Annotated in this window: 90 protein-coding genes and 1 riboswitch (1 of these 91 running past the window's edge); of the genes, 23 read left to right on the top strand and 67 right to left on the bottom strand. The window is 70.3% G+C overall.

Annotation, left to right across the window (positions count from 1 at the left end; translation table 11 throughout):
- From amaP to gap, 6 genes are all read right to left on the bottom strand, one after another.
- Positions 1-823, bottom strand: partial view of an alkaline shock response membrane anchor protein AmaP gene (amaP, locus tag VXJ25_RS00450; protein ID WP_330957237.1) — the 5' portion only. It extends 68 nt beyond the left edge of the window; 823 of the gene's 891 nt are visible here — the first part of the coding sequence; its start codon is at positions 821-823; its stop codon lies beyond the left edge, outside the window.
- A gap of 175 nt (positions 824-998) precedes the next feature.
- Complete coding sequence (locus VXJ25_RS00445; RefSeq protein WP_330957236.1) at positions 999-2,534, bottom strand: LCP family protein; 1,536 nt, start codon at positions 2,532-2,534, stop codon at positions 999-1,001.
- A gap of 111 nt (positions 2,535-2,645) precedes the next feature.
- Positions 2,646-3,767, bottom strand: coding sequence for a DnaJ domain-containing protein (locus tag VXJ25_RS00440; protein WP_330957235.1), 1,122 nt, complete (start codon positions 3,765-3,767; stop codon positions 2,646-2,648).
- A 163-nt stretch (positions 3,768-3,930) separates the two neighbouring features.
- Positions 3,931-5,076 (bottom strand): DUF3810 domain-containing protein, encoded by a 1,146-nt coding sequence (locus VXJ25_RS00435; protein ID WP_330957234.1) that lies wholly within the window; start codon positions 5,074-5,076, stop codon positions 3,931-3,933.
- Between the two features lie 7 nt (positions 5,077-5,083).
- A complete protein-coding gene (gene glmS, locus VXJ25_RS00430; protein WP_330957233.1) occupies positions 5,084-6,928 on the bottom strand; it encodes a glutamine--fructose-6-phosphate transaminase (isomerizing) in 1,845 nt (614 codons plus the stop codon).
- A gap of 334 nt (positions 6,929-7,262) precedes the next feature.
- Positions 7,263-8,294, bottom strand: a complete 1,032-nt coding sequence (gap, locus tag VXJ25_RS00425) for a type I glyceraldehyde-3-phosphate dehydrogenase (protein WP_330957232.1) — start codon at positions 8,292-8,294, stop codon at positions 7,263-7,265.
- Between the two features lie 437 nt (positions 8,295-8,731).
- On the opposite strand from gap, the gene VXJ25_RS00420 reads away from it, so the two are divergent.
- The 4 genes from VXJ25_RS00420 (at position 8,732) to VXJ25_RS00405 (ending at position 12,367) form a co-directional block, all read left to right on the top strand.
- Positions 8,732-9,712 (top strand): phosphate ABC transporter substrate-binding protein, encoded by a 981-nt coding sequence (locus VXJ25_RS00420; RefSeq protein ID WP_330957231.1) that lies wholly within the window; start codon positions 8,732-8,734, stop codon positions 9,710-9,712.
- A gap of 84 nt (positions 9,713-9,796) precedes the next feature.
- Positions 9,797-10,663 (top strand): phosphate ABC transporter permease subunit PstC, encoded by an 867-nt coding sequence (gene pstC, locus VXJ25_RS00415; RefSeq protein WP_330957230.1) that lies wholly within the window; start codon positions 9,797-9,799, stop codon positions 10,661-10,663.
- Between the two features lies 1 nt (position 10,664).
- Entirely contained in the window at positions 10,665-11,507 is an 843-nt protein-coding gene (locus VXJ25_RS00410) for a PstA family ABC transporter permease (RefSeq protein WP_330957229.1), read from the top strand.
- Positions 11,492-12,367, top strand: coding sequence for a phosphate ABC transporter ATP-binding protein (locus VXJ25_RS00405; RefSeq protein ID WP_330957228.1), 876 nt, complete (start codon positions 11,492-11,494; stop codon positions 12,365-12,367). Before VXJ25_RS00410 ends, VXJ25_RS00405 begins: the two co-directional genes overlap by 16 nt.
- 510 nt (positions 12,368-12,877) lie before the next feature.
- Here the strand turns inward: VXJ25_RS00405 and VXJ25_RS00400 are convergent.
- The 8 genes from VXJ25_RS00400 to VXJ25_RS00365 form a co-directional block, all read right to left on the bottom strand.
- Positions 12,878-13,135 (bottom strand): hypothetical protein, encoded by a 258-nt coding sequence (locus VXJ25_RS00400; protein ID WP_330957227.1) that lies wholly within the window; start codon positions 13,133-13,135, stop codon positions 12,878-12,880.
- A gap of 260 nt (positions 13,136-13,395) precedes the next feature.
- Positions 13,396-13,980 (bottom strand): dTDP-4-dehydrorhamnose 3,5-epimerase, encoded by a 585-nt coding sequence (rfbC, locus tag VXJ25_RS00395; RefSeq protein ID WP_330957226.1) that lies wholly within the window; start codon positions 13,978-13,980, stop codon positions 13,396-13,398.
- A gap of 99 nt (positions 13,981-14,079) precedes the next feature.
- A complete protein-coding gene (rfbB, locus tag VXJ25_RS00390) occupies positions 14,080-15,183 on the bottom strand; it encodes a dTDP-glucose 4,6-dehydratase (protein ID WP_330957225.1) in 1,104 nt (367 codons plus the stop codon).
- A gap of 7 nt (positions 15,184-15,190) precedes the next feature.
- On the bottom strand, positions 15,191-16,096 hold the full coding sequence (rfbD, locus tag VXJ25_RS00385; RefSeq protein ID WP_330957224.1) for a dTDP-4-dehydrorhamnose reductase: 906 nt from the start codon (positions 16,094-16,096) through the stop codon (positions 15,191-15,193).
- A gap of 98 nt (positions 16,097-16,194) precedes the next feature.
- Positions 16,195-17,100, bottom strand: a complete 906-nt coding sequence (gene rfbA / locus VXJ25_RS00380; protein ID WP_330957223.1) for a glucose-1-phosphate thymidylyltransferase RfbA — start codon at positions 17,098-17,100, stop codon at positions 16,195-16,197.
- Positions 17,101-17,334: 234 nt separating this feature from the next.
- Positions 17,335-19,032, bottom strand: a complete 1,698-nt coding sequence (locus tag VXJ25_RS00375; RefSeq protein ID WP_330957222.1) for a hypothetical protein — start codon at positions 19,030-19,032, stop codon at positions 17,335-17,337.
- A 362-nt stretch (positions 19,033-19,394) separates the two neighbouring features.
- Entirely contained in the window at positions 19,395-20,195 is an 801-nt protein-coding gene (locus VXJ25_RS00370; RefSeq protein WP_330957221.1) for a YebC/PmpR family DNA-binding transcriptional regulator, read from the bottom strand.
- 691 nt (positions 20,196-20,886) lie between these two features.
- On the bottom strand, positions 20,887-22,053 hold the full coding sequence (locus VXJ25_RS00365) for an RICIN domain-containing protein (RefSeq protein WP_330957220.1): 1,167 nt from the start codon (positions 22,051-22,053) through the stop codon (positions 20,887-20,889).
- Positions 22,054-22,385: 332 nt separating this feature from the next.
- On the opposite strand from VXJ25_RS00365, the gene VXJ25_RS00360 reads away from it, so the two are divergent.
- Entirely contained in the window at positions 22,386-22,820 is a 435-nt protein-coding gene (locus VXJ25_RS00360) for a hypothetical protein (protein WP_330957219.1), read from the top strand.
- 87 nt (positions 22,821-22,907) lie between these two features.
- Here VXJ25_RS00360 and VXJ25_RS00355 read toward each other — a convergent pair whose 3' ends face one another.
- The 29 genes from VXJ25_RS00355 to VXJ25_RS00215 all read right to left on the bottom strand — a co-directional run bounded on the left by VXJ25_RS00355 (position 22,908) and on the right by VXJ25_RS00215 (position 54,524).
- Complete coding sequence (locus tag VXJ25_RS00355; protein ID WP_330957218.1) at positions 22,908-24,011, bottom strand: bifunctional adenosylcobinamide kinase/adenosylcobinamide-phosphate guanylyltransferase; 1,104 nt, start codon at positions 24,009-24,011, stop codon at positions 22,908-22,910.
- Between the two features lie 152 nt (positions 24,012-24,163).
- Positions 24,164-24,943 (bottom strand): adenosylcobinamide-GDP ribazoletransferase, encoded by a 780-nt coding sequence (locus VXJ25_RS00350; RefSeq protein WP_330957217.1) that lies wholly within the window; start codon positions 24,941-24,943, stop codon positions 24,164-24,166.
- Complete coding sequence (locus VXJ25_RS00345; RefSeq protein WP_330957216.1) at positions 24,930-25,610, bottom strand: bifunctional adenosylcobinamide kinase/adenosylcobinamide-phosphate guanylyltransferase; 681 nt, start codon at positions 25,608-25,610, stop codon at positions 24,930-24,932. Before VXJ25_RS00345 ends, VXJ25_RS00350 begins: the two co-directional genes overlap by 14 nt.
- 73 nt (positions 25,611-25,683) lie before the next feature.
- Positions 25,684-26,742: a nicotinate-nucleotide--dimethylbenzimidazole phosphoribosyltransferase gene (gene cobT, locus VXJ25_RS00340; RefSeq protein ID WP_330957215.1), complete on the bottom strand. Its 1,059-nt coding sequence runs from the start codon at positions 26,740-26,742 to the stop codon at positions 25,684-25,686.
- Positions 26,743-26,805: 63 nt separating this feature from the next.
- Entirely contained in the window at positions 26,806-27,492 is a 687-nt protein-coding gene (locus tag VXJ25_RS00335; protein WP_330957214.1) for a precorrin-8X methylmutase, read from the bottom strand.
- The gene (locus VXJ25_RS00330) at positions 27,489-28,994 is read right to left on the bottom strand and encodes a cobyric acid synthase (protein ID WP_330957213.1); all 1,506 of its coding nucleotides are present in this window, start codon (positions 28,992-28,994) and stop codon (positions 27,489-27,491) included. Before VXJ25_RS00330 ends, VXJ25_RS00335 begins: the two co-directional genes overlap by 4 nt.
- Positions 28,991-30,187 (bottom strand): pyridoxal phosphate-dependent aminotransferase, encoded by a 1,197-nt coding sequence (locus tag VXJ25_RS00325; RefSeq protein ID WP_330957212.1) that lies wholly within the window; start codon positions 30,185-30,187, stop codon positions 28,991-28,993. Before VXJ25_RS00325 ends, VXJ25_RS00330 begins: the two co-directional genes overlap by 4 nt.
- On the bottom strand, positions 30,178-31,167 hold the full coding sequence (gene cbiB / locus VXJ25_RS00320) for an adenosylcobinamide-phosphate synthase CbiB (RefSeq protein WP_330957211.1): 990 nt from the start codon (positions 31,165-31,167) through the stop codon (positions 30,178-30,180). Before cbiB ends, VXJ25_RS00325 begins: the two co-directional genes overlap by 10 nt.
- Entirely contained in the window at positions 31,167-32,615 is a 1,449-nt protein-coding gene (locus VXJ25_RS00315; protein ID WP_330957210.1) for a cobyrinate a,c-diamide synthase, read from the bottom strand. Before VXJ25_RS00315 ends, cbiB begins: the two co-directional genes overlap by 1 nt.
- Position 32,616: 1 nt before the next feature.
- Entirely contained in the window at positions 32,617-33,972 is a 1,356-nt protein-coding gene (gene cbiT / locus VXJ25_RS00310) for a precorrin-6Y C5,15-methyltransferase (decarboxylating) subunit CbiT (protein ID WP_330957209.1), read from the bottom strand.
- 2 nt (positions 33,973-33,974) lie between these two features.
- Positions 33,975-36,761: a precorrin-3B C(17)-methyltransferase gene (gene cobJ / locus VXJ25_RS00305; RefSeq protein WP_330957208.1), complete on the bottom strand. Its 2,787-nt coding sequence runs from the start codon at positions 36,759-36,761 to the stop codon at positions 33,975-33,977.
- On the bottom strand, positions 36,761-37,537 hold the full coding sequence (gene cobM, locus VXJ25_RS00300; protein ID WP_330957207.1) for a precorrin-4 C(11)-methyltransferase: 777 nt from the start codon (positions 37,535-37,537) through the stop codon (positions 36,761-36,763). The genes cobJ and cobM overlap by 1 nt, the downstream gene beginning before the upstream one ends.
- A complete protein-coding gene (gene cbiD, locus VXJ25_RS00295; protein ID WP_330957206.1) occupies positions 37,537-38,715 on the bottom strand; it encodes a cobalt-precorrin-5B (C(1))-methyltransferase CbiD in 1,179 nt (392 codons plus the stop codon). The genes cobM and cbiD overlap by 1 nt, the downstream gene beginning before the upstream one ends.
- The gene (locus VXJ25_RS00290; protein WP_330957205.1) at positions 38,716-39,555 is read right to left on the bottom strand and encodes an ABC transporter ATP-binding protein; all 840 of its coding nucleotides are present in this window, start codon (positions 39,553-39,555) and stop codon (positions 38,716-38,718) included.
- Complete coding sequence (locus VXJ25_RS00285; protein WP_330957204.1) at positions 39,556-40,605, bottom strand: FecCD family ABC transporter permease; 1,050 nt, start codon at positions 40,603-40,605, stop codon at positions 39,556-39,558.
- 13 nt (positions 40,606-40,618) lie between these two features.
- Entirely contained in the window at positions 40,619-41,899 is a 1,281-nt protein-coding gene (locus VXJ25_RS00280; RefSeq protein WP_330957203.1) for an ABC transporter substrate-binding protein, read from the bottom strand.
- Positions 41,896-42,474 carry a hypothetical protein gene (locus VXJ25_RS00275; protein ID WP_330957202.1) on the bottom strand — a complete coding sequence of 193 codons (579 nt, stop codon included), beginning with the start codon at positions 42,472-42,474 and terminating at the stop codon, positions 41,896-41,898. Before VXJ25_RS00275 ends, VXJ25_RS00280 begins: the two co-directional genes overlap by 4 nt.
- Positions 42,475-42,479: 5 nt before the next feature.
- Positions 42,480-42,863: a cysteine-rich small domain-containing protein gene (locus VXJ25_RS00270; protein WP_330957201.1), complete on the bottom strand. Its 384-nt coding sequence runs from the start codon at positions 42,861-42,863 to the stop codon at positions 42,480-42,482.
- Between the two features lie 124 nt (positions 42,864-42,987).
- On the bottom strand, positions 42,988-44,199 hold the full coding sequence (locus tag VXJ25_RS00265) for a sirohydrochlorin cobaltochelatase (protein ID WP_330957200.1): 1,212 nt from the start codon (positions 44,197-44,199) through the stop codon (positions 42,988-42,990).
- 129 nt (positions 44,200-44,328) lie between these two features.
- The gene (locus VXJ25_RS00260) at positions 44,329-44,907 is read right to left on the bottom strand and encodes a hypothetical protein (protein ID WP_330957199.1); all 579 of its coding nucleotides are present in this window, start codon (positions 44,905-44,907) and stop codon (positions 44,329-44,331) included.
- A 175-nt stretch (positions 44,908-45,082) separates the two neighbouring features.
- A riboswitch (cobalamin riboswitch) is annotated at positions 45,083-45,285 on the bottom strand.
- A gap of 141 nt (positions 45,286-45,426) precedes the next feature.
- Positions 45,427-46,494, bottom strand: coding sequence for a uroporphyrinogen decarboxylase family protein (locus VXJ25_RS00255; RefSeq protein WP_330957198.1), 1,068 nt, complete (start codon positions 46,492-46,494; stop codon positions 45,427-45,429).
- Between the two features lie 96 nt (positions 46,495-46,590).
- The gene (locus VXJ25_RS00250; RefSeq protein ID WP_330957197.1) at positions 46,591-47,418 is read right to left on the bottom strand and encodes a MetQ/NlpA family ABC transporter substrate-binding protein; all 828 of its coding nucleotides are present in this window, start codon (positions 47,416-47,418) and stop codon (positions 46,591-46,593) included.
- Between the two features lie 85 nt (positions 47,419-47,503).
- Complete coding sequence (locus tag VXJ25_RS00245; protein WP_330957196.1) at positions 47,504-48,172, bottom strand: methionine ABC transporter permease; 669 nt, start codon at positions 48,170-48,172, stop codon at positions 47,504-47,506.
- Between the two features lie 10 nt (positions 48,173-48,182).
- Complete coding sequence (locus VXJ25_RS00240) at positions 48,183-49,193, bottom strand: methionine ABC transporter ATP-binding protein (RefSeq protein WP_330957195.1); 1,011 nt, start codon at positions 49,191-49,193, stop codon at positions 48,183-48,185.
- A gap of 328 nt (positions 49,194-49,521) precedes the next feature.
- A complete protein-coding gene (locus VXJ25_RS00235; RefSeq protein WP_330957194.1) occupies positions 49,522-50,706 on the bottom strand; it encodes a mandelate racemase/muconate lactonizing enzyme family protein in 1,185 nt (394 codons plus the stop codon).
- A 24-nt stretch (positions 50,707-50,730) separates the two neighbouring features.
- Positions 50,731-51,483, bottom strand: a complete 753-nt coding sequence (locus VXJ25_RS00230) for an ABC transporter permease (RefSeq protein WP_330957193.1) — start codon at positions 51,481-51,483, stop codon at positions 50,731-50,733.
- A gap of 44 nt (positions 51,484-51,527) precedes the next feature.
- Entirely contained in the window at positions 51,528-52,592 is a 1,065-nt protein-coding gene (locus VXJ25_RS00225; protein ID WP_330957192.1) for an ABC transporter substrate-binding protein, read from the bottom strand.
- A 115-nt stretch (positions 52,593-52,707) separates the two neighbouring features.
- A complete protein-coding gene (locus VXJ25_RS00220) occupies positions 52,708-53,490 on the bottom strand; it encodes an ABC transporter ATP-binding protein (protein WP_330957191.1) in 783 nt (260 codons plus the stop codon).
- Positions 53,491-53,906: 416 nt separating this feature from the next.
- Entirely contained in the window at positions 53,907-54,524 is a 618-nt protein-coding gene (locus tag VXJ25_RS00215; protein ID WP_330957190.1) for a GTP-binding protein, read from the bottom strand.
- 498 nt (positions 54,525-55,022) lie between these two features.
- Here VXJ25_RS00215 and nrdD point away from each other — a divergent pair, with 498 nt between their 5' ends.
- Positions 55,023-57,245, top strand: coding sequence for an anaerobic ribonucleoside-triphosphate reductase (gene nrdD, locus VXJ25_RS00210; protein ID WP_330957189.1), 2,223 nt, complete (start codon positions 55,023-55,025; stop codon positions 57,243-57,245).
- Positions 57,246-57,641: 396 nt separating this feature from the next.
- Complete coding sequence (gene nrdG, locus VXJ25_RS00205; protein ID WP_330957188.1) at positions 57,642-58,217, top strand: anaerobic ribonucleoside-triphosphate reductase activating protein; 576 nt, start codon at positions 57,642-57,644, stop codon at positions 58,215-58,217.
- Positions 58,218-58,307: 90 nt separating this feature from the next.
- Here nrdG and VXJ25_RS00200 read toward each other — a convergent pair whose 3' ends face one another.
- Genes VXJ25_RS00200 through nudC form a run of 3 tightly spaced genes read right to left on the bottom strand, consistent with a single transcriptional unit; the run spans position 58,308 to position 61,491 of the window.
- A complete protein-coding gene (locus tag VXJ25_RS00200) occupies positions 58,308-59,705 on the bottom strand; it encodes an FHA domain-containing protein (RefSeq protein ID WP_330957187.1) in 1,398 nt (465 codons plus the stop codon).
- Between the two features lie 33 nt (positions 59,706-59,738).
- A complete protein-coding gene (locus VXJ25_RS00195; RefSeq protein ID WP_330957186.1) occupies positions 59,739-60,575 on the bottom strand; it encodes a PP2C family protein-serine/threonine phosphatase in 837 nt (278 codons plus the stop codon).
- A 1-nt stretch (position 60,576) separates the two neighbouring features.
- Complete coding sequence (nudC, locus tag VXJ25_RS00190) at positions 60,577-61,491, bottom strand: NAD(+) diphosphatase (protein ID WP_330957185.1); 915 nt, start codon at positions 61,489-61,491, stop codon at positions 60,577-60,579.
- 236 nt (positions 61,492-61,727) lie between these two features.
- Here nudC and VXJ25_RS00185 point away from each other — a divergent pair, with 236 nt between their 5' ends.
- Positions 61,728-62,591, top strand: a complete 864-nt coding sequence (locus VXJ25_RS00185; protein ID WP_330957184.1) for a DegV family protein — start codon at positions 61,728-61,730, stop codon at positions 62,589-62,591.
- 72 nt (positions 62,592-62,663) lie between these two features.
- On the opposite strand, the gene VXJ25_RS00180 is transcribed toward VXJ25_RS00185, so the two are convergent.
- The 10 genes from VXJ25_RS00180 to VXJ25_RS00135 form a co-directional block, all read right to left on the bottom strand.
- A complete protein-coding gene (locus tag VXJ25_RS00180; protein WP_330957183.1) occupies positions 62,664-64,127 on the bottom strand; it encodes an MBL fold metallo-hydrolase in 1,464 nt (487 codons plus the stop codon).
- Positions 64,128-64,227: 100 nt separating this feature from the next.
- Positions 64,228-65,022 (bottom strand): 2,3-bisphosphoglycerate-dependent phosphoglycerate mutase, encoded by a 795-nt coding sequence (locus VXJ25_RS00175; protein WP_330957182.1) that lies wholly within the window; start codon positions 65,020-65,022, stop codon positions 64,228-64,230.
- Positions 65,023-65,670: 648 nt separating this feature from the next.
- Positions 65,671-67,488, bottom strand: a complete 1,818-nt coding sequence (locus VXJ25_RS00170) for a serine/threonine-protein kinase (protein WP_330957181.1) — start codon at positions 67,486-67,488, stop codon at positions 65,671-65,673.
- A gap of 34 nt (positions 67,489-67,522) precedes the next feature.
- Positions 67,523-71,740, bottom strand: coding sequence for a hypothetical protein (locus VXJ25_RS00165; RefSeq protein ID WP_330957180.1), 4,218 nt, complete (start codon positions 71,738-71,740; stop codon positions 67,523-67,525).
- 146 nt (positions 71,741-71,886) lie between these two features.
- Complete coding sequence (locus VXJ25_RS00160) at positions 71,887-72,729, bottom strand: LytR/AlgR family response regulator transcription factor (RefSeq protein WP_330957179.1); 843 nt, start codon at positions 72,727-72,729, stop codon at positions 71,887-71,889.
- Between the two features lie 286 nt (positions 72,730-73,015).
- Complete coding sequence (locus tag VXJ25_RS00155; RefSeq protein ID WP_330957178.1) at positions 73,016-73,288, bottom strand: GNAT family N-acetyltransferase; 273 nt, start codon at positions 73,286-73,288, stop codon at positions 73,016-73,018.
- A 274-nt stretch (positions 73,289-73,562) separates the two neighbouring features.
- Entirely contained in the window at positions 73,563-76,832 is a 3,270-nt protein-coding gene (locus VXJ25_RS00150) for a DEAD/DEAH box helicase (protein ID WP_330957177.1), read from the bottom strand.
- A 143-nt stretch (positions 76,833-76,975) separates the two neighbouring features.
- Positions 76,976-77,782 (bottom strand): Cof-type HAD-IIB family hydrolase, encoded by an 807-nt coding sequence (locus VXJ25_RS00145; protein WP_330957176.1) that lies wholly within the window; start codon positions 77,780-77,782, stop codon positions 76,976-76,978.
- 3 nt (positions 77,783-77,785) lie between these two features.
- Positions 77,786-78,769 (bottom strand): DMT family transporter, encoded by a 984-nt coding sequence (locus VXJ25_RS00140; RefSeq protein ID WP_330957175.1) that lies wholly within the window; start codon positions 78,767-78,769, stop codon positions 77,786-77,788.
- 3 nt (positions 78,770-78,772) lie between these two features.
- Positions 78,773-79,357, bottom strand: coding sequence for a DJ-1 family glyoxalase III (locus VXJ25_RS00135; protein ID WP_330957174.1), 585 nt, complete (start codon positions 79,355-79,357; stop codon positions 78,773-78,775).
- A 480-nt stretch (positions 79,358-79,837) separates the two neighbouring features.
- On the opposite strand from VXJ25_RS00135, the gene VXJ25_RS00130 reads away from it, so the two are divergent.
- Together VXJ25_RS00130 and VXJ25_RS00125 are read left to right on the top strand one after the other, a co-directional pair.
- Entirely contained in the window at positions 79,838-80,530 is a 693-nt protein-coding gene (locus VXJ25_RS00130; protein ID WP_330957173.1) for an iron-sulfur cluster assembly scaffold protein, read from the top strand.
- Positions 80,531-80,551: 21 nt separating this feature from the next.
- Entirely contained in the window at positions 80,552-81,556 is a 1,005-nt protein-coding gene (locus VXJ25_RS00125) for a GGGtGRT protein (protein ID WP_330957172.1), read from the top strand.
- A 129-nt stretch (positions 81,557-81,685) separates the two neighbouring features.
- On the opposite strand, the gene murI is transcribed toward VXJ25_RS00125, so the two are convergent.
- Positions 81,686-82,456 (bottom strand): glutamate racemase, encoded by a 771-nt coding sequence (gene murI, locus VXJ25_RS00120; RefSeq protein WP_330957171.1) that lies wholly within the window; start codon positions 82,454-82,456, stop codon positions 81,686-81,688.
- A 169-nt stretch (positions 82,457-82,625) separates the two neighbouring features.
- On the opposite strand from murI, the gene VXJ25_RS00115 reads away from it, so the two are divergent.
- Both VXJ25_RS00115 and VXJ25_RS00110 read left to right on the top strand, forming a co-directional pair.
- Positions 82,626-83,093, top strand: coding sequence for a GNAT family N-acetyltransferase (locus tag VXJ25_RS00115; protein ID WP_330957170.1), 468 nt, complete (start codon positions 82,626-82,628; stop codon positions 83,091-83,093).
- 97 nt (positions 83,094-83,190) lie between these two features.
- On the top strand, positions 83,191-83,619 hold the full coding sequence (locus tag VXJ25_RS00110) for an FKBP-type peptidyl-prolyl cis-trans isomerase (RefSeq protein ID WP_330957169.1): 429 nt from the start codon (positions 83,191-83,193) through the stop codon (positions 83,617-83,619).
- A 169-nt stretch (positions 83,620-83,788) separates the two neighbouring features.
- Here the strand turns inward: VXJ25_RS00110 and VXJ25_RS00105 are convergent, their stop codons facing one another.
- A complete protein-coding gene (locus tag VXJ25_RS00105; protein WP_330957168.1) occupies positions 83,789-85,564 on the bottom strand; it encodes a [FeFe] hydrogenase, group A in 1,776 nt (591 codons plus the stop codon).
- The gene (locus tag VXJ25_RS00100) at positions 85,558-87,375 is read right to left on the bottom strand and encodes an NAD(P)-binding protein (RefSeq protein WP_330957167.1); all 1,818 of its coding nucleotides are present in this window, start codon (positions 87,373-87,375) and stop codon (positions 85,558-85,560) included. Before VXJ25_RS00100 ends, VXJ25_RS00105 begins: the two co-directional genes overlap by 7 nt.
- Before the next feature lie 351 nt (positions 87,376-87,726).
- Between VXJ25_RS00100 and VXJ25_RS00095 the strand changes: the two genes are divergently transcribed.
- On the top strand, positions 87,727-89,457 hold the full coding sequence (locus tag VXJ25_RS00095) for an Mbeg1-like protein (protein WP_330957166.1): 1,731 nt from the start codon (positions 87,727-87,729) through the stop codon (positions 89,455-89,457).
- A 96-nt stretch (positions 89,458-89,553) separates the two neighbouring features.
- Complete coding sequence (locus tag VXJ25_RS00090) at positions 89,554-89,889, top strand: hypothetical protein (protein WP_330957165.1); 336 nt, start codon at positions 89,554-89,556, stop codon at positions 89,887-89,889.
- A 6-nt stretch (positions 89,890-89,895) separates the two neighbouring features.
- Here the strand turns inward: VXJ25_RS00090 and VXJ25_RS00085 are convergent, their stop codons facing one another.
- The 4 genes from VXJ25_RS00085 to VXJ25_RS00070 all read right to left on the bottom strand — a co-directional run bounded on the left by VXJ25_RS00085 (position 89,896) and on the right by VXJ25_RS00070 (position 94,909).
- Positions 89,896-91,191: a CHAD domain-containing protein gene (locus VXJ25_RS00085; RefSeq protein WP_330957164.1), complete on the bottom strand. Its 1,296-nt coding sequence runs from the start codon at positions 91,189-91,191 to the stop codon at positions 89,896-89,898.
- A gap of 118 nt (positions 91,192-91,309) precedes the next feature.
- A complete protein-coding gene (locus VXJ25_RS00080; RefSeq protein ID WP_330957163.1) occupies positions 91,310-92,851 on the bottom strand; it encodes a L,D-transpeptidase in 1,542 nt (513 codons plus the stop codon).
- A gap of 752 nt (positions 92,852-93,603) precedes the next feature.
- Positions 93,604-94,005 carry a hypothetical protein gene (locus tag VXJ25_RS00075; protein ID WP_330957162.1) on the bottom strand — a complete coding sequence of 134 codons (402 nt, stop codon included), beginning with the start codon at positions 94,003-94,005 and terminating at the stop codon, positions 93,604-93,606.
- A 151-nt stretch (positions 94,006-94,156) separates the two neighbouring features.
- Positions 94,157-94,909 (bottom strand): TetR/AcrR family transcriptional regulator, encoded by a 753-nt coding sequence (locus VXJ25_RS00070; protein WP_330957161.1) that lies wholly within the window; start codon positions 94,907-94,909, stop codon positions 94,157-94,159.
- 309 nt (positions 94,910-95,218) lie between these two features.
- Between VXJ25_RS00070 and VXJ25_RS00065 the strand changes: the two genes are divergently transcribed.
- A complete protein-coding gene (locus tag VXJ25_RS00065; protein WP_330957160.1) occupies positions 95,219-97,336 on the top strand; it encodes an efflux RND transporter permease subunit in 2,118 nt (705 codons plus the stop codon).
- Positions 97,337-97,418: 82 nt separating this feature from the next.
- Positions 97,419-100,442 (top strand): hypothetical protein, encoded by a 3,024-nt coding sequence (locus VXJ25_RS00060; RefSeq protein WP_330957159.1) that lies wholly within the window; start codon positions 97,419-97,421, stop codon positions 100,440-100,442.
- Positions 100,443-100,599: 157 nt separating this feature from the next.
- Here VXJ25_RS00060 and VXJ25_RS00055 read toward each other — a convergent pair whose 3' ends face one another.
- The gene (locus VXJ25_RS00055) at positions 100,600-101,460 is read right to left on the bottom strand and encodes a class I SAM-dependent methyltransferase (protein ID WP_330957158.1); all 861 of its coding nucleotides are present in this window, start codon (positions 101,458-101,460) and stop codon (positions 100,600-100,602) included.
- A 66-nt stretch (positions 101,461-101,526) separates the two neighbouring features.
- Here VXJ25_RS00055 and VXJ25_RS00050 point away from each other — a divergent pair, with 66 nt between their 5' ends.
- The 7 genes from VXJ25_RS00050 to VXJ25_RS00020 all read left to right on the top strand — a co-directional run bounded on the left by VXJ25_RS00050 (position 101,527) and on the right by VXJ25_RS00020 (position 110,737).
- A complete protein-coding gene (locus VXJ25_RS00050; protein WP_330957157.1) occupies positions 101,527-103,413 on the top strand; it encodes an elongator complex protein 3 in 1,887 nt (628 codons plus the stop codon).
- Positions 103,414-103,870: 457 nt separating this feature from the next.
- Positions 103,871-105,421, top strand: coding sequence for a 2-isopropylmalate synthase (locus VXJ25_RS00045; protein ID WP_330957156.1), 1,551 nt, complete (start codon positions 103,871-103,873; stop codon positions 105,419-105,421).
- Positions 105,422-105,511: 90 nt separating this feature from the next.
- Positions 105,512-106,777 (top strand): 3-isopropylmalate dehydratase large subunit, encoded by a 1,266-nt coding sequence (leuC, locus tag VXJ25_RS00040; RefSeq protein WP_330957155.1) that lies wholly within the window; start codon positions 105,512-105,514, stop codon positions 106,775-106,777.
- 39 nt (positions 106,778-106,816) lie between these two features.
- Positions 106,817-107,320, top strand: coding sequence for a 3-isopropylmalate dehydratase small subunit (gene leuD / locus VXJ25_RS00035; RefSeq protein WP_330957154.1), 504 nt, complete (start codon positions 106,817-106,819; stop codon positions 107,318-107,320).
- Between the two features lie 2 nt (positions 107,321-107,322).
- Positions 107,323-108,477: a 3-isopropylmalate dehydrogenase gene (leuB, locus tag VXJ25_RS00030; protein WP_330957153.1), complete on the top strand. Its 1,155-nt coding sequence runs from the start codon at positions 107,323-107,325 to the stop codon at positions 108,475-108,477.
- A 166-nt stretch (positions 108,478-108,643) separates the two neighbouring features.
- Positions 108,644-108,955, top strand: coding sequence for a thioredoxin (trxA, locus tag VXJ25_RS00025; RefSeq protein ID WP_330957152.1), 312 nt, complete (start codon positions 108,644-108,646; stop codon positions 108,953-108,955).
- A gap of 360 nt (positions 108,956-109,315) precedes the next feature.
- The gene (locus tag VXJ25_RS00020; protein WP_330957151.1) at positions 109,316-110,737 is read left to right on the top strand and encodes a DUF349 domain-containing protein; all 1,422 of its coding nucleotides are present in this window, start codon (positions 109,316-109,318) and stop codon (positions 110,735-110,737) included.
- A 98-nt stretch (positions 110,738-110,835) separates the two neighbouring features.
- Here the strand turns inward: VXJ25_RS00020 and VXJ25_RS00015 are convergent, their stop codons facing one another.
- From VXJ25_RS00015 to VXJ25_RS00005, 3 genes are all read right to left on the bottom strand, one after another.
- The gene (locus VXJ25_RS00015; protein WP_330957150.1) at positions 110,836-111,516 is read right to left on the bottom strand and encodes a hypothetical protein; all 681 of its coding nucleotides are present in this window, start codon (positions 111,514-111,516) and stop codon (positions 110,836-110,838) included.
- Positions 111,517-112,191: 675 nt separating this feature from the next.
- A complete protein-coding gene (locus VXJ25_RS00010; protein ID WP_330957149.1) occupies positions 112,192-114,204 on the bottom strand; it encodes a L,D-transpeptidase in 2,013 nt (670 codons plus the stop codon).
- 159 nt (positions 114,205-114,363) lie between these two features.
- On the bottom strand, positions 114,364-115,008 hold the full coding sequence (locus tag VXJ25_RS00005) for an MBL fold metallo-hydrolase (protein ID WP_330957148.1): 645 nt from the start codon (positions 115,006-115,008) through the stop codon (positions 114,364-114,366).
- Between the last annotated feature and the right edge of the window lie 335 nt (positions 115,009-115,343).

Raw genomic sequence — 115,343 nt, 5'->3', positions numbered from 1 at the left:
GCGCCGGGACGGCCGCGCCGTCCTCCGCCGTCGCATCGAGGTCCCGCTCCGCGGCGTCCACGCCGTCCGCGGCGGTGGCGTCCGTCGCGTCGAGGTCCCGCCCTGCGGCATCCTCGCCGGCCGCGGCGGTGGCGTCCGTCGCGTCGCCGGGCGCGGGATAGGCGTGCATCGGCACGACGATCTCCCCCGAGCGGTCGGGGTCCGCGCCGCGCCCGTGGGACGACGGGTCCTCGCCGCGGGCCTCCTCCGCCGCGGGGGCGTCGGAGGGGCGCAGGTAGCGCTCCTCGTAGTCGTCTCCCGGCTCCTCGAAGTCCTGCGGGTCGGTGAAGTCGAGGCTGACCTCCTCGAGCTTGTCGTCGCAGATCGTGGCGAGGCCGCTGACGAGCTCGTCGTGGAGCTCCGCGCCCTTCTCCACCACGTTCAGGGCGTGCAGCGGCGTGACGCGCACGCTTACGCGCACGTGGCCCCGCTTCTTGGCACGCACGCGCGTCGCCGAGGCGAGGCAGGTGCCGTCGCGCTCGACGATGTGGCGCGCCTGGCTGGCGATCGCGGTGCGCGTGACCGTGATCTGACCGCCGTCGAGCGCGGAGATGACGACGCTCTTGCGGTTGCGCGGGGCGAGGAGCGCCCTCAGGAGGCAGAAGAGCAGGCCCGCCCCCGTGATGCCGACCGCGCCCGCGAGCGCGTTGAAGTAGGTGTCGTCCGCGATGAGGACGCGCGCCTCCGCCGTCCATGGGCCGACCCAAGGCAGGCAGAGGGCGGCGAGGGCGCAGAGGCCGACGAGGCCGAAGACGATGAGGCACAACCGCTTGAACCAACCCATGGAGACTCTCCTCGAGATCGCGAGCGGCCCCCGCCCCAGGCGAAGGACGTCCGGGCGCGAGACCCTATAGGAGAGAGGATACCCCAGCGAGGGGAAGCGTATCCGCCCGCCGCTGCGCCGGGGCGGCGCCGGGCCAGACGCCGCCGCGCCGGACGCCGGGCGTGGAGGGGCAGGGCTACCCCACGCCCGGGGCGGCCGCGTTGGGGTCCGCCCCCGCGTCCACCTTGGCCATCGTCGCGCGCAAGCCCTCCTCGTCGGCTATGACGTAGGAGACGCCGCCGATCGTGGCGGTCGTGGACGGAATCGAGCAGGAGTAGACCGTGGGCTTGGTGAGGGTGAAGCGCAGCATGAGCGGGATCAGGCCGTAGCACCTCATGTCGGTGCTCGCGAGGCTGCCGACCTGCCGCGAGAGCGCCATGACCCCGGCGGGGCCCGACGAGAGGACCTTGTCCAAGATCGCCTGGATCAGGATGCGCTGGTCGGCCTGGCGCTGGAAGTCGCCGTCGGCGAAGCCGTGGCGCACGCGCGAGAAGAGCAGGGCGGTCTCGCCGTCCATCTCGTAGGTGCCCGCGGGCATGACGAGGCCCGTGTAGTCGGGGTCGTTCACGTCGACCGGCACGTCGACCGTGACGCCGCCCAGGGCGTCCACCAGCCCCGAGATGCCGTCGAAGTAGACGACGCCCACATGCGAGACGGACACGCCGGTGAGCTTGCTCACGGCGCGCACCGCGCCGGCCGGGCCGTCGAAGGCGTAGGCGGCGTTTATCTTCTGCGTGCCGTGCCCCTCGATCTCCACCTTGGTGTCGCGCGGGATCGACACGAGCGTCAGCTTGCTCGAGATGGGGTCGATCCGGATGAGGATCATCGTGTCGGAGCGCGAATAGGTGTCCCCCTCGCGCGCGTCGGAGCCGAGCGCGAGCACGTAGTAGGGCGCGCCGGGCACGTGCCAGCCCGTCTCCCGCGAGAGGGCCTGCTGCTCGGCGTCGCCGAAGGCGAGCTCGCGGTCGATCGGGCCGAAGACGGCGACGTAGAGGGCGACCACCGCCGCGACGACGCAGACGAGGGCCACGAGGCCGCGGTGGCGCGGGGCCGCCCCGCCCGCGCGCCGGCCGCGCCGGCCGCGCTCCCGGGCGCCCACCTCGTCGTAGGACGAGACGGGTCGGTACTGGCGGGGGGCGCCGTGGGCGACGCGGTCGGCGGCGCGCTCGAGCGCCCCGCGGCGCGAGATCCTGGCGCCTCCGCCTAGGTTGGCCGCGGGCGCAGCCTGGCCGCGCCCGGCCGCGCCCGCAGGTCCCGCACCCCCGCCCGCGGGCGCGGCGGCATCCGCCCGCCCGGCGTCCTCGGGGAAGTCGCGCGCGTAGTCGCTCTCGAACTCGCGCTCGTAGGCGTCCGCCTCCCGATAGCTCTCCCTGCTCGGGACCGGGACGTCGAGAGGGTCGGGGGCGCCCTCCGGGGAGGGCACCTGGTACCTGTCGGGGTAGACGGGGCCTGCGGCGTAGGGATCCGCCGTCCCGCGCGCGGCGGGGCGGCGTCCGGGGGCGACCCCCTCCCGCCCGGACGGCACCCGGACGGTGCGCCCGCTCCTGAAGTCGACCACGTCCGCCTCGTCCGGGGCGTACGCGTCGAGGGCGTCCCCGGCGTCGTAGGGGTTGTCGCTGGCGCCGACGTAGCGCGGGGGCCTCCCGCCGGCGCGGCTCTGCTTGTCAGACATAGGGGTCCAAACCTCGTGGCCGCCCCGGGGCCCGTCGGGGCCCGCCTCGCCTGGGGCGGCGAGCGTCTAGTCAGTCCACACGAACGATAGCATGACGCCGCCCGCGCGAGCCTAGCGGCCGCGCTCGTTCCACTTGCCGCAGCGCTCGAGGATGCGCTTGCGGACCATGAGGTAGCTCGCCTCCACGCGCTCCGAGAGCGCCGTGGTCCAGATGTTCACAAACCCGCCGCGCACGACCGCCGCCAGCATGTCCACGCCGAGCGCCAGAGCGAGCGCGCCCCAGCAGACCCTCTGGGCGAGGTCGGACGCGGGCGCGGCCACGCAGCGGCCCGCGAGCCAGACCACGAGGGGCGCCATCAGGACGCTCCAGAGCTGGTTCCTGATCATGCGTGAGAGGGCGCAGCCGTAGCTCGCGCTCTTGGGCCTGAGGTCGTAGTAGGTGCCGCTCGCCCAGGAGAGGAGCCCGTTCAGGACCTCGCGGACGAGCCCCGAGACCTGGCCCGCCACGACCTCGACGGCGAGGAGGTAGGTGGGGTACACGAGCCCCGCCACGAGGCGCGCCACGCCGAGCAGGTCGGGGGTGCCGGAGCCCGCGGCGACGGGGTAGCGCGACAGGTTGTCGCCCACGAGCGGGAAGGTGCGCCACCACAGCCAGACGAAGAGTGCCGAGAAGGCCACGCGCAGCACGACGGGGCCGAGAAGGACGGTGCGCGGCGTCACGGGGACCTTGGCGTCGGCGGCGGAGGCGCCCTCGTCGGCGAAGCTCCAGAAGTCGTCGTCGGCCGCGCCGGAGACGTCCGCGTTCCACGACTCCGACCCCTCGTAGGTCCCGTAGTTGTTGGTCCCGTAGGCGCCGAAGCCGGAGCCGGCCCCCTTGCGGAAGTGGGCGCCGGAGGAGGGCGTGGGGTCGGGACCCGTGCCGTAGCGCCAGTCGACCCCGGCGAAGCCGCTCTCGATCCCGCTCGCGGCCGCCGCGGTCTCCCAGGTGCCGCGCACGACCACGCGGTCCTCGTTCGCCCCCTCGAACTGCCCCTTGAGGAAGTCGTAGGCCTTGTTCACGTCCGTCATCCGGGACTGGGCCTGCTCGGGGGTGAGGCCGTTTTGAGCCGCGGTGTCGGGGTGGTACTCACGGGCCTTCGCCGTGTAGCACTGCCTCAGGTCGCCCTTGGTGTACTGGCTCGGGACGCCGAGGATCCTCTCGGCGCCCTCCTTGGTCATCTCCTGAAACCTCACGGAACCTCCCCGGACGGACGTCGTCCGCGTGCCCTCTCGCACCCAACCATCCGAGGGTCAATTGTAGGGCCGGGGGCTCGCCGGCGGGGACGCGGGCGCCATCTACACGCGAACCCCAGCAGGCAGGAGCGCCGCGCGCCGGGGCGGGGCGCGCCGGGCGGGCCTACGAGCCGGGGCGGGCCTTGCGCCAGGCGATCAGGTAGTCGACGACCAGGCCGTAGGAGCGCACGCCCTCCTCCTCGCCGAAGCTCGTGAGGTAGGTCTCGTTGACCGCGTCGCCCACCCGCTCGAAGCCGCTCCGGTAGGCCTCGTAGTGCTCGGCAGCATCGGCGCGGTCCTGGAGCACGAGGAGGACCCCCTCGGCCTCGGGACCGGCGGCGGCGTCCGCCACGACCTGGCGCGCTCGCTCCGGGTCCTGGGCGGCGAGGGCGTTCAGGCAGTAGCAGAAGGCGCTGTAGGAGCCCGCGTAGCCAAGCCTCGCGTCGTCGCTCGCCTCGCAGGCCAGGTAGGCCGCGAAGTTGGCCTCCCCCTCGCCCGCGATCCCCAGGCGGTGCGCCGCCTCGTGGCACATGACGAAGGGCAGGTCGGCCGCGGCGCAGTCCACGGGCACGCCCGCCTCGCCGGTCGGCGCCCAGAACAGGCCCACGTAGCCGCTCATGAGCAGAGGCCTCCCCCAGAGGAGGAGGGCCTTCACCGGGGCGGTCGAGCCGCCCCGGAAGACGGGGTAACTCGGCGCGAGGGGCTCGAAGGCCGCGCCGGCGACGCGCGCCAGCCCCAGGAAGTCGGGCGTGGCGAGCCTGCCGTCGCCGTCGCGCGCCACCTCACCCGCGAGGCCGGCCGCGTCGGCGAGGTAGCCCTCGGTCGCCGAGGCGAGCTCGTCCGTGGAGTACTCGCCGACATCGAGGCCCACCTCGCTCGCGAGGGAGGGTGCGTAGTGGTCGAGCGCCCAGCCGCACAGCAGCGCCGCCGTCGTCGCGCAGGCGAGCAGGACCCACGAGAGCCACGGCAGGAGCGACCTCCTCCGCACGAGGGCGCGGACGAGCGCGACCAGCGCCCAGGCCAGAAGGGCGGCCAGGGCGAGGTCCCACACGGCGAAGGGCACAAGTCCGGTCGCTGCCGCGAGCGCGGACTCCACGGCCTTGGTGGCGGCGCGGTAGCCGGGGAAGAAGAGCGCGGGCGCGTGCGAGACGGCGGCCCACAGGAGCAGGCTCCAGGCGACGAGGGCGCCCGAGAGCGCGAGCCTCGCGCGCGTCCCGCGCGAGGCGGCGCGCCGGCGCCCCCCTCCCCCGTCCGGATGCGGCCCGGCCATGCGCGGCCTACTCGACCGTCACGGACTTGGCGAGGTTCCTGGGCTTGTCGACGTCGAGGCCCTTGGCGAGCGCGACGTAGCGCGCCAGCATCTGCAGGTGCACCACCGCCACGATCGGCACCACGTACTCGTCCATCTGCGGGACCCACAGGACGTGGTCGGCGAGGTTGGCGACCTGCTCGTCGCCGTCGGTCGCCACGGCCACGATCCTCGCGCCCCTGGCCTTGGACTCCATGATGTTGGAGACGGTCTTGTCGTGCACGTGGTCGGCCGGGACGACCGCGAGCACCGGGAAGCCCGGCTGGATGAGGGCGATGGGGCCGTGCTTCATCTCGCCGGCCGGGTAGGCCTCGGCGTGGACGTAGGCGATCTCCTTCATCTTGAGCGCGCCCTCGTAGGCGGTCGTGGAGCTGGTGCCGCGCCCCAGGTAGAGCGCGCTCTGGGCGTCGCGGAAGAGGGGAACGGCCTGCTTGTCCTGCCAGCTGCGCCTGAAGACCTCGCGGATGGCGTCGGGGACCTTCTCGAGCTCGCGGAAGACCTTCTCCACCTCCGCGCGCGTCATCTGGCCGCAGGCGAGCGCGAGCCTGAGCGCGAGCAGAGCGCCGGCGACCATCTGGGCCGTGTAGGCCTTGGTGGAGGCGACGGCCACCTCCGGTCCCGCCTGGATGTAGAGCGTGCCATCGGACTCGCGGGCCGCCGAGCTGCCGAGGACGTTGGTGATCGCGAAGACCTTGCAGCCCATCCCCTTGAGCCTGCGCGCCGCGGAGAGGGTGTCCGCCGTCTCGCCCGACTGGGTGACGATGACGCAGAGCGTGTGGTCGGTGACCAGCACGTCGGAGTAGTTGAACTCGGAGGCGTACTCCACGGAGACGAAGACCTTCGCCCAGTGCTCGATCATGGTCTTGGCGATGAGCCCCACGTGGTAGGAGGTGCCGCAGGCCACGATGTAGATGCGGTCGATGCGGGCGAGGTCCTCGTCGGTCATGTCGAGCTCGTCCATCTCGATCCCGTGCTCGCCCAGCCTGCCCTTGAGGAGGCGCTCGATCGCCTCGGGCTGCTCGGCGATCTCCTTGCTCATGAAGTCCGAGTAGCCGCCGAGGGTCGCCGCCGAGGCGTCCCAGTCGACGTCGAGGGTCTTCGGCTGACGCACCGGCTCACCGGCGGCGTCGAAGACCTCGACCGAGCCGTCGCGCGAGAGCAGGGCGACGTCGCCGTCGTCGAGCTGCGTGACGTGGCTCGTCACCGCCGCGAGCGGCATGACGTCGGAGGCGGCGAAGGCGCCCTCCGCGGTCGAGGCGACCACGAGCGGGCTGCCGTGGCGGGTCACCACGACCTGGCCGGGGGCGTCGGCGCACTCGACGGCGATCGACCAGGAGCCCTCGAGGCGGGCGGCGGTGTTGCGCAGCGCGTCCACGAGGCTGCCGTGCGCGGGGCCGCGCCAGGCCTCCTCGAAGAGGTGGGCGATGACCTCGGAGTCCGTGTCGCTCCTGAACTCGTGGCCCGAGAGGCGAAGCGTCTGGCGAAGCTCCTCGAAGTTCTCGATGATGCCGTTGTGGACGATAGCTATCCTGCCCGAGCAGTCCGTGTGGGGGTGGGAGTTGCGGTCGGAGGGGGCGCCGTGCGTCGCCCAGCGCGTGTGGCCGATTCCGCAGGTCCCCACGAGGTTCGCGGCCTGGCAGCGCTCGCGCAGCGTGGCGACGCGCCCCTTGCACTTGACCACGTGGATGTTGCCGGAGTCCGAGAGCACGGCGACGCCGGCCGAGTCGTACCCGCGGTACTCCAGCGCCTGGAGCCCGTCCAGGAGGTGGGCGACGGCCTGGTTGGCGCCGGTGTAGGCGATGATTCCGCACATGGGATGAGCCCCCTTGCTCGTTCGCTGGAATGACGGACGCTATTCTATGACACAATTCTTTTCAGGCTATGTTCAGTCTTTCGAAGCACGGTGGCACGCGGTCGCAAAGGACGTCCACCCCACTCGGAGACTCGGCATCACCGCAGCTCAGAGAGCCGCCATGCGATGGGTCGCGCACATGGGCGTTTTCTGTGACGCAAGGGTGCGGCAGGCGAGAAGAGCCTGCCGCACCCCATTGTTATAATATATGCGCGGCCCCCGCCGGCAGGACCCAGACCACCCGGCGCGCACGGCGCGGACCCGGGGCGGCCCCGGGCACGGCCCTGGCCCCGCCCTAGAGCCCGGCCTCCGCGTCCTTCTCCGCCATGTAGACGAGAAGGTCGATCACCTTGTTGGAGTAGCCCCACTCGTTGTCGTACCAGGCGATGAGCTTGACGAAGGTGTCGTCGAGCATGATGCCCGCCTTCTCGTCGAAGATGCAGGCGTTGAAGTTGCCGCGCAGGTCACCCGAGACGAGCTCGTCGGTGTTGTACTCGATGACCCCCCTCATGGGACCCTCGGCGGCTGCGCGGATGGCCTGGCAGACCTCCTCGTAGCTGGTCTTACGGGAGAGCTCCACCGTGAGGTCGACTACCGAGACGTCGTTGACCGGCACGCGGAAGCTCATGCCGGTGAGGCGCCCCTCGAGCTCGGGGATGACCTTGCCCACCGCGCGCGCCGCGCCGGTGCTGGAGGGGATGATGTTGTTGATGACGGAGCGGCCGGTCCTCCAGTCGCGCCCGCCGTTGGAGTCGACCGGCTTCTGCTTCGAGGTGGAGGCGTGGATGGTCGACATGAGGCCCTTCTCGATCCCGAAGGAGTCGTTCAGGACCTTGGCGAGGGGGGCGAGGCAGTTGGTGGTGCAGCTCGCGTTCGAGACGATCTGCATGGTGGCGGGGTCGTAGCCCTCGTTGTTGACGCCCATCACGAACATGGGCATGTCGTCCTTGCTCGGCGCGGTGAGCACGACGCGCTTCGCGCCGCCGAGCAGGTGCCTCCTGCAGGCGAGCAGCGTGCGGAACCTGCCGGTGGACTCGATCACGTACTCGGCGCCGCACGACGCCCAGTCGATGTCGGCCGGGTCGTCCTCGGAGAAGACGTGGATGTCGTGGCCGTTCACGCGGATGCCGTCGTCGGTCGCCTCGACGTCGCCCTGGAAGCGCCCGAAGACGGAGTCGTACTCGAACTGGTACGCCATGCGCGCGTGGTCCGCGTTGTGGATGTTGATCCCGCAGACCTCGACCTTGGTGTCGCGCATCTCCAGGCTCCGGAGGATGACGCGGCCGATGCGGCCGAACCCGTTGATGCCTACCTTGATCTTCTCCATGTGTCCCCTTCGCTCGAAGCTGTGCCCTGCGCCGACCCTGCGCACCCGAGCCTCGTAGGCCGGCCCTACGACCCCTACATGACCCCACGGGAAAGTTGGCTCGACACAAATTAAATCCTTGGTGATTGTCAAATAGCGAGGTACCCCTAGGGGAGCGGGTGGGGCGCACGCCCGAGCGGCGGGGGCCTGACGGCGGGCGGCGGGCGGTCCGCGGCCTGCGCCGAGCGGGGCGGGCGCGCCGCGACGCGATTCTCTCGCAGGCGATTAGCTTTTCTCGGAAAAACTACTCGCGTGCGAACCTTGCTCGCAAACCCGAATCGACCGCTCGCGCTTAACTGCTGCTGACAGTTTGCTTACGTTTCTATTATGTATCGCACGTTCGAGGCTGCGGCAGGCTCCGTAGCCGGGCTTATTCATCGAGAGTTATGGGGGTATACATGAAGTTCTGGAAGAGGTTCCTGGCGTGCGCGATGGCGCTGCTCGTCGTGGCGGGCTCGCTCGCCGCCTGCGGGAACACGGCGTCGCAGTCCGCGGGCACGGACCAGCAGGCGCAGCAGTCGGACGGCTCCTCGGGCGACTTCAAGAGCCAGATCATGTTCTGCGGATCGACGTCGCTCTACCCGATCATGTCCTCCCTCGCGTCCTCCTTCACCGACCAGTACGTGACCTGGGACAAGGTCGACCCCTCCTTCCCCGACTCCAACATCTCCATCTACGTGGCGCCCGGCGGCTCCGGCGTGGGCGTGAGCGCCGTCGTCGACAAGACCTGCGACTTCGGCATGGTCGCCCGCGACGTCAAGGACTCCGAGAAGGAGAAGATCGGCTCCGGCTACAAGGCATACGTCATCGCCCGCGACGCGCTGACCGTCTCGGTCAACGCCCAGAACCCGCTCGTCGGCAAGACCGACAGCCTCGACACCGACACGATCAAGAAGGTCTTCTCCGGCGAGTACACCACCTGGAACCAGGTCGACCCGTCGCTTCCCGCCGAGAAGATCAACGTCTACATCCGAGACCTCTCGGGCGGCGCCTACGAGGTCTTCCAGAAGTCCATCATGGGCGACGAGAAGATCGCGGACTCCGCGACCCAGTCCTCGTCGATGACCGAGCTCGCCACCAACGTCGCCAACGACCCGTGGGGCATCGGCTACGTGGGCTTCGGCGCCTACAACAAGGCTAACGCCAGCTCCCAGGTCCTCAGCGCCATGAAGGTCGACGGCGTGGAGGCCACCGAGGAGAACATCCTCTCCGGCGCCTACAAGGTCCAGCGCCCGGTCCAGATCGTCTCCGGCTCCGAGATCACGAACTCCGAGCAGGCGTTCCTCGACTACATCTTCTCCCAGACGGGCTACGACACGGTGGTCGCCAACGGCTACATCCCCGCGTTCAAGCCCGGCGAGGTCCCCTCTGGGGAGTAGGGCCAGGCTCGCATGTCCCCTCAACAACAGCTGACGGGGCGTGCTGAGACGGGGCGGCGGGGCGTCGGACTCACCCGCGGGAGCGTGGCAAACGCCTGCTTCCTGGCGGTCGTCCGGCTCCTCGCCGCCCTCTGCCTTGCCGCCCTCGCCTTCGTCGTCCTCTTCGTCGCCATCGAGGCCCTGCCGACCTTCGAGGAGGTGAGCCTCTCCGACTTCCTCCTCTCCGGCGAATGGATGCCCGTCGACTACGTCGGCGCCACCTCGTTCGGCATCGCCAACTTCGTGGCGGGCACGCTGGCGGTCTCCCTTCTCGCCCTGCTCTTCGCCACCGCCGTGGGCGTCGGCGCCGCCTCCTTCCTGGCGGCCGCCGCGGACGGGCGCGTGCGCGCTGCGCTGCTGCCGCTCGTCGACCTTCTCGCCGGAGTCCCCTCCGTGGTCTTCGGCTTCGTAGGCATCGAGGTCGTGACCCCCGCCTTCCGTCACGCCGGCGTCTCCACCGGCTCGTGCGTCCTGGCGGCGGCCCTCGTGCTCGCTGCCATGATCGTGCCGTTCCTCGTGTCCTCCGTGACCGAGTCGCTCATGGAGCAGAGCCGCCGCTACGCCACGAGCTCCGACGCGCTCGGCGTCTCCCGCTGGCACTTCCTCGCCTGCGTGGGGATCCCGGCGTCCTGGCGCTCCATCCTGATGGCGCTCGTGCTAGCGGCGGGTCGCGCCATGGGCGAGACCATGGCAGTCATGATGGTGATCGGTGACGCAAACCTCTTCCCCACCCTGCTCGGCAAGGGCGAGTCGATCGCCGCGCTGATAGCGCTCGAGATGGGCACGGCGGAGGTGGGCTCCACCCACTACCACGCCCTCTACGCGGCCGGCCTGGTGCTCGTGGTCCTTGTCGCCCTCGTGAACCTCGCCGTCTGGGCGCTCAGGCGCGCCCTCGTCAAGGGGGGCGAGTAGCATGCGCTGGCGCGGACGCGCCCTCGCCGTGTGGGCGACGGTCTCGGTCGCCCTCGTCGTGGCGACGCCGCTCTTCCTCTTCGGCTACGTGCTCCTCAAGGGCGCGGGGGTCATCAGCTGGGAGTTCCTGACGCAGGCTCCCTCCGGGGCCGTCCTGGGCGAGCGGGGCGGAATCATGCCGGCGATCGCGGGAAGCCTCTGGTTCACGCTGCTCGCGTGCCTGCTCGGCGGCGTCCCCGCCATCGCCACTGCCGTCTACGTGGAGTTCCTCTGCCCCAGCCCGCGCATGGGCGCGCTGGTGCGCGGCGTCGTGCAGTGCATGTCGGGGATCCCCTCCATCGTGCTCGGGCTCTTCTCCTACTCCCTGCTCGTGCGCGACCTCGCCTGGGGACGTTGCATCCTCTCCTCGAGCGTGGCGCTCGCGATCATGATCGTTCCCTTCGTCGAGGTCCGGGTGGAGAAGGGCCTCCACGAGGTGCCCCGCTCGCTCGTCGAGTCCTCCTACGCGCTCGGTTGCTCCAAGCTCTACACGGTGCGCAACATCGTGCTGCCCGCCGCGCGCGGGTCGATCTGGGGTGCGCTGGCTCTCGGCGCGTGCTACGCCATGGGTGCCACGGCGCCGCTCATCTTCACTGGCGCGGTCGCCTACGCCGGCGTCCCCACGAGCGTCATGCAGCCGGCCATGGCGCTCCCTCTGCACCTGTACCTGCTGGTCGCCCAGGGCGCGACGTCGCTCGACCTCGCCTACGGGACGGCCTTCGTGATGATGGCCATCGTGCTTGTCGGCAACGTGGCCGTCGCCGCCTACTCGAGATGGAGCGTGAAGCGATGGATGAGGTCGTAGGGACGCGCGGGGCCGCCGGGGTCGGCGCGGGCGCTGGCAACGAGGCCGGGGTCGGCGCGGGCGCAGGTAACGGCGCGGGAGGCGCCGCGGGGACGGGCGCGGACGCGAGGCCGGCCGACGAGGTCGTCGGCATCTCGCACCTCACGGTCTCCTACGACGGCGCCGAGGCCCTGCACGACGTCTGCCTCTCCGTGCGCGACCGGCGGATCCTCGCGGTCATCGGCCCCTCGGGCTGCGGCAAGACGACGCTGTTGCGCTCGGTCAACCGCCTCGTGCTCGAGGAGCCACGGGCGCAGGTCTCGGGCCAGGTGACCCTGCGGGGCCGCGACGTGGCGCGCATGCCCGCAGAGGAGCTGCGAAGGAACGTCGGGATGGTCTTCCAGGAGCCCTCCCCCTTTCCCTTCTCGATCTGGCGCAACGTCACCTACGCGCCGCGCTACTTCGGCAGCACGCCCAAGCGGGAGCTCGACGGGCTGGTACGGGAGAAGCTCGAGCTGGTGGGTCTGTGGGACGAGGTCTCCCGGGACCTGCGTAAGAGTGCGCTCAGGCTGTCCGGCGGGCAGCAGCAGCGGCTCTGCATCGCCCGCGCGATCGCCGTGGACCCCCAGGTCCTCCTGCTCGACGAGCCGTGCTCCGCGCTCGACGTCAACGCGACCGCCACGGTGGAGCGCGCCCTCGCCCGCCTGCGCGAGCGCTACGCCATCGTGGTGGTCACGCACAACATCGGCCAGGCGCGCCGCATCGCCGACGAGGTCGCGTTCATGAGCGAGGGGCGCATCGTGGAGCGGGGCACGGCGGAGCAGGTGCTCGACCACCCGCGGAGGGACGAGACGCGCGCCTTCCTGGCCGGCTGGCGCTAGCGCCTCGGCGCCGGGCGGCGGGCCGGGCGGCGGGCCGGATGCCGCATGCGCGTGCGGATGCGGCGCCGCGGAGCGAGCCGGGCGGCGTGCCGGGTTCCGCATGCGCGTGCGGATGCGGCACCGCGGGGCGAGCCGACGGGGGTTGCGCAATCCGACAGGGCATCCGTTGCAGTATTCGGAGTTAGGGACGGGTCCGGGCACGCTTGCGGTCCTCGCCGCCAGACGGGCGACGGGCGCCATCGTATTTGCCCAGGATTCCGTCGGACGACCCGGCGCCCGAGGCGCCCGTCGCGGCTGGCCGGCCTTCTCACCACGCCGGACCCGTCCCTAAGTCCCGAAATTGCACTCGTCGCCATGAAGAGCTGCGCGGAGCCCGCGGAATCCTCCCCGCGGGGCCCGCGCGGGCAGAACGAAGGGGAGGCGCCCTCGTCGGACGCCTCCCCTTCGTTCACAACATATTTGGAAGGTTTATCGCAGCCTGCTGGACAGGCGCGGTCGCCGGGCAAACGGCTAGCTCAGACGGACCTCGGCTGCCTTATCGGGACGGAAGTTGACCTCCATGTCGGAGATGTTGTAGTGAGTGAACTCGGAGGAGTGCTTGTCGTTCAGGGAGTAGGTGCGGATGAACTTGCCCTTGTCCAGCGAGGACCAGTACTCGGTGTCCCACTTCATGTAGCCGTCCTCGTCGGACTGCACGTCGTCGAAGTGGAGCTCGACCTGGCGGCCGTTCTTGATGAACTCGAGCAGGCCCTCCTTATCGGTATCCACCTTCGTGTGATTTACGGTATCTTCTACAATCACGACAAGCTCCCTTCAAGTACTCTTCTCACTGGTAGCGCCTCTTATGCGCAAATCACCACAGCGATGAGTATTCTATTGCGCCCGCCTTCGTCTCACGTCCGGCTTCACGCGAGCGGTCAGATTGGGCGCGCGATCGCCCGGCACCCCGCCGCGGCCGTCGTGCGCCGCGGCCGTCGTGCGCCGCGATCCATGCGTGCGCCGCGCGTGCGCCGCGGCCCGGACGCCCGCTACCTCAGGCTCGCGAGGGAGGGGTGCACCTTGTCCTTGGCGGAGAGCACCAGCTTGGAGGGGTCGAACGCGTCGTCGCCCTCCAGCGGTGGCCACTCGACGCCGACCTCGGGGTCGTTCCACATGATGCCGCCCTCGTCGTTGGGGTGGTAGACGTCATCGCACTTGTAGCAGAAGACCGCGCGGTCGGAGAGCACGAGGAAGCCGTGGGCGAAGCCCCGCGGGATGAACAGCTGGCGGCGGTTCTCGGCCGTGAGGACGCAGCCCTCCCACCTGCCCCAGGTGGCGCTACCCGGCCTGAGGTCGACGGCCACGTCGAAGACGCTGCCCTCGACCACGCGCACGAGCTTGCTCTGCGGGTGCTCGATCTGGAAGTGCAGGCCCCTCAGCACGCCCTTGGTCGACATGGACTGGTTGTCCTGCACGAAGTCGACGTCGATGCCGCCCGCGACGAAGTCGGAGCGCTTGTAGGTCTCCATGAAGTAACCGCGCTCGTCGCCGTACGACTTCACGTCGACGACGATGACGCCCTCGATCGCGGTCCTCGTGAAGGTGAAGTTACCCGAAGTTACCCGCTCTGCCATCGCTCTCCCCAGATCCTCTCGCCTGCCTGCCGTCTCGGCGCGCGGCGCGCGGCGCGCGCCCGCCCGGCGCCCGGCTTCGCTCCCCGTCGCGCCTGGCGCCTAGCGCCCCTCGTACATCCGCGCGTAGTAGCTCTGGTACGCGCCGCTGGTCACGTGCTCGACCCACTCCTCGTGGTCGAGGTACCAGCGGATCGTCTTCACGATACCCTCCTCGTAGGGGGTCTCCGGATACCAGCCGAGCTCCTCGCGGATCTTGTCCGGCGCCATGCCGTAGCGTCGGTCGTGTCCCTTGCGGTCCGTCACGTGGCGGATGAGCCCCTCGTCGATCCCGGAGTCGCCTGTGGCCTTGGCGACCTCCGCGATGATGGTGCGCACGATGTAGATGTTGGCGCGCTCGTTGTGGCCGCCGACGTTGTAGACCTCGCCGAGCCTGCCGCCTGAGAGCACCATGTCGATCGCCTTGCAGTGGTCGTCCACGTAGAGCCAGTCGCGCACGTTGAGGCCGTCGCCGTAGACGGGCAGCTCCACGTGGTTGACGCAGTTGTGGATCATCAGCGGGATGAGCTTCTCGGGGAACTGGTACGGGCCGTAGTTGTTGGAGCAGCGCGTGATCAGCGCGGGGAAGCCGTAGGTGTCGTGGTAGGCCTTCACGAAGAGGTCCGCCGAGGCCTTGGACGCGCTGTAGGGGCTGTGGGGCGAGAGGGGCGTATCCTCGCGGAAGTAGTCGGCTGCCGCCGGGTCCGCCGGGCTGCCGTCCGGGTTCAGCTCCTCGGGGATCTGGAGCGTGCCGTAGACCTCGTCGGTCCCCACCTGCAGGAAGCGGTGGTCGCCGAAGCCGCCGGCGCCGTCGTCCCAGGCGGCGCGGGCGCAGTTGAGCATGTTGACCGTGCCCAGGACGTTGGTGTCGGCGAACACGCCGGGGTTCTCGATCGAGCGGTCCACGTGGCTCTCCGCCGCGAAGTTCACCACGTAGTCGGGCGAGAACTCCTCGAAGACGCGCGCGACGTCCTCGCGGGAGCGGATGTCGGCGTGCACGAAGCCGTAGCGCGGGTCGCCCTCCACGGACGCGAGGTTCTCGAGGTTGCCCGCGTACGTCAGCGCGTCGACGTTCACGATGCGCACGTCGTCGTGCTTGCGCAGCATGTAGAGGACGAAGTTGGATCCGATGAAGCCGGCGCCGCCGGTGACGAGGTAGGTCTTCATAGCTCTCCTAACCGGCAAGTTCGCCGTAGTTGCATGCGTAGCTGGCGAGGGCCTCGCGCCAGGGCCTCATCTCGTTGCCGAGGCCCCGCTCGAGGCGCGCGTTCTCGAGGCTCGAGAACCGCGGGCGGTCGGCCGAGCCCGGCACCATCCGCTTGTACTCCTCGGAGGTGCACCGCCTGACCTCGCAGTCGCGCCCGAAGGCGTCCATGATGGCCTCCGCGAAGTCCGCCCAGGAGCAGGTGCCCTCGTTCGTGCAGTGGTAGGTGCCAAAGTCCTCGGTGGCGGCGATGCGCAGCACCTCGTGCGCGACGTCCGCCGCACTCGTGGGGTTGCCCAGCTGGTCGTCCACCACGGTGACGTGGTCGTGCGCGTCCGCGAGGCGAAGCATCGTCTTCACGAAGTTGCGTCCCACGTAGCCGTAGAGCCAGGCCGTGCGCACCACCATCGTGCGCGGGTTGTTGGCGAGGGCGAGCCCCTCGCCGGCCAGCTTGGTCCTGCCGTACGCGCTGATGGGGGCGCAGACGTCGTCCTCCGTGCGCGGCGTGGGGTCGCTCCCCGGGAAGACGTAGTCGGTCGAGACGTGCACGAGCTTGGCGCCCTGCTCGCGGCTCGCGCGCGCGAGGTTCAGCGGCCCCAGCGCGTTGGCGCGGAAGGCGGCCGCCTCGTCGGTCTCGCAGCCGTCCACGTTGGTCATGGCCGCGCAGTTGACGAAGAGGTCGTAGGGCGCGCGGGCCGCCAGCCACGCGCTCGTGGCCGCCCAGTCCGAGACGTCGAAGTCGTCCAGGTCGACGAGGTCGACCTCGGCGCCGGAGAGCTCGGCGGGCACCTCCCCTATCTCCGTCCTGCCGCTCTCGAGCGCGCGCCCTAGCTCGTTGGCGAGCTGGCCGCGCGCGCCGGTGATGAGAATCCGCATGTCCTTCTCCCCTGCCTTGCCTTGCCTCAGCGGTCGCGCCGTTCGCTGCGGCTGCGCTCGCTGCCGCGCCGACCGCGCCGAGGCCGCGTCCTTCTCCGCTAGGCCTCGTCGTAGTGCCGGTCCGGCACGATGCCGCCAGCCGCGACCATGCGCAGGTGCTTGCCGTAGTCGCTCTTGCCGTAGCGCTCCGCGCACTCCAGCAGCCGCTCCCGCGGGATCCAACCGTTCTCGTAGCCGATCTCCTCGGGCACGGAGACGGGCAGGTCCTGGGCCTTCTCGACCGTGCGCACGAACTCGGAGGCCGCGAAGAGCGACTCCATGGTGCCGGTGTCGAGCCACGCGTAGCCGCGGCCGAGCGTCACCACGTCGAGGGAGCGGTCCTCGAGGTACATGCGGTTGAGGTCGGTGATCTCGTACTCGCCGCGCGCGGACGGGCGCACGCGAGCGGCCAGCTCCGTCACGCGCTCGTCGTAGAAGTACAGCCCCGTGACGGCGTAGCTGCTCTTGGGGTGCGCGGGCTTCTCCTCGATGGAGATCGCGTTGTAGTCCGCGTCGAACTCCACGACGCCGAAGCGCTCCGGGTCGTCCACGCGGTAGCCGAAGACCGTCGCGCGGCCCGCCTCGGCGTTCGCCTTCGCGCGGCGCAGGTGCCGGGTGAGGCCGTTGCCGTAGAAGATGTTGTCGCCGAGCACCAGGGCGCAGGGGCCGTCCGCCACGAAGGGCGCGCCGATCACGAAGGCCTGCGCGAGCCCGTTGGGCTCGGGCTGCTCGGCGTAGGACAGCGAGACGCCGAAGTCCGACCCGTCGCCCAGGAGCCGCTCGAAGTTGGGGAGGTCGGCGGGGGTCGAGATGATCAGGATGTCCCTGATTCCCGCCAGCATGAGGGTGGAGAGCGGGTAGTAGACCATGGGCTTGTCGTAGACGGGCAGGAGCTGCTTGCTCGTCACGGTGGTGAGCGGGTACAGGCGCGTTCCGCTGCCTCCCGCCAGGATGATGCCCTTCATGCCGAACCTCCCGGAGATGCCTGTCGCGCCGCGCGGGCGCCATGCCGACTCACCATGCTACCAAGCGGCGGGCCGCCCGGCGCCACGCGTCGGCCGTATCCGGAAAATCAGCGCGTTAGCGCACGGTCTTGATGTGCGACCGCGGGCGAGAAGGACGCGGGGCCCGCCGGGCGCCGGGGGCCGGCCCGCCGGGCGGCGGCCAGGCGGGCGGCGACCGGGCGAGAAGGACGCGGGCTAGCGAGCCCCCGCGGAGGAGGGCACGGGGCTGCGGCTCCCCGTGAGGTCGAGCACGCTGTCCGCGAGCTCCGCGCAAGCCGCGTCGAAGTCCTCCTCGGGGGCGTCGAGCGGGAGGTTCCGCAGGTTGAGCTCACGCGCGCGCACGGCCGCGACGAGGTCCTCGAGCTGCTCCGAGGTCCTGGCGAGGTCGGAGCTCACGCTCGCCTTCTCCTCCGCGTGCGCGCCCATCCCCTGGCGGTTTGCACGCACGAGCATGACCCGCAGGAACAGCACGACCACGCCGACGGCGACGAGCACGACCGCGAGCGGGGCGAACACCTCGGGGAACGCCGCGGGCGCGGCCGCGGCGACCGTGCCGTCGTGCGGCAGGAGGGTCGCGACGAGCATCAGCGCGCCGAGCACGACGAGGACGACGCCGACCCAGAGGCTCACGCCCGCCGTGCGCAGGTTGCCCTTGAGGAAGGAGTACTTGCCGCTGACCTTCTCGTGCTCCTCGCCCTTCACGCGCTCGAAGGCGGCGAGCGCGTCGGAGCAGGACCCCTCGGCGGCCGACGTTGCGAGCTCCACCTTGGGGACGCGCCTCGCGGCGACCTGGCACATCTGGTCGAGAAGGACCTGCTCCTGCGCCTGCGCCTGGGAGAAGCGCTCCTCGGCGTCGGCGCGGGCGCGCTCCATGTGTCGCTTGAGGTCGAGCGGGGCGAGCTCGAGCGCGAGCGCCCAGTCCTCGTCGTCGAAGGCGTCCTCGAAGGCCGCGCGGGCCTCGGCGAGGTTGGAGAGGCGCTGGTCGTAGGGGGCGCGGATGCCGTTAGCGGCGGTGTCGGCCAGGGTGGCGCGGACCTCGGCGCGCAGGGCGGCGGAGTCGGGGGCGGGCTCGGCGGCGGGCGCGGGCTGGCTAGCGCCGGGCTCGGCCACGGCCTCGCTGGCGTCGGGCTCGGCCTCGGCGGCGGGCGCGGGCTGGATGGCGGCGGGCTCGGGCTGGCTGGCGGCGGGCTCGGCGGGGGCGGCCGCAGGGACTTCGGGCTCGGGGGCTTCGCTCTCGGACTCGGTGTCGGAGCCGGCTGCGGCCTCGGAGCCGGGCGCGGGCTCGGTGTCGGAGCCGGCTGCGGCCTCGGAGCCGGGCTCGGCCGCGGGCTCGGATACGGCCGCAGGCCCGGGCGCGGGCGCTACCGCGGGCTCGGGCTCGCCGGCATCGGCCGCGGGCTGCCCGGACTCGAGGTCCTTCTCGGAACCCGCGCCCTGCGCGGCCTCGACGTCCTTCTCGGAGCTGGCTGACCGTTCGGTCTCCGCGACCTGCGCGCTGGCTGGCTCGTCCTTGGCGGCCGCCTCGCCCTCGGCGCCGACGCCCTTCTCGGCATCGACGCCCTGCTCGGCCTCGGGACCCTGCGCGGCGGCGCGCTCCGCTGCCGCGGCATCAAGCTCGGCCTGCAGTTGCAGGACGTCCGCCAGGGGCGTGCGCTCGGCGGGCGTGACCTCGATGATCTTCTCCGCGATGGCGGGCAGCTCCTCGAGGCCCATGAGGTGGCGGGAGGCCAGGTACAGCTGCAGATGTGCCTGGGGGCTCGACGAGTCCGCCTCGAGCGCGCGGGCGAAGTAGTCCGCCGCCGCGTCCCAGTCCTGCTCCGCCAGGCTCTTGTTACCGTGCTTGACCAGCGAGTTCACGGCCGCCGCCGTCGCCCGCGTGCTGTAGTTGTCCATAGGGTCGCCGACCTCCCGGAAGGTGGTTTAGAAGCGGGGCGCGCCGCGCCCGTCAGGAACCTACGATAACCCAACGCGGCGCCGGTTCGCGCGTGCCGGCTCGCACGTGGCTGTCCGCACGCGACGGTCTGCGCGCGCCACCGGTTCGCACGTGCCGGCTCGTCGGACGCCCGCACGCGAAGGGGCCCGCCCCTCCCGACGCAACGGCTCCAGCCGGCGCTCGGGCAGGGACGGGCCCCGCTTGTCTCTATGTGAGGGTGAGCCGCACGGGAGCTGCAAGAGAGCTGCGAGGCTCGTGCGAGCCGCTCACCGAGGACCGCCGGTTCTCGCCAGACGGCTCCTCCGAGGACGCGCTGAGGGGCTTACTCCTCCTCGGCGAGCGCCTCCTCGATCTCGTCGGTGCGGTTCATGGTGTCGTAGACGTTCTGGACGTCGTCGAGCTCCTCGAGGCGGTCGACGAGGCGCTGGACCTTCTTGGCGTCGCTCACGGAGACGTCCGTCGGGGTGGTCGGGATCATGGTGAGCTCGGAGCCCTTGACCTCGATGCCCTGGTCCTCGAGGCCCTTCACGACGTCCTGGAGCGCCGTGTAGTCGCAGGTGACGATCCACTCGTCGCCGGCGTCCTCGTAGTCGTCGCCGCCGGCCTCGGCCACGGCCATCATGAACTCGTCCTCGTTGACGGCGTTCTCGCGGTCGGCGACCTTCTTCTCGTCGGAGACGATGACCTTGTCGACGGCAATCTGGCCCTTGCGCTCGAACTGGAAGGCGACGGAGCCGGAGGTGCCGAGGTTGCCACCGGCGTGCGTGAAGGCGGAGCGGACGTCGGCCGCGGTGCGGTTGAGGTTGTCCGTCAGGCACTCGACGTAGAAGGCGACGCCAGCGGGGCCGTAGCCCTCGTAGGTGACCTCCTTGTAGACGACAGCCTCGGCGCCGGTGCCGAAGGCCTTGTCGATGGCAGCCTGGATCTTGGCGTTGGGCATGGAGACCATGCGGGCGCGGGCGACGGCCGCGGCGAGCGACGCGTTGTTGTCCGGGTTGGGGTCGCCACCAGTGCGGGCGGCGACGGTGATGTTGCGCGAGTGCTTGGAGAACAGCGCGGAGCGCTTGGCGTCGATCGCTGCCTTCTTGTGCTTGGTGGTTGCCCACTTAGAGTGTCCGGACATGCACATCTCCTTCTTGCCTGCCGGCACGTCGCGCTCTCCCGGCACCCTCCGCCGATCGCACCGCACGTCGCGCCCGCTGGGCCACATCGAACTGCTTCGCTCTGAGGCCCGTGATGCCAGACGCGGCGAGAGCACGCGATAGCCCGGGGCCAAACATACGCATGTTACAAAAAACCATCGCAGGCTGTCGAGTCCCCTCGCGGTTTTTTCGAAGAGCCTGCACAAGGGCGGCGGCCGGTCGGCCGGGGGACGGGCCCTCCGGAGGCAGAAGACCTCTCAGGCCCGGCACGACACGGCCCGGCACGGCTCCTACAGCACGCACACAACAAGCAAATCGCTTTTTCTCGACAATTTTCCAATATTTTGTTCACATTGCGCGATTTGCGCCCTTGCAAATCGCTATTTCTCGACAAATTTTTCGATTTTTGTCGAGAAAAGTGGATTTGCTCCACGGTTCATCAATTGCTTAATCACAGGGCGGAGGTACTGGAGGCCCTCGAAAGACCAAAGCGGCCCTCAGATCGCCTCTCATTCGGTCCCCTCGAAGGTTCGGTCCCCTCGAAGGCCTCCGCGCGAGCCGGCATGCGGGGCCCGAGGCGTGCCGAGGCGCGAGGCCCGAGGCGAGCGGTGCCAAAGGCGGCCTCCGACCGACGAAGCAAGGCCGGCCGATCGGCCGGTCTGCCTGCCGCCTCTACGCCCCCGACGCAGAGCTCGCCGGCACGAAGGTGATGCGCTGGTAGAGGTCACTCGAGTCGATCGCGTCGGTCGCCACGGAGGAGCCCGCGGAGACGTCGGAGGCCTCGATCGCGTTGCCGGTCGCCTTGTTCACCACGAGGTAGGAGCCGTCGCTGTTCTGTCGCAGCTGCCAGCGCTGCGTGTCGGAGCCCGAGGCGGCGCTCGCGTAGAGGGCCTGGCCGGCGGGCGCGGTCGCGTCGCCGCAGTCGAGCACGAGCCCGTTCGCGAACGAGAGCGTGCAGGTCTCGTCGTCGTTGACCGCAAGGGTCAGCTGCTCCGTGAAGGCGTCAGTCCCGAGGCGGGCGACAAGGACGGTGGTGTAGTCGCTGTCCTGGTGCCCGTTGGCGGCCAGGACCGCGCCGTCGTTGTCGGTCACCTCGAGGTAGTAGGTGCCTGCCGCAAGCCCGGCAATCTGGGTGGGCGCCTCGGCGGCGGCCTGCCCCTGCTGCGTCTGCGACTCCGACGCCGGGGCCGGCTGCCCCTGCTCGCCCGCGCGACGCGCTTTCGCCGAGCCGACGGCGAGCGCGACGCCCACGATGGCGACCGCGACGACGAGCACGCCGGCGACGAGCGGCAGCAACGGCGACTTCCTGCGGTCGATCCTGCCGGTCATGGGCGCGTTGTGCCTGCGCTGCGGGACCTCGGCGCGCATCCCTTGCCGCGCGGCCCCCTGCCGTGTGACCCCCTGCCGTGTGGTCCCCGGGCGCGCGGTCCCCTGCCGCACGCTCGCCGGGATGGCCGAGCGCATCCCCGTCGCATGGGCGGCGCCTTCGCGCCTTGGCGCCTGGGGCGCACGTCCTTCTCCGATGCGCTCCTCGGCGCGGACGTGCGCCCCGCGCAGGTGGCCCTGCGGCGTGCGCTCCCCCTGCGCGGCGAATTCGTGCATGTCGTCGGCGTCGATGCGGGGCAGGCCCATGGTCAGGCCCCGCTCGTCGCGCGGACGGACCCTGCGGCGGGCCTCGTCCTCCCTGCCGAGGCGCCTCAGCTCGCCGGTGGAGCCGATGCCGCCCGTGCTGTCGATGTAGTTGGTGCCCTCGATCCGCGGCAGGGCGCCGGTGCGCTCGTGCGGGCGCTGCCTCTGTGCCCTGCCGGCACCAGAACCCCGATGGTCGCTCTGCTGCATGAGTACCTCCCAAGACGAAGCGTCGCCGGACGGCCGCTCCGGGGACGTCCGGAGCGCTCTGACCTCTAGAGCCGCGGGGCGATGCGTACGATTATAGGTCCACGCGCGGACGCGACGCGCGCGACAAGCGGCCATTTCGCGACATAACCCCTGCTATCGGGCGCAGGAGGCCGAGAAGGACGCGCGCTCGCGACCGTCCGCCTAGAGGTGCCACCGCACGGGGCGCCGGCGGGTACCGCGCGGGCCCCTCTTGCTACAGTCTTTCGTGTAGCCCCGCCCCGCCCGCCGCGCAGGCAGGCTCGCGAAGGGCGCCCCGGAAGAGGGAGGTCGACATGCTCTACATCGGAAACTTCAGCTACAAGGACGCCAACGACACCAAGGACAACTTCGTGCTGCTCCCCACTGTCGTCAGCGCGCAGAGCCCGGAGGAGGCGCTCGAGAAGCTCGCGGTGATGTTCCAGGAGACCCGCCGCAGCTCCGACCTCCTCGACGGCGCCAAGGAGATCTACCTCGACTCCCTGACGGAGCTCGAGGAGGCGCCGGAGGACGGCCTGCTCGTCCAGTGGCAGAAGATCGTGCCCGCGGTCGACGGCCTGTGCTCCATCACGGCGGCGCTGCCGGACATCGACATCGAGTCGGACGACGTGAACGTCTACGACCTCAGGGAGGGCGGCGCCGAGGGCGACGACCTCGAGCTCGAGGACCTTCTCGACGACGAGGACGTGGACGCCGAGGCCGTACCCGAGGACCCCTTCCTCGAGTTCTAGCAGAATTTCGCCCCAGGGCCGCTGCCAGCAGCCCCCTCCGCCGCCCGGGCCCGGCCGCCGTGCCGCGCCCGGGCGGCGCCTTGCGACCTACGCGAGAGGCGCGAGGGAGCAGACGCGCTCGTAGGCGCCGAAGGCGAACCTCCCGTCCCTCAGGCTGACCTCGATCCGATACCCCTGCAGGTTGGCGACCTGCCAGCGGAAGTACGCGAGCGGGTCGCGCCGGCGCGTGGGGCTGTCGACGAAGGCGCTCATCGCCGCCATGATCGTCCCGCCGTGCGCCACCACCACGACCCGCTCGTCTCCGCGCGCGAACGACGTGGCGAGGATCCCCTCGAGCGCCGCGGAGGTCCTCCGCACGAGGTCGGCCCTGGACTCCCCGCCCGGGCAGCGCCCCACGCAGCAGCCGTCGACCCAGGCGCGGTAGGCGGCGTCGCCCGCCATGTCGTCCGCGCTCCTGCCCTCGAACTCGCCGAAGTCGAGCTCCCTGAGTCCGTCCACGACGACCTGCGCCGCGTCGGGGAAGCAGATCGCGGCGGTCTGGCGCGCGCGGACGAGCGGGCTCACGTAGACCAGGGGTACGCGCGAGCAGCTGCCCGCGCGACGGGCCTGCCGCCTCCCCTCTGGGCTGAGCGGCTCGTCGGTGCGCCCCACGTAGCGGTGCAGGTCGTTGCCGCTGGTCCTCCCGTGGCGGAGAAGGACGAGGGTCAGCGAGGCTCCTTCCGCGCCTCCGGCGCGCGCCCGGACCCCGGCGGCCGTGCGGGTTGCGACCCCGCCCGCCGGGCCCGCCCCGGCGACCGCGTCCGCCGGGGCGGCCGCCACCCGTGCGACCGGCTCGCCCTTGAGGACCTGCGGCACCCCGCAGACCATCCTCACCACGCACTCCGCGCGCTCCGCGAGGTCGCAGGCGAGCCGGCCCGCGCGCTCGCGCCAGGCGCGCTCGTCCGGCCCGGCGGGCACCACGCCGGCGCCCACCTCGGTCGCGACCACGACCTCGCGCGCCGCGAGGTCGGCGAGCGCCCCCTCCCCCACGGGGCCGGCGAGGGCGAGCAGCTGCGCGTCCACGACGACGGGCGCGCCGGGGTCGGACAGCGCTCCGTCCGGGCTTGCATAGGCGAGGTCCTTCTCGGCAAAGCCAAGGGAGCGGACGTAGGTGCGCTTCCCCGAGGCGACGCCACCGGTGACGAGCATCATAGCAGCTCACAGCCCTTCTCTTCGAGGCCCGGGCGCAAGGCGCGCCGGGCGATCCATCGGTCAGCGCGCCGGGGCCCGGCGCACGCCGGGCGGCGTCCGGCCAGCGCGCCGGGGCCCGGCAGGCGCCCGCGAGGCGCGCCGGCCGCAGTACCTCACGCGAGGTGCGTCGCCACCACCAGGCAGGCGAGCATCACGAGCTCGGCGACCTCGAGGAAGAACCCCGCGAGGTCGCCGCTCATCCCGCCGAAATGGCGGGCGGCGAAGCGGCGGAGCCAGAGCAGCGACGCGACGCCTCCTGCGGCCATGGCAGCCGCGGCGGCGCCGGAGACCCACGCCGCCGCGGCCACCCCGGCCGCCCATTCGGCGACGAGGGCCGCGAGCGAGCGTCGCTTGTCGGCCGAGGCGCCGAATGCGGCGAGCATCCCCTGCCCGGAGCTCCGCGGGAAGGCGAGCGTCGCCACCCCGGAGAGGCAGCGGCTCTGCCAGTGCAGGCCGGCAAGCAGCGCGGCCGTGGCGGGCGCGGCGTCGAGCTCGGAGGCGAGCGCGAGGTAGGCCATGAGGTAGCAGGCCACGCCGACGATCGCGAAGGCGCCCGTGTGCGGGTCCTTGAGGATCTCGCGCTTGCGGGCGAGCTCGGCGTGGCTCGACTGCGCGTCCACGACGTCGGCGAGGCCGTCGAGGTGGATGCCGCCCGTGACCGCGACCGGCGCGAGCGCGACGCCGGCGGCGCGCAGCAGCACCCCCACGGAGGCCGCCCGGCACAGCGCGAGCCAGCCCCAGAGCACGAGTCCGATCGCGAGGGCGACCCACGGGAAGAAGGCCATCGCGTAGCGCATGCTGTCCCGGTCCCACTCCACCCGCGGCATGGGGACCTTGGAGAAGCACCCGAACGCCACGACGAGCGAGCGGACGAGCGTCCTAGCGCGCGACAAGGGCGTCCCCTCCCCTCAGGTAGTTGGGCCGCGAGGCCACGACCTCCACGACCTCGTCCGAACCTCGCGCCACCCTGCACGCCAGCGTGCCCAGGAGCCGCACGTACCTCTCCGTCGCGAGGCGCGGGTCCCCCGGCCCCGCGAGGACGCGCGCGGCGCCCGGGACGAGGCAGTCCACCCCCTCGCAGCCGACCTCGCAGCCGACGACGACCACGTCGTCGAAGCGCGCGTAGACGGCCTCGAGGTCCCCCTCGGCCCGCTCCAGGGCGAGCACGGGCGCGACCTCGGCACCGTCGGGCGAGAAGAGCCTGTTCGCGAGGAGATTCCCCAGGTCCTCGACGAGGGCGCAGCCGCCCCGGAGACCGAGGGAGTCGAGAAGGGCGCCCACGTCCGGCCCGGTCCCGGCGGCCCCGGCTCCGGCGGCGCCGGGCCCCGCGTTCCCGGGCCCCACGGCCGGGTCCGAACCCGCGTCCGCGCCGAAGAGCTCGACCGTCCGGAACCCCTTGCCGCGGCGCAGCTCGCGGTGGCGGCGGATCCTCGCGGCGGCCTCGCGCCCGGCGGGCGCCATGGTCGCCACGTACGTGCGCGGGGCCGCGAGCCCCATCGCGCGCGCCTCCGCCCAGGCACTCTTGCCGCTCGAGGCGGCCCCCGTGACCAGCACCCTCATCGTCGCCTCCCGCACCGGGCCAAGGCCCGCGTCCTTCTCCGCCGCTCCCGCCTCCGGGCCACCGTCGCCCCAGCTACAGGTCCGGGTCGTAGGCCACGACGCCGGCGTCCTCGAAGGTCGTCCCGTTGTAGAGGGAGAGGGCCATGTCGAGCAGCGGCACGAGGCAGACGGCGCCCGTCCCCTCGCCGAGGTGCATCCCGGCGTGCAGGACGGGGTCGAGGCCCAGCTCGTCCATGAGCGCCCGGGCGGCGGGCTCCACGGACAGGTGCGACGGCAGGATCGCGCACCTGCAGGAGGGGCAGAGCCTGACCGCCGTGAGGGCGCCCACCTCGCTGATGAAGCCGTCCATCACGACGGGCACGCGCCAGAGCGCGCCGCCCAGGAACATGCCGGCGAGCGCGGCGATGTCGAAGCCGCCGAGCTTGGCCAGGACGTCTACGGGGTCGTCCGCGTCCGGGCGCCGGGCCGCCACCGCCTCGCGGACGACCTCCACCTTGTGGCGGAAGTCCGCCTCGCTGAGGCCGGCGCCCTTGCCGGTGACCGCCTCGGCGCTCGCGCCCAGGTAGACGGAGGCCATCGCCGAGGAGGTCGTGGTGTTGCCGATGCCCATCTCGCCCGTCGCGACGAGGCCGTAGCCCTCGCGGGCGAGGCCGCCGACGAGGTCTGCGCCCACCTGGACGGCCTCGAGCGCCTGCTCCCGGCTCATGGCCGGCTCGTGCAGGATGTCACCGGTGCCGCGGGCGACGTTTCGGTCGAGCACGCGCGGGTCGGCCGACGGGCGCGCCATGCCCACGTCGACGGGCACCACGTCGATGCCCACCGGCCGGCACATGGCGCACACCGACGAGCGCCCCTGGGCGAGCGCGTCGGCGATGGCGAGGGTGATCTCGGAGCCGCCCTGGGTCACCCCCTCGGCCACCACGCCGTTGTCGGAGCACACGACCGCGACGCAGCGCCGGGAGACGTCGACGTCGGGCGAGCCGGTGATCCCGGCGATCTGCGTGACGAGCTCCTCGAGCCTGCCGAGGCTCCCCACGGGCTTCGCGACCGCGTTCCACCGGTCGCGCGACGCCCGCATGGCCCCCTCGTCCAGGGGCCTGATCCTTGCTTCCAGCTCGCCGAAGTCGAGCATGATCCCACCTCTCGTTCGTCTCCACCGCCGCGCCGGCACGCCGCGGCGGGCGCGGGCGCGGCGCTACTCCCGCTCGTCGCCCGAGGCGACGTAGAGCAGGGCGTTCACGATCGCCGCCGCCACGTTGCTGCCACCCTTGCGCCCGCGCGCCACGATGCGGTCCACGTCGTGCGCGAGGAGCAGCTCCTTGGACTCCACCACGTTCACGAAGCCCACGGGCACGCCGACGACGAGCGCGGGCCGCACGAGCTCGCCGGAGTCGAGCAGCTCGCAGATGCGCACGAGGGCCGTCGGGGCGTTGCCCACGCAGAGCACGAGCGGCCGCCCGAGCGCGGCGGCCTTGTCCATCGCCACGGCCGAGCGGGTGAGCCCGAGCTCGCGGGCGCGCGCGGCCACGTCCTCGTCGCCGATGAAGTTGAGCACGCGGCCGCCGAAGCGCGCGAGCACCCGCTTGTTTATCCCCGCCATCGCCATCGTGGTGTCCGTCACCACGTCGCAGCCGCGCCTCAGGGCCTCGGCCCCCCGGCTGGTCGCGTGGGGCGAGAAGGACAGCGAGTCCGCGTAGTCGAGGTCGGCCGTGGTGTGGATCACGCGCTTGATGACCGGCGCGTCCTCGGGGTCGAGCACGCGGTCGCCCAGCTCCTCGCCGATGATCTCGAAGCTCCGCCGCTCGATGTCGCGCGGCCGCACGAAGGCGAGCCCGCCGAGCTCCCGCGCACCGCCCTCCGCGCTCACGTCCCTGTCGCTCATACGCCACGCTCCAGAATCTCGTAGACGAGCCCCATGTCCAGGTTCCCCCTCAGCAGGTCGGCCAGCTGGTCGAGCTGCTCCTCGCGGTAGGCGTCGAGGTCGCGCACCCGCACGGCGCCGGCGGGCAGGCCCCGGCGGGCGAGAAGGGCCTCGACCAGCGCCGAGGTGACCTCGCCCGAGTCGAGGAGGCCGTGCAGGTAGGTGCCGTAGACGCACCCCTCCTGGCAGCCCTCGGCCACCTCGCCGCCCGCGCCGTCGGCGAGCAGGCAGAGGGGGCTTCCGCCCGAGACCACGGTCCGCCCCAGGTGGATCTGGTAGCCGAAGACCGCGCGCCCCGAGAGCGGCGCGAGGGGCCCTCCCACGGAGGCGAGCCTGCCGCTCGAGCGCACCTGGCACTTCTCGGGCACGAAGGTCGTCCGCACCGGGAGGAGCCCCAGGCCGCGGAGGGTCCCGCCGCCCTCGGTGCCGAGGGGGTCTGAGACCTCCTCGCCGAGCATCTGGTAGCCGCCGCAGATGCCGAGCACGGGGGTGCCGGCGCCCGCGCGCCTGACCACGAGCGCCTCGAGGCCGCTCTCCCGCATCCACCTGAGGTCGGCGAGGGTGGCCTTGGTGCCCGGCACCACGATCAGGTCCGGCTCGCCGAGCTCGCCCGGCCGCGAGACGTAGCGCACCCCCACGCCGGGCACCTGCGAGAGCGGCAGCAGGTCCGTGAAGTTGGAGATCCTCGGCAGCCTCACGACCACCACGTCGAGCACCTGCGTCCGGTCGCGCGCGTCGAGGCGCTCGGAGAGCGAGTCCTCGTCGTCGAGGTCGAGCCGAGCGTAGGGCACCACGCCGACGACGGGCACCCCCGAGCGCTCGCGCAGGACGTCGAGCCCCGGGTCGAGGATGGTCTTGTCGCCCCGGAACTTGTTCACTATGGTGCCCCTGACCAGGGCGCGCTCGTCGGGGTCGAGCAGGAGCAGAGTGCCGAGGATCTGGGCGAAGACGCCGCCGCGGTCTATGTCGCCGGCGAGCAGCACCGGCGAGCGCGCGATCTTGGCCATGCCCATGTTCACGAAGTCGTCCCGCTTGAGGTTGACCTCCGCGGGGCTGCCCGCCCCCTCGATCACCACGACGTCGAAGCGCGAGGCGAGCTCCGCGAAGGAGCGCTCCACCACGGGGACGAGGGCGGCCTTGTAGGCGTAGTAGTCCCGGGCGGACATGGTCCCGAGCACGCGGCCGCCCACGATGACCTGCGAGCCCGTGTCCGTGGTGGGCTTGAGCAGGATGGGGTTCATCGCCGGCTCGGGCTCGATCCCCGCGGCCGCCGCCTGCAGGACCTGCGCGCGGCCGATCTCCGCGCCGTCGGCCGTGACGCCGGAGTTGAGCGCCATGTTCTGCGCCTTGAACGGCGCCACCGAGAGGCCGTCCTGGCGAAGCACGCGGCACAGGCCCGCCACGAGCAGGCTCTTGCCCACGCCAGACATCGTCCCCTGCACCATGATCGGCCGAGCCGTCATCCGAGCACCTCCGCAAGCGCCCCGAGCAGGGCCTCGTTCTCCTCGTGCGTACGCACCGCCACACGGTACCACCACGGGCCGCCGCCGTCGCCGGGCGCGGCGGCGCCAGCCTCCCCGCAGCCCCCCGCGAGCCGGGTGCCGCCCTCCCCGCAGCCTCCCGCGAGCCCGTGGAAGTTCTCGCAGCGGCGGACGAGGAAGCCCCGGGCGAGCAGGGGCGAGAAGAGCTCGCGGTCGCTCCTCACGAGCAGGAAGTTGGCCTCCCCCTCCACGACGCCGAGGCCGAGCGCGCGCATGCCGGCCACGAGCCGGGCGCGCCCGGCCGCCACGTAGGCGCGCGTGCGCTCGACGAAACCCGGCTCCGAGAGCGCGGCCACCCCCGCGACCTGCGCCGGCGTCGAGACCGCCCAGGGCTCGCCCTGCGCGGCGAGCCCCGCGAGGAGCCCCGCGTCGGAGCAGACGCCGTAGCCCACCCTGAGCCCCGCGAGCGCGAAAGTCTTTGTCAGAGCCTTCATGACCACGAGGTTGGGCCAGGCTCCGGCGAGCGCCACGCCCGAGGGCCGCTCGCAGAAGTCACAGAAGCACTCGTCGAGCACCACGGTCGCGCCGACCTCGGCGGCGCGCGCCACCACACGCCCCAGCAGCCCGAGGTCCACCCCGAGCGAGGTGGGGTTGTTCGGCGAGGCGAGGAAGACGAGGTCGCAGCCGCAGACGTCGTCGAGCACGCGCTCGGTGAGCCTGAGGCCGTCGCGCTCGAGCAGGGCGTGGCGCACGACGGAGGCCCCCACCTGCTCCAAGGCCTGCTCGTAGCCCGAGTAGCACGGCGCCGTCACGAGCGCGCGCGCCGGGCGCAGCGCCCGGCAGACCCGCGCCATGAGGTCGCTCGCGCCGGCCGTCGGCAGCACCCAGGCGGCGTCGACGCCCTCGAAGGCGGCGATGGCGCGCCTGAGCGCCGCGCAGTCCGGGTCGGGGTAGGCCGCGTACGAGTCGACCGAGCGCACGAGCGCCTCGCGCGCCGCGGCCGGCATCCCGAGCGGGTTGACGTTGGCGGAGAAGTCCGTGCACCCCGGGTGCGCCCACACGTCCCCACCGTGCTCGAAGCGCCCCATGGGGCGCGGGTCCCCCTCGCCCGCGGGAGCGCCGGCGGCGCGCCGCGAGCGCGCGTCCTTCTCGCCCGCCTCCTTGCCTAGAGCCACAGCGGCACCTCCCATACTGTCGAGATCGCCCACGAGAGGGCGAGGCAGGCCGCCGCCGCGAGGCCCGCCGTCGCCAAGAGCAGCCGGTTGGCGCGCCTGACGTCGGCCGGCTCGACGGGGCGGTCGTCGTCGCCGATCCAGGGCTTGTGCACGACCTCGCCGAAGTAGCTCGCGTCGCCTGCGAGCCTCACGCCGAGCGCCCCCGCGCAGGCGGCCTCCGTCCAGGCCGAGTTGGGCGAGGCGTGGCGCGCGTGGTCGCGGCGCATGACGCGCCAGGCTCCGGCTGCGTCGAGGCCCACGAGGCCCGCGGCGGCGCACATGAGCGCGCCGGTGGCGCGGGCGGGCACGAGGTTGGCGACGTCATCTGCGCGCGCGGCGGCGGTGCCGAAGTGGCGGTAGCGCTCGTTCCTGTAGCCGACCATGGAGTCCATGGTGTTCACGGCCTTGTACGCCACGCCGAGCGGCGCCCCGCCCAGGGCCATGAAGAGCATCGGCGCCACGACGCCGTCGGAGGAGTTCTCCGCCACGGTCTCCACGGCCGCGCGGGTGACGCCGGCCACGTCGAGCGCGGCGGTGTCGCGCCCCACGATCATGGAGACCGCCTCGCGGGCGCCGGCGAGGTCACCCGCCTCGAGGGCGCGGCAGACGCGCATGGACTCCACGCGCAGGGACCTGGTCGCGAGCATCTGGTAGCAGACCACGCACTCGAGCGCGAGCGAGAGGGGCGGCCACACGAGGGCGGCGAGCCCGAGCGCCAGGGCGCAGGCGCCCCACGAGGCGGCCACGACCAGCACGGCCATGGTCGCGCCCGCGGCGCGCTCGCCCGCGGGCGTCTTGGGGAAGGCGGGCCGGAGCAGCCCCTCCAGCCAGGATATGAGCCGGCCGATCCAGACGACGGGGTGCGGCCAGCCGTGGGGGTCGCCGAGGGCGAGGTCGAGGGCGAAGCCCACCGCCAGGGCGACGAGGTGCTGGTGCGGCATCACGAGGCGCTCACCCCCGCCCCGGCGTCCGCGCCCGGGCCACCGACAGCGCCCGGGCCGCCCGGCGCGCCCGGGCCGCCCGCGCGGCGCGCGTAGTCGCGGCAGGCGCGGGCGAAGCGCGTGGCCGCCCCCACCTCGGAGTAGAGGTCCACGTGCGGGAAGCCCGCATGGAGCGTAGGCGTCGCGTGCACGCACTCCCAGGAGCGCCCGGAGCGGGGCTTGGTGGCCGAGAAGGACGCGCCCGGATCCTCGCTGTCCCAGTAGTGGAACTCGTGCGCGCGCAGGGCACCCCCGCGCGCGGCGAGAAGGCCGTCCACGCGCGACTCGAGGCCCACGTAGCCGAAGCGCCTGAGCCTGTCGCAGCGGAAGGCGCGCGCATGCACGACCCCCGCCATCTCGTACCAGGTGCCGTCGGCGCCCTCGAGGGCGTCGTGCAGGTAGAGGAAGCCGCCGCACTCGGCGACGGTCGGCAGGCCGGAGCGGACGGCGCGCGCCACCTCGGCGCGCATCCGCGCGTTGGCCTCGAGGGCGGCGGCGTGGAGCTCTGGGTAGCCGCCGCCGAGGTAGAGGCCGCAGGCGTCCTCCGGCAGGCGTCCGTCCGAGAGGGGCGAGAAGCCCACGAGCTCGCAGCCCAGCTCGTGCAGGGTGTCGAGGGCGTCCTCGTAGTAGAAGCAGAAGGCCTCGTCCCTGGCCACGGCGACGCGCGCGCCGGCGGCCACGGGCGCGAGCCCGCGCGGCTCGTAGGCGAGCGGCGGGGCCTGGCGCGCCAGGGCGAGCAGGGCCTCCACGTCGAGCGTCTCCGCGAGGGCGTCCGCGACGAGGTCGACCTTCTCGCCTAGGCGCTCCACCTCGGCGGCCGTGACGAGCCCGAGGTGGCGGCTCTCGAGCGCGGCGCCCTCGAGCTGGGGCAGGTAGCCCAGGACGGGCACGCCCGACTCCTCCTCGACGGCCCGCCTGAGGGCGGGGAAGGCCGCGGCCGAGGCCCGGTTGAGCACGACGCCTGCCACTCTGCTGTCCTCGCGCATGCGCCGGACGCCCACGACCTCGGCGGCGAGGGTGCGCGCGCGGCCGCGGGCGTCGACCACGAGGACGCAGGGGGTCTCGGTGCGACGCGCCACGTCCCAGCTCGAGGCCTCGTCGGTCAGGCCGACGCCGTCGTAGTAGCCCATGACGCCCTCGACGACGGTCACGCCCTCGCCGTCCGCGCCCTTGGCGAGCAGGCGCCGGACGTCGGCCTCGCCGGAGAGGTAGAGGTCGAGGTTGCGCGACGGCACCCCCACCACCTCGCGGTGGAACATGGGGTCGATGAAGTCCGGCCCGCACTTGCACGCGCGGGGGGAGAGACCCTGCCGCGCGAGGAGCCTGAGCAGGCCGCAGGTGACGGTCGTCTTGCCGGCGCCGCTCGAGGTGGCCGCGACCATGACGCGCGGGACGCTTGCCGTGGCCACGCTAGGCCTCCCTTCCCGCTGCAACGCCGCAGGCCTCGCCCGCACCGCCGGCCTCGCCAGCACCGCCGGCCTCGCCCGCGCCATTCGCGGAGAAGACGAAGACCGGGTTCTGGGCGAGCATGAGGTGGTGGTCGCCCAGGGCGCGCGCCCTGCTGACGGAGACCTGCACCGCCTCCACGTCGGCCATGCCGAGCCCGGAGAGGCAGCCCGCCGCCTCGGCGACCGTCTCGAGCGAGACGGCCGTGACGACGACGCGCACGCGCGGGTTGGCCGCGAGCGCGGACGCCACGACCTCGCGCAGCCGCCCGGCCGACCCGCCGACGAAGACGCAGTCCGGCGCGGGCAGCCCCTCGAGCGCCGCGGGAGCCTCCCCGTGCACGACGGCCAGGTTGGCGAGGCCGAAGCGCTCCTTGTTGCGGCGCACCAGCTCGCAGGCGCGCCCGTCGCGCTCGACGGCGAAGACGCGCCCCGCCGGCGCCGCCAGCGCCGCCTCCACGGAGACGGAGCCGGTGCCGGCGCCGACGTCCCACACCACCGAGGAGGGGCGGAGCCTGAGCTTGCAGACCACGAGCTCCCTGACCTCCTCCTTCGTCATGGGCGCCTCCCCCCGCACGAAGGCGGAGTCGGGCAGGCACGGGGCCGACCCCGCGCGCGAGACGGGCCGCGCGTTGAGCACGATCAGCGACGTGAGGTCCGCGAAGGAGAAGGACGCGAGCTCGGCGGCGGTGCCGCGGACGACGCGCTCGTCGGCGTACGAGAGCCGCTCGCCGGCAACGACCTCGACGTCGCCGAGGCCGCGGCGCACGAGCTCGACGCACACGTCCTGCGCCTTGGTCGCGCCGCCCGTGAGCACGAAGGTCTTCGCGTGCGCCTGCACGGCGCCGGCCGCGTCGCCCTCCCTTCCGTGCACGGAGACGACGAAGGCGTCCTGCCAGGGCACGCGCGCCCTCGCCGCGAGGTAGGAGAGGGAGGAGACGCCCGGGACCTCCTCCACGTCCCAGCCCACGAGGCGCCCGGCGAGCAGGGCCGCCCCGCTGAAGAAGCCGACGTCGCCGGAGTAGACCACGCTCGCCGTCTCCGCGCGCGCCCCCTCGAGGGCGGCGACGACGTCGTCCGCGCGCACGGCCGCCACGAGCCGCGGCGCGCCCGGGACGCCCGGGGCCTCCGGCGCCGCGGCCGCCGCAGCTGCCGACGCCGGCTCCTCGCCCGCGCCCGGGTCAAGGCGCAGCAGGTCGCGCACGCAGTCGAGCATGCGCGGCGCGCCCACGACGAACCCGCTCGCGGACAGCGCGTCGCGCGCCGCGAGCGTGAGCGTCGCCGGGTTCCCCATCCCTATGCCTACGAGGTAGACCTTCATCGCTACACCACGAACCTCTCCGCCAGCAGGCGCTCGGCCTCGGCGAGGCCGAGGCCCTCCTCGTTCGTCGGCCGGTCGATGACCACCAGCTCGCAGCCCTCGGCCCGGGCCGCGCGGACCTTCTCCCAGAAGCCGCCGCTCGCACCCGACGCCTTGGTCACCACGACCCCGATCCCAAGCTCGCGGATGAGCGCGCGGTTGAGGGCCTCCGAGAAGGGCCCCTGCATCGCGACGACGTGGCTCGCGGCGAGCCCCAGCCCGCTCGTGCGCTCGAGCGAGGCCGCGACGGGGAGCACCCGCACGTAGGCGCGCGCGGCGAAGTCGCGGACGCCTCGCGCGAAGCTCGCGAGCTCCTTGCTGCCCGTGGTGAGGAGCACCCTGCCCGGAAGCCCGTCCACGATCCGGGCCGCCTCGTCGGCGTCGGCGGCGAGGCGCCACGGCCCCTCCGGCACGCCCTCGCGGACGACGCGCACGAGCGGTGCGCCGAGCGCGCCGGCGGCCTCGCGCACGCTGGCAGAGATCGAGGTCGCGAAGGGGTGCGTGGCGTCGACGACGCACGCGAAGCCCCCCTCGGCGATGAGCCCCTCGATCTCCTGCTCGGGCAGGGGCCGGCCGATCGCGCGCACGTGCGGGCCCTCGCGGACGAGCGTGCCGCCGTAGGGCGTTGCCGAGCAGTACACGACGTCGGCGCCGCCTCGGCCCGCGAGCCACTCCACGAGCTCGCGCCCCTCGGTGGTGCCGCCGAAGACGAGCACGCGCGGCAGGTGCGCGGCGCCTGCCACCGGCGTGCCCTTCTCCGCCGCGGGGCTCGCGAGCAGCGCGTCCTTCTCCCCCGCGGCGTCTGCGACCGGCGCGTCCTTCTCCGCCGCAGCGCCGCTGCGCCCGAGGTAGCCGCGTGGCGTCACCATGCGCCCGTCCACGACGCGGGTCGTTGAGCAGCCCACGAAGACCGTGCTGAACATGTCCACGCGCCTGTCGCGCAGCTCGCCCAGGGTGAGCACCTCGCTGGTCTCGCCCTCGCGGCCGACGTTGCGCACGATCCCGCAGACCGTCTCGGGCGGCCGGTAGCCGAGCACGAGGTCGCAGGCGCGCCGGAGGTAGTCCGCGCGCTTGCGCGACGAGGGGTTGTAGAGGCAGATCACCATGTCGGAGGAGGCGGCCGCGACGAGGCGCGCGCGGATCCGCTCGATGGGCGTGAGCAGGTCGGAGAGGGAGATCACGGCGAAGTCGCACATGAGCGGCGCGCCGAGGAGGGCCGCCCCTCCGGTGGCCGCCGTGACGCCGGGGACGACCTCGACCTCGACGTCGTCCCTGCCCTCGGCGAGCTCCAGGCACAGCCCCGCCATGCCGAAGACGCCCGGGTCCCCCGAGCACACCATCGCCACGCGCTGGCCGCGCGCCGCCTCCTCGAGCGCGGCCTCGCAGCGCTCGACCTCGCGGCGCATCGGCGTGGCGAGGGTCCGCTTGCCGGGGAAGGCCTCGCGCACGAGGTCGACGTAGACCGTGTAGCCCACGACGAGGTCGGCCTCCGCTATCGCGCGGCGCGCCCGTTGCGTGAGGTCGTCTGCGGCACCGGGGCCAAGGCCCACGACGCTGAGCACGCCGCGCCGGGCCGGGCCCGCCGCCGTGGAGGCCCCCGCGTCGCTGGTGGCCGCCTCGCCGCGGTCTGGCACCGGCCCCGCCGCCGGGAAGGAGACGGGCGCGTCCGCTACGGCCACGGCCACCGTGACGCCGCCACCGGCGCGCTTGGGCGAGACGAGCCTGCCGCCCGCGGCCAGCGCAGCGCGCTCGCAGACGTTGTCCACCCCCACGGTCCTCAGCACGAAGTCCGACGAGCTGAACTCCCCGGGCACGGCCGCGAGCTCGGCCGCGGAGAAGGTCGTGAGCTCCCAGCCCCTGTGCGCGCAGAGCGCCACGACCGCGGGCTCCTCCGCCTTGAGGTCGATGGTCGCGAGGCGCCAGACCGCCGCGCCCGACGCGCCCGACGCCGCGAGCGCCGCGTCCACGGCGCCCGCGAGGTCGCCCTCGTCCGTGCCCCTGCGGCAGCCCACGCCCACCGTGACGTCGCGCACGAGGAGGTGGAGCGTCCGGGCGAAGGGGCTCCTCGCGGGGTCGCGCGTCACGCAGACGCCGACCTCGGCCTCGCCTCGCACGAACCCGGCGGGAAGCTCGCCCGCGACCGGCACGTCGCTCGCGAACCCCACGGGCTCGCCCGCGAGCAGCCGCGCCGAGACCTCCTTTGCGAGGTCCCACTCCAGGACTCCGAGGCCCTGCTCCGCCGCCCACGCGTCCACGGCGAGAAGGCCCCTCACGTCCGTCGCGGTCGAGACCGCGGCCACCCCGCCCGTCGCGCGGGCAACTTCGCGCGCCAGGTCGTTGGCGCCGCCGACGTGCCCTGAGAGCAGCGGCACCGCGACGGAGCCCCGCTCGTCCACGCTCACCACCGCGGGGTCGCGGCGCTTGTCGGCCACAAGCGGCGCGACCGCGCGCACCGCTATGCCCGCGGCGCCCACGAACACGAGGGCGTCGTCGGCCGAGAAGCGCCTGCGCGCCCACGCGCCCACGGGGCCCGCGGGTGCGAGCCCGCGCGCCTCGGCGGCGCGTCCCCCCGCCGCGAGCTCCGCGACCCGCCAGCGCCCGCCGGCCTCGAGCGCGGCGGCGACCCTGCGGGCGAGCTCCGCCCCGGCGCCCGTGAAGGCGACGAGGGAGACCTGCCGCGGCTCCCGCCGGCCCGGGGCGCCGACGCCCGCGACCGCGCCGCCGGCCCTGCCGGCCTCGACGCGCGCCATCACGCCTCGCCCCCCTCGGACCGGCCGCGCGCGGGGCGGAAGCCCGTCTCGAAGGTGGGGTCGTAGAGCTTGGAGCGCAGGTAGGGCCCCTCGAGGAAGCCGCCCACGGCGACGATCGCCATCCTCGTGACCCCGGCATCGGCGGCCGTCCGCGCGAGCGTGCCCACCGTGCAGCGCAGGACGCGCTCGTCCGGCCACGTGGCCTTGTAGACGATCGCCGCGGGCGTGTCCGGCCCGTAGGCGCCGCTCAGGAGCTCCTCCTGCACGCGGTCGAGCAGGCCCGCCGAGAGGAAGAGCACCATGGTGCAGCCGTGCGCCGCGAGCTCTGAGAGCCGCTCGCCGGCAGGCACGGGGGTCCTGCCCTCCATGCGGGTGACGATCACGGTCTGCGAGACGCCGGGCAGCGTGTACTCCGCCCCGAGCGCGGCGGCCGCCCCCGAGAGGGCGGACACCCCGGGGCAGACGTCGTAGGCGACGCCCGCCTCGTCGAGCAGGTCCATCTGCTCGCGGATGGCCCCGAAGATGGAGGGGTCGCCCGTGTGGAGCCGCACGACCTCCTCGCCCGCGGAGGAGGCCGCGACCATCGCCGAGACGACCTGCCCCAGGTCCATCCGCGCCGAGTCGAGGGTCCTGGCGCCCGGCTTGCAGCCCTCGAGCAGGGCAGGGTTCACGAGCGAGCCCGCGTACACCACGAGGTCGGCCGCCGCCAGCAGGCGCGCGCCCCGCACGGTTATGAGGTCGGGCGCGCCCGAGCCGGCGCCCACGAAGTGAACCATCAGATCTCTCCCTTCCGTCCGCGGGGACCCTCCCCGCCTGCGGCCCCGGACCGCAGGAGCGCGAGCAGGCGCGGCGCCCCCGCGGTCTCTCCGAGGACGCCCCAGCCGGGCGAGAACACGACCGCCTCCACGTCGAGCGCGCCCGCCGCCCGCCGCCGCAGCTGGTCGCCCAGGGCGGCGGTGACGGAGGCCATGGTCTCGCGCAGGATGCCCGCGCGCTCGAGCAGGGGCAGCGCCTCGTCGGTCGTCGCCGACCGCATGATCTCCCCCACGAGGTCGCGGCTCGCCCCCTGGAGGGCGGCGTGGGCCGCCAGCGTCTCGCGCCGGCCGTCGGCCACGCGCGAGTGCGTGTTCATGATGCCTGCCGCGACCTTCACGAGCTTGCCGAGCGAGCCCACGACGAGCATGGACCCGAAGCCCGCCTGGGCGGCGGCGTCGATCGTCTGGCCCACGTAGTTGGAGCACTGCACGCACCGCCCCGCGTCGAGGCCGAGCTCGCCGGCGGCGAAGTCGCGCCCGTAGTTGCCCGGCGCCACGAGCAGGTCGCGCACGCCCGCGGCGCGCTGGACGCGAAGCTCCAGCGCGATGGAGGCGACGAGGGCCTCCTCGCTCATGGGCCGCACGATCCCGGAGGTCCCGAGCACGGAGATGCCGCCCTCGATCCCGAGCCTGGGGTTGAAGGTGCGCTCCGCCAGGCGCACGCCCTCCGGGATGCTGACCACGACCGCGAGGCCGCCCCCGTAGCCGGCCGCGCGCATGGCCGCGCGCGCCTGCTCCTCGATCATGCGGCGGGGGACGCGGTTGATCGCCGCGGCGCCCACGGGCTGGTCGAGCCCGGCGCGCGTCACGCGGCCGACGCCGACCCCTCCGTCGACGGCGACGCCGCCCTCCGTGCGCGAGACGCGCGCGTACACGTAGGCGCCGTCCGTCACGTCCGGGTCGTCGCCCGCGTCCTTCCTGACCGCGCACTCCGCCCAGCCGGGCCCCGCGTCGTAGCGCGTAAGCTCGACGGGGACCTCGAGCCCCGAGGGGGTGGCTATCCGCGCGGCCGGCAGGGCCTCGCCCGTGAGCAGCAGCGTCGCCGCCCCCAGGGTCGCGGCCGCGGCGCAGGTGCCCGTGGTGTAGCCGCAGCGCAGGCGCCGCCGCCCGACCGTGACGTAGTGCTCGAACGCCTCCATCTACGCCTCCCCTCCGCGGCCCGGCGCCGCCGGCAGCCGCACCGCACCGGTCGCAGGGTCGTAGCTCCCCGGCTCGAGGTCGAAGAGCGCGTCGATCACCTCGGGCACGAAGACCTCGGCCGGCGTGCCGCAGGCGAAGACGCGCCCGTCGCGCACGCAGACGACCTGGTCGGAGACGACCCGCGCGAGCTGCAGCTCGTGCAGGGTGGCCACGACCGCCACCCCCTCCGTCCGCGCCAGCTCGCGCAGGATGGAGAGCAGCTCCACCTGGTAGCGAACGTCCAGGTAGGAGGTCGGCTCGTCGAGCAGCAAGACGTCGGGCTCCTGGCAGATCGCGCGGGCGAGAAGGACCCGCTGCCGCTGGCCGTCCGAGAGGCGCATGAAGTCCTCGTCGCGCATCCCCCACGTGTTGGTGAGCAGCATCGTGCGGCGCACGACCTCGCGGTCGTGCCCGCTCAGCGCACCGAAGCGCCCGGTGTAGGGGTAGCGTCCGGACTCGACCACGTCCTCGCAGGTCAGAAGCTCGGTGCGCGGCCGGTCCGTGAGCACCACGGAGAGCCGGCGCGCCCGCTCGACGGCGCCGAGGCGGCGAAGGGGCTCGCCGTCGACGAGCACGCGGCCGGCGACGGGCTCGAGCAGGGCGGCGAGGGTGCGGAGGATGGTCGACTTGCCCGCGCCGTTGGGGCCGACGAGGGTCGTGACCTCGCCGGCGCGCACCTCGAGCTCCACGCCGGAGACGACCGCGCGCCCCACGTAGCCCGCGTCGAGCCCGCGCGCCGCGAGGCCCCGGGGCGCCGCGGCGGCCGCGCCCGCGAGCCGCACGTCCTTCTCGCCCGCCATCTACTCCCGCCTCCTACGGAGGAGGACGGACAGGACCACCGGCGCGCCGAAGATCGCCGTCACCGTGGAGATGGAGAGCTCGGTCGGGGCGAGCAGGGTGCGCGCGACGAGGTCGCACACGAGGCAGAAGACCCCGCCGCCGAGGAAGGCCGCCGGGATCACCTGGAGCGGGCGCGAGGTGTTGAGCAGCCGCTTGGTGACGTGCGGGACCGCGACGCCCACGAAGGAGACCGGCCCCGCGAAGGCGGTGACGGTGCCCGCGAGCACGCTCGAGAGCACCACGAGCCCGGCGCGCAGGCGCCTGACGTCGACGCCCACGCTCCTTGCGTAGCCCTCCCCCAGCTGGAAGGCGCCCATCGGCTTTGAGAGCGCGAGCGCGCAGGCGAGGGCGGCCGCGACCACGACGGCCATGACCGCCACGTCGTCCCAGCGCGCGCCGGAGAAGCTGCCCTGCGACCAGTTGCGCAGGTTCACGATGTTCTGGTCGGAGGCGAAGGTCACGAGGAAGTCCGTGGCGGCCGAGCAGACGTAGCCAATCATCACGCCGGCCACGATCAGCACCGACGAGCTGCGCACGCGCCGCGACACGGCCAGCACCAGCGCCATCACGAGGAGGGACCCCACGAGGGCGGCGGCCACGAGCGTCCAGGAGGACATGACGCCGTAGGAGCCCACGACCACGACCATCACGAGGGCCACCACGAACTTGGCGCCGTTGGAGACGCCCAGGACGAAGGGGCTCGCGATAGGGTTGTTGAAGAAGGTCTGGAGCAGGAAGCCCGAGACGGCGAGCGCCCCGCCGAGCAGCGTGGCCGAGAAGACCCTCGGCAGCCGGATGCTCCACACGATCGCCGAGGCGGTGTCGGCAGCGTCGGGGTGCGCGAGGACGGAGGCGAGCCGGTCCGGCGGCACGGGGACGGTGCCCATGCAGACGTTGGCCACGAAGGCCGCGGCGAGGGCCGCCGCGAGGGCCGCCATGACCAGGGCCGTCCTGCCGGCGCGCGTCTCGCGGACGGCCTCCTCGCCGGCGCGCGTCTTTCCCTCTCCCACAGCGCCCGCCATGCTAGCCCAGCCTGTGCAGGTACTCGAGGTCGGTCGCGGCGGGGTCGCAGAGCATCTCGTGGAAGTCCGAGATAATCGCGCCCGTGTCGGTCATCTGCTGGTACATGTCCTGCGAGGTGCACCAGACGTTGCCCTCCCTGACCGCCTTGAAGTCCGCGAGCAGCCGGTTCTTCTCCACCAGCTCGTCCACGGAGGAGACGCCCCCGTCGATCGAGGCGTTGTAGACGATGTAGTCCGCGTCGTGCGCCCCCTCGTAGAAGCGCTCCATCTCGAGCGTCACCGTGGAGCGCGCGGTGCCGTCGTCCTCGAGGCCGGAGAAGGCGTAGTCGCCCCCGGCGTACTGGATCATCTTGGTCACGTAGTCGCCGGGCTTGCGCACCACGGCGGAGCCGTTGGAGTTGACGTAGAAGAAGGCCACGGTCTTGCCGGTGTCCTCGCTGCGGGCGGCCTCGGCGAGCCGGACCTGCTCGTCGAAGAGCTCGCTCGCGCGCGCCTGCTGGCCGAGGAGGCTCCCCCAGAGCTTGATCCACTCCGTGCGCCCGAGCGGCTCGTCCTCGTAGCTCGCCATCTCCACCAGGACGGGGATGCCAAGCTCGCGGAGCTTCTCGCGCACGTCGGGCGTGTGGTTGACCATGGTCGACTCCACCGCGAGCCGCACGCCCTTGGAGAGCAGGAGGTCGTAGTCGGGGGAGGCGTACTTGCCGCCGTAGACGATGGCGCCCGTGGCCATCGCCTCGCGCGCCGCCTCGATGCTCCAGTCCTCCTGCCGGATGCCGGAGACCGTGACGCGACCCGTCTCGCCGAGGGCGTCGAAGAGGCACATGCTGTCGGAGGCGGCGAGGTAGACGTCGCCCACCGGCTGCTGGATGCAGGTGATGTCGGCCGAGAGGCCCTCCGGCGCGCTCGCCCCCTCGGGCACGACGAGGTAGCGGCTGCCGTCGGCGATGCAGACGAGCTGGTAGCCGCCCTCGTAGTAGTCGACGGAGAAGCGCTTCGCGTAGTCGAGCTCGAGGCTGCCCGTGGGCTGCCAGCCGCAGCCGAGGTCGGTGTCGCGGAAGTCCGGGACGACGGTCGTGGTGGGCGTGGCCTCGGCGGCGCCCTGGCCCGCCTGCGCGCCGCCGGCGGTGCCGGTCGCCGCGCCCGAGCCGGCGGAGCCGGAGCCCGCCGCGCCCGCGCAGCCCGCGAGCGGCGCCGCGAGCGCGAGGGCGAGGGCCAGCGCCGCCGCGACCGCGCCGGCGAGGTGCGCCCGCGGGCGATGCGTCCTTCTCGACCTGCGAATCATTGCGCGCCCCCGTCGCGGCCCGCCGTGGTCGCCTCGGCGGCGCCGCTCCGCGCGCGCCTGCGGTGAACGAGGAGGGCCGCCCCCACGGCGACGGCTGCGGCCCCGAGGCCCGCCGCGACGGCGACGGCGGGACCTGCCGGCGCGCCCTGGCGCTGGGGGTCGGAGAAGGTCAGCGTGTAGTCGATCAGGTGCGGCCTGCTCATCGCCGTCGTCTCCGCCTGCACGGGGAGGGCCTCGCCCAGGGCGGAGACGGGCACCTCGAAGGTCGAGTTGCCGCCCTCGTTGACGGGCGAGAGGCGCTGGCCGTCCACCACCATGAGGTCGTAGTTGGGGCTGCTCCAGGTGACGGTGGCGACCATGGAGCCCGAGCTTACGGAGAGCTCGCAGGGGCTCTGGACGCTCGCGCGGCCCGAGCCGCCACCGAGCTCGACGCTCACGGAGTAGTTGCCGTCGGCGAGGGCGGCGCCCTCGGCGGCCGCGGGCGCGGCCGGCGCGGCGAGGGCGAGCGCTGCCGCGGCGGCGAGGGAGAGGACGAGGGCCAGCGCCCGGCGCCGCCCGACCCTTCGTGTACCCATGCCCCTCACCTCTCCACGTCCTTCCCGGTCGCGGGGCCGCCCTGCCCCGCGTCCCTCTCGCCCGCGCCTCCGGACGCGCCGTCTGGCCCCGCGTCCTTCTCGCCCTCACCGGGCGCACCCGCGTCCCGGCGCGCGAGCTCCGCGAGCTCGGGCCAGTGCAGCCTCACCAGGCGGGTGCCCGCGTCCCCCCTGTGCGTCATGGTGCAGGGCGTGCAGTCCTTGTAGCCCCGCTCGGTGTAACGGAAGCTCCCGCCGCAGCGCGGACCCAGCGCGTAGAGGGGGCAGTAGCAGAAGAGGCAGTTGAACTCCTCCGCCTCGATGCCCTCGTGGCAGGGGAAGTAGGGGCAGTCCCTGTTGGTGAAGAAGGGGTACTCGTGCTCGCGGGACATCCCGCTCCTCTCGCTCGGGCGGCCGTGCGGCCGCCCCCTACGCTAGCGCATCCGGGCCGCCGGCGCACCCGCGCCGACGGCCCGGCAGACCTCGCCGCGCCCCGCCGGCCGGCGGGGCCTGCGCCTACGCCACGCTCGCGATGGCGTCGGCGGTGTGGGCGACGTAGATCTTCTGCACCGCGGGTATCTCGCCCAGGCCGGCGATCTGCGGCGCGACCTCGATGCCTGCGGCCTCGAACTGGCTCTTCCAGGAGTCGGCGTCATCTCCGGCCATGTCGTTGTGGGCGTGGTCGCCGGCGACGACCATGAGGGGCCTGAGCTGGATCTTGGTGTAGCCGGCCGCCTTGACCTTCTCGATCACGGCCTCGCAGGCGGTGTCGGCGGGCTTGCCCTCCACGGTCCCCACGTAGACGTTGTCGTAGCCGAGCTCGGCCATCTGCGCCTGCATCTGGTCGTAGGTGACGCTGGCCTCGTGCGAGGTGCCGTGGCCCATGAAGACGAAGGCGCAGCCGTCGGCCTTGGCGTCCTCCAGGCTGCCGTAGCCGGCCTCGCCCACGGCGGCGGCGGTGAGGTCTTCCGCCACGGCCCGCTTGTCGGCGTTGATGGCGGAGGCGTCGGTGCCCACCTCGCCCAGGAGCGGCTCGGCCACCACGACGTCCATCCTGTCGCGGTACTTGTCGGCCGCCTCGGTGAGCTCGTCGTACTCGGCGCCGTGCATGAGGTGGGTCGGCTGGATCACGAGCGTCTTGACGCCGTTGTCGACCGCGCGCTCGAGTGCCTGATCCATGTTGTCGATCTTCTCGCCGTCACGCGCCTGCACGTGGTTGATGATGATCTGCGAGGTGAAGGCGCGCCGCACGGACCAGTCGGGGTAGGCCGCCTGTATCGCCTTCTCGATGGAGCCGATGTCGTTCGCGCGGCTGTCGTTGTAGGAGGTGCCGAAGCTCGTGACCAGGATCTCACGCTCGCCGATGCCGTCCTGGTTGAGCGGGTCGTCCAGGGAGGCGTCGCCCGTGTTGAGGCCGAAGTACTCGGGGCTGGCGTGCTCGCCCTCCACGAGGGCCCTCTGGTCCTCGGTCAAGGCGTCCCAGGCGGCCTTGGCCTCGGCGCACTGCGCGTCGGTCTGGTCGGTGCGCTCCTGGACGTAGATCTGGTCGATAAGGGCCGCCACCTTGTCGGCCGCCTGCTGGTCCGCGGACTTCGCGGCCTCGCCCGAGGCAGCCTGCCCGGAGTCCGCAGCGGCAGAGCCGCCCGTCTGCGCCGTCCCCGCGCAGCCGCCGAGCGCCACCGCCAGCACGCCCGTGAGTATCGCCGCCGTCGCCTTACGCATCATCATCTCGCATCTCCCTCTCTCGTATCGCCGTCCCTCTCGGCCGTGCGCCTTCGTGCACCGCCGCAGCGCGCCGCCCCGGAGCCGCCGGGGCCCCAGCGCCGCCGGCGCCTGCCGCTGCCGCCGCGTACCGTCCTAGCCCTCGGGGACCGGGTCGGACACGCTCACCTTGTGGTCGTACCACTTGCCCTTCTTGCCCAGGATCGCGACGTCGAACTCCTGGTCGAGCGCGGGCACCGGCACGTCGTAGCCGAAGGCCTCCTCCGTCGAGCCGTCCGGGTACGTGACGGTGTCGACCGTCGGCGAGAGAAGCTGGGCGCCCTCCTTCTGGGCGTCGGCCGCCGTGCCGACGAAGAGGTTCACGATGCCCTCGGAGGCGAGCGTCAGGTGGACGGTCATGCTGCCGTCCTTCACGGTGAGCTCGCCCTTGCCGTCCTTGGCCTCGTTCACGTGGAACATGTCGCTGTCGGTGGTGACGTCTACGGTGTAGAGGCCGTCTGCGAGGCCGGTGCTCGCGGCCGCGCCCGCCGTGGACGCTCCAGTCGCCTGCGAGCCGGAGGCCGACTGCGCCTGCTCCTGGGCCTGGCCCGAGCCGCCGGAGCCCGCCGCGGGCTGCGCCGTGCCGGCCGAGCCGCAGGCGCCGAGAGCCAGGGCCAGCGTCGCCGCGACGACGATGGGCGCCGCCTTGGGGGTGTGCGTCGCCTTGTGCTTCATGGGTCGTTCCTCCTGGTCGCGTTCCGTTCCTTGGGACGTCGGGTGCGCGGGCGGGCGCGCCGCCGTGCGGCGGCTCCAGGCAGGGAGACCAGGCGAGAGGGGCCCTGGGCGAACAGGACCCGGGCGCGGCGTGCGCGCCCTTCTCGGTACAGCCAGGATCTCGTGGCTTGGGGCCAGCCCCCGTACCCGACAGGCAGGTCTCCCGACTTATCGCTCGGGCGCGCCCGCCCGCCTTCCCGGTCTCCCAGTGGCGTTGGGTGGGTGCTCGCGAATCACGGTGACGAGTTCGTGCGGGACGTTCGCCCGCTTCCCTTTTCACCGGGCGCCCGGGGCCGCGTGGCCGAGAAGGGCGTCCGACACCTGTCTCTATGCAGTTAGCTGTCAGTGTAGCATGACAGATTGGGCTCGGGCGCACTGTACGACGGAGCGCGTGGCCGCCGGAGCGGACGGGAGCGTTCCACATGACGAACGCCTAGCCCCTGGCGCAGCGCTTCGCCCCAGATGAATACTGACAGTCATCTAACCGAGCTCCTGCAACCCGCGGGGCAGGCATCCCTTCCTCGCTCCTCGCCCGTACTCCCACGCGGCGTCCATGAAGGCGTCGAGGTTCTCCCTCGAGGTGCCGACGGGAGTGGTGCACCCGGGGCAGAGCGTGTACCCGCGAGGTGAGTCTGCCGCCTTCCTCAGACAGTCGAGGACGGCCTTACGCACGTCCTCGGGGCTTCCCTCGAGCAGCACGGCGACGGGCGGCACGTTTCCCGTGAGGGAGACCTGTTGCCCGTAGAGCTCCTTCAGCTCCCCGATGTCCTCCAGGTTGTCGACCCAGAACCCGCTCACGCCGGAGCCTACCACGAGGTCCCAGCGGTCCCGGGTGTGACCACAGATGTGGATGGCGGTGCTCCCCTGAAACTCGTTCATGCGCCTTACCGCCTGCTCGAGGTACGGCTTGTAGAACTGCTTGAACTGGCGAAGGCTGAGAAGGTCGCTCGAAGCCATGGGCTCCGAGAGCATGAGCCCAATGCCGAGGCGCTTGTGGATGTCGCGCGCGCACTTGACCACGTTGTCCGTGGCGTATTGCATGAGCTTGTGCACGCCGTCGCGGTCCTTGATCATCCCTCTCAGGAAGACCTCTGTGTCAATGAGCTGACCGGCCGTAGTGAGCGGTCCAGCCAGACCGGTGCCGAAGGTCCTGATGTCCCCATAGACGTCCATGAGCTTCTCGAACGACTCGATGATGATCGGGAGTCGCCCATCCTTGTCGACGTCCACGAGCTCGGCCCCGTCCACCTCGGCGAACGACTTGAACTTTGGCTCTACGACGTACGAGACACCCTTCTCCGGGTACTCAAGCCTCGTTCCGAGCGCCTCGACCAAGGCGCGAAGGCCCAGACCGACGCCCATGTTGTCCGCCCCGAAGTCCGCGGCGAGACGGCTCTCGACGTCGAACATGATGTCAGACGAGAAGTACCAGTCCCTGATCTTGTATCCGTACAGGGGAGGTGCGGTCTCCCCCGCCGAGAGCGTTGTGGGGATGCGGTCCACCTCCTCGCCCGCGGCGTACGCGGCCAGCCGCTCCTTTGGCGTCATCTCAACTTCGTGCGATGTCACGAGGCTCACCCCTGCAATCTGACGACGGCCACGGACAGGTGCCCGCGGCCGTCTCGTGTCCCCCTGTCCTTTGGCTTAGCTCCAGGTGGGGACCATAGAACCCTTCATCTCGTTCGCCAGGTAGTCCTTCAGGTGGTCGCACTGGACGGCCTTGGCGATACCGGTCGCCCACTCGGCGTTGGCGTCCTCCTTACGAACGACGAAGCCCACCGCGTACTTCTCCTCGTCCTTGGAGCGGGCGATGTAGGAGTTGGCGTCCATCCCGGCGTTGACCATGTGGGCCGCGGCGAGGCAGATCCCGTCCACGTCGTTGATCGACTGCGGCAGTAGCTGCATCTCCGCTTCGACGAACTGGAGGTTCTTCGGGTTGTCCTTGACGTCGTGGATTGTCGGGGTGTCGACGCCGTCGACCAGGGTCAGCAGGCCGTGGTCCTTGAGCATAATCATGCCGCGCGCCTGGTTGGAGGCGTCGGAGCACATACCGAGCGTGGCGCCATCGGGCAGCTCCTCCAGACTCTTCCATTTGCTAGAGTACATGCCGAACAGGGGAGCGTAGCTCTTCGGCTCCACCATCACGAAGTCGGTGCCGTTGGACTTGTTGTACGCCTGGAGGTATGGCTCGTGCTGGTACCAGTTGCAGTCGATGCTGCCCTCGCCCAGCGCCTGGTTCGGGAGGACGGAGTCGTCGAAGGAGACAGCCTCGATCTTGTAGCCCGCGGCCTCGATATCCGGGGTAACCGCAGCGAGCTTATCCATGCTGTCCGCACGGGTGCCGACCTTGATGGTCTTCTGCTCCGAGGACGATGCGGATGACCCGCCCTGGCCGCAGGCAGCAAGTGCGGAGGTGATCCCCGCCATCCCCAGAAGCTGCAGTGCCGACCTACGAGTGAGCTGTAACGCCATATTCTTCTCCTAATCGATTGAGCACCTGGCCAGGTTCACCTGACGAGCGTGCGATTCCGCTTATTTGGCTCGTTGCGCGGGCCCTTTACTTGAGCTTGCGATAGACCCAGTCTCCGAAGTACTGAATCGCCGCCACGAGCACGATGAGGATGGCCACGATCGAGTACATGACGCGAACGTTGAAGTTCTGGTAGCCGTACTGGAGCGCGACCGCACCCAGGCCACCGGCGCCAACCGCGCCCGCCATTGCGGAGCAGCCGAGCAGGTTGATGAGGCCGAGGCTCAGGCCGGAGATGACCGAGGGCAGACCTTCCTTGAGGTACACCTTGAGCATGATCTGCATCTTGGAGGCGCCGAAGGACTTCGCCGCCTCGATGAGGGCGGGGTCCACCTCCTTGAAGGCGTTCTGGAAGATGCGGCCCATGAACGGGCTGCACGCGACCGTGAGGGGCACCAGCGCCGCAACCTCTCCGATCGAGGACCCGACGATGAGACGTGTGAGCGGGATGATCGTGACGATGAGGATGATGAACGGGAACGAGCGGATGATGTTCACGAACACGTCGAAGATCCTGAAGACGACCCTGTTGGGGCTCAGCCCGTCCTTGTCCGTGAGCACCAACACGATGCCTAGCACCATGCCGATGAGCGTCGCCAGCACGCCGGATATCAGCACCATCCTCAGGGTGGCGAAGAAGGCCGGGAGAATCAGCATCTGGAAGATCTCCCAGAAGGAGAACCTGCTAAGAACCATTCCGGGTCACCTACTCCTCTTCCTCGTCGCCGCGCGTGGACTCGGCGATCCATTCCTCGTCGATGCGGTCCCACTTCAGGGCAGCCCGGTCGAGGAAGCCTCCAGCCCTGCCCAAGTCCTCCTCGCGCACGTTCAGCGTGAAGAGGCCCGTGGCCCGGTTCCTGAAGTTCTGGATCCCTCCGTCGACGACCTCCGGAACGAACCCCGTCTCCTTTGAGAACGACTCGAAGAAGGACGCTCCGGGACCCTCGGCATCGTAGGCGACGCGCAGGTTCACCCCCTCGTCGGGCAGCGACGCCTGGTCTTCCCCAAGGAGGCGCAGCAGCGAGGCCGGCCTCCTGTAGAAGATGTCAAGCACATCGCCCATGCTCTTGATGACCCCCCGCTCCAGGATGCACGCCTTGCGGCACGCCTTGCGCACCACCTCCATCTGGTGGGTCACGATGACGATGGTGATTCCGGTCTCCCCGTTGATCTCCATCAGCAGGTCAAGAATCGAGCTGGTGGTCTTGGGGTCGAGGGCGGAAGTCGCCTCGTCACAGAGCAGGATCTTGGGGTCCATGGTGAGGGCCCTTGCTATCGCGACCCTCTGCTTCTGTCCGCCCGAAAGGCCCCTTGGACGCGCGTCCTTTCGATCCGCGAGGCCGACGAGCTCGAGAAGGCTCATGACCTTCTTGTCAATCTCCTCGCTCTTGTAGCCCCAGCACTTCATGGGAAGGGCAACGTTGTTGTAGACGGTCTCCCTTTCAAGCAGCGAGAACTGCTGGAAGACCATCCCAATCTGTCTGCGGAGCTCTCGGATTTCCTTGTAGGGCATGTCCTTGATCTCGTGGCCGTCCACTACCATGCTGCCCGACTGGTAATCCGTCAGCCCATTGATACACCTGAGCAGCGTGGACTTTCCCGCACCACTACGCCCAACCAGGGCGTACATCTCCCCGTCGGCGATGTCGAGGCTGATGTCCTTGAGGACCTCGCCCCCATCCGCCCAGCTTTTACCAAGGTGTTGTATCTCTATCACGTTTGAGCCCCCGACCGCATCCCACTCGTGTATTCCGCCATACCCCTGACGCTTCAAGGCAAGAGGCAGGTTGCCTCACTGATAGCCAGCGAAGTCAATGCCTCCATCGGCAACCGGCAATCTCGGCAATATTAGCCAAGTCGTTCTTCACACAGTTTTTTCACTGCGATTATTTATTCTCCGGTCTAATTACCGAACATAATTTCGTTCCAAATACTGCAATAAGGGCCATCGTACTTGGCCTCGAATGGCCGCGTCCGATGACCCCCGTTGTTTCGACTATCACGTTTCCGTACGCGTATATGGAAATGCAGGCTCGTAGTTGTTGCTACTCCACCGTCTCGACCTCTCCGTGCGAGAACGCGTACTCACTAATCTCGTTTCCGATACCCGGCAGCTCGGGAACCGAGAAGCGACCGTCGACCGGCTGGTAGTCGTACTTGCACAGCCTACGGTTGTAGTCGAAGCGGTTGTAGACGTGGTGCTCGTGGATGGTGAAGTTCGGGAGGACGCACTCGACCTGGAGCGCCGCTGCCGTCAGGAGCGGGCTCGAGCAGACGTGCACCTGAACGCCCACGTCGTAAGTCTCCGCCATGTCCGCAACCTTCTTCACCTCGGTGATGCCGCCGCAGTTGCCGAGGTCCGGCTGGATGAGCTGGACGGAGCCGTCCTCGAAGTAAGGGGCATACTGCCAGCGGGTGTAGACGCGCTCGCCCTGCGAGACGGGAACTCCGAGCCTATCGAACACGCTCTTGGTCAGCTTCGGCGTCGGTGTGCACGGCTCCTCGAAGTAGTAGATACCGTACTCCTTGACCGCCTCCCCGAGCTGGACCGCCGACTGCACGTCGACGCTCGAGTGGTTCTCCATGATGATGTCGACTTCTGGGCCCACCTCCTCGCGCACCGCCGCGAACCTACGCCTGACCATGTCGACGTACTTGTGGGGAAGGAGCCTCGTCGTGTCCTCATGGGAATAGCGGTGCCCGTCAGCCTCGTCAAAGGTGAAGAAGTCGTACTTGACTGCGTCGTAGCCCTCGTCGACCGCGGCCCGAGCGCTCCTCTTGTAGTCCTCGATTGTGACGGCGGGAGTCTTCTTGTCATACCAACCAAACTGCAGCTGGCTCGCATAACACCTCAGGCTCTCGCGGACTTTGCCTCCTAGCAACTGGTAGACGGGCACACCGAGTGCCTTGCCCTTGATGTCCCACAGGGCGACATCTATCGCAGACATCGCGGCGAAGACGACGGGTCCGCCGTTCTGCCCCCAGAACGTCCCCTTGTAGAGGTCTTGCCAGATGAGTTGGCTCTGGAAGGGATCCCTCCCGATAATCTGGCGGGAGAACTCGACGAGGGCGCTCCTCGCTGCCGTCGATGGGCAGCCGTAGGTCATGCCCGCCTCGCCGTCTCCGTAGATTCCCTCGTCCGTGTACACGCGACAGAGGACGGGCGACCAGGCAGGGTTGTCGGCTGGCCTCTCCTCCAGATAAATTACGTCGACTTTGGTAATCCTCATCATCATCACCCCGAGAACGAACGTCTAGTCAATGGACCAGGAGAGCAGGCGGGACTTGATGTGCTCGAACACCTGCATCACTATCACGAGCACCACTACCAGGAAGACGAAGCCCGCCCAGGTCTCCGCATAGAGGCCGTAGTCTGCATACTTCTTCACGAAGAAGCCCATGCCGTACTTCGCGCCGTACATCTCCGCGTAGACGAGCATCACGAAGGATCCCCTGAGGGATGTCACGAACCCCGAGAGTATCGACGGACTCGCCGCGGGGAGGATGACCTTGAAGAACTTCTTCGCCCCGTGTAGCTCGAGCGCCGCTGCGTTGTCAAGGTAGGTCTTATTGATGGTCTGGATGCCCGTGATAGTCGCGAAGAGAGTCGCCCAGATGGTCTGGTAGATAATCAGGAAGAGCGATGCCACCCAGAAGTTGGGAGCGAGGAGGAGTGCGAAGGGCGAGAGGAGAATCGAGGGGATGACACTGATGGTGTACACCACCGGATGCAGCACTTCCCTCGCCCGCTTGTTCATTCCCAGCACGGACCCGACGACCAGGGCGATTGTGGTCGCGATAATCAGCGCGGGCACCAACAGCCCGAACGACGAGAACATGTTGATGAACATCGTCTGCCAGTATTGCTGGAACGCCTTGCCGATCTGCGCGGCGGGTGGGAACAGGAAGGCGTTAACCAGCCTGTTGTCAGCGATGACAACATAGGCGGCGACGATGCCCACAAAAACTAATATCGTAATCCAATACTTCTTGAAGAAGCTGCCCACTCTGCCCACGAGACCCCCTTCATTTCCTTGATACAGAGACGCTCTTACGCGTCGTGCTCCTGGAAGAACTCCTTGCGGCTCTTCCACCACTCGGGGTAGTCATCGGCATACTCCTGGGAGATCTCGTTCAGAGCCTCCTCGTAGAAGCTGGTGTCGATGTGGTCCTCGAGCTTGACCTTCGCAGCGGCGTCCGCATCCACGAGGCCGATCTGCTTCATGACCTCCCACGTCTGCTCCACCTGGTGCTTGACGGGGTCGGTGTCGGGAATGTAGTGCTCGTTCTTGAGGTAAGCGGCAACGTAGTCCTGGTCTGTGTTGAGCTCCTTGGCAAGAATCTCAACACACTCGTCAAGGTTCGCGTGGAAGTACGCGTTGGACCTCACCATCGCGCGCATGACCGCCTTGACCGTCTTCGGATTGTCCTTCACGAACTGGGTCCTCATATTCATGCGGCAACAGCCGTATGTGGGCATGAGCTCATCCGCATAGACGACGATGTCGACATCAGGCGAGTTATTGACCGTATAGAGCATATCGCCAGACATGTAGCCATAGTCGGCTTCCCCTGCGACCACGGCTGCATACCTGTCCGCGGACGTGCTCGTGCTGACCCACGTCACGTCCTTGGTCGGGTCATATCCTGCCTGCAGCATGGCATAACATACGGGGATCTGCGGCGCCTTGTGCGCGATTCTCTTTCCGACAAGGTCTCCCACGCCGTTCCAGGTAGTCCCCTTCTTCGCAATCAGATACATGCCCTGAAGCATGTACCCACCGACGATGGTGAAGTCCTGCCCAGCTGCAATCTGCTGTAGCGGGCCGGAAGTCCCCTGGTTCGACGTTACATCGACAGCACCCGTCGAGAGCGCGGTGAGCGCATCAGTGTCGGACTGGACAGGATCCTCAACGACGGTAAGACCCTCGTCCGCAAAGTAGCCCTTCTTCTGTCCCAGGGTGACGAAGATGTTGCCGCTGTTAGCTCTGCCCCAGTGGATGGTATCCACTTCCAGACCCTTGTCCCCGCTGGCAGGACTGGATTCCGCAGCGGCTCCAGACGTGTTAGAGCTGCCGCAGGCACTGAGCGCAAGTCCCGCTCCGAGGACTCCCATAGTAGATATGAAAGTACGGCGGCTCAGGTTCGCGTTCATTTGTGACATAGCGTCTCCATTCCTAACGATGTCTTTCAGCAGGCACCGTTGCCTGCCGTTTGCCAAACTGCGAAGGTCACTCGACACGACAAGCGATGTCGCGGTTCATCTCCATGACCAACTTGTTGCGGAGGTCGAGTATCCACTTGTCGTCAAACTGCGTGTTCCTGGTGACCCGATGCTCCTCAGGTATCCTCTCATCGAGGATGACGTGACTCGGAGACTGGCCAAGCATGTAGATGTGCGTTGACAGGAGGAGCGCCTCATCCACATCGTGGGTGACGAAGAAAATGGTCTTCTTCTCCTCTTCCTTGCCCCACAGCGATAGCACCAGGTCCTGCAGCCTCGCGCGAGTGACCGCATCGAGGGCACCGAAGGGCTCATCCATCAGGAGCATTGGCGAATCGATGCCAAAGGCGCGTGCGATGGCGCAGCGCTGCTTCATCCCGCCGCTCAGCTCCTTGGGAAGCTTCCGGTATATCTTCGCGTCCAAGCCGACTGCCTCGAGGAGCTCGTACACGCGCTTCTTGAGGTCCGCTTTGTCGACATCGGGGAACTTCTGGGTCAGGCCGAGGAGAATGTTCTCACCGGCGCTCATCCACGGGAAGAGGCCGTAGTCCTGGAAGACAATCCCCCTCTCCAGGCTCGCACCGTGAATCGGCTCGCCGTCGAAGAGCAGCTCGCCCGACGTTGGCGACTCGAGCCCAGCTATGAGCCTGAGAAGGGTCGACTTGCCACATCCCGACTGACCCAGCAGGCAGACGAACTCACCGTCCTGGACGTCGATGTTCAGATGTTCGAGAATCAGGCGGTCGGTACCCTTGTATGAAAACGACAGGTCTTCGATGTGGACGCCCATTGAGTCTCCTATACACTGCTCGGGAATCTGCGTGAGAGATTGAAGCTGCTGATAGCGGGTGACTCGCGAGGACAACGTAGGAATGGAGAACGCGCGCTGGGATTCATCCGCGCCGCCATCGCTACCCATGCGGTCCACGCGATACGCAGCCGCTACCGCTGCATGACCCGCTCTGATAACCACCGTTTGGGCAACCAGAATGACGAGAGGCATCTGGCGCCATCGAATTCTAATGAGATTTCCCCTAGGGCAACATTTTGGGTTTGATTACTTTTAACGCATATAGTTAACTGATGGCTTCATCTTGCGGAACGCCCGCACGTTCACTCATCGCTCGTGCCGTCATGCGTCGAGCGTCTCGATGTCGCCATGAGTGAGACGGACGCGCGGATGCGCCGTCGCACCCATCGCCTCCCCTACGCTCCCCCGCGCAGCGCCCACGCAACCTTCGCGAGCTCGAGCAGCCGACGGTAGTCCGGTGGGCTGTCCAGCCGCACGACAGGTGCGTCGACCAGCGCGTGGAGGATGCCGCGCACCCGGAAGACGTCGTAGTCCGAGAGGCCCTCGGCCTTGGTGAGCACCAGGAGGCGCGCCTCCTCGAGCTTCCTGCACGCCGCGTTGGAGAGGGCGCGCGGCTCGGCTACTCTTGTGGCGTCCACCACGGTGATGGCGGCGCAGACCTCTAAGGGCTGCTCCCTCCCCACGTAGGAGACCACGCCCGCCACGTCGTCCACGGACGCGGCGTCGCACGCCTCCACGATCACGCACGCGGGCGGCGAGGAGCGCATGATCGTCGTGAGGCCCTGGTGGAGGGTGTGGGGCAGCCCGTCGCCCGCGTCCGCGCGGCGCGCCGGCACGACCGGCCAGAGAGACACCCTCCCAGCGGAGATGAGGTCCCAGCTCACGGAGCTCTCCCCCGCCTCGCACTCGAGCACGACCGGCGGCTCGTCGAGCGCGTTGGCCGCGACGATGCCGTTGATGAGCGTCGTCTTGCCGGCGCCTCGCGCCCCCGAGATTATGATCACCTCAGTCATTGGGCCTCGCTCGAAGTACTCGCTCGCAGTCTCTTCTCGCCGCGCCTCGGTGCCGGCAGGCGCGGAGCTGGCGCCTGCCGGCATACTGCCCGCCCGCGAGTCGCCGCCGGCGGGCCGGTATCCAGGAGATGCTAGTGGGACCCTTTTGGTAATCGCTTCCCCGTCGTCCTTGTCGCCGGCGAACGGCAAGCGCCCAAACGAGTTGCGGAGGAACTGCGAAGGCCCCGCGCCCATGGGAGAATTCTTGCCGGAACCCCGCAATTGTCTTTCGGGCGCGCGTTTTTCTCACCTGCGCCGATTTGGGTTATCAACGGTGTTTCAACATCACGGAATGGCTTTTCAACAATATCTTGTGCTGAATGTCAATTTCTGGCACAAGAAGTTGTGCCATACTCTTCGCAGGCCATAGGAAACCAATCCCAGCGACGGCACGGCAGGCGCGGTTTGCGCGTTTGCCCAGCTAGTCTGTGCCGCCGCCACGCAAGCGAGGAGAGCACGATGAAGATCATCAAGCGCAACGGCTCAGAGGTACCCTTCGACGTCAGCAAGATCTCCAACGCCATCGCCGGGGCCAACGCCGAGGCCGCCGAGGCCGACCGCCTGACCGAGCGCGAGATTACCTTCGCCTCCCTCAACGTGCAGGACGAGTGCGCCAAGGCCGGCCACACCGTCACGGTCGAGGAGGTCCAGGACCTCGTCGAGGACCAGCTCATGGCCCTCGACCACTTCGACGTGGCCCGCCGCTACATCATCTACCGCTACCTGCAGAACCAGAAGCGCCACAAGAACACCACGGACGACAAGATCCTCTCGCTGATCGAGGCCAACAACGAGGAGGTCAAGCAGGAGAACTCCAACAAGAACCCGACCGTGGTCAGCGTCCAGCGCGACTACATGGCCGGCGAGGTCTCCAAGGACCTGACGATGCGCCAGCTGCTGCCGCGCGACGTCGTGGAGGCCCACCAGGAGGGCATCATCCACTTCCACGACGCCGACTACTACGCCCAGCACATGCACAACTGCGACCTCGTGAACCTCGACGACATGCTGCAGAACGGCACGGTGATCAGCGGCACCATGATCGAGAAGCCCCACAGCTTCTCGACCGCCTGCAACATCGCCACGCAGATCATCGCCCAGGTGGCCTCCTGCCAGTACGGCGGCCAGTCCATCTCGCTCTACCACCTCGCCAAGTTCGTGGACGTCTCCCGCAAGAAGATCCGCCGCCAGGTGTACGCCGAGATGGAGGCCATCGACGCCCACCCCGGCGCCGACAAGGTCGACACCATCGTGGAGAAGCGCCTGCGCGACGAGGTGGCCCGCGGCATCCAGACCATCCAGTACCAGGTCGTCACCCTCATGACCACCAACGGCCAGGCGCCGTTCATCACCGTGTTCATGTACCTCAACGAGGCGCGCGACCCCCAGGAGAAGCACGACCTCGCACTCTGCATCGAGGAGATGCTCAAGCAGCGCTACCAGGGCGTCAAGAACGAGGCCGGCGTGTGGATCACCCCCGCCTTCCCCAAGCTCATCTACGTGCTCGAGGAGGACAACATCCACCCCGGCGACCCCTACTTCTACCTCACGCAGCTGGCCGCCAAGTGCACCGCCAAGCGCATGGTGCCCGACTACATCTCCGAGAAGAAGATGCGCGAGTACAAGCTCTCCAAGGGCGAGGCCGAGGGCGAGGGCGACGTCTACACCTGCATGGGCTGCCGCTCCTTCCTGACGCCCGACCGCTCGGGCGACGGCTACGGCAACGTGGCCAAGGCCAAGAACTACGAGCCGGGCAAGCCCAAGTACTACGGCCGCTTCAACCAGGGCGTCGTCACGATCAACCTGCCCGACGTCGCGCTGTCCGCCGACCGAGACGTGGAGAAGTTCTGGCCGCTCTTCGACGAGCGCCTCGAGCTCTGCCACCGCGCGCTGCGCTGCCGCCACGACCGCCTCTGCGGCACGACCTCGGACGCCGCGCCGATCCTGTGGCAGTACGGCGCCCTCGCGCGCCTCGACAAGGGCGAGAAGATCGACAAGCTCCTCTATGGCGGCTACAGCACCATCAGCCTCGGCTACGCCGGCCTCTACGAGTGCGTGAAGGCCCTCACCGGCAAGAGCCACACCGACCCCGCCGCCGAGGACTTCGCCCTCTCGATCATGCAGCACATGAACGACAAGTGCGCCGAGTGGAAGGCCGCCGAGGACATCGACTACTCCCTCTACGGCACGCCACTCGAGTCCACCACCTACAAGTTCGCCAAGTGCCTGCAGCGCCGCTTCGGCATCATCCCCGGCATCACGGACAAGGGCTACATCACCAACTCCTACCACGTCCACGTGACCGAGAAGATCGACGCCTTCACCAAGCTGCGCTTCGAGAGCAAGTTCCAGCGCCTCTCCCCCGGCGGCGCCATCTCCTACGTCGAGGTGCCCAACATGCAGGACAACCTCGAGGCCGTGGTCCGCGTGATGCAGTTCATCTACGAGAACATCATGTACGCCGAGCTCAACACCAAGAGCGACTACTGCCAGGTGTGCGGCTACGACGGGGAGATCAGGATCGTGGAGGACGACGGCAAGCTCGTGTGGGAGTGCCCCAACTGCGGCAACCGCGACCAGAGCAAGATGAACGTCGCCCGCAGGACCTGCGGCTACATCGGCACCCAGTTCTGGAACCAGGGCCGCACGCAGGAGATCAAGGACCGCGTGCTGCACCTGTAGCGCTACGGCCGCGAGAACGATCCAGGCCGAAGGGACCGCCGGATGGGCTCCCTTCGGCCTTCTCGCGTACTTATCGGCTCTAACGCCGTGCTACGCCAGTTGGGATTCAACCGAAAGATATGAAAAGAGCCGGGGAAAACGTCCCCGGCGCTTGGAGACCCTTCCTCACGGGAAAAGTCAGCTACTTTCTATCACATTCCAGCGCTCCCGTCGAAGGCGCCACCTGCACCACGCATTGTCGTGACGATGGGCGCCTTGTCGGTCTGCCCGAGGCGCCCTTTGGTGTCCCGTGCGTCAGATACAATTGCAAGGCGTTAAACCCATCCGTGGACGCGGCTCTCTCGCAGCACCACCCAAGAGGGAACCGTCCACGACCGAACCAGCCGAGGTGCAGCCATGAACTACGCGGAGATCAAGTACTGTGACATCGCCAACGGACCCGGCGTGAGGACCACCCTGTTCGTCTCCGGCTGCAGGCTGCACTGCCCCGGCTGCTTCAACGAGTCGGCGTGGAGCTTCACGGCGGGCGACCCCTTCACGCGCCAGGTGGAGGACAAGATCATCGAGTCCATGGAGCCGTTCTACGTCGACGGCCTCTCCGTCCTCGGCGGCGAGCCGACCGAGCCGGAGAACGCCGCGGCCCTCGCACCCTTCCTCAGGCGCGTGCGCGAGCGCTTCGGCACGGAGAAGAACGTCTGGCTGTACAGCGGGCGCACGCTCGAGGAGCTCCTGCCCGGCGGCTTGCACGGCTCCGAGGACCTGTCCTCGATCCTGGACTGCGTCGACGTGCTGGTCGACGGCCCCTGGATCGCCGCCGAGCACGACATCAGCCTCCGCTTCCGCGGCTCGGCCAACCAGCGCCTCATCGACGTGCCCGCGACCCTCGCGGGGCACCGCGAGGGAGTCCTCTCCGGCAACGAGGCCGTGCTCTGGGAGGACGAGGCCGTCTACACCACGCACACGATGGAGTAGGGCGCAGGGCGACGCGCTGGCGGACGTCCTTCTCGCCCGGCGCGCCTTGCACCCCCGGCGCACCTTGCGCCCCCGGCGCGGACGGCGGCCCTACGCGCCCTCGCCGCGCTCCACGTGGAACAGCTCGTCAGCGAGCATGAAGCGCTCCCCCACCGCGACCATGGCGTGGTCGTTCACCGGCAAAAGGCCGCTCCTGAGCACGACGCCGTTCTCCGACCCGAGGTCGAAGATCTCCACGCCCCTGTCGCCGCAGACGACGGAGGCGTGCATCCTGCTGATGCCGAGGTTGCCCAGGACCTGCACGTCGCAGGCGGACGAGCGACCGATCACGTCCTCGACGCCCTCGTCCAGCGGGTAGCGCTCCCCCGTCGACTCGCGCACGAGCCAGAACGCCGGACCGGCGCCGCCCGCTTGGCCCGGCGCCGAGACGCTCCCCGTCGGCACGTCGTCCGCATCGCCCATGTCGCCGAAGCTGCCAGGCGTCGTGTTGCCCAGGTCGCCCGTGGCCCAGGGCGCGTCGAAGTCGCTCGGGACCTCGAGGCCCACGCCGTCCGGGTCCGTGGCCGAGAAGCGCCCGTCGCCCGCGTCCGCATCCGTGGGCGCGCCGCCATCGGCCCCGGCCGAGCCCTCGCCGCCGAGACCGCCTGCCACCTCGCCTGCCCCGCCCCAGGTGTCGTCCCAGGCGCTGGCGCCCTGCGAGAGCGAGCCCCTGAGCATGGTTCGAGGCACCTCACGCGGCACCGCGCCGCCCCGACCGGCACCTCCCGCCACGGCGGCCCCCGCCACGGCGGCCGCTGGCGCCTGCGGCACGGCGGCCGCCCGCGCGCCTGCGGACGCCGCGTCCGCGCGCTCGCGCCGCGGGCGCACCTGTTGCCTCGCGCCGGTCCTGACGCCGTACTCCGCCTCGAGGAAGTCCAGGTAGGCCGCAGAGTCGAAGCTGCGCATGGAGTCGAGGAGACGCACCAGCCGCTCCGCGCGGCGCATGTCCTCGTCCGAGATGAACCTGAGGGAGCGCCCCGTCGCGAGGTGGTGCAGCAGGTCGCGCGCGTCGGGCGGCTTGAGGAGCCGGGACCTGCGCACCACGGGCACGACGATGAACCTGAGCGCGCCGTCGCCCAGCGCGAAGACGTGCTGCGGGCGGAAGTCCGCGGCCGCGAGCGAGCACGGCGCGGACTCCAGCGCGGAGGCGAGGTCCGCCACGGAGAAGAGCATGGCCTCGTACTGCTGGCGCGAGACGGCGTCGGCCCGCAGGAGCTCGGGGAGCGTCACGAGCCCGGTCACGTCGTAGAGCAGGGCGGGCGGCTCCGCGCCGGCGGCGCCCCGCACGCCGGGGCCACCCGCCCGTACGCGACGCACCTCCAGCAGGCTCCTGTCGCGCGTGCGCTCGAGCCACGCGGCAAGCCCCTCGTCGAGCTCCTCGTGGCGCGAGAGCTGCACCTCGATCCAGCGGGAGCGCGTCTCGCGGTCCCTGTAGTCGCGAAAGCGCATGAGCGCCCCTCCTTCCGTGACCCGGGACGGCTCCTACCCCTCGGGGCCGACGACGAGGATGGTCAGGTTGTCGCCCTCGCCGAGGCTGAGATCGCGCTTGATGACCCTGTGGCAGGCGAGCTCCAGGTCCTTCTCGCCCGCCTCCGTGAGGGGCGAGAAGGCCTGCGTGATCCCGGCGGCCTCCTGCAGGTGCCAGGCGCCGTCGCTCACGAGGACGAAGAGGTCGCCCGGCTCGTAGGCGCCCTCGTAGAAGATCGGCAGGATCGACTCCTGCGAGCCGATGGCCTGCAGCAGCACGCTGCGCCGGTCGGACGTGCGCGCCTCCTCGCGCGTCATGCGACCCTGGAGCACGTCGCGGGCGGCGAGCGTCTGGTCCTCGGTCACGAGGCGCGCCGAGGTGGGCGTCACGTGGTAGACGCGCGAGTCGCCCACCTGCACGGCGAGGAAGCGCCCACGCGCGCAGAGCAGCGCCGAGAGCGTGGTGCCCATCTTGCCGCCGTGGGCGGCGGCGTAGCGCAGGATCGAGGCGTTCGCGCTGGCGACGAGGTTGTCGAGGGAGTCCATGACCCGCTGGGAGCAGATGCCGTCGCCGGCGGAGGCCGCGCCGGCGGGCGCCGCGTCCTTCTCGCCCGAAGCCGCGCCTGCCTCGTCCGGCTCCGCGAGGACCTCGTCCAGGGTCTCGGAGAACCAGCGCTCGACCGCGCGCACCACGGTGGAGCTCGCGACCTCGCCCTGCGCGAGGCCGCCGACGCCGTCGCAGACCACGCCGAGCGTGACCTCGCCGAGGCTGGTCGAGCGGACACCCGAGCCGTGGGAGTCCTGGTTGGAGCGACGCCTTCCCTGGTCGGTTACAGCTGCGATCCGTGCCATGCTAGAACGCCTCCGGATGGTTCCTGAAGAAGAGGATCATTTCGTTGGTGAGGCTCGACGTGTCGGCGAGGCGCTCGGGGATCTCCGAGCGGTCCGCCCACACGCCGAGCCTGAGCTCGCTCCTGTCGAGGGTGATACGCGGCGTGCCGTCGAGCTCGCAGAAGAAGCCGGCCAGCAGCGTGTCGGTGAAGGACCACGGCTGGTCCTTGTAGTAGCGCAGGTGCTTCACGCGGATGCCGACCTCCTCCATTACCTCGCGGCGGCAAGTCTCCTCGAGCGACTCACCGACCTCGTTGAACCCGGCCACGAGGGCGTAGTTGGTGTACTTGCGGCCGGCGTACTTGGTGAGGAGGATCTTGGAGCCGTGCGTGACGCCGCAGATGACCGCCGGCTGGATCTTGGGGTAGATCACCCTGTCGCACTGGGGGCAGCACAGCTCGCGATTCCTGTCGACCCTGAGGGTGGGATGTCCGCACCTGCCGCAGAACCGGTTGTCCGCATACCAGTTGCGAAGCTGGTAGCCCGTGATGCAGGCGAACGCGCGCCAGCGCGGCCGGGCCGACCTCAGGGCCGAGACGGGCTCCCAGCCGAGGCCCGGCGGGACCGGCGCGTCCTCGTCCTCCGAGAGGTAGAAGCGGGTGTCGTCGATGGTGAAGAGGAAGGTCAGCCCCGCGGGGTCGACCTCGCCGGCGAACTCGGAGACGAGCGGGAGCTCCAGCGCGGGCGCGGGCGCCGCGCCGGAGGCTCCGGCGGAGCCCGAGCCGGCGGCTGCGGCAGCGACCCCGGCGGCGCCCTCGCCCGCCGCGCCGCGCACGAGCACCGCCCCATCGCGGTAGCGGAGCAGCACGTCCGAGGGCCGGGCGGGCAGCGGGCGGTACGAGTTGTCGAAGCGGTGCTCGCCGATATCCTGGATCAAGGTGCCCTCCGAAGCCCCGTCCGCCCTGGCCTAGTGCCAGGCCTCCTCATAGCCGGCGCATCGTACCTGGGCGGTGCCATCAGTCGAGTCGCTATTGTAGGCCCCGCGGCCGGGACGTGCGCGACCCGGCGCGAGCGCACGAGAAACACCAGAAGGTGAAAGCGACCGAAAGACGACAAGACGAGGCGACAAGGGCTATAGTCATACGAACTTGATGTCGACAGATTGAGGACTGCATGCCCAAATACGTACTGGTCGCAGAGACGGGATCTGACATCCACGCGGACACCGCGCGCGAGTACGGCATCGTGGTCGTCCCCATGCACGTGAACTTCGGCGGACGGAGCCGCGACGACGACAGCTTCCCTCCCGAGGAGCTCTACGAGAACTTCGAGGAGACCGGCGAGTGCCCCCGCACCGCCGGCTGCTCCCCCGCCGACTTCGCCCCAGTCTTCGACAGGATCCACGCGGACGAGCCCGACGCGCAGATCGTCTACCTCGCCTACTCCGCAGTGACCACCGTCTCCATGGAGTCGGCCCGGATCGCCGCGGAGGGACGCGACTACGTGACCCTGATCGACACAAAGGCGGTATCCTCCGCGCAGCGCCTCATCGTCACCAACGTCGCCCGCTGGCTCAGGGAGAACCCCGACGCCACCCCGTACGACATCCGCGAGTTCGTGGCGGACCAGTCGCGCCGCATCCGCTTCGCCTTCCTCCCCGGCGAGCTCAAGTTCCTCCGCGCGGGCGGGCGCCTCACCAACGCGGCCTTCCTCGGCGCGACCCTCCTGCGCATCAAGCCCACCATCGAGATGGTGGACGGCAGGCTCGTCGCCACCAAGAAGCGCACCGGCTCCATCCGCAAGTGCATGACCGAGCTCTGCGAGCACTTCTGCACCCGCGAGCCCATGGACCTATCCCGCGTCTGCTTCACCTACACCTCCGGCGACGAGCCGGACGAGAGGGTCCGCAAGGCATGCGAGAAGGTCGTGCGCCACCACGGCGCGCAGGAGATAGAGTGGGTGAAGTCCGGCTGCGTCATCGCATCCCACTCCGGTCCCAACTCCTTCGCCATCACCGCGCTGGCGGCCAAGGACTAGCGAAACCCGCGAGGGGCGCTGCCCGCCGGACCCCACCCCTCGCGGGTTCCGATGGCTCGGCCCCTGCCAGCCCTACCCCGCGACGTGGCGGTAGGGCGCCCCGTGACCACCCAGGACCAGCCACTCGCCCGCATCGAGCATCCCGAAGAGGGCCTTGCGCTCCCTCCTGCTGAGCTCGGGGTTCATATCGACCGAGACCATGAGGTAGGGGGCGAGCGAGTCGAAGCGCCTCTGCTGCTTCGTCTCGTCGTGCACGTTCACGAAGATGTCCCCCGAGACGCAGACGCGCTGCGCGCGGTCGACGAGGACGGTCTCGCCGGGCACGTGGCCGCCCGCGCCCTGCCAGACCTCGAAGCGGAACGGCGGGACCTCGAGCCAGGCCTCCTCTCCCGCAGCCGTGTAGCACCGCGCGATCGGGTCGTCTGAGAAGCGGTCTTTGTGGCCGATGCAGGAGAACCTGCCGTCGACGACGGGCGGCTCGTAGGAGGTCAGGACCTTGGCGATCTCCTCGTAGGCGCGGTGCAGGGGGTTGCCGGCGCGCAAGTTGGGCTCGCCCGCCGCCTCCATCCCGAAGTTGTCCAGCACGTCCCTCACCGCGTACACGGCGTCGAAGAGGTCCGTGCAGCCCGCGTGGTCGATGTCTGCGTGCGTCAGGAGGAGCTCCTTCCTACACCCGTCCCAGTCCGGGAAGAGCGAGCGGTAGAGTCCTTGGTACTCCCGCCGGAAGGCCCTGTAGCCCGAGTCGATGCAGAGCAGGCGCCCCTCGGCCTCGAGTATCCACGTGTTCGAGCCGGCCGGCGGCTCCACGCACGTGCAGCGGACGCCTCCGGGCGTCTCGAGGCGCGTCACCCTGGTCGCGCGCGCGAACGCGTCGCCCCGGTACTCCTCGATGCCCGACGCGAAGTCGTCGAGGTACTCGAAGGGCTTGAAGGGGTTGGCGCCCGTGCCCTCCAGGCTCTGCACGATCCTGTTCGAGTTCACCAGGACCGTGTGCTCCTGCTCGGCCGAAAGCCCCAGCCTCCCGCCCATCCCACGGGCGAACGAGAGGTAGAAGTAGGAGTTGTCGATCACGTGCCGGCTCTTGTCGTAGGGCACGACGCGCGTGGGGCAGATCCTCCTCGCCTCGGCCAGGAAGGGGTCGAGGTCCTCCGCCTGCTCCACGTAGACGCCCACGAGCACCTTCTGGTCACCGGGAGACGTCACCCTCGCGTCGCAGAAGGTGATGTTGAAGCCGTAGCCGTAGATGAGCTCGAGTGCCGGTACGAGGGCGCCCACGGAGTCCCCCACCGTGAGCTCGAGCAGCGCCACCTCGCCGACCTCGGCGCTCGAGTCGAGCACCCCCATCTCGTCGAGGGAGGCGTCGGCGTCCGCGAGCGCGGCCCCCGTCCCCTCGGCGTCGACGAAGTAGGTGTGCGGGTCGACCACGGCGTTGTGGCTCACCCGCTTGACGTCCATGCCCGACTCCTCGAGCGCCCGCATCACGGAGAGCAGCTCCCCCGCGCGGTCCGGCAGTATGACGACGTATGTCTTCCTCATGAGCCCTTCCCTGCATAGCTCCCTGCATGCCCGCGGCGACCCCGCCCGCCGCGTCCGGCGCGGCAGCTCCGGCCGCGCCCGGCGCCTCCCGGCGCCTCGCCTAGCTCGCGTGCCCCTCGAGGCCGAGGGTCTCCGCGATGCCTCTCCTCGCCGCGTCGGGGTCGAGGTAGCGCCCCTCCCCCGCCACCTCGAGGCCCCCGAAGGTGCCGACCTCGAAGTCATAGACGCGCGGCACGCCCGTCGGCACGTTGATCGAGCGGATCTCCTCGTCCGAGACCCCCTCGATCACCTTGATGAGCGAGCGGCAGACCGACCCGTGGGTCACCACCAGGACCGTCTCGCCCTGCAGCAGGCACGGCGTCACGAGCGCGTGCCAGAACGGGGTGAGGCGGGCGATCACGTCCTTGAGGCACTCGGAGCGGACCTTGCTCGGGTCGATGTGGTCGAGCCCGTCCTGGGCGACCATCCCGTAGCGCACGTCGCGCCCGGTGAAGAACTCCGAGTCGAGGTCGATCTCGGGCGGCCGCACGTCGAAGCTGCGCCGGTAGGTCCTGAAGAGCTCGTCGCCGTACCTCTCGCGCATGGCGGGGCGGGTCTGGCCCTGGAAGGAGCCGTAGTGCCGCTCGTTCAGCCGCCAGGTGCGGATGACGGGGACCCACATGCGGTCGACCACGTCGAGCGCGAGGTCGGCGCTCTCTATCGTCCTGCGCAAGACCGAGGTGAAGAGCGCGTCCGGCAGGATCCCGGCGTCGCGCATGAGCTCGCCCGCATGGCGCGCCTGCTCGCGGCCCCGCTCGGTGAGGGGGACGTCGACCCAGCCCGCGAAGCGGTTGACGGCCTTGTCGGTCCAGGTACTCTCCCCGTGCCTCATGATGACGAGCCTCGCGCAGGACATTGCATGACTCCCTCCAGCTCGGACGCTTCCCCCATAGAAGATACCGCAGGCACGCCCCGCCCCGCGCGATCGCCGCGACGGTGCGCCCCGCCCTCCGGCACGACCCCCTCGCCCTCGGGCGGCGATGCATGGTGTGCGACGGGACGCTCGGCTCCGTCCGAGCTCGTCCCCTCCCGGCGGGGCGGCTCGGGCGGTGCAAGGGGCAGGGGGTGCCTGAGGTCGAGCGTGGGCTCAGAGGCGCACCCGTGCGGCGCCGGCGCGAGGATCGGGTTGGCCACCAGGGTGGGGAGCGACGCGGGCGACGGCGCCGTGGTGGGCGCCGTCGCAGATGCGGGCGGCGTCGTCGGCGTACAGGGTGGGCGCGCGAGCCTCGGCTCGCCTCGCCCGACCGCGGGCCGAATCTCGCGGGCGACCCCGGCACCCACGCCGGGACGCTCCCCTCTCCCGCGCGGCGCGACCCCCGGCCACGAGGCGGAGCGCCCCTGCGTCGCGCGGAGGCGGCCGAGCTCCTCGCGCGCACCCCTGACGTCGTCTTTGAGGTAGGCCCTCGCGGCGTACGCGCCCACGCAGAGGGAGGCGAGCATGAGCGCCGCCCCCAGCGCGAGAAGGACCTCCTGGACACCAGGCGCACCCTGCATCTTCCCCACCTCACCCCTTCAGACGTACGGTCGGGTTGCCAAAGACGTCCTCCACGTTCCTCCTGACGCCCTCGGCGCCCAGGGTCACCTCCATATACATCGCCCACGCCGACTCGCGGTTGGCATGGGCGAAGCCTGAGAGCGAGCGTGCCTGCTCCTCGACCCGCCGCGCCAGGGCCTCCACCTCCTCCCTGCTCACGCCCGCGCGCCTCATCCCCTCGAGGTGCGCGGGCGAGGCGAGAGCCTCGTGCGCCATCTGGCAGAGACGTAGGGCGACGATGGGCTCGCGGCTCGCCTCGTCCCCCACCGCCGCCTGTCCCAGGGCCGAGTTCAGGGTCCCCCAGAGGGAGGCGTAGAGCGCGGTGGCGTCCCTCCCCTCCCTCTGCGCCTCGACGAGGGCGAGGTGGAAGGTGGCGATGGTCTCGTAGTCGCCCGCGCGCGCGTACTCGTCGCAGCCATCCGTGACCACCAGACCCCGGAAGTCCCCCCTCTCCTCGTCGCAGGCCCCTCGTGCGAGCCTGAACCACCCGGCGGCGCGACTGGCGCGCTCGAGGGCACACCGTCCCGACCCCACGTCCGCGGTCCCGCCGCCCTCGGACGGGTCGTAGTAGCACAGGAAGAGGATGCCCACGTCGTAGCAGACGCGGGCGAGCCGGTCGCTGCCCCCAAGAGCGCTCCCCCACTCCGCCCAGGTCGAGGCCCACCGCCGCGCCTCGGCCTCGCCGAACGTCCCGTCCTCCTTGTAGGCCGCCACCAGCGCCTCGTACGCCGCGGCGTCTCCCGGCGAGGTCGAGATTGCGCGACGGAGCGCCCCCTCCCGCGCCTCCGCGTCCTGGGCCGCGGTGGCCTCGCGCATCAGGCCCTCGTACGAGCGGGTCCGCGCCACGACGGAGCCGGCGAGGCACGAGGCCGACGCCGCGAGCAGCGAGCAACCCAGGGCGACCGACGCGCGGAAGCGCCGGAGCCTGGAGCGCAGGGCGGCCCGGTAGGCGCACGTCAGCCTCTCGTGGTGCTCCAGGTCGAGGCGCATCTCCGACATGTCCTGGTAGCGGAGCTCCCGGTCCGCGCTGGTCGCCCTCGCGATGACGCGACCGAGGCCCTCGGGGAGCCGGGGGTCGTCGAGTCGGGGTGCCCACTCCCCCGGCGACGCGCCCGAGGCGCCTGTCGGCACCTCCCCCGTCAGGAGGGAGTAGAGGGTCATCCCCAGCGCGTACACGTCTGCACGCCCATCCAGGGGCAGCCGCCGGAGGCCCGGGTCGCCCATCTGCTCGGGCGCCGCGTAGCCCCGCGAGCCCACGAGCCTGCCGTCGCCCGAGCCGTCCGGGGCGAGCTCCTCGGCGATGCCGAAGTCGACGAGCCTGACCGTCCCGTCGTCTTTCGCTATGACGTTCGCCGGCTTCAGGTCCCTATAGACGACCGGGGGCTCGCGGTGGTGGAGGTAGCCCAGGACGTCGCAGAGCTGGAGGCCCCAGGAGACGACGTCCGCCTGGTCGAGTCCCCCAGGCGACTCTGCCATAAGCGAGGCGAGGGAGCGGCCCTCCACGTAGTCCATTACCACGTAGGGGCTGCCGTCCGCAAGCTCCGCGATCTCGACCACGCGCGGGATCGCGGGATGGTCGAGGCCCTTCATGAGGTTCGCCTCGTCGAGGATCGCCCTCCGGGCGGCCTCGCCCTGTGACGCGGGCACGTCCCGCCTCACCTCCTTGACCGCCCAGAGCTTCTGGAGCCTCGCGTCCCTGGCGAGCCAGACGCGGGACATGCCGCCCGCGCCGATGCCCGCGAGCACCTCGTACCTGCCGCCGACCACGTCGCCTACGCCGATTCCCATCGCGGGCCTCCCTCCCACGGATCCGACTGCGGGGCTAGCCCCGCCCTTCCCTCTCCTCGGACCTCCCCGACAGACGCCCGCGTCGACGGCGGAGCCATGCAACGAGGCCAGTGGCCGCCGTCAGGGACGCCGCGACCTCGGGCACGAGGGTGGACACGTAGACTCGGCCGCCGGCCGCGCGCGTCCTCCTGCCCGCGTAGTCGCAGACCTCCACCTCGAGCTCCCGTGACGCGAACGGCCGCGCGTAAATCCGCGCGACGTAGGTCCCCGTCCCCGCGGAAGGCCCCGTAACCTCGACCGGGACCCCGTCCGCCGAGGCCGTGACCACGTCCCCGTTGCTGATGTCGTCACGGACGCGGATCTCGACGTCGCACCATCTCCCCACCGCCACGCCGGCGGGCGTCGACACCCCCTCCACCTCAGGGCCCAGCTCGTCGAGGGTGAAGGAGAGGTCCGCGCTCTTCGCGTCCGCCGTCCCCGTCTCCAGGTCCACGTCCCAGTAGCCCGCGGTCGTGCTCACGTTGCCGGCCCTGTCCCGCGAGGAGAGACTGACGCCGTAGCTTCCCTGCCCGCCGTCGCCTGAGTCCGAGTCGCTTCCCAGGCCGAAGTTCCCGCTGCCTATCCGGTAGACGCACTCGGTCCATCCGACGCCCCCCGCCCTCCCCGAGCCTTCCGCCTCCTCGAGGCGCCAGCCGGCGTCGTCCTCGGGGGCGGGCGCGGGCGTGCGGGCGATCGGGGTCGTCCTGTTCGCGTACTCCTTCACGACCTCGCTCTCCCCCTCCCTGATGCCACAGACGCTGACCTCGCGCACACAGATCGTGGGAGGGCTCGTGAGCAGCACGTTGTTGCCTAGCTCGACGTCCCCTTCCCCGTCCGTCGCCTCCACGACGAAGTTAGAGCCGAACCTGTTGACGGAGAAGGAGACCTCGGCGCCCGCCTCGTTGCCCGCAAGGTCCTTCACCCGCACGCGCATCTCGTACACGTCGTCCGCCGAGGGGTCGTAGGCGGCACCCCCCTCCTCTCCCATGGAGCCGAGGTCGCGAAACCGCAGCTCCTCACCAGTTGAGGTCGCGCGTCGAGCCTCGACGGCCAGCTCGGCGGTGGAGTCCCCCCGCCTCGCCCCCACGAGCTCGTAGGATACCGACCCCTCCTCCAGCCCCACGCCGTCCGAGACGACGAGCGTAGGGGCGACGACGCCGTTGTAGGCGCCCCCGTCCTCGAGGGCGACCGAGCCGCCCTCCCCCGACGGGCCCACCACCTGGGCGACCCCGCCCAACGTGATGCTGGGGGCGGAGGAGTCGACGACGAAGTCGGGCTCCCTGACCTCCTCGGCGACGTTGCCGGCGAGGTCCGAGGCGCGAACCGCAAGGTGGTGGGCGCCGTCCTCCGCGAACCTGACCTCGCACCAGTGGTCGTCTCCGTCGTCGTGCCAGGGCTGGCGCGACCCGTCCGTGTCCAAGGAGACGAGCCCGGCGTCGAAGTTGCGCTCGGTCACGTGGACGGTGGCGGTCCGGGGCCTGTCGTAGTAGCTGCCGTTCCTCGCCTCTCCGGAGTCCCACGAGACGCTGATCGCCGGAGGGGTCCCGTCGATGGTGAACTCGCCTATCTCCGCAGGGGCGGACTCGTTGCCCGCACAGTCCACGAGCCGCGCGCTCACGAGGTAGCGCCCGTCCTCTCCGATCGTCTCCTCATGGGCCCAGGAGGAGCCCACAGGCGAGAAGGCGGCTACCGCAACCGTCCGCTCTTCACGCTCGCCCGTCACGCCCACGCGGACGACCCTCATGACCACCCGGCCGGGGTCGAGGAGCCTGAGGTAGGGGAAGTTGCGCTCCGTGACCGTCGCGCGGACGGCCCTGGGGCCGTCGTAGTACGCGCCCGCCTCGGCCCCGGAGAGGGCGACCTCGGGCACCTCGAGGTCCTCGACGAGCTCGAGGGGATGCCCCAGCCCCTCGATGGGCACGTTGGCGAGGGGCTCCTCGCCGCCGCGGTCGCTCGATACGGACCCCAGCGAGGCGAGACCCCACGTGCGCGAGTTGCCCACGAGGTCCGAGACGACGAGGAGCGAGGAGCGGTCCATGGCCGCGCCGGCGGAGGCGCCCGCGAGCGGGACCTCGACCCTCGCCCGAGGCAGTCCCCTCGCCCCGCCGGCGTCAGAGGCGCCGCCGAGGCCGCTCGCGTCCACCCCGCCCAGGAGGTGGTTGTCTTCCAGCCAGAACGTGAGGCTCTCGCGACGGTTGAAGAAGACGTAGGAGCCCCCGCCGAGCACGGCGCTCGGCGCCCCGCCCAGGGCGGCCCGCACGACGCGCGGGGCGCTGCGGTCAACCACGAAGGGGCCTCCGCCCGCGGCGGACGCGTTCCCCGCGAGGTCACGCGCTGAGACGGTCGGCTCGCTCAGCTCCCCGCCCGCCTCCCCCTCCGCGGGCTCGTCGTAGGTGACCTGCTCGGAGAGCGTGACGGTCCCGTCCTCGGCGGTCTCCCTCGCCCAGTCGAGGGGGTCCGGGAGGGACGGCGAGCCCACGCCGGGGACCACCCTCAGCGAGCCCTCGTCGAGGTTGCGGTCAGCTATCGAGAGGGTGACGCCCACCCTCGTCCGGTAGAGGTCGACGCCGCCGAACCTCGCGTCCGCCTCGGGGCGGCCCACGGCCACGGCGGGGAGCGTCCGGTCTATCACGAAGCCGCCGCACGAGACGGGCTCGGCGGGGTTGCCGGCACCGTCCGTCCCCGACACCTCGATCGAGTAGGTGCCGTCCCCCTCGAGGCGCACCTCCTGCTCGTGCACGTCCCCTCGGTCGACCCAGGCGGAGGGGACCTCCGTCGAGGTCCGCCCGCCGAGCGACCTGCGCACCACTACGCGCATCGCACCAGGGTCCCAGTTGCGCTCCCGCACGACGACGCGGGCGGTGCGTGCCGCGCCGTAGTGCACGCCGTCCGTGGAGGGCGCCTCGTCGGCCCAGCTAAGGCCGACCACGGGTCTGGTCGTGTCCACGAGCAGGTCGCGGAAGATCGCCTCGCCCACGTTTCCCGCCTCGTCCCTCGCCCGCACCGTGAGGCGCCCATGGCGGCCCTCAGGAAGGACGGCCACCCAGAGGCCACCCTCCCACGCCACCGGGAGCTCGATGCCGTCGAGCTCCGCCGAGACCGCGGAGAGCCGCTCCTCGTCCACGGGGAGGGCTACCCTCTCCTCCCCGGCTCTGACGCGCGCGCCGCGAGCCTCGAGCGCAGGACCCACGCCCGCTGCCCTGAGCGGCGCGCCCACGACGGGCGCCGTCGTGTCCACCACCGCCGCACCCTCCGCCACGCACGCTCGGACGGCGCGGCCGGCCCCGTCCCTCGCGACCACCTCGAGTCCCACCGGGCCGTCCGGGAGGCGGACCGTCGCGGAGCGGACCCGCGCCTCCCCTCGTTCGTGCGCCCAAGCGACCGGGGAAGCGGGTGCCCCGGCGGACGTGGCCACGCCCGAGCCGCCCTCGTCGAGCGAGGCGTCCTCCACCACCACCCGGACGCGCGCGTCGGCGAGGAGGAGCCCCGCGCCCGCGTCGAGTCCGAGGAGGTCGACCTCCCTGCCCGCGAGGTCGTGCGCGTACGCCGCTAGCACGCGGGGCGCCCGCGCGTCCACGACGAAGGACCCCTCCCCCGAGAAGGCGGCGGCACGCGCCTCCCCCGTGGGGCCCCTCCAAGCGACCTCCAGGTCGGAGTACTCGCCCTCCTCGGAGAGCGTCACGCGTGAGGCGAGCGCACGCGCCCGCTCGTCCCACAGCCATTCAGCCTCGACCGGCACGACCGACCCGTCACGCCTCACGGTGACCTCGGGCGGCTCCGCCGCGGACGTGGCGCCCACCACCCTTATGTCGACGGAGCGCGAGCGGAAGACCCCGGGCGCGAGCAGATCGTCGACTTCGGGTTCGATCTCCACGCACGGGGCGCCGGCGGCGTCCGGGGCCGTGGCCCTCGCACCGCACGCGTCCCCGGCACCGTCTCCCGCTCCCGGCGCCTCCTCGGCGGCGCGCGGAGCGGCGACGGCTGTCGGGGCCTGCGGCAGGGGAAGGGGCGACGCGGCCATCACGAGCGAGAGCAGCCCGGCGAGCACTCCACGGCCCGTCGAGGGGAGGCACAGCCCCTCCGAGCCGACGCCGTCGCACCCGGGCGCAGGCGCACCCAGGCCGCCAGGCGTATCCGCGGGCCGGCCGAACTCCCCTCTGCCCCGTCCGCTGCCGCGTCGCACAGCCTCTCGTCCCTCGTCCCTGAGCCCCATGGAAAGCCCCTCCCCCTCGGGCCCGGACGGTTCGTCCGGGCGTGGGAGACCATCCTAGGGAGGGGCAGGCGCGGGGTCACGTGATTCGTAACGAGTGGTCGCTCCCGTGTCACGACGTGCGGGGAGCGGGTGCCCCGGCCCTCGACTCAAAGGCGCCTCCCGACGTAGGCGGAGAAGGCCTCGCACACCGAGTCCCTCCTCCGCCTGCTAAGGGGTATGCGCTCGCCCGTCTTGAGCGCGAGGTCGTCTCCGGCGACCTCGCACACGCAGGAGAGGTTCACCAGGAAGCTCCTGTGGGGGCACACGAAGCGCGAGGGCAGCTGGGACGCCGCGTCCGCCATCGTCCCGTACGTCTCCAGCACCGCCGCGCCGGCGTGCACCCGAAGGAGCCTCCGGTCGCTCTCGATGAAGGAGATCGACCCGGGCGCCACGAGGCGCTCCACCCCCTCCGAGCGGAGCACGAGGGGCCTCTCGCACAGGCGCTCGCGCAGGGTGAGCGCCCTGTCGACGGCTCGCGAGAAGTCCCCGGGGACGAGGGGCCAACCGAGCAGGTAGACGTGGGCGGTCTCGTAGACCCTGGTCGCGTTGCGGCCGGCCACGTCGACGTAGACGACCTGCACGCCCCTGCCTATCCCCACGACCCTGCGCACGACCTCGACCCCGTCCGCGCCGCGCGACCCGAGCACGACGAAGAGGACCTCGGCGCCACGCGACTCGACGGCGGCCGCGAGCTCGTCGACGCGGGCGAGCACCACGGGGTCAAGCTCGCAGCAGTGGGCGCGTGCGACACCCGTGACCTGCGGGTCATTGATGAGGTCCAGGATGGCGTGCGCTGCGGGGCACCCGTCGCAGGCGTCGGGGCGCCCCCACATGGAGGCGCCGTCCGAGCGAGGCCTCCCTTGCCGCTCCCCGCCACCTTGGGGCCGCCCCGCGCACGGCCCCTCCGCGTCGAACACGCCCACCCTGACGACGTCTAGCCCGTCTCCCATGGAACCCTCCTGCCCCCGGACACCAAAAGGTCCCGCAATCCTACGCGCGCTTGCGCGCCGGGAGGCGCTCCTAGGACGCCTCTCGAAGAATCCGCTGCAGGTGGGAGGCACCAAGCTGGCACGGGGTTGCGAAACGGAGCATCCACTCGCAGGCTGCGCCCGCGCCACGGGCTCGATGGGGCAGGAGGAGGCGCGATGGCGACCCCGCGCCATGCGGCAACAGAGGGGGCGGGCCCCCGAAGGAGCCCGCCCCAAGATCGTGCCATTGAGCGGAGGTCCTCCTCGCCTAGGCGAGGACGTCCGCGTACTCCTTGTGCTCGCCGAACCACTTCTTTGCGTAGGAGCAGGTGGCCTTGGCCTTCTTGCCATGGAAGCGCAGGTGTCGGGCGCAGGTGCCCATGAGCCTGCTCGCGAGCCCCATGCCCCTCTCGCTCGGCGCGACGTACACGGAGGTGATGTCGACCGTGTCCCCGCCGGCGTCGACGAAGTCGACCTTGCCCTTGACCTCACCGTAGTCGTCCAGGAAGACCACGTTGTCGTCGTTCGTCTGGAACAGCATTAGAGCCTCCTCCACTAAGCGAAGCCGCGCGGCCCAGAGGACCGCGCGGCTTGGCGGCTGGTATTTGAACGTAACTGATTATTTATCTACCCAGTTCGTTCGGTTTCCAAACGGCAGGTTGGTTTCCCAGCCGCACTGTGGCAGGCACCCACCGCCTGCGGCCACTTTCGTGCCGTCTGCCGTGCTGACGCGACCCCCGCGCGTCGTTGCCCGTACCGCCCGGCCCCCTCCGTGCCGTGGCGGCGCCGACGCCGGGCAGGCGCGTCGAGGCGGGCTACTCCAGCAGCTCGAGAAGGTCCTCGCGGGAGAGCGAGCCCAAGGCCGAGCCGGCCCCCTGCCCCACGACCTCGTCGGCCAACGCGCTCTTGGCGTCCTGCATGTCGAGGATGCGCTCCTCGAGGGTGTTCTCGCAGATGACCTTGTAGACGCACACCTCCTTGGTCTGCCCGATCCTGTGCGCGCGGTCGGTCGCCTGGTTCTGCGCGGCGGCGTTCCACCAGGGGTCCGCGTGCAGCACGATGTTGGCCCCGGTGAGGTTGAGGCCGGTGCCGCCCGCCTTGAGGGAAATGAGGAACACCGGGGTGTCGTCCGAGTTGAACTTGTCCACCAGCTCGATCCTGCGCCTCTTGGGAGTCTGGCCGGTGATGGTGAGGTAGCCGACCCCGCGGCGGTCCAGCTCCTGGGCGATGATGTCGAGGTAGCTCGTGAACTGCGAGAAGAGCAGCATCTTCTGGCGGGCGTCCACGACCTGCTCCACGATCTCCATGATCGCCTCGAGCTTGGCAGAGGGACCTTCGTACTCGTCGAACACCAGGCGGGGGTCGCAGCATACCTGCCGCAGCCGCATCAGTCCCGCAAGGATCTGCATCTTGGAGCGGCCGACCTCGCTCGCGCTCTGCCTGCCGATGGACTCGCGCAGCTCCTGCGCGAGGGCCTCGTAGAGCTTGCGCTGCTCGTCGTCCATGTGGGTGCGCACCACCTGCTCGAGCTTGTCGGGCAGGTCGGTGAGGACGTCGCGCTTGAGCCTGCGCAGGATGAAGGGGCCCACGGCGGCCCTGAGGTGGGCGGACGTGGCCTCGCTCCCCTCCTCCACGATGGGCCGCTCGAAGCGGTCGCGGAAGCGCTCGTAGGTGCCGAGCAGGCCCGGCATGAGGAAGTCGAAGATGCTCCACAGCTCCGAGAGACGGTTCTCCACGGGCGTGCCGGTGAGCGCGAAGCGGTGCTCGGCCCTGAGGTGCTTGACCGAGCGCGCGGCGAGCGTCTCGTGGTTCTTGATGTACTGCGCCTCGTCGAGGACGGCGGCCCACAGGCGCATGCCGGCGTAGTCCTGCACGTCTCGCCTGAGCAGGTCGTAGCTCGTGACCATGACGTCGGGGCGCCGCGAGCGCCTAAGCTCCTGGCGCGCCTCCGCCGTGCCAACGACGACGAGGGTGTCGAGCTCGGGGGCGAACTTGGCGAACTCGGCCTGCCAGTTGTAGACGAGCGAGGCCGGGCACACCACGAGCACGGGGCCGCAGGCGCGCACCTGGTCGATGCAGGAGACGACGAGGGAGATGAGCTGGACGGACTTGCCCAGGCCCATCTCGTCCGCGAGGATCCCGCCGAAGCCCATCTCCGTGAGCGCCCGAAGCCACTGGTAGCCCGCCACCTGGTAGGGCCTGAGCACGCCCGCGAGCGAGGCGGGCGGGGCGAAGCCGGTGGGGTCCACCGCGCGGAAGCCCTCCACGTACCTGCGGAACGACTCCGCCTGCTCCTCGGGGTCGATCAGGTCCTCGAGCAGGAAGGCCTTGTAGGAGGGGACCTCCGCCTCGCCCGCCGTGAGCTCCGCCGGGCTCAGCGAGAGCTCCTGGGTGAGCTCGCTGATCTGGTCGAGGTCGACCGTAGAGAGGTCCAGGATCGAGCCGTCGCGCAGGCGGTGGTAGCGCCTCTTGAGCCGGTAGCTGGCGAGAAGGGCGTGCAGGTCCTCGGCGGGGATGCCCGAGGTGGTCACCGTGAGGTCGATGAGGTTGTTCCTCATCGATACGCCCACGCTGACGGACGGGTGCGCCGTCGACTTGAGCCTGCGGAAGCCGTCCGTCACCATGACCTCGCCCAGGCGCGCCATCTCGCGCGTCCCCTCGAAGACGAGGGTCGCCAGCGCGGAGTCGCTCTTGGGCAGGGTCGCCGTCTTGTCGCCGTCGGTCACGGGCAGGTAGCGCAGGACGACCTCGCGCGCCCGCGCCTCGCCGGCCGCGTCGCGCGCGAGGTTCCTCTCCGCCGCCCCGCGGGGGCCGAGCACCGCGTAGGTCTTGTCGCCGTAGCACGCGACGGGCACGCAGGTGGCGCCGCGCTGCCCGTAGTCCAGGTAGAACCTGAGCGAGAGCGGCTGCGGGCGGAGGGCCTCGAGCCGCTCCGGGACGCTCGTGCGCACCGACGACTCGAGCTTGGGCAGGACCGCCGCGGCGAAGGCCTCGACGTCACCCTTCGAGACGAGCAGGTGGTCCGAGGGGTCGGAGAAGGTCTCAGCGAGAAGGTCCGCGACCGGCGCGAGCCTCTCGGAGCAGATCCACAGGTGCTCCCCGTCGACCGCGATGCTGAGGCTCCCCGACCTCACGAAGCGCGCGTCGCCGTGGCGCCTGAACTCGTAGGCGCCGCCCTGCACCTCCACGAGCTCCACGCTGACCTCGGGGTCGCCCCGCTCGACCGAGAGGGTCCTCGGCCCGGTGGCCCCCGGCATGAGCAGTCCCCCCTTCGAGGCGTCCTCGACCGAGACCTCCGTGCCGACGAGGAGGTCGAGGAACTCCTCGAGCTCGGGGGGCGAGAGGCGCAGCTCCCGGGAGCTGGCGTGGTAGGTCCCCGCGTAGCCGCGGCCCACGAGCCGGTCGAGCGCGTAGGTGCGGCGGTTGCGGACGGCGCGCTCGACGAAGCGGACCATGGGCCGCGCGTCCTTCTCGAAGGCCTCCATGTCGTGGGTGAACGCGAGCTTCTTGCCGTAGCGCACGTACGAGCACGCGTCGAGCGCGTCGACGAGGGCGCCTGGCGACTTGAGCACGTAGGAGCCGCGCTCGCCGGCGATCTTGAAGCGCACCGAGAAGCCCCCCAGGTCGTAGACGAGCTGCGGCACGAGGCGCACGCTCCCCTGGCGCTCCTCCGAGCCGGCGGCGGTCGCGGCGACGCCGGAGGCGCGGCGCCTGTCGAGGAAGTGCGCGATGCTCCTGGACGTGACGACATGGTGGGCCTCGTCGAAGCCCTCGTAGCGGTCGGAGCGGTCGTTGAAGTCGAGGCAGAGCGCGATCGCGTGCTTGCAGGGGCCCGCGTACTTGCGCGCAGCGGGGCACGTGCAGCCGTACCCCACGAGCCGGTCGGCCTCCTCGTCTATCCTGACGCTCGCCCGATACGGCGCGTCATAGCTGTACGTGGCGTCGACGCTGGCGGTGAGGACGGTGAGCTCGCCCTCGTACGAGCAGGTCCTGTCGTGGATCCTGAGGCCGCGGTCGGCGACGACGGCGGCGCGGCTCAGCACGGCCGGGCTGCAGGAGTTAGAGAGCGCGACCCTCGATATCAAGCTTGGTCCTCTCCGGGTGTGGTTCTGGTGCGATGGCGGCGCGGCGGCGGGCGGGCCCACGGGCGGCATGCGCCCTCGTGGGGACACCCGCCACGCATGCGGGACCTCTAAGAATAGCGCGTTCGGGCGCGGGCGGGGGCGGCCTACGCGCCGAGCGCCTCGAGGGTCCTGGAGACGCCCATCTCCACGTTGCTCCACCTCGTGACGTGGGTGGCGCGCGCCTTGACCGCCTCCTCGGCGTTGGCCATGGCGAAGGAGGTGCCCACCGCGGCCATGAGGTCCAGGTCGTTGAGGCCGTCGCCGAAGCCCGCGCAGTCCGCGGGGTCCACGCCGAGGTGCTCGCAGACGAGCCGCACGCCCGCGCCCTTGCTCACGCCGCCCGCCCCGATCTCGCACAGCTCCGCGCGCGAGCGGACGACCGCGAGCTCGGGGAAGCGCCGCGCGACCTCCCGCTCCGCCGCCAGGATCGCCTCCGGCTCGCCCATCAGCATGAACTTGTGCACCCCACGCTCGCCGAAGCGGCCGCGCAGGTCGGGGTCCACAACGCTCTTGTCGCGCACGAAGTACTCCTCCTCGCGCACCCGCGGGTCCGAGTCGTCGTCCACGACCCAGGTGTCGAAGCCGTACGTGCAGCAGAACACCTGGGGCAGCTCGGTGGTGAGGAAGTCCTTTATCTCGCAGGCGGCGTCGATGCCGATCGTCTTCGAGAAGAGCTCGCGCCCGCAGGCGTCGCGCACGAGCGCGCCGCCGTAGGCGACGTAGGGGCCCTGGAAGCCGAGCTCGCGCTGGACCGGCGCGATGCCGCCCGGGCCGCGCGAGGAGATGAGCACGAAGGGCACGCCCGCCGCCACCAGCCGCACGATGGGGCCGGCTGAGGCCGGCATCGCGTGGTGTTCGGCGTCGACCAGGGTGCCGTCTATGTCGCTGAAGACCGCCTTGTAGGGGAACATCCGTCACGCCTCCCGTCCGGCCGACGCGCGGCCAAGGACCCTTTGCGCCACCGCCCGGGGAGACACCTCGGACAGGATGACCGCGAGGAAGATGAGGGCGAAGCCGCACATAAGGCGCCAGGTGAGCGGGTCGCCATAGAACAGGACCGAGAAGAGCACGCCGAAGACGCTCTCGAGCGAGAGCAGGATCGAGGCCTGCGTGGGGGGCACGTGGCTCTGGCCGACGTTCTGCAGGATGGAGCAGACGCACGACGAGAGGAGCGTCACGTAGAGCATCTGGAAGACCAGGTCGCCCGTGACCTGCACGGCGGGGACGGGCTCGGTGAGCAGCGCCTTCACGAGCGAGACGAGTCCCATCGCGAAGACGTCGACCACCGTCAGGGTGCAGACGTCGTGTCCGGGGGCGAGGCGGTCGAGCTGGACGATCTGCACGGCGAAGCAGGCCGCGCCGAGCAGGGTCATCCAGTCGCCCCACCTGAGCGAGAACGTGAGGGAGTCTCCGAGCGAGACGAACCCGACGCCCGCCAGGCACAGCAGCGCCGCCACGAAGTTGTTCGCCCGCGGCCGGCGCCTGGTGAGCCCCCAGGAGAGGAAGGGCACCATGACGCAGTAGACGGCCGTGAGGAAGGCGTTGTTGGAGGGCGTGGTGTCGACGAGCCCCATGTTCTGGATCAGGTAGCCGAGGCCGCCCGAGACGCCGACGACCGCGCCGGCCAGGAGGTGGCTCCCGTCGAGGTTGGCGGCGAGGCGCCGGCGGAACACGACGGCGAGCACGCAGCCGGACACGATGAAGCGGAAGGCGATGAGCCAGCCGGGGGATATGCTGTCGAGCGCGCCCTTGAGGATCATGAAGGACCCGCCCCAGATCGCCGCGGCGGAGAGCAGCATCAGCCGCCAGACCCAGGCCGGGCGCGAGGCGTCCCGCGCGGCGGCCTCCGGGCTCGCCGCGTCACCGAGGGCGACGCCCCTCTCGTCAGTCGTCCCCACGCCCTAGCCCCAGTACACGATCTTCTGCTTGGCCTCTGCGACCGCGTCCTCGCCGAGGTAGCGCCTCACGATCGCGAGGCCGAGGTCGGTCGCGGTGCCCATGCCCTGGCTCGTGAGCACGCTCCCGTCGACGACCACGCGCTCGTCGGCCACGACGACGCCGCCGTTCTCGGCGATCTCGTGCTGGAAGTTGGGGTTGCTCGTGGCGCGGCGCCCCCTGAGCAGGCCCCTGCGGGCGAGGACCACGGCCGGCGCGGCGCAGATGGCGGCCACGTCCCTGCCCTCGGCGACGAAGGCGTCCACGGCCGCAACCAGCGGCCCACAGGCCGCGAGGTTGTTGGTGCCGGGCATCCCGCCGGGCAGGAAGAGCAGGTCGTAGTCGGCGAAGTCGACCTCGCCCACGACCTTGTCGCACGTGATGGCGACGCGGTGCGAGGAGGTGATGGTCCTGTCCTCCGACACGGCGACGAGGTCGCACGGGATGCCCATCCGGAAGAGCACGTCCACCACGGCGAGGGCCTCCACCTCCTCGCAGCCGTCGGCGAGGAACGCCGCGACACGCCGGTCGCATCTCTTGTCGAAGCTCATGGGGTCCTCCTTGGTCTCGTCTCACGTGAGACATTCTATCCGGAACGCGGCACGCAAGGCGTGCGGACGCGCCCCGCGCCCCCACGCCTCCGCCCTCCGGGCGAGGGGTGCGGGGCGACCCTGCGGAATTTCTCGTCCGCCGTTGTGAAATCGGCCGAGCGCGTTTATCATCACTGTAAATGGTCGATTGCGGGGGTCTGGCGCGGCGCGAGCCGCCCTGCGCCCACCTGCGGCCGGCCGTGCCGGCACCCGCTCTCCCGTGCGCCGGCACACCTGCGCTTCCATGCTCCAACCGGCGTTTCCGTATGCATTTTGATGCACGCGCACTTTCAGAACCCACCTCGCGGCCTCGCGCCGCGAGACCGCGAGCTACGAGGCGGCCGGCCGAGGGGGACCGGCCCGCCGGCACCGACCGTGTGGCTTTACCAAATCAATGTGGCCCGCGCCGCGGGCCACGGGGTTTGTTGGAGAGGAGAATTCATGCAGTATTCCGCAGAAGTGGAGAGGATGTGCCCGGTCGCCAAGGGTGCATACCACGGCCCTGCGCCCATCCCCGAGGAGGGCAAGTGGGTCCAGGCGATGAAGATCGAGGACATCTCCGGCTACACGCACGGCGTGGGCTGGTGCGCCCCCCAGCAGGGCGCCTGCAAGCTGAGCCTCAACGTCAAGGACGGCATCATCGAGGAGTGCCTGATCGAGACGATCGGCTGCTCCGGCATGACGCACTCCGCCGCCATGGCCGCCGAGATCCTCCCCGGCAAGACCATCCTCGAGGCCCTGAACACCGACCTCGTCTGTGACGCCATCAACGTCGCCATGCGCGAGCTCTTCCTGCAGATCGTCTACGGCCGCACCCAGACGGCCTTCTCCGAGGGCGGCCTGCCCGTCGGCACCGGCCTCGACGACCTCGGCAAGGGCATGCGCTCCATGGTGGGCACCACCTACGGCACCAAGGCCAAGGGCGCCCGCTACCTCGAGCTCACGCAGGGCTACATCACCAAGCTCGCCCTCAACGACAAGAACGAGATCATCGGCTTCGAGTTCCTGAACCTCGGCAAGTTCACCGACGCGATCAAGGCCGGCACCGACGCCAACGAGGCCGTGAAGGCCGCCATGGGCCGCTACGGCCAGTGGGACCAGGCCGTCAAGTCCATCGATCCGCGCACCGAGTAGAGAGAGGGAGGCTGAGACACAATGGCAGTTACGTTCGAGGGCTACGAGCGCCGCATCGACAAGATCAACAAGGTGCTCGACAGCTATGGCATCAACGGTCTCGAGGATGCCAAGAAGATCTGTGACGACAAGGGCGTGGACCCCTACGGCATCGTGATGGACACGCAGTCCATCGCCTTCGAGAACGCGGGCTGGGCCTACACCGCCGGCTGCGCCATCGCCATCAAGAAGGGCGTCAAGACCGCCCCTGAGGCAGCCTCCGCCATCGGCGAGGGCCTCCAGGCCTTCTGCGTCCCCGGCTCCGTCGCCGACGACCGCAAGGTCGGCCTCGGCCACGGCAACCTGGGCGCGATGCTGCTCGGCGAGGACACCGAGTGCTTCGCGTTCCTTGCCGGCCACGAGTCCTTCGCAGCCGCCGAGGGCGCCATCGGCATCGCCAACAACGCCAACAAGGCCCGCAAGAAGCCGCTGCGCGTCATCCTGAACGGCCTCGGCAAGGACGCCGCCCAGATCATCGCCCGCATCAACGGCTTCACCTACGTGAAGACCAAGTTCGACTACTTCACCGGCGAGCTCGAGGTCGTGGAGACCATCCCGTACTCCGACGGCCCGCGCGCCAAGGTCAACTGCTACGGCGCGGACGACGTCCGCGAGGGCGTCGCCATCATGTGGCACGAGAACGTCGACATCTCCATCACCGGCAACTCCACCAACCCGACGCGCTTCCAGCACCCCGTCGCGGGCACCTACAAGAAGGAGCGCCTCGCCGCGGGCAAGAAGTACTTCTCCGTCGCCTCCGGTGGCGGCACCGGCCGCACCCTGCACCCGGACAACATGGCCGCCGGCCCCGCCTCCTACGGCATGACCGACACCATGGGCCGCATGCACTCCGACGCCCAGTTCGCCGGCTCCAGCTCCGTGCCGGCGCACGTCGACATGATGGGCCTCATCGGCATGGGCAACAACCCCATGGTCGGCGCGACCGTCGCCTGCGCCGTCGCCGTCGAGGAGGCCATGAACAAGTAGGCCACGCCTCTTGTCCTGCGCACCAAGGGAGGGGTCCCGCCTCGGCGGGGCCCCTCTTTTGTACCGTCCTGCCGCCGGCCTGCCGGCAGCCGGGGCCTCGCCACGGAAGCCCACCGGCCTGCCGCGGCGCTACACCGGCAGCGCGAAGAAGCGCCGGTAGAGCTCGATCTCCGCCGGGGTGGACTTGCTCGAGCGGAACTCGACCGAGCCCTCGGCCCCCGCAGGGGCGAGAAGCCCGTCCTCCCCGAGCAGGCGCGCGAGCTGGTGGGCGGCGCCCTCGCCGCCGTCGAAGAAGGCGACGTCGCCCAGGACGTCGGCAATCTGGCGCTTGATGAAGGGGTAGTGCGTGCAGCCGAGCACCACGGAGTCGACCTGCCCGCGGTAGCGCCCGACCAGGCGCCAGAGGAGGTCGTGGAGCTCCGGTGCGTCGAGGTCGCCCCCCTCGATCAGCTGCACGAGGCCCACGCAGGGCACGCAGGTGACCTCGGCCTCCCCTCCCCACTCCTCCAGGAGGTTACGGAACTTCTCCAGCCGGAGCGTCGCCGCCGTGGCCATCACGAGGATGCGGCCGCCGTGCGAGTGGAGGGCGGCCGGCTTGAGCGCCGGCTCGCAGCCCACGATGGGGAGCCCCCGGTACTTCTCGCGCAGGTAGCTGGCAGAGGCGGAGGTCGCGGTGTTGCAGGCGATCACGATCGCCTTTGCGCCCTCGGCCACGAAGCGGTCGACGATGCCGGTCGAGAGCGCGCGGATCTCGTCGACGGTCCTGTCCCCGTAGGGGGCGTTGGCGGAGTCCCCGAAGAACACGAAGTGCTCGTGCGGGAGCTCGGCCACGAGCCTCTCGAGCACGCTGATCCCTCCCAGGCCGGAGTCGAAGACCCCGACGAAACCGTCCTTGGACACGTCCGCTCCCCCTCATGACGCCTCGCGCCGGCGATAGACATAGTTCACGTAAGCATACCCCTCGCAGGGCCCCGGGAACGGGAGGCCAGCCCCCTCCCCCGGTTGACCGAGCGTGCGGCCGCTGTTAGGGTGGGCACGTTCAGACGACGCCTTCGGGAAAGGGGGCACGATGCAGATTCGCCGCGCCGAGAGGGGTGACGTCTCCGGGATCGACAGGCTGCTCGCCGAGGTCAACCGGATCCACCACGAAGGTCGCCCCGACCTCTTCGACCTCGGCCGCAAGTACACGGACGACCAGATCGCCGAGATGCTGGGAGATGACTCCCGCCCGATCTTCGTGGCGGTGGACGAGGGAGGCGAGGTCCTCGGCTACGCCTTCTGCCAGCACCAGCAGATCATAGGGGACACCATCCGCACCCCCGTGAAGACGCTCTACATCGACGACCTCTGCGTGGACGAGGCGACCCGCGGCAGGGGCGTGGGTCGTTCGCTCTTCGACCACGTCCTCGCCTACGCGCGCGAGGCAGGCTGCCACGACGTCACCCTCAACGTGTGGGAGCTCAACCCCGGCGCCCGCGCCTTCTACGAGCGCATGGGCATGCGCCCCCTCAAGACCTGCATGGAGACCCTGCTCTAGCGTGCATGGGGCGGGCTTCCTTGGGTAGGATGGCAGGGTGCTAGGTTCCCGCAAGGAGCGGGACGCCATTCCCACCACGACAAGAGGAGATCAGGCCATGAGCAACGAGGGCAAGAAGGTCAAGGTCCACTACACCGGCACGCTCGACGACGGCACCAAGTTCGACTCGTCCTTTGACCGCAACGAGCCGCTGGAGTTCACCTGCATGGCTGGCCAGATGATCAAGGGGTTCGACGCCGCCGTGCGCGACATGGAGGTCGGCCAGACCGTGAACGTCCACCTCGAGCCCGCCGAGGCCTACGGCGAGCGCGACGAGGACAACGTCCGCACCTTCGCGCTCGAGCAGCTGCCCGGCGCGGAGAACGCCACCGTGGGGCAGCGCGTCTTCCTCTCCGGCCCCGACGGCCGCCCCTTCCCCGTCACCGTGACCGCGCTCGACGACCGCACGATCACGCTCGACGCCAACCACGAGATGGCCGGGAAGGCCCTCAACTTCGAGATCACCCTCCTCGAGGTCGAGGACTAGGGCATAGCCCCCAGGTGACAAGAACCGCGCGCTCCCGAGGGGGCGCGACAGACGACGGCCGGCAGCGTCCCGAGGACGCCGCCGGCCGTCTCCTTCGTCCTAGCCGGGTCCCGGCGCCCACGCCCCGAGGGGACGTGCGACTCGGACGCCGGTACCCTGGCCTAGGTCGCTACTGGAGCACCTTGGACTGCGGCTTGCTGAACGCCTTCACGTCGGGCGCGAGGGGCATGTCCCAGCCGAAGTGGTCGGTGTGGAGAAGGTGCTCGGCGCGCTCGGAGAGGGGCTCCTCGAGGTACTCGCTGTAGAGCGCCTGGATCGAGGGATTCTCGTAGGAGTTGCGCAGGTCGGCCTTGCGGTCGAGGCCCCAGAGGACCTCGCCACGAGACTCCGCGCGCTCCTCTCCGTCGTGAATCGGCTGGCCGCCGCCGCCGGCGCAGCCTCCCGGGCAGGCCATGATCTCGATGAAGTCGTAGTGGACCTCGCCGGACTCGAGCGCCTCGAGCAGATGGTGGGTGTTGCCGAGGCCGCTGGCGACGGCCACGTGCAGCGGGGTGCCCGCCATGTTGAAGGTGGCCTCCTTCCAGCCCTTCATTCCGCGGACGTCCGAGAACATGTCGGGCTTGGGGGCCTCGCCGGTGACCGTGTGGTAGGCGGTGCGCAGCGCTGCCTCCATGACGCCGCCGGTGGCACCGAAGATGACCGCGGCGCCGGTCGCCTCGCTGATGGGCTTGTCGAACTCGGACTCGGGGAGCATCGCGATGTCGAGGTGCTCCTCGGAGACCATGCGGTCGAGCTCGCGGACGGTGATGACGCAGTCCACGTCGGGCGCCTCGCAGGCGTCGGCCTGGTTGGGCTCCTCGCACTCTGCCTTCTTGGCGAGGCAGGGCATGACGCTCACGACGAACATCTTGCGCGGGTCGACGCAGAGTCTCTCGGCGAAGAAGCTCTTGACCACGGCACCGAACATCTGGTGCGGGCTCTTGCTCGTGGAGAGGTTGGCGGTGAGCTCGGGGTAGTGTCCCTTGAGGTAGCGGACCCAGCCCGGGCAGCAGCTGGTGAACATGGGAAGCGGGCCGTGCTCGGGGTGCTGCATGCGGTCGAGGAGCTCGCTGGCCTCCTCCATGATCGTGAGGTCGGCGGCGAAGTCGGTGTCGAAGACGTAGTCGAAGCCCATGCGCTTGAGGGCCGTGGCGAGGCGCCCCTCGGTCGCGACGTCGGGGCTGACGCCGAAGGCCTCGCCCCACGAGGAGCGGACGGCGGGCGCCACCTGGGCGATCGTGATGACGTCGGGGTCGGCGAGGGCGTCGAAGACGCGGGCGGTGTCATCGCGCTCGGAGAGGGCGCCGACGGGGCAGTGCGTGATGCACTGGCCGCACAGGGCGCACTCGGAGTTCTCGATGCGGCGCGCGCCGCCGACGTTGACCGCGGTGTGGCTCGAGCGGTTGACGAGGTCCCAGATGTCGACCTCCTGGATCTTGCTGCAGACCTGGATGCACCTCAGGCAGTTAACGCACTTGTTGTTGTCGCGCTGCAGCGGGTAGTCCTTCGGCCACTTCCAGCGCATGAGCTTGGGCTCGAAGGGCAGCTCGGTGATGCCGAGGTCGCGCGTGAGGCTCTGCAGGGTGCAGTTGCCGTTGCGCACGCAGCTCGTGCACGTGGTGTTGTGGCGGGAGAGCAGGAACTCGACGTTCTCCCTGCGCGCCTCGCGGACCTTGGGGCTGTTGGTGTGGACGACCATGCCCTCCTCGACGTAGTTGTTGCAGGACGCCACGAGCTGGGGCAGTCCCTCGATCTCGACGAGGCAGACGCGGCAGGAGCCGATCTGGTTGATATCCTTGAGGTAGCACAGGGTCGGGATCTTGATCCCGACCGACGCCGCGGCGTCGAGGATGGTGGTGTGCTCGGGCACCTCCACGGGAATCGTGTCTATCGTGAGCCTTACCATGCGAAGATCCTCCCTCCGCGGAACGCGCCATAGCCGAAGTGGTCGCAGCACAGGCAGCGGTTCGCCTCCTGCTTTGCCTCTTCCTCCGTGAAGCCGATCTCCATGAGGTCGAAGTCGTGCTTGCGCTCGCAGGCCTCCCGCTCCTTGAGCTCGCAGCGGGCGCAGGCGACCTTGCCCTTGTACTGCACCTGCGGCATCTCGATGGGGACCGTGATCTCGTCCTTGTGGTTGTAGCCGAAGTAGCCGTCGATGTTGCCAGCGGCGACCTTGCCCGCCTTGATGGCGCGGATGACGGTGGCGGGGCCGGACTCGCAGTCGCCGCCGCTCCAGACGTTCTCGAAGCCGGGGACCATGCCGTCGGGGTTGGCGACGATGCGACCGCGCTGGCAGGGCACGCCGAGGTCCTCGAACGGCTTGGAGTTGATGGCCTGGCCGATTGCCACGGCCACGACGTCGCAGTCGAGGGTGACGTCGGGCGCGTCGGCCTTGCGCGGGGCGGGGCGGCCGTTGCGCGGGCCACCGATGATCTGCGGTTCGACCCTGAGGCCCACGACGTGACCGTCCTCGACCACGATCTCCTTGGGCGAGTGGAGCTCCAGGACCTCGCAGCCCTCGGCGCGGGCGCCCTCGATCTCCTCGACCTGGGCCGTCATGTCCTGGACGCGACGGCGGTAGACGATCGTGACCTTCTCGGCGCCGAGGCGGATGCTCGTGCGGGCGACGTCCATTGCGACGTTGCCGCCGCCGACGACGCAGACCCTCTTGCCCTTGAAGTCGGGCGGGTTGTCGTCGCCCATGGCGCGCAGCATCTTGACGGCCGAGATGACGCCCTCGGCGTCCTCGCCGGGGATGCCGAGCTTGCGGTCGTTGTGGGCGCCGATGGCGATGTAGACCGCGTCGTACTCCTTGCGGAGCTTGTCGATGTCGGTCACGTAGGTGTTGAGCTTCACCTCGACGCCGCAGTCGACGATCCACTTGATCTCTCGGTCGAGCTCCTCGTGCGGCAGGCGGTAGTCGGGGATGCCGTAGCGCAGCATGCCACCGAGGTGCTGGCGCGCCTCGAAGACGGTGCACTTGTGGCCCATGAGCGTCAGGAAGTACGCCGCGGACAGGCCGGCGGGGCCGCCGCCGATGACGGCCACGGTCTTGCCCGTCGGCTCGAGGATGACCGGCCTGTAGTCCTCCTCCATGTGGTCGACCGCGTAGCGCTTGAGGCCGCGGATGTTCATCGGGTCGTCGACCATGCCGCGACGGCAGCGCGCCTCGCAGGGGTGCTCGCAGATGAGGCCGCAGACGAGGGGAAGCGGGTTGTCCTTGCGGATGAGACGGACGGCGTCGGTGTAGCGGCCTGCGGAGACGAGCGAGATGTAGCCGGGGATGTCGACGTGGGCGGGGCAGCCGCTCACGCAGGGGACGTGGCGACGACGCCTGAAGTCGCAGCTCTGGTGCTCGATGTGGTGGACGAAGTCGTCGTGGAAGCCCTTGACCGCGAGAAGCGCCATCTCACCGGCCTCGTAGCCGATGGCGCAGTCCGCGGAGTTGTAGATGGTGCTGGCCGTGGACTCGATGAGCCTGAGCGTGCCCTCGTCGGCACGGCCCTCCAGGACGTCGTCCAGGAGCCCCTCGAGCACCTTGAGGCCCACGCGGCAGGGCGTGCACTTTCCGCAGCTCTGCGTGGCGCACATCGATACGACCGCACGCGTGAACTCGACCGGGCATGGCTCGAGCGAGCTGCACTCGAGGCGCCTCTCGAGCGCCTGGTGCATCTCGTCCATCACCGCCTGGGCCTCGCTACGCTCCAATACATACATGCGAGACATATAGGTTTCCTCTCCTCACTGGTTTCCCGTATCCGCACGTGATTACACGTTCCGTCATGGAGCCGCTCTCCCCTTGAAGCGGGCAGAAAACGCGTGACGATAGTCTAACAACCAGTTATTAAATGTGATTCGCATTTGAGGTGAGAGGTCCTATGGCACGGCCAGTGGTTGTCCATCGTTTACCAGCGGCTCGCAACGACGTCCCATTTGAGTAATCAAATTGTTCCTACGCGACTATCCAATCCGGGCGCCCTGCCATGCACGGAGCCGCACGGGTATCATGGTTCGCATGCCGGCTCGCTCGGCCGGCGACAGCGCCTCGTCTCTCGCTTGGGGTGGTCCATGGGCAACATCGTCACATACCTGCAGGAGCATGGGTCCGAGACCCTCGCCGACAGGCCCTTCAACGACGTCGACAACCTCGTCCTCGCGACCCTCTCCTACCTCGACCTCACGGGAATCGTCCCCACAGTCGAACAGCGCGGCCAGGTGAGCATGGAGCGGGCGATGAACTCCGCCATCCTCCTCGTCAAGCGCAGCAGCGGCGTGGGCGAGATGCGCCCCGCCTTCATCAAGGCGCTCGGCGAGTCGGCGCGCTTCGGCTCGGCACAGCTCAGGAACGGCTGCGTCGTGCTCGACGCCGAGAGCGGCACGCAGTTCTCGGCCCTCGAGATCGCGCTTCCGGACGGAACGAGCTACGTCTCCTTCCGCGGCACCGACAACTCCTTCGTGGGCTGGAAGGAGGACTTCACCATGGCCTACCAGGTGATGCCCTCCCAGGTGGAGGCGGCTCGCTACCTCGACCGCATCATGCGCCTGACCAGGCGCTACCGCGTCGGCGGCCACTCCAAGGGAGGGACCCTCGCCGAGTACGCAGTCCTCAAGTGCAACCCCCTCAAGCGCATGCGCGTCATCGAGGTCTACAACAACGACGGCCCAGGCCTGCCCACCGACGTGGTGGACCTCGCGGACTACGACAAGGTCGCGTCCAGGCTCACGCGCATCGTGCCCACGTTCGACGTCTTCGGCCAGGTCTTCCAGCACAGCCTACCAAACAAGATCGTCCGCTCGAGCGAGGAGGGCATCATGCAGCACGACAGCTTCTCCTGGCTGGTCGAGGATGACCACTTCGTCTGCACCTCCGAGCTCTCGCCCGACTGCGCCTTCATCAACCGGACGCTGCACGACTGGATCGAGTCGCTCGACCTGCCCGGCAGGCGCAGGTTCGTCGAGGGCTTCTTCGATGCGCTCGAGCGCAAGGGGATCCGCGAGCAGACCGAGTTCTCCGAGGGCGGGCCCCTGCTGCTCCAGGCGCTCGCGCTCCAGATCGTGGCCGAGCAGAACCCGGGGGCCGAGGGCGTCGTGAAGCTCGCGGCAGCGGGGATCGGCGCGCTCGACTCGCTCGACCTGCGCAGCTTCCTCCACGAGCAGCACATGACCCGCGGGGCCATCCTGTTCGGGCTCGGCCTGTTCTTCCTGGTCAACCCCGACTTCGCAGCGAGCTGGTTCTGCTACGTGATCGGCGTCGTGGCGCAGTTCTGGGTCGGCAGCAGGCTCGTCAAGGCCGCCGAGGACGCCAGCCTCGACACCTTCAACCGCCGCCTGCGCCTCGTCGGCTACGTCGTCGTCCTCTGCGTCGTGTCCTTCTCCATGGCGCAGCAGGCGCTGGTCACGCGCTTCGCCAACCTCGTGCTGGGAGGCCTCTTCCTCGTCGGCGCCTTCCGGGCGGCGCAGAAGGCGACCGTGCGCGACAAACCCCGGTGGAACCGCGTCGGCGACGGCGTCGTCGCCGCAGGCAGCTTCGCCCTCGGCATGTTCCCCATGCTCACGGCGCGCACCCTGGTCGAGCAGTACATCTACGTCGCGTCGGTCGTCGTGACCCTCTACGGCGCCGCTTCGATAGTGTGGGGCATGTGGGTGGCGACCCACCCGGGCGCCGGTCTCCTGCGCCAGCTCCGCCCCGACGGAGCCGACCAGCAGGTCGCGCAGGCTGACGTGCAGGCGCCGCAGGCTGACGTGCAGGCGCCGCAGGCTGACGCGCAGGCGACCGGAAAGTCGCAGCCCCGCACGTAGGGCCACCTGCTAAACTTTGGGCAGCGCCGCCGCCCTTCGGACGCGCGGCGCAGGCAGCCAGAATCGCAGCGGAAAGGAACAACGATGGCTTCCCACATGAGCACCGACGCGACCCCCAGGACCTCCTCGGCCGACCTCACCGGCTTCACCGGCTTCAACCTGCCCCACGAGCTCGAGCCCATGAGCACCTGGGCCTACGTGGGCCTCACCATCCTCTACGCCGTCCCCGTGATCGGGTGGGTCTTCCTCATCGTGTTCTCCGTCTCGGGCAGAAACCTCAACCGCAGGAACTTCTCGCGCAGCATCCTGTTCTTCGACCTCGTCGCCCTCGCCGCCTACGCCGTCTGCGTCGTCCTCGGCGTGGCACAGCTCCCGACGAGCGCCCTCGACGCCGCCGGGGCGTCCTCGCTCCTCCAGGGGCTGCCCTTCTAGGAGGCCCTAGGCGCCGAGCGTCGGACCCAGCGAGGAGACGATCTCGTCGGCCCTCGCCTGGGTCCGCTCTATGTAGGCGGAAACGTCCGCCTCGGCCCCCGCGAAGGCGCCGCGCTTCTCGAAGGTCGCGATGATGCCCAGGTCCACCCTGGCGTCGCAGAGCTCGCCGAGCTCGTCCTGGGCCTTGCGCGAGGCCTCCGCCACGTTCCTGCGGTCCTCGTCGAGCAGGTCGCCGAGGTTCTCCGTCACGTAGCGGAGGCGCTTGATGCGCTTGCGCAGGGCGTGGGTCGCCTCGTCGTCGGTGAAGTCGCAGGTCTCCAGCCCCTCCTTGCAGGAGGCGTAGAGCGCGTCGAACTCCGCCCTGAAGTCCTCGACGCCGAGCCCGGCCGACTCGACCTCGGTCCTCCACTTGACGTTGCGCATCTCGTGCAGGGTCTCGCGTAGCTGCCGGCGCGTGTTGCGCCGCCTCAGGTAGCCGATGAGCCGCGTGCGCTCGTTGTCGCGCGCCTGCTCGCAGGCGAACAGGAAGGTGAGGTTGCCGGTCGAGCCCTCCCCCGCCGCACTGACCCGCTCGCACAGGCCGTCCAGCTCGCGCAGGAAGGAGCACGAGTGCTGGAAGTCCGCGAGAAGGGTGTCCAGCGCGATGTTCTGCCGGCGCTTCTGGAAGGGCCTGATGAAGGCCACGAGCGAGCGAGCGGTGCGCACGTTGACGCGGAACTTGTGGAGCGCCTCGGCCTCGCGCGGGTGCTCGAGCAGGTAGTCGAGGGAGGCCTCGATCCTCTTGGCGCACTTGGCGAGCCGCGACTCGACGGTGATGAGGGTCTCCCACCTCGACGCGTCAGGCCCCTGCACGAACCACTCGAGGACGGCGCCCTCCATCGTCTGGCCGGGGAAGACGATGCTCGCCGCCGCCCCCTTGTTGAAGCGGATCCTGTCGCCCGTGAGGTACTCGGTCAGCTGCTCCATGAAGGGCACGTGGCCCACGGCGACGACGGTGCCGGCCGAGAGGCGCAGCTCGGTGATGAAGAGGCCCACGTCCTGCGCGTAGAGGTCATCGTGCTGGGCGACGACGCCCCCGTCCTGGTGGAGGGCCTCCGCGAGCGCCTTGGCCGTCTGGCGGGCGCGCTTGGCGGGGCTCGTCCAGATCTGGACGCCCCGGCGGGGCTCGAGCAGCGAGAGCTCGCTGGGCAGCGCGTCCGTGAGGGCGCGCAGGCCCCCCTCGGTCAGCGGCCGCTCGAGGTCCGGCCCGTCGAAGGTATAGTCCGGGGCACCGTGCCTCACGAGAACGAGCCTAGAGATCATCTTGCTCACCTGCCGTGACGTCGCATGGTCGAATCCGGCGGGGCCCGGTCGCACGCCAGGCCCGCCACGCCTCAGATTATCCACCTGCCGCGGCGCGCGCGGAAGGCGGTCTGGCGCATCAGGAGTGAATCTTAACCGTCGTGCCCACGCTGACGAGGTCGAAGAGCTGCGCGGCCTTGTCGTACGGGAGGTTCACGCAGCCGTGGCTGCCGCCGGTCTGGTAGATGGAGCCGCCGAAGCTAGAGCGCCAGGTCGCGTCGTGCAGGCCGTACGAGCCGGCGTAGAAGGGCATCCAGTAGCTGACGTGGCTCTCGTAGTCGGGCTTGCCGTCCTTGTCCTCGTCCGCGCCCACGAGCGTGACGTTGGTCTCCTTGCTCTGGATCGCGAAAGTGCCCGTGGGGGTGTTGCGGCCCTGGCTGGTGTTGCCGGTGACGACGTAGCTCTCCCAGGTGACAGACCCGCTGGCGTCGTAGAGGCGCGCGTACTGGTTGGCCAGGTCGACGTCGAGGTAGGCGCCCGTGCCGTCCCAGGTTCCGGTCCCCATGCTCGAGGAGACCTGCCTGGGCTTCGCCTTGGCGCTCATGGGCACCTCGATGGCCGCAGAGCTCTCGCCCATGACGGCGCCCTCGATGTCGCGGGCGAGCTCCGCCGACTTCACGGTGTAGCTGTAGGTGTCGTCGGAGGAGGCGAAGCGGTCGGCCACGCCGGAGACGTAGCTCTCGACCTTGTCGGGGTCGAGGGAGACCTCGTAGTCGTCGCCGATGGTGATCCAGCCGCGGATGACGTCCTTGTCGACCGTGGCCTTGGTGCTGCCGTCCCTGGTGAGGGGCACCGTGACCGCGAGCATCCGGTTCGCCTTGTCCACGGCCGCGACGAGCTCGGGGGTCGTGGAGGTGACGCTCGGCCGCTCCACGGCGTCGTCGCCCAGGTCGGTCTGCTCGGAGAGGGAGCGCACGGAGTCGGCCGTCTGCGCGCTCACCGCGTCCTTGTCGACCACGCTGCCGGCCACCTCGGGGTTGATCACAAAGGCGCCCTGCTCGTCGCTGTAGATGATGGAGGCGTCCTGGGGGGACTCGGCGGTCTCGTTGTAGCTGTCGACCGCACTGGAGAGCGCCGCGTCGAGCTTGTCCTTATCGAAGCTCGTCGCCGCCTCGGAGATGTAGGAGTGGGACCCCGCGACCTCGAGCGGCCAGCGGTAGAGGTCCTGGGTCGCCTGGGCCATCGCCGCCTGGGCCGCCGCGGAGCCGTCGGTCGTGAAGCCGATCTGGTCGGCGGTCAGGGTGGTCGTGAAGTCGCCCACGGTGACCGTCTGGGTGTACCTCGAGCCCTCCTCGTCTATGAGGGCGGCGAGCTCGTCGGCGGTCTTGAGGCTCACGTCGATGCCGTTGACGGTCGTGTTGGGGAGGAAGTGCGTCGAGAAGTAGTGGACGCCGGCGGCGTAGGCGGTGCCGCTCGTGGCGAGAAGGGCGACGAGCACGCCGAGGGCGACCTTCGCCCCGCGGTGCCGGCGGCGCCCGGCCGAAGCCTGCCTCCTCCCGCGCCTGGAGGCGCTTCCGCGGGCCTCCGCCACCCTCAGCTTCTCAGCGCGCTTCTCCGCGCGCCGGGCCTTGCGCCCGGTCGCCTTCTTGCTCGCAAGGTGCTTGCCCTTAGGCTTTGCCACGATGAGCCCCTTAGGTCCGAGTGTCGTCCGTGCGCCCCCTGGGGGGGCCTGGTGTGTTCTGCTGCGTTTGGGGTGGGGCGAGAGCCCCGGCTGCCGCGAGGCAGCCGGGTAAGATTCTAAGGCTTCGGACGCCCGTGCGGGAGGCTCTCACAGAGACTGAAGAAACCGAGAAGGGCCGCGGGGCCGCGAAGGGGACGGCGACAGAAAGGGCGGGCGGCCACGTCCGTGTGCCGCCCGCCCTCTGTTACGTTTCTAGGCTCGGGTTGCTCGAGTCCCGATCGCCTGCACATCCAAGATCTGCGTCTCGTGATGGTCGCTCGCGGCTCCCGTCTCAGCATCTCCGGGCCGCTCCAGAGCCCTTTGGACTCCCCTCCTCAGCTCGTGCCGCCCCGCAGGTACGGCAACCTGCTATGGAAAGCTCGCCTTCGTGCGAGCAACGCGACTCTAGTCTCAGCTTTCTCAAGTAGGATTCGGACAGTCGAAAGAAGCGCGCCTGCTCGCGGAACCACCTGTGTCGCTCGTCTGAGCTGGGAGAAGACCGGGGCACTCACGCGAGAGTCTGCCGCCGGAAGAGACCTTAGGCGTCCTCGGGCAGGCGCGCGCTAGAACACTCGTCTGAGCCCATCGGACAACACCTCCTAGGTCTGCCGCCCACCGGGCGGACAACCGATTGGTCAACTACATTCTGCCCGTACGACGGGTCGAAGCCCCCTGCCCGGGGCGGGTGGTCCGGTTTCGTCGCCAGACGGCCATCAGATGTACTCGACCTCCTCGTAGCCGTCGTCCGGCAGGTAGATGCCGGGGTTGCCCTCCCAAACGACGACGCCGTCCACGATGAGCCTCTCCAGCCCTTCGGTGTGCTCGCAGACCTTCGCGACAGACGGAGCCGCATGGTGGACGTGGTCCGACTCGAACTGGATCTCGACAATCCTGCGCGGACGGATGGGGTAGCCGTCGTCGGTGCGGTCCGCGATCGGCGTTATCTCGAGCCCCATGATGTTGGTGACGGTGCGCCTCTCGTCGTCCTCCTCGAAGTCCGCGCTGGCCTCCTCCACGAAGGTCGAGAGCCGCGCGTGGGAGGTCGAGTGGAACGAGTCCTGCGCGGTCACATAGGTGTCGATGACCCCGTCGTTGTAGATGAGCGTGACCTTCATGTGCTTCCCCTTTCGGCCGAGGACGTGCTGAACCGACGGGGCGATGATACTTCAGGGCGCGCCTCCCCCCGCCCACGCATCCGCCACCATTCCGCGCACCTCGCCGAAGGGGGCTCGAAGGCACACGGCGGCGGCGCGCCGCCGGACCCGCCTACCGCACGACGGCGTCCACGACGCCGCACTCGCCCGCGAGCACCTTGGACGCCCCGCTCACGAGGCCTGCCAGCCCGGCGTTTATCTCGTCGATGCCGATGTCGCCGTACTCGCCGTTGATCCAGGAGCTGTAGGTGCCCAGCAGGCCCGAGGAGATGTAGTCCGCCACCATGAGTGTGCGCGCAGCGTTGTCCGCGTACTGCCTCACCAGGAAGTCCTTGATCTGGCTGCGGACCCGCCCCTTGAGCGGGCCGGTGAAGGCGGAGAGGCTCTGGGACTCCATGAGCTTCTGCACGAGGTCGCGGTTGTCCTGGATGAAGCCGCTGATCTGTTGCAGGACCGGCATGGGGTCCTCCACGAAGGAGAGGTCCATGACCTGCTCGACCAGGTTGGAGAGGGTCTCGGCGAGGGAGTCCATCAGCTGGTTCATCAGGGCCTCTATGCTCGAGAAGTGCGCGTAGAAGGTGCCCCTGTTGAGGTCTGCCCTGCGGGTGACGTCGGTCACCGTGATCTTGTCGTAGGGTTTCTCCGCGAGGAGCTGCACGAAGGCCTCCTCGAGCAGGCGGATGGAGCGCTCCGCGTTGCGGTTGCGGGCGCGGGGCCTCGGCTTGCCCGCCACCTCCCCGGCCCTTGCTGCGCCCGCCCCGGAGGCGGCGACGCGCGCGCCCCCGTCCGCGTGCGACCGGGCAGCGGACCTCACCGCAGCGAACGACCTCTCGAGACCCGCAATGCTGACCGCGTCCTCAGACATGGTCTCGCCTTCCCCTCCTACGAGGCGCGCCACCCGGCGCGACCCCTGCTCCTTCACAGGAACGGACACTTACAGCCCACAGTGTCGGTACGTACACATATCGGCGGCAACTGATCGTTTCTTCCGTTCTCGAACGATTCTACCCACAAAACGGAAAAATGTACAAGTGTCGAAAATGCCACGTGTGGCTATGTTTGTACAGGTGGTTTGATTTCAGGACCGATACGGCCCCTCTGGCGCACGTGGCCTCCGACATGGTTCGACAGGGTCGGTAGGGACCCTCTGGTAGGTCAGGAAAGGAAGGAACCGATGGAGAAACTCTTCAGGGGGGTGCTCAGGCACCGCGTGGTCGTGCTCTGCGCCTTCCTCGCGCTGACACTGGTGAACCTCGCCTGCATCCCGCGGGTGGTGATCGACGCCAACATGAGCGACTACCTCCCGACGAGCGCCAAGTCGTCCCAGGACCTCACGCTCATGAAGGGCGTCTACGGAAATGACATCCCCGACGCCCGCGTCTACGTGACGGGCATCTCCCAGCCGGAGGCGGAGAGGTTCGCGGACGAGCTCAAGGACGAGGACGCGGTCGTCTCAGTCTCCTGGCTCGGCAGCCAGGTCAACCTCGACGAGCCGATGGAGGTCCAGGACCAGGACACCATCAAGGACTGGTACGACGGCGACGGCTACCTCTTCCAGGCGGTGCTCTCCTCCAAGGCCGACCAGGCCGAGGTCGACCACATCCGCGCCATCGCGCAGGGCCTCGACGGCGCGCAGGGCGTCTACATCGACGGCTCGGCCGTCTCAGACGCAGCCAACCTCGCCTCCATCAACACCGACATGACCAAGATTATGGCGATCGCGGTTGTGGTCGTCTTCCTCATCGTGATGCTCAACACCACGAGCTACCTGCACCCCGTCGTGATGCTCCTCACGATAGGCATCGCGATCGTCCTCAACATGGGCACCAACATCTTCCGCGGCACGATCTCCTCGATCACGCAGCTCGTGGCCTCGGTGCTGCAGCTCGCGGTGTCGATGGACTACTCGATCGTGCTCCTCACCAACTTCGGGCGCTGCCGCGAGAACACAGACGACCAGTTCGAGGCCATGGTCGAGGCCATGACCAAGTCGTTCCCGGTCATCCTCTCCTCGGCGGCCGTCACGTTCTTCGGGTTCCTCTCACTCGCCGCCATGCAGTTCCTGATCGGCGCCGACATGGGCATCGCGCTCGCCAAGGGCATCGTGTGCTCGTTCTTCTCCATCACGCTGCTCATGCCCTGCGTCCTCTACATGATGCGCAACCTGGTGGAGAGGACCACGCACAGGCCGTTCATCAAGTCCTTCAAGCGGATGTCGCTCGTCTGCCACCGCTTCGCCGTGCCCGCCCTCGTCATCGCCCTCGTCTGCACGGTGCCGGCGCTCCTCGCCTCCAGCTCCGTGAGCTTCACCTACGGCTCCAGCTCCAACATCTCGGCGACCTCGCAGGTCAAGCTCGACGGCGACGTGATCGACAAGGCCTTCGGGGAGTCCCAGACTTGGGCCATCATGGTGCCCGAGGGCCGCTGGTCGGACGAGAACGCCCTCGTCGACGACCTCAAGGGCCTGCCCACGACCAAGAGCGTGCTCTCCTACGGCACGGTCGCGAGCTCCGCGCTGCCCTCCGAGCTGGGCGACGAGTCCGAGGTCAAGCAGCTCCTGAGCGGCGGCTTCAGCCGCATCGTGCTCACCTCCAAGATCCCGGACGAGTCCAAGGGGGCCTTCGACCTGGTGGACACCGTGCGCAGGATCTGCTCGGAGCACTACGGCGACGACTACCACCTGGTAGGCAACGCCGTGAGCTACTACGACATCCGCTCTGTCACCACCTCCGACAACCTCACCGTCAAGCTGGCCTCCATGCTCGCCATCGGCGCGGTCCTGCTCGTGATGTTCAAGTCCGTCTCCATCCCCGTCCTGCTCATCGCGGCCATCGAGGTCTCGATCTGGATCAACGAGGCGGTGCCCTACTTCACCGGGGAGACCATCAACTTCGTCGCCTTCCTCGTGATCGACGCGGTGCAGCTCGGCGCGGCCGTCGACTACGCGATCATCTACACCGAGGAGTACCTCGCCAGGCGGCGGCGCATGGGCAAACGCGAGGCCTCCGTCACCGCGATCGAGCACACCGCGCAGCCGATCATGACCTCGAGCTCCATCCTCATCCTCGCCTGCCTCGGCATCTACCTCTCCGTGAGCAGCCCGATGATCTCGCAGGTAGGCATGCTCATCGCCCGCGGAGCCCTCATCTCCGTCGTCGAGATCTTCTTCGTGCTCCCGCTGCTCTTCGAGGTCTTCGACTGGGTGGTCAGGCACACGAGCTACAAGATCGGCTTCCTCGTCGAGGACAAGGGACCCAAGGACGCAGACCAGGCGCCGGAGGCCGCGCGCTAGCGCGCCCCCAGGCCCGCGCACGGCAGCCCCGGGCGCGCGGCGCACACGACAGCAACATGACCCCGAAACGGAGTGATTCAAGATGACCAGCAGGAACGGCAGGAAGATGCAGGAGCTCTCGGGCGTCCCCAGCCTCGGCAGGAGGATCGCGGCCGGCGCCATCACGGCGGCGCTCGGCCTCTCCATGAGCGTCCCCTACGGCGCCGTCGAGGCGCTCGCCGAGGAGGCCACGACGGGCCCCTCCGACGCATCGAGCCAGGACGGCAGCGCCAGCCAGTCCGCCAAGAACGAGATCGTCTACACCAAGACCGACGCCTCCGGCGCGAGCCAGGGCGTCTACGTGGTCAACTCCTTCGACACCACGGACGCCGTCGACGTCTCCGACCCCGGCACCTACACCAGCGTCAAGAACCTCTCGACCTCCCAGCAGCTGACGAACGAGGGCGGCTCGGTCCAGCTCACCACCACGGCCGACAAGCCCTTCTACTACCAGGGCGACCTCGACTCCACGACCGCGCTCCCCTGGAAGGTGAGCCTCACCTACACGCTCGACGGCAAGCAGGTCTCGCCCGACGACCTCGCGGGCAAGAGCGGCAGGCTCGACATCGAGCTCAAGGTCGAGGGCGCAGACGACGACTCCGCCACCGCGGACTTCGCCAAGAGCTTCCTGCTGCAGGCGCAGGGCACCTTCCCCAAAGCGAACTTCAGGCTCGACGAGGCGCAAGACGCCACGACGGCCGAGGTCGGCAGCAACACCCTCGTCACCTACCTGGTGCTGCCCGGCTCGGACGGCGACTACCACATCACCGGCGACGCCCAGGACTTCACGTACGACGGCTGGCAGATAAGCGCGATGCCCCTCTCGCTCGCCATCGACGTGAACGACTACGACACCTCCGAGCTCACTGACGCCACGAGCGAGCTCGAGAGCGGCGTCGGCAAGCTCAACGACGGTGGCAAGTCCCTCGCGGCCGCCCTCGGCCTCATCAACGACGGGGCCGGCAGCGCGAGCGAGGGCTCGGCGTCCCTGGCCTCCGGGGCGTCGTCCGCCAAGGGCGGGTCGGCGGCGCTCGCCGAGGGCGCGGCCGAGCTCAAGGGCGGCACGGCATCCGCCGTCTCCGGCACGGCGCAGCTCGCCGCCGGGTCGGCCACGCTCACCCAGGGCGCCGGCTCCCTCGCCAGCGGGCTCTCTCAGCTCCAGGCCCAGGGCACGAGCCCCGTTGCCCAGGGCGCGAGCGACCTCAAGGACGGCACGGCCCAGGCGGTCGCCGGCACCGCCAGGCTCGCCGCGGGCGCGACCGAGCTCGCCTCGGGCACGAGCCAGCTCAAGGGTGGCGCCGCGGCGCTCAAGGCCAAGCTCCAGGACTCCCAGCAGGTGAGCCAGCTCAACCAGCTCAAGGAGGGCGCCGCGGCGGTCTCCGAGGGCACCCAGCAGCTGAGGAGCACCCTCGACTCCACGATACCGAGCATGCTCGGCTCCGCCAGCTCGAGCCTCGACCAGATCTCCAGCCGCCTCGACACCATCGACGGCGAGGTGGCGACCCTCGAGGCCCAGAGCTCCGAGGCGATGAAGACCGTCGGCGGCTACGCCACCAGCGCCAACGCTGACGGTTCCAAGGTCGCTCAGGACCTCCAGAAGCTCGGCTCCGACCTCCAGGGCATCTCGAGCGACCTCGGCTCCGCGGCAAGCTCCGCCCAGAGCGCGGCCGCGAGCGCCCAGGGCGCCGCGCAGACGGCGCAGGCGGCCGCCAGCGCCCAGGGCGACGTCTCCGGCAGCGCCTCCGCGGCCGCCAAGTCCGCCGGCGCCGCCGCCTCCGACATCAGCGCCGCCAGCTCGCAGCTCCAGGGCCTGCTCTCCGACCCGACCCTGACCGACGCGCAGAAGGCCGCCATCCAGAGCGCCCAGGGCTCGCTGGGCTCCGCGCAGACCAACGCGTCGAGCGCCCAGAGCTCGGCCACGAGCGCGGCCACCGCGGCTGCCCCCGCGGCCGAGAAGATCGGCTCGGCGGCCCAGGGCATCGGAAGCGCGGCGAGCGAGATCGGCTCGGCGGCCCAGTCCGTCGGCTCGGCGGCCAAGGCGGCGCAGTCCGTCTCCGCCGACGCCCAGTCCTTCTCCGCGGACGCGAGCGCCCTTGCGCAGGACCTGCAGAGCCTGCAGGCCAGCGCCGGCGGCATCTCCCAGATCACCCAGAGCGCGAGCGGCATCCTCGCCGAGTCCAGGGGCGTGGTCAAGGACTCCAAGTCCCTCGTGGGTGGCACGCAGCAGAGCCTCGCCCAGATGCAGGCGTCCATGCCCGGGCAGCTCGACAAGCTCGCCGGCGGGGCGGAGCAGGTGAGCGACGGCGTGTCCCAGCTGGTGGGCAGCCTCACGCAGCAGACCGACGCCAGCGGCAACCCCACCCTGCTCGGCGCAGCGACCGCCCTCGCCGAGGGCGCGGAGAAGGTCGACGGTGGCGCAAGCCAGCTCAAGGGCGGCATCGACACCCTCGGCTCGGGCGCGACCCAGCTCGACGACGGTGCCGCGAGGCTCGCGGCCGGCGCAAGCACCGTGGACGAGAAGGCCAAGGCAGCCGCGGCCGGCGCAGGCCAGCTCTCCCAGGGCGCCCAGGCGCTCGAGGCCGGCATCGACACGCTGCGCTCAGGCTCCACGCAGCTCGACGACGGCGCCGCAAGGCTCGCGAGCGGCGCCTCGACGCTCGACGACGGCATGGGGACCCTCGCCGACGGCGCCGACACCCTCTCCAGCGGCCTCGCCACCCTCGCTGACGGCACCTCCCAGGCCTACGACGGCTCCAACACGCTCTCGGACGGCCTCCAGCAGCTCGCGGACTCCGTCGACGGCATGGACCAGAAGGTGCTCGACAAGCTGCAGGACACGATCGACGAGAAGCTAGGCCGGGGCTACAAGCTCCACTCCTTCGTCGACCCCGCCAACACCGACGTCAACGAGGTCGAGTTCGTCTACGTCGTCTCCGGCGTCTCGAAGCCGGACGACACGACTGGCGCGTCCTCGGACGACTCCGCGTCCACCTCGAGCGACCAGGGGGGCCAGTCGTTCCTCGACCGACTCGCCGCGCTCTTCTCCCATGACAGGCAGGACGACTAGCCTCGCCTGACGCGCGAAGGCGCCACTGGGCATCGCCTCGTCTCGCGCCGCCGGACACCTTCCTCCGACGGCGCAGGGCCGGCCGGGAACCCTACCCCCGACCGGCCCTTTTCTGTGCCTAGGGCCCCGGTGAGCCGGGCACGCCCCACGCGCGGCCCTAGCGCCTCCTGAGCACCAGGTAGGCGTTGAGGGAGCCCGTCCGGCCGTCGGAGCGGAAGCGGTCTGCGACCTCGACCCCGCAGCCGAGGTCGCAGACCAGGGCGTCCACCTCGTCTCCGGAGAAGCTGTGGCAGTAGCGCCAGGCGCCGGGCACCCCCTGCCACCCGAGCAGGTAGTCGCCCTCGCCGAGCGACCCCGCGCCGAGGCCGAGCTCCGAGGCGGCCTCGGCGGTCGTGCGGCGAGCGCGCTCGGCGAGGCCGGCGTCGCTCATGAAGCGCCAGAGGGAGACGCAGCAGGTCCCTCCCGGCGCGAGGCGCGCTGCGAGCGCGCGCAGCAGCCGGAGGCGCGCCGCGAAGGTCGGCACGTGGTGCAGAAAGCCGAAGCAGGCGACGAGGTCCTGCTCGCCTGCGCCCCCGAGGGCGACGTCCAGGGCGCAGGGTGCGCGGTCGTCGAGGAGGGCGCAGACGAGGTCGGCGCCCACGAGCCTCGCCTCCCAGCCAGCGGGCGGCGCCCAGCCCCGCGCCAGCTCGGGGCAGGAGTCCACCCCCCGGTAGCGCACGGGCTCCCCGGGAAGCTCGTCTGCGAGGAAGCGCGCGAGGCGGAGGTTGCCGCAGGCGACGTCGAGCACCCGGAGCGGACCCGTGCCCGGCGCGCCGGAGGCCAGGCCCGCGTCCGCGAGGCAGCGCCGCCACCCCGGCCAGGGCGATCGGCGCGTAGAGGAGAAGGACGTCGCCTGCTCGCTGTAGAAGCGGGCGTTGACCTCGTCCATCAGCAGGGCGCAGTCGCGCCCCATGTCCCGCGCCGGCGCCCCGTCGCCACCCGCACCGGGAGGCCGGCGCCCCTGTCTCTTCTCGTCCATGACGTGATTCTAGCAAGGCCGCGCCGGGCGTCGGGCCGGCGCGGCCGGCCGCTATAATGCACACCCATGGAGGAACTACTGCTCGACATACTCGAACGCCTGCGCCGCGAGCCCGGCCGCGCCCTCGGCCCGGCGGAGCTCGACCGCATCATCCGCGCGCACAACCGCGGCGTCCACGACAACGCGCGCCACCTCTCCAAGCGCCAGGTCCTCCCCTACTACCTGCACGTGCGCGAGGCCGACCCGGCACGCTGGTCCTCCTGGGAAGTCGACTGCGAGCTCGAGCGGCGGCTCGTGGAGACGCTGCGCCTGAAGCCGCGGCGCACCGCCTCGGGCGTCGCGACCGTCACGGTCCTCACCCGGCCCGCCCCCTGCTCCGGCAGCTGCGTCTTCTGTCCCAACGACGTGCGCATGCCCAAGAGCTACCTCCACCGCGAGCCCGCCTGCCGCCGGGCGGAGCAGGGCTTCTTCGACCCCTACCTCCAGGTCCACGCCCGCCTCAGGGCCCTCTCGCAGATGGGCCACCCGACCGACAAGGTCGAGCTCATCGTGCTCGGCGGCACGTGGAGCGACTACCCGCGCGCCTACCAGGTGTGGTTCGTCCGGGAGCTCTTCCGCGCCGTCAACGACTGGCCCGGCGGCGACGGGGAGGCCGAGCGCCTCCGGGCCCTCTACCGCGAGGCCGGGCTGACGGACGACGCGGAGGAGCTCGCCGAGCGCGTCCGCCCGACGCAGGAGCTGGTCGACGCCGGCAGGCTCTCCTACAACGACGCGGTGCGGCGCCTCTGGGGCCCGGGCGGCGACGGCGCGGCCGAGGGAGCGCGCGCCCTTCTCGCCCGCCAGACCGCGACCCTCGACGAGCTCGCCCGCGAGCACGCGCGCAACGAGGGGGCGACGCACCGGGTGGTCGGCCTCGTCGTGGAGACCCGCCCCGACGCCGTCACGCCGGAGTGCCTGAGGCTCCTCCGCCGCCTCGGCTGCACCAAGGTCCAGATTGGCGTCCAGAGCACCCGCGAGGACGCGCTTGCCGCCAACGGGCGCAACACCAGCCTGGAGGAGGTCAGGCGCGCCTTCGCCCTGATCAGGCTCTACGGCTTCAAGATCCACTCCCACCTGATGCTCAACCTCGTGGGCGCGACGCCCGAGCTCGACCGCCGGGACTTCTCCGCCCTCGTCTCCGACCCCGCCCTCAGGCCGGACGAGGTCAAGCTCTACCCGTGCGCACTCGTCCCCGGCACGCGGCTGGTCGCCCTCTACGACCGCGGCGCATGGCGGCCGTACACGGTGGAGGAGCTCGTCGACGTCCTGGTGGCAGACGTCCTCGCCACCCCGCCCTACATGCGGATCTCCCGCATGATCAGGGACATAGGCGCGGACGACATCCTCGTGGGCAACAAGCACGCCAACCTGCGCCAGCTCGTGGACGAGAAGATCCGCGCCTCCGGGCTCTCCCGGCGCGTCCGCGAGATCCGCTACCGGGAGATCGCGCGCAGGGAGGTCGACCTCTCCCGCCTCGAGCTCGTCGACGTCCCCTACGAGACGGACGTCACGCGTGAGCGCTTCCTCGAATGGGTCACGCCCGAGGGGCGCATCGCCGGCTTCCTGCGCCTCTCCCTGCCCCGGTGGGAGCGGCTCCGCACGGACGAGCTCGCCACCAGGCCGGGAGACGCGATGATCCGGGAGGTCCACGTCTACGGCGAGGCGGCCCACCTCGGGCGCGCGGACGCCTCGGCCCAACACCGAGGGCTCGGCCGCGCCCTCGTCGAGCGCGCCGCGAGCATTGCCGCCGAGGAGGGCTACGCGGGGCTCTGCGTGGTCAGCTCCATCGGCACGCGGGGCTACTACAGGGGGCTCGGCTTCGTGGACGACGGCCTCTACCAGCGAAGGGACCTCTCGGCCGCGCCCGTGGCCCCCGCCGGCGAGCCGCAGGTCGCGCGTGGCGCGCGCCCGTAGCGCGGCGGCCGCGTTTCCAAACGAGGTACCCCCGTGTTTCCAAATCAAGTCACTTTGGCGCCCCGAGCGCATCTGTGGCAATCTAGCCACAACGCATCGGAAGGGCCGATGCACACGGTCGAGGGACAACGTCATGTCTAACGTTGAGGTTGCAATAGCACAGGCCGCCTGGCGCGCGCGTCGCGCCACGAGCGATCGCCACGCGCAGCTACTCGCCTCCCTCGACCTACGCCTAGCGCTATAGGGTCCCCCAGCGACCCGGCGCGCCGGCACGCGCTCCGCCCAGCCCCCTAGGGCAGGCGTCTGCAGCACGACCTCGCCGGCGGCGACGACTCGGAGCGCCCCGCCCCGGGCAGGCACCAAGCGGCCAGCACCACCCATCCCTCGCAACCTCACCGTAGAAGACGCACGTCCCTCGGCCACGAACCCAAGAGGACCACGACCGAGAGGATCTGCCATGACTCGCAAGATCGACATCTTCGACACCACCCTGCGCGACGGCGAGCAGTCGCCCGGCGCCTCCATGAACACCGAGGAGAAGCTCGTCATCGCCCAGCAGCTGCTCCGCATGCACGTCGACGTCATCGAGGCGGGCTTCCCCATCTCCTCGCCCGGCGACTTCCGCTCCGTGCAGGAGATCGGCCGCCTGGCGGGCGACGACGCGGTCGTCGTCGGCCTGACGCGCGCCGTCGACAAGGACATCGACCGCGCGGCCGAGGCCCTCTCGACCGCCAAGCGCCCGCGCATCCACACGGGCCTGGGCGTCTCCCCGCAGCACCTGCGCGAGAAGCTCCGCATCAGCGAGGACGAGTGCGTCGAGCGCGCGATCCACTGCGTCAAGTACGCCAAGCGCTACGTCGAGGACGTCGAGTTCTACGCCGAGGACGCCGGCCGCGCCGACCAGAAGTTCCTCGAGCGCGTGATCCAGGCGGCCGTCGACGCCGGCGCCACCGTCGTCAACATCCCCGACACCACCGGCTACCAGATGCCCGATGACTTCGGTGCCCGCATCAAGGGCCTCGCCGACAACGTGCGCGGCATCGAGAACGTGACGATCTCCGTCCACACCCACAACGACCTCGGCATGGCCACGGCTCTCGCCCTGGCCGGCGTCAAGAACGGCGCCACGCAGATCGAGTGCACGATCAACGGCCTGGGCGAGCGCGCCGGCAACACCGCGCTCGAGGAGGTCGTCATGGCCATCAAGATGCACGGCGACGAGCTCGACGCCCACACCGGCGTGGTCACGCAGGAGCTCACCCGCGCGAGCCACCTCGTCAGCCGCATCACCGGCATGAACGTACAGGCCAACAAGGCCATCGTGGGCGCCAACGCCTTCGCGCACTCCTCCGGCATCCACCAGGACGGCGTGCTCAAGGCACGCGACACCTACGAGATCATCAACCCCGAGGACGTGGGCGCCGCGGGCTCCGAGATCATCCTCTCCGCGCGCAGCGGCCACGCGGCGCTCAAGCACCGCCTCGCCGAGCTCGGCTACACCTTCTCCGAGGACGAGTACGACGACATTTACAAGCGCTTCCTCGAGATCGCGGACCAGAAGAAGGAGGTCTACGACGAGGACCTGGAGTCGATGGTGCAGGAGCGCCAGCGCGAGGTGAGCGCCGTCTACACCCTGGACGCGCTGCAGGTCACCTGCGGCGATCCGCTGGTGCCCACCGCCACCGCCACGATCACCGACGAGGTCGGCGCCCAGCACGTGGTCTGCGCCACCGGCACCGGCCCCGTCGACGCCGCCTACAAGGCCATCGACGAGGTCGTCGCCATCCACGGCGACCTGCAGGAGTTCGCAGTCAAGGCGGTCACCCGCGGCATCGACGCCCTCGGCGAGGTCACGGTGCGCATCCAGGCCGACGACGGCCGCGTCTTCACCGGCCGTGGCTCGGACAACGACATCGTCGTGTCCTCCGCCAAGGCCTACGTCAACGCGATCAACCGCATGATCTCGACGCAGCGCTCGCGCGAGGACAAGGGCGCGCAGGCGAGGTAGCACGACGGACGCCCGGGCCTGGCAGGCACCGGGAGGCAGCAGGGCGGCGCCGCTCCGAGGGCGGCGCCGCCCCACCTAGAGAGGGACGACATGACTAGACCCATGACCATGGCCGAGAAGATCCTCGCCGACCACGCAGGCCTCGACGAGGTGGTCCCCGGCCAGCTCATCGAGTGCGACCTGGACGGCGTGCTCGCCAACGACATCACCGCGCCCATCGCGATCAAGACGGTCCGCGAGCTGGGGGCAGGCGTGTGGGACCGCGAGAGGATCTTCCTCGTACCCGACCACTACTCCCCCAACAAGGACATCAAGAGCGCGGAGCAGACCAAGGTCACGCGCGACTTCGCGCACGAGATGGGCATCACCCACTACTTCGAGCAGGGATGCATGGGCATCGAGCACGCCCTTCTCCCCGAGAAGGGCATCGTGGGCCCCGGCGACCTCGTCATCGGCGCTGACTCCCACACCTGCACCTACGGCGGCATCGGCGCCTTCTCGACCGGCGTGGGCTCCACGGACGCGGGCGTGGGCATGGCGACCGGCCGCGCCTGGTTCAAGGTGCCGGAGACCATCCGCTTCGAGATTGACGGCGAGCTGCCGGCCGGCGCCAGCGCCAAGGACGTCATCCTCTACGTGATCGGCAAGATCGGCGTGGACGGCGCGCTCTACTGCGCCATGGAGTTCGCCGGCTCGACCGTCGACTCCCTCTCCGTCGAGGGGCGCCTGACCATCGCCAACATGGCGATCGAGGCTGGCGGCAAGGCGGGCCTCTTCGAGGTGGACGACGTCGCGCGCGCCTGGCTCGCCCGGCGCTGCGAGCGCCCGTACAAGGAGTACCACGCGGACGCGAACGCCACCTACAAGAAGGTCATCCACATCGACGCCGCCGACATCGTGCCGCAGGTCTCCTGGCCGCACCTCCCGAGCAACACCCACCCCGTGGCCGAGAGCCGCCACATCACCATCGACCAGGCCGTCATCGGCTCGTGCACCAACGGGCGCATCGAGGACATGCGCGCGGCGGCCGACGTCCTGCGCGGCCGGACCGTCGACCCATCCGTCCGCTGCATCGTCATCCCCGCGACCCAGGGCGTGTGGCTGCAGTGCGTGCACGAGGGCCTCATGGACGTCTTCATCGACGCCCACTGCGTGGTCTCGACGCCGACCTGCGGCCCCTGCCTCGGCGGCTACATGGGCATCCTCGCGGCCGGCGAGCGCTGCGTGAGCTCGACCAACCGCAACTTCGTGGGCCGCATGGGCGACCCGACCAGCGAGGTCTACCTCGCCAGCCCCGCCGTCGCAGCCGCCTCGGCCGTGGCCGGCCACATCGCGCTGCCGGACGACCTCGACTAGGCGCGCCACCTTAGGCACCCACCCACAAAGGAGAAGAACATGCAGTTCAAGGGCAACGCCTTCCGCTACGGGCGCGACGTCGACACCGACGTCATCATCCCCGCGCGCTACCTCAACACCTCCGACCCCGCCCAGCTCGCCGCCCACTGCCTCGAGGACCTGGACGCCACCTTCCGCGAGCGCGTCCGGCCCGGCGACGTCATCGTCGCCGAGGAGAACTTCGGCTGCGGCTCCTCCCGCGAGCACGCGCCCGTGGCCATCAAGGCGGCAGGGGTCTCCGTCGTGATCGCGAAGAGCTTCGCGCGCATCTTCTACCGCAACGCCATCAACATCGGCCTGCCGATCATCGAGTGCCCCGAGGCCGTCGACGCCATCGCCGACGGTGACGTCGTGAGCGTCGACGCCGACACGGGCGTCGTGCGCGACGAGACGAGCGGCAAGAGCTTCCAGGCACAGCCGTTCCCGCCGTTCATCCAGGAGATCATCAACGAGGGCGGCCTGGTCGCGAGGACCAGGAAGCTCCTCGCCGAGAGGGAGGCCTAGCCATGGCGAGCAGGACCTACAGGATCGTCACGCTTCCGGGCGACGGGATCGGCCCGGAGATCATGGCCGAGGCCAAGCGCGTGCTCGCCAGCGTCGGCAGGGCGTACGACGTCGAGTTCGCCTGCGAGGACCACCTGATCGGCGGCGCCGCCATCGACGCCACCCGCGCCGCGGGCGGCCCCGTCTCCGCCCTGCCCGACGAGACCCTCGAGGCCGCGCGCGCGGCTGACGCGGTCCTTCTGGCCGCGGTGGGCGGCCCCAAGTGGAACGACACCACGCCGGGCGCCGTCAGGCCCGAGCAGGGGCTCCTCGCCATCCGCAAGCAGCTGGGCCTCTACCTCAACCTGCGCCCGGTGCGCGTCTACGACGCGCTCGCCCAGGCGAGCTCGATCAAGCCCGAGCTCCTCAAGGGGGTCGACGTCCTCATCGTGCGCGAGCTCACGGGCGGCCTCTACTTCGGCAGGCACGAGCGCAACCACGACGTGCCGGGCGCGGCCATGGGCGGCGGCGCTGGCGACACGGCGCTCGACTCCATGGAGTACAGCGAGCTCGAGATCGAGCGCGTGGTGAGGTGGGCCTTCGACGCCGCGGAGCGCCGCCGCGGCCACGTGACCTCGGTCGACAAGGCCAACGTGCTCGAGACCTCCCGCCTGTGGCGCGAGGTCGCCCACCGCGTCGCCTCTGAGCACCCCTCCGTCGAGAGCGAGGACATGCTCGTCGACAACACGGCCATGCAGCTCGTGGCCCGGCCGGCCCAGTTCGACGTGATGGTGACCGAGAACACCTTCGGCGACATCCTCTCCGATGAGGCGAGCATGCTCACGGGCTCGCTTGGCATGCTCGCCTCCGCCTCCCTCGGCGACGGCACCGCGCTCTACGAGCCAAGCCACGGCTCGGCGCCCGACATCGCGGGCAGGGGCATCGCCAACCCGATCGCCCAGGTCCTCTCCGTAGAACTCATGCTCCGCTACAGCTTCGGCATGGACGAGGCCGCAGACGCCCTCGCCGGCGCCGTCGACGACGTGCTCGCCGCCGGCTGGCGCACGGCCGACATCGCCGAGGAGACCACGCCCGAGGAGCGTCGCCTCTCGACCAGCCAGATGGGCGACAGGCTCATCGAGGCCTTCGAGGCGCGCGCGACGCGCCAGGGTCGCTAGCGCCGCCCGGGCCGCCGGGACGTCGCGCCCCGGCGGCCCGGGTCGTGGAGGCCTCGTGCAGACCGAATGTCTGCGTCTCGGTAGCATATAATCCCGCGCCGCTGGGCATAATGGGGGCATGAGAGAAAGCGAAGCCCGCGACCGCGGGCAGGAAGCGAGGGTCACCATGGCAGAGGTAACCATCACCATCGACAACTTCGAGAAGGAAGTCCTCCAGTCCGACGTCCCGGTCCTGGTCGACTTCTGGGCGCCCTGGTGCGGCCCGTGCCGCGCGCTCGGCCCGGTGATCGAGGAGATCGCGGGCGAGGTGGCCGGCAGGGCCAAGGTCGGCAAGGTCAACGTCGACGAGGAGCCCGAGCTCGCGCGCAAGTTCAGGGTCATGAGCATCCCCTCCCTCTTCGTCTTCGAGGGCGGTCAGATCAAGGCCAGCAAGGTGGGCGCTCAGCCCAAGGACGTCATCCTCTCCATGCTCGACTGACGCTCAGGCGAGGCGGGGTCATCCGGCAGGGGCCGGGTCGTGGCAAAGGTCGCGGCCCGGCCCCTGCCCGTATGCGGGGCCCGCGCGAGGAGCGCCCGCGCGGGCCCGGCGCCGGCAGCGCCCCCCGCAAGCCCTTCTCCGCCAGCGCGCCCCCCGAAGTCGTCTGACCGAGGAATCCGCACCTCACGCGCACTGCGAAACGCCAACCACCGATGGCCGACGCGTCCGAACACTATGATGTTGGGCTGACATCGTCCCGTGATAACCTAATCGCCCAGCGCGAGTCCCCGCCCGGCGCGGGACGGCGCGCCCCCCACCGGGCCCGTCCGGCGCTGGCCCCGAGACCAGGGAGCTAGACAGATGAACTGGAACACCATCCCCACCTTCGACGACGAGAACGCCAAGGTAGTCCGGCACGACGACACCCCCTTCGGGGCGCCCCTCGTCGAGGTCCTCTACGGCGCGACCGACGCCGAGGGCAACCCCGTCGCCCCCACCGAGGGCAGCGACGAGGACGGCCACGGCACCTGGGCGGCCCTCGAGGTGGCAGGCGAGTACCGCCTGCTCTCCTGGAGGCGCCCGGCGTCGGAGGGTGGCGGCACCGAGTTCGGCTTCGGGATGGCCACGGACCCGAGGCCCGTCCTCGAGGCGGACATCGCCAAGAAGGAGGGCCTCGTCGAGCGCATGCAGCAGCTCCTCGACGGCGGGGACTACCACGGCGGCGGAAGCGTCCTGCGCCAGACGATGGACGAGTGGCGCGCCACGCCCAACTGGCACACGCCGCGCGAGGACGAGCTCTGGGAGGAGTTCCAGTCCCGGCGCAAGGCCTTCTACGACAGGCGCTCCTCCGCCCGCGAGGAGACGGCCGAGAGGAAGCGCGCCCTCATAGGACAGGCCAAGTCCCTCGCCGACTCCACCGAGTGGAAGGCCACGGCGGAGAGGTTCCACGAGCTCATGGACCAGTGGAAGGCGGCGGGGTCCGCCGGCCACGAGGAGGACGAGCGCCTCTGGGAGCAGTACAACTCCTACCAGCACGCCTTCTACAACCATCGCTCGGAGCACTACCAGCAGATGCGCGCCGAGCACGCCGCCAACAAGAAGGCCAAGCAGGCCCTCATCGCAGAGGCCCGCGAGGTCGTCCAGCCCACCGCCGATTGGTCGCCGAGGCAGTGGAAGGAGGCCAACGCCCGCATGCGCGACCTCATGGGCGCATGGAAGCAGGTCGGACCGGTCGACCGCGAGGACTCCGACAGGCTCTGGAACGAGTTCAACGGGCTGAGGCAGAAGTTCTTCGACGCCCAGCACGCCCACCACGAGGAGGTCGAGGCGCAGCAGGACGCCAACGCCGCAGGCAAGCAGGAGCTCATCGAGACCGCGCGGCGCATCGCCGCGGCCGAGGACTACTCCGCCGAGGCCACCCAACAGATGCGCGACCTCGACGTGAGGTGGAAGGCCCTGGGCTACGCCGGCAGTGCCAGGAACGACGCCCTGTGGGACGAGTTCCGCACGGCCAAGGAGTCGTTCTGGGACGCGAGGCGCGCCCACAACGACGAGCGCCACGCGCAGTGGCTCCAGAAGACCCAGGAGGCGCTCGAGCGCAAGCGCGGGCAGATCGCGAGCCTGAACGACCAGATCGAGCGCCTGCAGAGCAGGATCGACCACGCGACGGTGATGGTCAGCGAGTCCAGGCTCAACGAGTGGGCCGGCTGGATAGACGAGAAGAAGGAGCGCATCGCCGAGCTCGAGCGCCAGGTCGCAGACATCGAGCAGAAGCTCAAGTAGGCGAGAAGGACGTCGGGCAGGCGGAGGGCCCCAGCCGACCTCGGTCGGCTGGGGCCCTCTCGGCAATCTGGGCGGCAAGGCCGGCCGGACGCCCCCCGCTAGATCCTCTCCATCGCGGCGCTCACCTGCTGGTACCAGGCGTCCGCAGAGGCGCCGCAGTAGCGCGCCGCCATGGACCTGCTCGCCGTGAGGCCGTAACCTCCCTCCGCCATCGCGGAGGAGTAGGACGCAGCCATGCCCGAGACGTGCGCCCGGATGGCGCTCTCCCAGTCGGACCAGCCGATGCCGCCCCAGCCCCAGGCGTTATGTGACGCGTAGCAGACCGACCCCTTGCCGCTCTCCACCTCGGCGATCGCGGGCGAGAGCCTCGGGTCCACGCCGGCCGCAAGCGCCGACCTCGCGAACGTCTCGCCGTAGCCCTCGAGCGGGGACCCCGCGAGGTAGGCGTCTATGCGCGCCGTCCACGTGGCGAGCTCCTCGTCCTTCTCGCGCTCGGCGGCAGCCGCCTCGTCCCGCTCGCGCCGCGCCTCGACCTTGGCAAAGTAGGCGTCCCGTGCACCCTGGGCCAGGTCGCCGGCGACGTCTACCACCTGCAGCGCGCCCGAGGAGGCGACCTCGTCCGCCGTCGCACCCCCCTCTCCCTGCGTCGCCTGCGGATCGCGGGAACCTTGCGTCGCCTGGGCCTGGACGAGGGGGCCGAGGGGCGCGAGGGAGAGCGCGAGCGCGCCTGCGAGCAGGACGCGCGAAAGGGACTTGCGAGGGCTGGGGGTGGCTGCCATGTGCCTCCATCGTCGGTCCGATAGATGAGCGATGCAACGGAGCGCAGCGGCTACCGGCGCATCGTCGGAAGTTCATGCATCTTGTTCTACCCGCGCGATGTGGACGTCGCGTCCAGACGGACCTCGACTCCCGGATGCGCACACGAACTCCACGCCGGACACCCGGGCACTCCGCGCCAGGTGCGCGCAGGTCGTCGGACGAGTACGCACAAAAGAAGCGGGGCACCTCCCGGTGCCCCGCCGTCATTCTTAGCTGTTCATTGGACTCACGACTCGAATCTGGTCCTCGAACTTCTGCCTTGCGCCTAACAATGCGCTGCTTCCGGCTATTCGATTGTAAGACAGCGTCTCATCGGGTGACGCTCCCTCTGCTGGTGCGCCGGTTCTTCCGCCTGTCTCTCGACTATCGCGATCTCGTATCGCGTATTGAAGCCAAGTACCGCAGGCTTAGAAATCAGAGGCGGGACACGCGACGACTACCACAGAGCCAAACCTTTCTATCTCCTCTGTGTCCATCGGCATCGCCTCCCTCGGTCGGGCAACCCCTCTTGGGGCTGCGCTTCTGTTACTGCCTTTCATATACCCGTTGTGGCCGCCCTCATTCATCGACGCCGCCCGCTCGCGCGGACGGTGGCATTTCCTCCGTGGACGGCGCGCCCGCTCGAGTACCCCGGCCTACTTGTGGACCCAGACGACGTCCCCCACGTGCAGGAGCCCGTAGAGCTCGGCGGCCCTGGCGACGGGCAGGTTGATGCAACCGTGGCTCCCGTTGGTCTTGTAGATCTCGCCGCCGAAGGTCGAGCGCCAGGACGCGTCGTGCAGGGCGTAGGCGTTGCCGATGAAGGGCATCCAGTAGCTGACGAAGCTCTGGTAGTCCGGCTGGCCGTCGCCGTCCTCGTCGCCGCCGACCAGGACCGTGTCCGTGGTCTTGTTGCCGTTGACCTCGTACGTCCCCGTGGGGGTGTCCCTCCCCTCGCTTGCGTCACCGGAGACGAAGGCGGACTCCCAGACGCAGGTGCCGTCCGCGTCGAAGAGGCGCGCGTACTGCGCGTCGAGGTCGACGTCCACGTAGCGGCCGCGCGACGGGTCCCAGCCCCCCTTCGCCCAGGCGGCGTCCTTGGAGAGGCCCGACGAGTTCCTCTTGGAGACCAGCGGTGCCTCGATGGGGTCGAGGTCGCCCTGGGCCAGGTGATCTGACATCAGCTCCGCGAGCCCGTCGACGTCCAGGCTGTAGTCGTTCTCGTCGTCGGACGAGGCGAAGTAGGGCTTCACGTAGTACGTGAGGTAGGTGCGCACGGCATCCTCGTCCACGCTGACCCTGTCGTCCTCGATCGAGACCCAGCGTCTGAGCGACGTCGTCACCTTGTACTTGGTCTCCCCGTCCGAGGTGATCTCCAGCTCACCCGTGCGCACGCGGTTGATGGCGTCGGCGGCCTCGTGGAGGCTCTCGCAGTCATCGAGCGTCGCCGGCCGCTCGACCTCGGCGGGGTCGAGCTCAACGGTCTCGGAGAGCGACCCCACGCCCGCCTCGAACGCGCGCGTCACGGCCTCTGGGTCGAGCACGGTGCCCGAGACGCTGCCGCTCACCACGTAGCTCCCGCTCGCGGCGTCGAAGGTGACGTGGGCGTCGGTCTCGTCCATGCTGGACTCGTTGTAAGACTCGACCGCTCCCTCCACCACGGACGCGAGCGCGTCGGCGTCGAAGCTCACGCCCTCGTCGCCTACGTAGGTGTGCCTGCGGAAAGCCTCGACCGGCCAGGCGAGCGCGTTCTCCCTGGAGAGCGCCTCGCCCGTGAGCGCCGCGCCGTCCCGCGCGAGGCCGACCTGGGCACCCGTAACCGTGAGCGTGAAGTCGCCCTCCGCAGCGCTGATCGCGTAGGCCCCCGCCTCTCGCGAGATGGTCGCGACGACCTCCTCGGCGGACTGGCCGGAGACATCGCGGCCGTTCAGCGTCGTGTTGGGGAAGAAGTGCGAGGAGTAGAAGAGCGCGCCGCCTACGTAGGCGCCCACGACGGCGCAGACGGCGGCGACGCCACCCGCGACCCTCCGGTTCCTCCTCGAGGTCTCGCGCCTCGTGGGCTCCGCGGCCTGCTCCTCCGTGACGAGGGGGCACTCGTCGCCCAGGTAGTCGGCGTCGATGCGCGGAGCGCCCTCCGAGGGCTCGATGACCTCGGACTCGGCCGAGGTCTCCGGCTCGGGTTCCGGCTCCGCCTCGGGCTCCTGCTCGGGTTCCGGCTCGGGCCCCGCTTCGGGCTCCAGCTCCAGTTCGGACTCCGGCTCGGGCCCCGCTTCGAACTCCGCCTCAGGCTCCGGTCCGGGCTCCGGCTCCGCCTCAGGCTCCTGCTCGGGCTCCGCCTCAAGCTCCGGCTCGGGCCCCTGCACGGACTCAGGCCCCACCTCTGGCGCGGGCGCCTCGGCGGCCTCGTCCGCGACGGGCCTCGTCGAGGTGCCGCGGATGGCCTGGAGCCACTGGGGGACGGCGCCGGGCGACTTGGGGCCCGCCGTCGCACGGCGGTAGCGTGCCATCGTCCTGCGGTCGAGCCGGGGAAGCGGGATGGTCGTCTCCGCCTCGATGACCTGCGAGAGGTCGGCGGTGTCGCCCAGCGGGTCGTCCCCGGGGGCCTCGGGCTCCCCCGTGCCGGAGGCACCGAGGGCATCCTCGGGCCTGCCTGTGTCCTTGTCCGTCAAAGCGCGCTCCCTCGGGTACCCTGTGGCGGGGCTGCGTCCCGCCCGCTGCGGATCGGGTCATGCTTCCCCATCCTACCCGATGGGAAATCGCCTGGCCGAACATCAAACGATGCACAGAACCGCACGGCTGCCGTGGCCTGCGACGGGCCGCGCCGAGCGCTAGGGCCTCGCCCCCGAGCCCTCCAGGCTCAGGCTCTCGCCCGGGCGCAGCAGCAGCGGGTTGGGCGCGAGCCGCGCGAACTTCTCGGCCTGCTCCTCCCCGTAGGGAACGACCGGCTTCAGGTGGATGGGGATGTTGTGCTTGGCCCCGATGACGCGCGCGCACGCGGCGGCGCCCGCGACGTCCATGTTGTAGATGCCGTCCCCGGGCAGCAGGGCATAGTCTATCCCCATGCCGGACAGCGTGAGGCTCATCTGGCGCGTCTCCGAGGTGTCGCCCGCGCAGTAGACGAGCACGCCGTCCATCCACACGAGGTAGCCGACGCACTCGTCGATTGGGTGGTTCTCGTTGAAGGCGACCGTGGCCTGGACCGTGACGTCCGCGAGGGAGCGCCTGAGGTACTCCCCGCGCCTGGGGTGCAGGTCGAAGTTCTCCCACACGACGCAGCCCGGCTTGCGCGCGGGCAGGTCGGTCGCGGTGTGGTCGTAGTGCTGGTGCGTCACCAGGATGAGGTCCGCCGAGACGCCGTAGGTGCTCGTGCCCTTGGCGCCGGTGGGGTCCATGTAGGGGTCGACGTAGACGACGGTGCCCGCGGCGCTCGTCAGGCGCAGGCTGCCGTGACCCTGGTAGAGAAGCTCGGCCATGCTCTCCTCCTCTGTGAGCCGCCCTGCTCGGCTGGGCGGCCAGATGGGACAAGGACGTGATATATGCAGAGGTATACGTCACCTGTGGCCGTCCGGACCGCTCCCGTAGGCGGGCGGTCGCCCTCCGGGCCCGGCCTCGGGGCGGTCGCCCGCTGGGCGCGCCCCCGAGCCGGGCGCGGTTCCGTCAAGTATCTTTCGCAAATGTCTTCTGACCCCCTATGTCGGCAGGACTTGCTTGCGGCTTCCTAGTCCGTGCTAACGCTCCTCTCGTCCCAGTGGTCCAGCAACGACATGTCGAGGTACCTCCTCTTGCCCCAGTTCCCGTCCGCCACGTA

This window comes from Olsenella absiana (genome assembly GCF_036408855.1).
GTDB lineage: Bacteria > Actinomycetota > Coriobacteriia > Coriobacteriales > Atopobiaceae > Olsenella_K > Olsenella_K absiana.
This window is presented reverse-complemented; position numbering and strand designations above follow the sequence as displayed.

Excerpts from the sequence above, each read along its gene's own strand:
- VXJ25_RS00185 (WP_330957184.1), top strand. The coding sequence starts at position 61,728 with ATGCCCAAATACGTACTGGTCGCAGAGACGGGATCTGACATCCACGCG.
- VXJ25_RS00155 (WP_330957178.1), bottom strand. The coding sequence starts at position 73,288 with ATGCTGTTCCAGACGAACGACGACAACGTGGTCTTCCTGGACGACTAC.
- leuC (WP_330957155.1), top strand. The coding sequence starts at position 105,512 with ATGACTAGACCCATGACCATGGCCGAGAAGATCCTCGCCGACCACGCA.
- VXJ25_RS00015 (WP_330957150.1), bottom strand. The coding sequence starts at position 111,516 with ATGGCAGCCACCCCCAGCCCTCGCAAGTCCCTTTCGCGCGTCCTGCTC.
- VXJ25_RS00115 (WP_330957170.1), top strand. The coding sequence starts at position 82,626 with ATGCAGATTCGCCGCGCCGAGAGGGGTGACGTCTCCGGGATCGACAGG.
- VXJ25_RS00095 (WP_330957166.1), top strand. The coding sequence starts at position 87,727 with ATGGGCAACATCGTCACATACCTGCAGGAGCATGGGTCCGAGACCCTC.
- VXJ25_RS00410 (WP_330957229.1), top strand. The coding sequence starts at position 10,665 with ATGCGCTGGCGCGGACGCGCCCTCGCCGTGTGGGCGACGGTCTCGGTC.
- VXJ25_RS00270 (WP_330957201.1), bottom strand. The coding sequence starts at position 42,863 with ATGTCCCGCGAGCACGAGTACCCCTTCTTCACCAACAGGGACTGCCCC.
- VXJ25_RS00280 (WP_330957203.1), bottom strand. The coding sequence starts at position 41,899 with ATGATTCGCAGGTCGAGAAGGACGCATCGCCCGCGGGCGCACCTCGCC.
- VXJ25_RS00265 (WP_330957200.1), bottom strand. The coding sequence starts at position 44,199 with ATGATGATGCGTAAGGCGACGGCGGCGATACTCACGGGCGTGCTGGCG.
- trxA (WP_330957152.1), top strand. The coding sequence starts at position 108,644 with ATGGCAGAGGTAACCATCACCATCGACAACTTCGAGAAGGAAGTCCTC.
- VXJ25_RS00060 (WP_330957159.1), top strand. The coding sequence starts at position 97,419 with ATGACCAGCAGGAACGGCAGGAAGATGCAGGAGCTCTCGGGCGTCCCC.
- VXJ25_RS00245 (WP_330957196.1), bottom strand. The coding sequence starts at position 48,172 with ATGGTTCTTAGCAGGTTCTCCTTCTGGGAGATCTTCCAGATGCTGATT.
- VXJ25_RS00020 (WP_330957151.1), top strand. The coding sequence starts at position 109,316 with ATGAACTGGAACACCATCCCCACCTTCGACGACGAGAACGCCAAGGTA.
- gap (WP_330957232.1), bottom strand. The coding sequence starts at position 8,294 with ATGGAGAAGATCAAGGTAGGCATCAACGGGTTCGGCCGCATCGGCCGC.
- VXJ25_RS00260 (WP_330957199.1), bottom strand. The coding sequence starts at position 44,907 with ATGAAGCACAAGGCGACGCACACCCCCAAGGCGGCGCCCATCGTCGTC.
- VXJ25_RS00365 (WP_330957220.1), bottom strand. The coding sequence starts at position 22,053 with ATGCAGCAGAGCGACCATCGGGGTTCTGGTGCCGGCAGGGCACAGAGG.
- VXJ25_RS00215 (WP_330957190.1), bottom strand. The coding sequence starts at position 54,524 with ATGACTGAGGTGATCATAATCTCGGGGGCGCGAGGCGCCGGCAAGACG.
- leuD (WP_330957154.1), top strand. The coding sequence starts at position 106,817 with ATGCAGTTCAAGGGCAACGCCTTCCGCTACGGGCGCGACGTCGACACC.
- VXJ25_RS00220 (WP_330957191.1), bottom strand. The coding sequence starts at position 53,490 with ATGGGCGTCCACATCGAAGACCTGTCGTTTTCATACAAGGGTACCGAC.
- VXJ25_RS00090 (WP_330957165.1), top strand. The coding sequence starts at position 89,554 with ATGAGCACCGACGCGACCCCCAGGACCTCCTCGGCCGACCTCACCGGC.
- VXJ25_RS00275 (WP_330957202.1), bottom strand. The coding sequence starts at position 42,474 with ATGGGTACACGAAGGGTCGGGCGGCGCCGGGCGCTGGCCCTCGTCCTC.
- VXJ25_RS00100 (WP_330957167.1), bottom strand. The coding sequence starts at position 87,375 with ATGTATGTATTGGAGCGTAGCGAGGCCCAGGCGGTGATGGACGAGATG.
- VXJ25_RS00355 (WP_330957218.1), bottom strand. The coding sequence starts at position 24,011 with ATGATGCTCGTCACCGGTGGCGTCGCCTCGGGGAAGCGCACCTACGTC.
- nrdD (WP_330957189.1), top strand. The coding sequence starts at position 55,023 with ATGAAGATCATCAAGCGCAACGGCTCAGAGGTACCCTTCGACGTCAGC.
- VXJ25_RS00105 (WP_330957168.1), bottom strand. The coding sequence starts at position 85,564 with ATGGTAAGGCTCACGATAGACACGATTCCCGTGGAGGTGCCCGAGCAC.
- VXJ25_RS00160 (WP_330957179.1), bottom strand. The coding sequence starts at position 72,729 with ATGGGAGACGGGCTAGACGTCGTCAGGGTGGGCGTGTTCGACGCGGAG.
- VXJ25_RS00225 (WP_330957192.1), bottom strand. The coding sequence starts at position 52,592 with ATGGGAGTCCTCGGAGCGGGACTTGCGCTCAGTGCCTGCGGCAGCTCT.
- VXJ25_RS00445 (WP_330957236.1), bottom strand. The coding sequence starts at position 2,534 with ATGTCTGACAAGCAGAGCCGCGCCGGCGGGAGGCCCCCGCGCTACGTC.
- cbiD (WP_330957206.1), bottom strand. The coding sequence starts at position 38,715 with ATGGAGGCGTTCGAGCACTACGTCACGGTCGGGCGGCGGCGCCTGCGC.
- VXJ25_RS00045 (WP_330957156.1), top strand. The coding sequence starts at position 103,871 with ATGACTCGCAAGATCGACATCTTCGACACCACCCTGCGCGACGGCGAG.
- VXJ25_RS00195 (WP_330957186.1), bottom strand. The coding sequence starts at position 60,575 with ATGGCACGGATCGCAGCTGTAACCGACCAGGGAAGGCGTCGCTCCAAC.
- VXJ25_RS00420 (WP_330957231.1), top strand. The coding sequence starts at position 8,732 with ATGAAGTTCTGGAAGAGGTTCCTGGCGTGCGCGATGGCGCTGCTCGTC.
- VXJ25_RS00335 (WP_330957214.1), bottom strand. The coding sequence starts at position 27,492 with ATGAGCGACAGGGACGTGAGCGCGGAGGGCGGTGCGCGGGAGCTCGGC.
- cbiT (WP_330957209.1), bottom strand. The coding sequence starts at position 33,972 with ATGAAGGTCTACCTCGTAGGCATAGGGATGGGGAACCCGGCGACGCTC.
- VXJ25_RS00435 (WP_330957234.1), bottom strand. The coding sequence starts at position 5,076 with ATGGCCGGGCCGCATCCGGACGGGGGAGGGGGGCGCCGGCGCGCCGCC.
- cobM (WP_330957207.1), bottom strand. The coding sequence starts at position 37,537 with ATGGTTCACTTCGTGGGCGCCGGCTCGGGCGCGCCCGACCTCATAACC.
- VXJ25_RS00135 (WP_330957174.1), bottom strand. The coding sequence starts at position 79,357 with ATGAGCTTCGACAAGAGATGCGACCGGCGTGTCGCGGCGTTCCTCGCC.
- leuB (WP_330957153.1), top strand. The coding sequence starts at position 107,323 with ATGGCGAGCAGGACCTACAGGATCGTCACGCTTCCGGGCGACGGGATC.
- rfbB (WP_330957225.1), bottom strand. The coding sequence starts at position 15,183 with ATGAAGACCTACCTCGTCACCGGCGGCGCCGGCTTCATCGGATCCAAC.
- VXJ25_RS00170 (WP_330957181.1), bottom strand. The coding sequence starts at position 67,488 with ATGGGAATCGGCGTAGGCGACGTGGTCGGCGGCAGGTACGAGGTGCTC.
- glmS (WP_330957233.1), bottom strand. The coding sequence starts at position 6,928 with ATGTGCGGAATCATCGCCTACACCGGCGCCAACCAGGCCGTCGCCCAC.
- VXJ25_RS00200 (WP_330957187.1), bottom strand. The coding sequence starts at position 59,705 with ATGCGCTTTCGCGACTACAGGGACCGCGAGACGCGCTCCCGCTGGATC.
- VXJ25_RS00065 (WP_330957160.1), top strand. The coding sequence starts at position 95,219 with ATGGAGAAACTCTTCAGGGGGGTGCTCAGGCACCGCGTGGTCGTGCTC.
- VXJ25_RS00235 (WP_330957194.1), bottom strand. The coding sequence starts at position 50,706 with ATGAGGATTACCAAAGTCGACGTAATTTATCTGGAGGAGAGGCCAGCC.
- VXJ25_RS00175 (WP_330957182.1), bottom strand. The coding sequence starts at position 65,022 with ATGTCCTGCGCGAGGCTCGTCATCATGAGGCACGGGGAGAGTACCTGG.
- VXJ25_RS00110 (WP_330957169.1), top strand. The coding sequence starts at position 83,191 with ATGAGCAACGAGGGCAAGAAGGTCAAGGTCCACTACACCGGCACGCTC.
- VXJ25_RS00070 (WP_330957161.1), bottom strand. The coding sequence starts at position 94,909 with ATGTCTGAGGACGCGGTCAGCATTGCGGGTCTCGAGAGGTCGTTCGCT.
- rfbD (WP_330957224.1), bottom strand. The coding sequence starts at position 16,096 with ATGCGGATTCTCATCACCGGCGCGCGCGGCCAGCTCGCCAACGAGCTA.
- VXJ25_RS00125 (WP_330957172.1), top strand. The coding sequence starts at position 80,552 with ATGGCAGTTACGTTCGAGGGCTACGAGCGCCGCATCGACAAGATCAAC.
- VXJ25_RS00405 (WP_330957228.1), top strand. The coding sequence starts at position 11,492 with ATGGATGAGGTCGTAGGGACGCGCGGGGCCGCCGGGGTCGGCGCGGGC.
- VXJ25_RS00345 (WP_330957216.1), bottom strand. The coding sequence starts at position 25,610 with ATGAGGGTGCTGGTCACGGGGGCCGCCTCGAGCGGCAAGAGTGCCTGG.
- cbiB (WP_330957211.1), bottom strand. The coding sequence starts at position 31,167 with ATGCCGCACCAGCACCTCGTCGCCCTGGCGGTGGGCTTCGCCCTCGAC.
- cobJ (WP_330957208.1), bottom strand. The coding sequence starts at position 36,761 with ATGGCGCGCGTCGAGGCCGGCAGGGCCGGCGGCGCGGTCGCGGGCGTC.
- VXJ25_RS00055 (WP_330957158.1), bottom strand. The coding sequence starts at position 101,460 with ATGGACGAGAAGAGACAGGGGCGCCGGCCTCCCGGTGCGGGTGGCGAC.
- VXJ25_RS00255 (WP_330957198.1), bottom strand. The coding sequence starts at position 46,494 with ATGACGCCAAAGGAGCGGCTGGCCGCGTACGCCGCGGGCGAGGAGGTG.
- rfbC (WP_330957226.1), bottom strand. The coding sequence starts at position 13,980 with ATGGCAGAGCGGGTAACTTCGGGTAACTTCACCTTCACGAGGACCGCG.
- VXJ25_RS00330 (WP_330957213.1), bottom strand. The coding sequence starts at position 28,994 with ATGACGGCTCGGCCGATCATGGTGCAGGGGACGATGTCTGGCGTGGGC.
- rfbA (WP_330957223.1), bottom strand. The coding sequence starts at position 17,100 with ATGAAGGGCATCATCCTGGCGGGAGGCAGCGGAACGCGCCTGTACCCG.
- VXJ25_RS00290 (WP_330957205.1), bottom strand. The coding sequence starts at position 39,555 with ATGGCGGGCGAGAAGGACGTGCGGCTCGCGGGCGCGGCCGCCGCGGCG.
- VXJ25_RS00005 (WP_330957148.1), bottom strand. The coding sequence starts at position 115,008 with ATGGCCGAGCTTCTCTACCAGGGTCACGGCAGCCTGCGCCTGACGAGC.
- VXJ25_RS00180 (WP_330957183.1), bottom strand. The coding sequence starts at position 64,127 with ATGAGGAAGACATACGTCGTCATACTGCCGGACCGCGCGGGGGAGCTG.
- VXJ25_RS00165 (WP_330957180.1), bottom strand. The coding sequence starts at position 71,740 with ATGGGGCTCAGGGACGAGGGACGAGAGGCTGTGCGACGCGGCAGCGGA.
- VXJ25_RS00250 (WP_330957197.1), bottom strand. The coding sequence starts at position 47,418 with ATGGCGTTACAGCTCACTCGTAGGTCGGCACTGCAGCTTCTGGGGATG.
- VXJ25_RS00050 (WP_330957157.1), top strand. The coding sequence starts at position 101,527 with ATGGAGGAACTACTGCTCGACATACTCGAACGCCTGCGCCGCGAGCCC.
- VXJ25_RS00075 (WP_330957162.1), bottom strand. The coding sequence starts at position 94,005 with ATGAAGGTCACGCTCATCTACAACGACGGGGTCATCGACACCTATGTG.
- VXJ25_RS00145 (WP_330957176.1), bottom strand. The coding sequence starts at position 77,782 with ATGTTCCCCTACAAGGCGGTCTTCAGCGACATAGACGGCACCCTGGTC.
- VXJ25_RS00085 (WP_330957164.1), bottom strand. The coding sequence starts at position 91,191 with ATGATCTCTAGGCTCGTTCTCGTGAGGCACGGTGCCCCGGACTATACC.
- VXJ25_RS00360 (WP_330957219.1), top strand. The coding sequence starts at position 22,386 with ATGCTCTACATCGGAAACTTCAGCTACAAGGACGCCAACGACACCAAG.
- VXJ25_RS00370 (WP_330957221.1), bottom strand. The coding sequence starts at position 20,195 with ATGTCCGGACACTCTAAGTGGGCAACCACCAAGCACAAGAAGGCAGCG.
- VXJ25_RS00375 (WP_330957222.1), bottom strand. The coding sequence starts at position 19,032 with ATGGACAACTACAGCACGCGGGCGACGGCGGCGGCCGTGAACTCGCTG.
- nrdG (WP_330957188.1), top strand. The coding sequence starts at position 57,642 with ATGAACTACGCGGAGATCAAGTACTGTGACATCGCCAACGGACCCGGC.
- cobT (WP_330957215.1), bottom strand. The coding sequence starts at position 26,742 with ATGCTCGACTTCGGCGAGCTGGAAGCAAGGATCAGGCCCCTGGACGAG.
- VXJ25_RS00130 (WP_330957173.1), top strand. The coding sequence starts at position 79,838 with ATGCAGTATTCCGCAGAAGTGGAGAGGATGTGCCCGGTCGCCAAGGGT.